The 115,343-nt window shown below is 59.6% G+C and carries 104 protein-coding genes and 2 pseudogenes (2 of these 106 cut by a window edge); 50 read left to right on the forward strand and 56 right to left on the reverse strand.

Going from position 1 to position 115,343, the window contains the following annotated elements; genetic code table 11:
- Nucleotides 1-110 carry the 3' end of a BlaI/MecI/CopY family transcriptional regulator gene (locus B5F94_RS00220; protein ID WP_087326389.1) on the forward strand. 268 nt of this gene lie to the left of the window's left edge, so 110 of the gene's 378 nt are visible here — the last part of the coding sequence; its start codon lies beyond the left edge, outside the window; its stop codon occupies nt 108-110.
- On the forward strand, nt 107-1,594 hold the full coding sequence (locus B5F94_RS00225) for a M56 family metallopeptidase (RefSeq protein ID WP_087326392.1): 1,488 nt from the start codon (nt 107-109) through the stop codon (nt 1,592-1,594). The genes B5F94_RS00220 and B5F94_RS00225 overlap by 4 nt, the downstream gene beginning before the upstream one ends.
- 56 nt (nt 1,595-1,650) lie before the next feature.
- Here B5F94_RS00225 and B5F94_RS00230 read toward each other — a convergent pair whose 3' ends face one another.
- From B5F94_RS00230 to B5F94_RS00250, 5 genes are all read right to left on the reverse strand, one after another.
- Nucleotides 1,651-2,640 (reverse strand): ABC transporter permease, encoded by a 990-nt coding sequence (locus B5F94_RS00230; protein WP_087326395.1) that lies wholly within the window; start codon nt 2,638-2,640, stop codon nt 1,651-1,653.
- Nucleotides 2,640-3,725: an ABC transporter permease gene (locus B5F94_RS00235; protein ID WP_087326398.1), complete on the reverse strand. Its 1,086-nt coding sequence runs from the start codon at nt 3,723-3,725 to the stop codon at nt 2,640-2,642. Before B5F94_RS00235 ends, B5F94_RS00230 begins: the two co-directional genes overlap by 1 nt.
- Entirely contained in the window at nt 3,718-5,298 is a 1,581-nt protein-coding gene (locus tag B5F94_RS00240; protein ID WP_087326401.1) for an ABC transporter ATP-binding protein, read from the reverse strand. The genes B5F94_RS00235 and B5F94_RS00240 overlap by 8 nt, the downstream gene beginning before the upstream one ends.
- 107 nt (nt 5,299-5,405) lie before the next feature.
- Nucleotides 5,406-6,674 (reverse strand): BMP family ABC transporter substrate-binding protein, encoded by a 1,269-nt coding sequence (locus tag B5F94_RS00245; protein ID WP_087326404.1) that lies wholly within the window; start codon nt 6,672-6,674, stop codon nt 5,406-5,408.
- Nucleotides 6,675-6,776: 102 nt separating this feature from the next.
- Entirely contained in the window at nt 6,777-7,349 is a 573-nt protein-coding gene (locus B5F94_RS00250) for a xanthine phosphoribosyltransferase (protein ID WP_087326407.1), read from the reverse strand.
- A gap of 255 nt (nt 7,350-7,604) precedes the next feature.
- Here B5F94_RS00250 and B5F94_RS00255 point away from each other — a divergent pair, with 255 nt between their 5' ends.
- From B5F94_RS00255 to B5F94_RS16360, 20 genes are all read left to right on the forward strand, one after another.
- Nucleotides 7,605-9,260, forward strand: coding sequence for an S-layer homology domain-containing protein (locus B5F94_RS00255; protein WP_087326410.1), 1,656 nt, complete (start codon nt 7,605-7,607; stop codon nt 9,258-9,260).
- Nucleotides 9,261-9,297: 37 nt separating this feature from the next.
- Complete coding sequence (locus tag B5F94_RS00260) at nt 9,298-10,155, forward strand: YitT family protein (protein ID WP_204247453.1); 858 nt, start codon at nt 9,298-9,300, stop codon at nt 10,153-10,155.
- Nucleotides 10,156-10,311: 156 nt separating this feature from the next.
- Complete coding sequence (locus tag B5F94_RS00265) at nt 10,312-11,538, forward strand: peptidylprolyl isomerase (protein WP_087326413.1); 1,227 nt, start codon at nt 10,312-10,314, stop codon at nt 11,536-11,538.
- Nucleotides 11,539-11,712: 174 nt separating this feature from the next.
- Complete coding sequence (locus tag B5F94_RS00270; protein WP_242965512.1) at nt 11,713-12,069, forward strand: helix-turn-helix domain-containing protein; 357 nt, start codon at nt 11,713-11,715, stop codon at nt 12,067-12,069.
- 3 nt (nt 12,070-12,072) lie between these two features.
- Nucleotides 12,073-12,762, forward strand: coding sequence for a response regulator (locus B5F94_RS00275; protein WP_087326416.1), 690 nt, complete (start codon nt 12,073-12,075; stop codon nt 12,760-12,762).
- A gap of 102 nt (nt 12,763-12,864) precedes the next feature.
- Nucleotides 12,865-13,671 (forward strand): ParB/RepB/Spo0J family partition protein, encoded by an 807-nt coding sequence (locus B5F94_RS00280; protein ID WP_087326419.1) that lies wholly within the window; start codon nt 12,865-12,867, stop codon nt 13,669-13,671.
- A 289-nt stretch (nt 13,672-13,960) separates the two neighbouring features.
- Nucleotides 13,961-14,746 carry a ParA family protein gene (locus B5F94_RS00285; protein WP_087326424.1) on the forward strand — a complete coding sequence of 262 codons (786 nt, stop codon included), beginning with the start codon at nt 13,961-13,963 and terminating at the stop codon, nt 14,744-14,746.
- 2 nt (nt 14,747-14,748) lie between these two features.
- Nucleotides 14,749-15,639 carry a ParB/RepB/Spo0J family partition protein gene (locus B5F94_RS00290; protein ID WP_087326428.1) on the forward strand — a complete coding sequence of 297 codons (891 nt, stop codon included), beginning with the start codon at nt 14,749-14,751 and terminating at the stop codon, nt 15,637-15,639.
- Nucleotides 15,636-16,187 carry a hypothetical protein gene (locus B5F94_RS16815; protein ID WP_242965514.1) on the forward strand — a complete coding sequence of 184 codons (552 nt, stop codon included), beginning with the start codon at nt 15,636-15,638 and terminating at the stop codon, nt 16,185-16,187. Before B5F94_RS00290 ends, B5F94_RS16815 begins: the two co-directional genes overlap by 4 nt.
- A gap of 87 nt (nt 16,188-16,274) precedes the next feature.
- Complete coding sequence (gene serS, locus B5F94_RS00300) at nt 16,275-17,576, forward strand: serine--tRNA ligase (protein WP_087326431.1); 1,302 nt, start codon at nt 16,275-16,277, stop codon at nt 17,574-17,576.
- A 52-nt stretch (nt 17,577-17,628) separates the two neighbouring features.
- Nucleotides 17,629-18,048: a large-conductance mechanosensitive channel protein MscL gene (mscL, locus tag B5F94_RS00305; RefSeq protein WP_087187285.1), complete on the forward strand. Its 420-nt coding sequence runs from the start codon at nt 17,629-17,631 to the stop codon at nt 18,046-18,048.
- A complete protein-coding gene (locus B5F94_RS00310) occupies nt 18,041-18,394 on the forward strand; it encodes a hypothetical protein (RefSeq protein WP_087326434.1) in 354 nt (117 codons plus the stop codon). Before mscL ends, B5F94_RS00310 begins: the two co-directional genes overlap by 8 nt.
- A gap of 52 nt (nt 18,395-18,446) precedes the next feature.
- A complete protein-coding gene (locus tag B5F94_RS00315) occupies nt 18,447-20,276 on the forward strand; it encodes a WG repeat-containing protein (RefSeq protein WP_087326437.1) in 1,830 nt (609 codons plus the stop codon).
- Nucleotides 20,277-20,339: 63 nt separating this feature from the next.
- Nucleotides 20,340-21,101 (forward strand): 16S rRNA (guanine(527)-N(7))-methyltransferase RsmG, encoded by a 762-nt coding sequence (gene rsmG / locus B5F94_RS00320; RefSeq protein ID WP_087326440.1) that lies wholly within the window; start codon nt 20,340-20,342, stop codon nt 21,099-21,101.
- Between the two features lie 89 nt (nt 21,102-21,190).
- Nucleotides 21,191-21,934, forward strand: coding sequence for a septum site-determining protein MinD (gene minD / locus B5F94_RS00325; protein ID WP_087187281.1), 744 nt, complete (start codon nt 21,191-21,193; stop codon nt 21,932-21,934).
- Between the two features lie 27 nt (nt 21,935-21,961).
- Entirely contained in the window at nt 21,962-22,378 is a 417-nt protein-coding gene (locus B5F94_RS00330) for a methylglyoxal synthase (RefSeq protein ID WP_087267592.1), read from the forward strand.
- A 799-nt stretch (nt 22,379-23,177) separates the two neighbouring features.
- Entirely contained in the window at nt 23,178-24,527 is a 1,350-nt protein-coding gene (hisS, locus tag B5F94_RS00335) for a histidine--tRNA ligase (RefSeq protein ID WP_087326443.1), read from the forward strand.
- Between the two features lie 71 nt (nt 24,528-24,598).
- Nucleotides 24,599-25,528 (forward strand): hypothetical protein, encoded by a 930-nt coding sequence (locus B5F94_RS00340; RefSeq protein WP_087326446.1) that lies wholly within the window; start codon nt 24,599-24,601, stop codon nt 25,526-25,528.
- A 73-nt stretch (nt 25,529-25,601) separates the two neighbouring features.
- Nucleotides 25,602-27,395, forward strand: coding sequence for an aspartate--tRNA ligase (gene aspS / locus B5F94_RS00345; RefSeq protein ID WP_087326449.1), 1,794 nt, complete (start codon nt 25,602-25,604; stop codon nt 27,393-27,395).
- A 63-nt stretch (nt 27,396-27,458) separates the two neighbouring features.
- Nucleotides 27,459-27,629: a hypothetical protein gene (locus B5F94_RS16360; protein ID WP_158098713.1), complete on the forward strand. Its 171-nt coding sequence runs from the start codon at nt 27,459-27,461 to the stop codon at nt 27,627-27,629.
- 54 nt (nt 27,630-27,683) lie between these two features.
- Here the strand turns inward: B5F94_RS16360 and B5F94_RS00350 are convergent, their stop codons facing one another.
- The 5 genes from B5F94_RS00350 to B5F94_RS00370 are packed head-to-tail and all read right to left on the reverse strand — an operon-like array spanning nt 27,684 to nt 34,096.
- Nucleotides 27,684-28,592, reverse strand: a complete 909-nt coding sequence (locus B5F94_RS00350) for an NAD(P)/FAD-dependent oxidoreductase (RefSeq protein WP_087326452.1) — start codon at nt 28,590-28,592, stop codon at nt 27,684-27,686.
- Nucleotides 28,579-30,030 carry an NAD(P)/FAD-dependent oxidoreductase gene (locus B5F94_RS00355; RefSeq protein WP_087326455.1) on the reverse strand — a complete coding sequence of 484 codons (1,452 nt, stop codon included), beginning with the start codon at nt 30,028-30,030 and terminating at the stop codon, nt 28,579-28,581. The genes B5F94_RS00350 and B5F94_RS00355 overlap by 14 nt, the downstream gene beginning before the upstream one ends.
- Before the next feature lie 29 nt (nt 30,031-30,059).
- The gene (locus B5F94_RS00360; RefSeq protein ID WP_087326458.1) at nt 30,060-31,967 is read right to left on the reverse strand and encodes a molybdopterin biosynthesis protein; all 1,908 of its coding nucleotides are present in this window, start codon (nt 31,965-31,967) and stop codon (nt 30,060-30,062) included.
- Nucleotides 31,968-31,989: 22 nt separating this feature from the next.
- Complete coding sequence (glp, locus tag B5F94_RS00365; RefSeq protein WP_087326461.1) at nt 31,990-33,207, reverse strand: molybdopterin molybdotransferase MoeA; 1,218 nt, start codon at nt 33,205-33,207, stop codon at nt 31,990-31,992.
- Complete coding sequence (locus tag B5F94_RS00370; protein ID WP_087326465.1) at nt 33,185-34,096, reverse strand: LysR family transcriptional regulator; 912 nt, start codon at nt 34,094-34,096, stop codon at nt 33,185-33,187. Before B5F94_RS00370 ends, glp begins: the two co-directional genes overlap by 23 nt.
- A 260-nt stretch (nt 34,097-34,356) precedes the next feature.
- On the opposite strand from B5F94_RS00370, the gene B5F94_RS00375 reads away from it, so the two are divergent.
- From B5F94_RS00375 to B5F94_RS00400, 6 genes are read left to right on the forward strand one after another with little or no spacing between them, the layout of a single operon-like run.
- Nucleotides 34,357-34,827, forward strand: a complete 471-nt coding sequence (locus tag B5F94_RS00375; RefSeq protein WP_087326468.1) for a 4Fe-4S dicluster domain-containing protein — start codon at nt 34,357-34,359, stop codon at nt 34,825-34,827.
- A 3-nt stretch (nt 34,828-34,830) separates the two neighbouring features.
- Nucleotides 34,831-36,633 carry an aldehyde ferredoxin oxidoreductase family protein gene (locus B5F94_RS00380; RefSeq protein WP_087326471.1) on the forward strand — a complete coding sequence of 601 codons (1,803 nt, stop codon included), beginning with the start codon at nt 34,831-34,833 and terminating at the stop codon, nt 36,631-36,633.
- A 4-nt stretch (nt 36,634-36,637) separates the two neighbouring features.
- Complete coding sequence (locus B5F94_RS00385) at nt 36,638-36,919, forward strand: MoaD/ThiS family protein (protein WP_087326474.1); 282 nt, start codon at nt 36,638-36,640, stop codon at nt 36,917-36,919.
- A gap of 44 nt (nt 36,920-36,963) precedes the next feature.
- On the forward strand, nt 36,964-37,440 hold the full coding sequence (locus B5F94_RS00390) for a complex I 24 kDa subunit family protein (protein WP_087326476.1): 477 nt from the start codon (nt 36,964-36,966) through the stop codon (nt 37,438-37,440).
- Entirely contained in the window at nt 37,433-39,226 is a 1,794-nt protein-coding gene (locus tag B5F94_RS00395; protein ID WP_087326479.1) for an NADH-quinone oxidoreductase subunit NuoF, read from the forward strand. The genes B5F94_RS00390 and B5F94_RS00395 overlap by 8 nt, the downstream gene beginning before the upstream one ends.
- The gene (locus B5F94_RS00400; RefSeq protein ID WP_087326482.1) at nt 39,223-39,966 is read left to right on the forward strand and encodes a 2Fe-2S iron-sulfur cluster-binding protein; all 744 of its coding nucleotides are present in this window, start codon (nt 39,223-39,225) and stop codon (nt 39,964-39,966) included. Before B5F94_RS00395 ends, B5F94_RS00400 begins: the two co-directional genes overlap by 4 nt.
- 344 nt (nt 39,967-40,310) lie before the next feature.
- Here the strand turns inward: B5F94_RS00400 and B5F94_RS00405 are convergent, their stop codons facing one another.
- From B5F94_RS00405 to B5F94_RS00415, 3 genes are all read right to left on the reverse strand, one after another.
- Nucleotides 40,311-41,798 carry a peptidoglycan DD-metalloendopeptidase family protein gene (locus tag B5F94_RS00405; protein ID WP_087326484.1) on the reverse strand — a complete coding sequence of 496 codons (1,488 nt, stop codon included), beginning with the start codon at nt 41,796-41,798 and terminating at the stop codon, nt 40,311-40,313.
- A gap of 353 nt (nt 41,799-42,151) precedes the next feature.
- Entirely contained in the window at nt 42,152-43,135 is a 984-nt protein-coding gene (pta, locus tag B5F94_RS00410; RefSeq protein WP_087326487.1) for a phosphate acetyltransferase, read from the reverse strand.
- 324 nt (nt 43,136-43,459) lie between these two features.
- The gene (locus B5F94_RS00415; RefSeq protein WP_087326490.1) at nt 43,460-44,683 is read right to left on the reverse strand and encodes an IS110 family transposase; all 1,224 of its coding nucleotides are present in this window, start codon (nt 44,681-44,683) and stop codon (nt 43,460-43,462) included.
- A gap of 339 nt (nt 44,684-45,022) precedes the next feature.
- Between B5F94_RS00415 and B5F94_RS00420 the strand changes: the two genes are divergently transcribed.
- The 3 genes and pseudogenes from B5F94_RS00420 to B5F94_RS00430 all read left to right on the forward strand — a co-directional run bounded on the left by B5F94_RS00420 (nt 45,023) and on the right by B5F94_RS00430 (nt 49,559).
- Nucleotides 45,023-45,199, forward strand: a complete 177-nt coding sequence (locus B5F94_RS00420; RefSeq protein ID WP_242965515.1) for a response regulator — start codon at nt 45,023-45,025, stop codon at nt 45,197-45,199.
- A pseudogene (locus B5F94_RS00425) lies at nt 45,178-46,809 on the forward strand (DUF4253 domain-containing protein); the annotation flags it as partial. The gene B5F94_RS00420 and the pseudogene B5F94_RS00425, both read left to right, overlap by 22 nt.
- A 1,826-nt stretch (nt 46,810-48,635) precedes the next feature.
- Nucleotides 48,636-49,559, forward strand: a complete 924-nt coding sequence (locus B5F94_RS00430; RefSeq protein WP_087326493.1) for a phage integrase N-terminal SAM-like domain-containing protein — start codon at nt 48,636-48,638, stop codon at nt 49,557-49,559.
- Between the two features lie 363 nt (nt 49,560-49,922).
- On the opposite strand, the gene B5F94_RS00440 is transcribed toward B5F94_RS00430, so the two are convergent.
- The 4 genes and pseudogenes from B5F94_RS00440 to B5F94_RS00455 all read right to left on the reverse strand — a co-directional run bounded on the left by B5F94_RS00440 (nt 49,923) and on the right by B5F94_RS00455 (nt 52,989).
- Nucleotides 49,923-50,456: a helix-turn-helix domain-containing protein gene (locus B5F94_RS00440; RefSeq protein WP_087326498.1), complete on the reverse strand. Its 534-nt coding sequence runs from the start codon at nt 50,454-50,456 to the stop codon at nt 49,923-49,925.
- 62 nt (nt 50,457-50,518) lie between these two features.
- Nucleotides 50,519-50,863 (reverse strand): annotated as a pseudogene (locus B5F94_RS00445) (sigma-70 family RNA polymerase sigma factor); the annotation flags it as partial.
- Nucleotides 50,864-50,934: 71 nt separating this feature from the next.
- Entirely contained in the window at nt 50,935-52,083 is a 1,149-nt protein-coding gene (locus B5F94_RS00450; RefSeq protein WP_087326501.1) for a transglutaminase domain-containing protein, read from the reverse strand.
- 99 nt (nt 52,084-52,182) lie between these two features.
- Nucleotides 52,183-52,989: a MerR family transcriptional regulator gene (locus tag B5F94_RS00455; protein WP_087326504.1), complete on the reverse strand. Its 807-nt coding sequence runs from the start codon at nt 52,987-52,989 to the stop codon at nt 52,183-52,185.
- A 75-nt stretch (nt 52,990-53,064) separates the two neighbouring features.
- Here B5F94_RS00455 and B5F94_RS00460 point away from each other — a divergent pair, with 75 nt between their 5' ends.
- Nucleotides 53,065-54,411, forward strand: coding sequence for an MATE family efflux transporter (locus B5F94_RS00460; protein WP_242959296.1), 1,347 nt, complete (start codon nt 53,065-53,067; stop codon nt 54,409-54,411).
- Between the two features lie 50 nt (nt 54,412-54,461).
- On the opposite strand, the gene B5F94_RS00465 is transcribed toward B5F94_RS00460, so the two are convergent.
- From B5F94_RS00465 to B5F94_RS00535, 15 genes are all read right to left on the reverse strand, one after another.
- The gene (locus B5F94_RS00465; protein ID WP_087326507.1) at nt 54,462-55,289 is read right to left on the reverse strand and encodes a Cof-type HAD-IIB family hydrolase; all 828 of its coding nucleotides are present in this window, start codon (nt 55,287-55,289) and stop codon (nt 54,462-54,464) included.
- On the reverse strand, nt 55,286-56,233 hold the full coding sequence (locus B5F94_RS00470; RefSeq protein ID WP_087326511.1) for a transketolase family protein: 948 nt from the start codon (nt 56,231-56,233) through the stop codon (nt 55,286-55,288). The genes B5F94_RS00465 and B5F94_RS00470 overlap by 4 nt, the downstream gene beginning before the upstream one ends.
- 3 nt (nt 56,234-56,236) lie before the next feature.
- Nucleotides 56,237-57,082: a transketolase gene (locus B5F94_RS00475; protein ID WP_087326514.1), complete on the reverse strand. Its 846-nt coding sequence runs from the start codon at nt 57,080-57,082 to the stop codon at nt 56,237-56,239.
- Nucleotides 57,083-57,321: 239 nt separating this feature from the next.
- Nucleotides 57,322-58,284 (reverse strand): phosphotriesterase family protein, encoded by a 963-nt coding sequence (locus tag B5F94_RS00480; protein ID WP_087326517.1) that lies wholly within the window; start codon nt 58,282-58,284, stop codon nt 57,322-57,324.
- 1 nt (nt 58,285) lies between these two features.
- Entirely contained in the window at nt 58,286-59,170 is an 885-nt protein-coding gene (locus B5F94_RS00485) for a 3-keto-5-aminohexanoate cleavage protein (RefSeq protein ID WP_087326520.1), read from the reverse strand.
- A gap of 104 nt (nt 59,171-59,274) precedes the next feature.
- Nucleotides 59,275-60,288, reverse strand: a complete 1,014-nt coding sequence (locus tag B5F94_RS00490; protein WP_087187979.1) for an enoyl-CoA hydratase/isomerase family protein — start codon at nt 60,286-60,288, stop codon at nt 59,275-59,277.
- 40 nt (nt 60,289-60,328) lie between these two features.
- Entirely contained in the window at nt 60,329-61,345 is a 1,017-nt protein-coding gene (locus B5F94_RS00495; RefSeq protein ID WP_087266626.1) for an enoyl-CoA hydratase/isomerase family protein, read from the reverse strand.
- 47 nt (nt 61,346-61,392) lie between these two features.
- Nucleotides 61,393-62,565 (reverse strand): thiolase family protein, encoded by a 1,173-nt coding sequence (locus B5F94_RS00500; RefSeq protein ID WP_087266628.1) that lies wholly within the window; start codon nt 62,563-62,565, stop codon nt 61,393-61,395.
- Between the two features lies 1 nt (nt 62,566).
- Complete coding sequence (locus B5F94_RS00505; protein WP_087326523.1) at nt 62,567-63,217, reverse strand: CoA-transferase; 651 nt, start codon at nt 63,215-63,217, stop codon at nt 62,567-62,569.
- A gap of 13 nt (nt 63,218-63,230) precedes the next feature.
- A complete protein-coding gene (locus B5F94_RS00510; RefSeq protein ID WP_087326525.1) occupies nt 63,231-63,884 on the reverse strand; it encodes a CoA transferase subunit A in 654 nt (217 codons plus the stop codon).
- 1 nt (nt 63,885) lies between these two features.
- Nucleotides 63,886-65,115: an L-lactate MFS transporter gene (locus B5F94_RS00515; protein WP_087326528.1), complete on the reverse strand. Its 1,230-nt coding sequence runs from the start codon at nt 65,113-65,115 to the stop codon at nt 63,886-63,888.
- Nucleotides 65,116-65,126: 11 nt separating this feature from the next.
- Nucleotides 65,127-66,089, reverse strand: a complete 963-nt coding sequence (locus B5F94_RS00520; protein WP_087187973.1) for a 3-hydroxyacyl-CoA dehydrogenase family protein — start codon at nt 66,087-66,089, stop codon at nt 65,127-65,129.
- Nucleotides 66,090-66,306: 217 nt separating this feature from the next.
- Nucleotides 66,307-66,642 (reverse strand): hypothetical protein, encoded by a 336-nt coding sequence (locus B5F94_RS00525; RefSeq protein WP_242965518.1) that lies wholly within the window; start codon nt 66,640-66,642, stop codon nt 66,307-66,309.
- A complete protein-coding gene (locus B5F94_RS00530) occupies nt 66,626-67,903 on the reverse strand; it encodes a DUF362 domain-containing protein (protein WP_087326531.1) in 1,278 nt (425 codons plus the stop codon). The genes B5F94_RS00525 and B5F94_RS00530 overlap by 17 nt, the downstream gene beginning before the upstream one ends.
- Before the next feature lie 29 nt (nt 67,904-67,932).
- A complete protein-coding gene (locus tag B5F94_RS00535) occupies nt 67,933-69,204 on the reverse strand; it encodes an MFS transporter (protein WP_087326534.1) in 1,272 nt (423 codons plus the stop codon).
- 198 nt (nt 69,205-69,402) lie between these two features.
- Here B5F94_RS00535 and B5F94_RS00540 point away from each other — a divergent pair, with 198 nt between their 5' ends.
- Complete coding sequence (locus B5F94_RS00540) at nt 69,403-70,356, forward strand: LysR family transcriptional regulator (protein ID WP_087326537.1); 954 nt, start codon at nt 69,403-69,405, stop codon at nt 70,354-70,356.
- Between the two features lie 68 nt (nt 70,357-70,424).
- Here B5F94_RS00540 and B5F94_RS00545 read toward each other — a convergent pair whose 3' ends face one another.
- From B5F94_RS00545 to udp, 16 genes are all read right to left on the reverse strand, one after another.
- Nucleotides 70,425-71,762 (reverse strand): MATE family efflux transporter, encoded by a 1,338-nt coding sequence (locus B5F94_RS00545; protein ID WP_087326540.1) that lies wholly within the window; start codon nt 71,760-71,762, stop codon nt 70,425-70,427.
- Nucleotides 71,763-71,914: 152 nt separating this feature from the next.
- On the reverse strand, nt 71,915-73,312 hold the full coding sequence (gene gltA, locus B5F94_RS00550) for an NADPH-dependent glutamate synthase (protein ID WP_087326543.1): 1,398 nt from the start codon (nt 73,310-73,312) through the stop codon (nt 71,915-71,917).
- A gap of 15 nt (nt 73,313-73,327) precedes the next feature.
- Nucleotides 73,328-74,185: a sulfide/dihydroorotate dehydrogenase-like FAD/NAD-binding protein gene (locus B5F94_RS00555; protein WP_087266644.1), complete on the reverse strand. Its 858-nt coding sequence runs from the start codon at nt 74,183-74,185 to the stop codon at nt 73,328-73,330.
- 189 nt (nt 74,186-74,374) lie between these two features.
- Nucleotides 74,375-75,295, reverse strand: coding sequence for a sensor histidine kinase (locus B5F94_RS00560; RefSeq protein ID WP_087326545.1), 921 nt, complete (start codon nt 75,293-75,295; stop codon nt 74,375-74,377).
- A gap of 69 nt (nt 75,296-75,364) precedes the next feature.
- Nucleotides 75,365-76,102: a hypothetical protein gene (locus B5F94_RS00565; protein WP_087326547.1), complete on the reverse strand. Its 738-nt coding sequence runs from the start codon at nt 76,100-76,102 to the stop codon at nt 75,365-75,367.
- Nucleotides 76,103-76,126: 24 nt separating this feature from the next.
- Nucleotides 76,127-76,882 (reverse strand): ABC transporter permease, encoded by a 756-nt coding sequence (locus B5F94_RS00570; RefSeq protein ID WP_087326550.1) that lies wholly within the window; start codon nt 76,880-76,882, stop codon nt 76,127-76,129.
- Nucleotides 76,875-77,795, reverse strand: coding sequence for an ABC transporter ATP-binding protein (locus B5F94_RS00575; RefSeq protein ID WP_087326555.1), 921 nt, complete (start codon nt 77,793-77,795; stop codon nt 76,875-76,877). The genes B5F94_RS00570 and B5F94_RS00575 overlap by 8 nt, the downstream gene beginning before the upstream one ends.
- Before the next feature lie 100 nt (nt 77,796-77,895).
- Nucleotides 77,896-78,585: a response regulator transcription factor gene (locus B5F94_RS00580; protein WP_087326558.1), complete on the reverse strand. Its 690-nt coding sequence runs from the start codon at nt 78,583-78,585 to the stop codon at nt 77,896-77,898.
- A 24-nt stretch (nt 78,586-78,609) separates the two neighbouring features.
- On the reverse strand, nt 78,610-80,334 hold the full coding sequence (locus B5F94_RS00585) for an Rqc2 family fibronectin-binding protein (RefSeq protein ID WP_087326561.1): 1,725 nt from the start codon (nt 80,332-80,334) through the stop codon (nt 78,610-78,612).
- A complete protein-coding gene (locus B5F94_RS00590) occupies nt 80,325-80,738 on the reverse strand; it encodes a Mini-ribonuclease 3 (RefSeq protein ID WP_087326564.1) in 414 nt (137 codons plus the stop codon). Before B5F94_RS00590 ends, B5F94_RS00585 begins: the two co-directional genes overlap by 10 nt.
- A 61-nt stretch (nt 80,739-80,799) precedes the next feature.
- Nucleotides 80,800-81,342 carry a hypothetical protein gene (locus tag B5F94_RS00595; RefSeq protein WP_087326567.1) on the reverse strand — a complete coding sequence of 181 codons (543 nt, stop codon included), beginning with the start codon at nt 81,340-81,342 and terminating at the stop codon, nt 80,800-80,802.
- A gap of 105 nt (nt 81,343-81,447) precedes the next feature.
- The gene (locus B5F94_RS16365) at nt 81,448-81,594 is read right to left on the reverse strand and encodes a hypothetical protein (RefSeq protein ID WP_158094694.1); all 147 of its coding nucleotides are present in this window, start codon (nt 81,592-81,594) and stop codon (nt 81,448-81,450) included.
- Between the two features lie 176 nt (nt 81,595-81,770).
- The gene (locus tag B5F94_RS00600) at nt 81,771-83,660 is read right to left on the reverse strand and encodes an ABC transporter ATP-binding protein (RefSeq protein WP_242965520.1); all 1,890 of its coding nucleotides are present in this window, start codon (nt 83,658-83,660) and stop codon (nt 81,771-81,773) included.
- Nucleotides 83,650-85,392 carry an ABC transporter ATP-binding protein gene (locus B5F94_RS00605; protein WP_087326571.1) on the reverse strand — a complete coding sequence of 581 codons (1,743 nt, stop codon included), beginning with the start codon at nt 85,390-85,392 and terminating at the stop codon, nt 83,650-83,652. The genes B5F94_RS00600 and B5F94_RS00605 overlap by 11 nt, the downstream gene beginning before the upstream one ends.
- A 78-nt stretch (nt 85,393-85,470) precedes the next feature.
- On the reverse strand, nt 85,471-85,905 hold the full coding sequence (locus B5F94_RS00610; RefSeq protein WP_242955454.1) for a MarR family winged helix-turn-helix transcriptional regulator: 435 nt from the start codon (nt 85,903-85,905) through the stop codon (nt 85,471-85,473).
- Between the two features lie 224 nt (nt 85,906-86,129).
- Nucleotides 86,130-86,900, reverse strand: a complete 771-nt coding sequence (gene udp, locus B5F94_RS00615) for a uridine phosphorylase (protein ID WP_087266660.1) — start codon at nt 86,898-86,900, stop codon at nt 86,130-86,132.
- Nucleotides 86,901-87,148: 248 nt separating this feature from the next.
- On the opposite strand from udp, the gene B5F94_RS00620 reads away from it, so the two are divergent.
- From B5F94_RS00620 to B5F94_RS00635, 4 genes are all read left to right on the forward strand, one after another.
- Nucleotides 87,149-87,838, forward strand: a complete 690-nt coding sequence (locus B5F94_RS00620; protein WP_087326574.1) for a hypothetical protein — start codon at nt 87,149-87,151, stop codon at nt 87,836-87,838.
- A 229-nt stretch (nt 87,839-88,067) separates the two neighbouring features.
- The gene (gene trkA, locus B5F94_RS00625) at nt 88,068-89,459 is read left to right on the forward strand and encodes a Trk system potassium transporter TrkA (RefSeq protein ID WP_087326577.1); all 1,392 of its coding nucleotides are present in this window, start codon (nt 88,068-88,070) and stop codon (nt 89,457-89,459) included.
- Nucleotides 89,456-90,892, forward strand: a complete 1,437-nt coding sequence (locus B5F94_RS00630; RefSeq protein ID WP_087188965.1) for a TrkH family potassium uptake protein — start codon at nt 89,456-89,458, stop codon at nt 90,890-90,892. The genes trkA and B5F94_RS00630 overlap by 4 nt, the downstream gene beginning before the upstream one ends.
- A gap of 132 nt (nt 90,893-91,024) precedes the next feature.
- The gene (locus B5F94_RS00635; protein WP_343212778.1) at nt 91,025-93,166 is read left to right on the forward strand and encodes a sodium-translocating pyrophosphatase; all 2,142 of its coding nucleotides are present in this window, start codon (nt 91,025-91,027) and stop codon (nt 93,164-93,166) included.
- Nucleotides 93,167-93,211: 45 nt separating this feature from the next.
- On the opposite strand, the gene B5F94_RS00640 is transcribed toward B5F94_RS00635, so the two are convergent.
- The 3 genes from B5F94_RS00640 to B5F94_RS00650 are packed head-to-tail and all read right to left on the reverse strand — an operon-like array spanning nt 93,212 to nt 97,174.
- Complete coding sequence (locus tag B5F94_RS00640) at nt 93,212-95,014, reverse strand: ABC transporter ATP-binding protein (RefSeq protein ID WP_087326583.1); 1,803 nt, start codon at nt 95,012-95,014, stop codon at nt 93,212-93,214.
- Nucleotides 95,007-96,743 (reverse strand): ABC transporter ATP-binding protein, encoded by a 1,737-nt coding sequence (locus tag B5F94_RS00645; protein WP_087326587.1) that lies wholly within the window; start codon nt 96,741-96,743, stop codon nt 95,007-95,009. The genes B5F94_RS00640 and B5F94_RS00645 overlap by 8 nt, the downstream gene beginning before the upstream one ends.
- Complete coding sequence (locus B5F94_RS00650) at nt 96,740-97,174, reverse strand: MarR family winged helix-turn-helix transcriptional regulator (RefSeq protein WP_087326590.1); 435 nt, start codon at nt 97,172-97,174, stop codon at nt 96,740-96,742. Before B5F94_RS00650 ends, B5F94_RS00645 begins: the two co-directional genes overlap by 4 nt.
- 154 nt (nt 97,175-97,328) lie before the next feature.
- Here B5F94_RS00650 and B5F94_RS00655 point away from each other — a divergent pair, with 154 nt between their 5' ends.
- Both B5F94_RS00655 and B5F94_RS00660 read left to right on the forward strand, forming a co-directional pair.
- On the forward strand, nt 97,329-99,320 hold the full coding sequence (locus tag B5F94_RS00655) for a fructose-1,6-bisphosphatase (protein WP_087326595.1): 1,992 nt from the start codon (nt 97,329-97,331) through the stop codon (nt 99,318-99,320).
- Nucleotides 99,321-99,470: 150 nt separating this feature from the next.
- Nucleotides 99,471-99,959 (forward strand): DUF6530 family protein, encoded by a 489-nt coding sequence (locus B5F94_RS00660; protein WP_087326598.1) that lies wholly within the window; start codon nt 99,471-99,473, stop codon nt 99,957-99,959.
- Nucleotides 99,960-100,022: 63 nt separating this feature from the next.
- On the opposite strand, the gene B5F94_RS00665 is transcribed toward B5F94_RS00660, so the two are convergent.
- From B5F94_RS00665 to B5F94_RS00675, 3 genes are all read right to left on the reverse strand, one after another.
- On the reverse strand, nt 100,023-101,456 hold the full coding sequence (locus B5F94_RS00665; protein WP_087326601.1) for a sodium-dependent transporter: 1,434 nt from the start codon (nt 101,454-101,456) through the stop codon (nt 100,023-100,025).
- Nucleotides 101,457-101,626: 170 nt separating this feature from the next.
- Nucleotides 101,627-103,288: a tryptophanase gene (locus B5F94_RS00670; protein WP_158099516.1), complete on the reverse strand. Its 1,662-nt coding sequence runs from the start codon at nt 103,286-103,288 to the stop codon at nt 101,627-101,629.
- 139 nt (nt 103,289-103,427) lie between these two features.
- Complete coding sequence (locus B5F94_RS00675; protein ID WP_087326604.1) at nt 103,428-103,805, reverse strand: RidA family protein; 378 nt, start codon at nt 103,803-103,805, stop codon at nt 103,428-103,430.
- Nucleotides 103,806-104,088: 283 nt separating this feature from the next.
- On the opposite strand from B5F94_RS00675, the gene B5F94_RS00680 reads away from it, so the two are divergent.
- Both B5F94_RS00680 and B5F94_RS00685 read left to right on the forward strand, forming a co-directional pair.
- Entirely contained in the window at nt 104,089-104,769 is a 681-nt protein-coding gene (locus B5F94_RS00680; RefSeq protein WP_087326607.1) for a helix-turn-helix transcriptional regulator, read from the forward strand.
- 43 nt (nt 104,770-104,812) lie between these two features.
- Nucleotides 104,813-105,481, forward strand: coding sequence for a YczE/YyaS/YitT family protein (locus B5F94_RS00685; protein WP_143383147.1), 669 nt, complete (start codon nt 104,813-104,815; stop codon nt 105,479-105,481).
- 42 nt (nt 105,482-105,523) lie between these two features.
- Here the strand turns inward: B5F94_RS00685 and B5F94_RS00690 are convergent, their stop codons facing one another.
- Together B5F94_RS00690 and dinB are read right to left on the reverse strand one after the other, a co-directional pair.
- Nucleotides 105,524-106,897 carry a radical SAM protein gene (locus B5F94_RS00690; RefSeq protein WP_087188976.1) on the reverse strand — a complete coding sequence of 458 codons (1,374 nt, stop codon included), beginning with the start codon at nt 106,895-106,897 and terminating at the stop codon, nt 105,524-105,526.
- A gap of 200 nt (nt 106,898-107,097) precedes the next feature.
- Nucleotides 107,098-108,336 carry a DNA polymerase IV gene (gene dinB / locus B5F94_RS00695; protein ID WP_087188977.1) on the reverse strand — a complete coding sequence of 413 codons (1,239 nt, stop codon included), beginning with the start codon at nt 108,334-108,336 and terminating at the stop codon, nt 107,098-107,100.
- A 160-nt stretch (nt 108,337-108,496) separates the two neighbouring features.
- Here dinB and B5F94_RS00700 point away from each other — a divergent pair, with 160 nt between their 5' ends.
- The 9 genes from B5F94_RS00700 to B5F94_RS00740 form a co-directional block, all read left to right on the forward strand.
- Complete coding sequence (locus tag B5F94_RS00700) at nt 108,497-108,874, forward strand: DUF5655 domain-containing protein (RefSeq protein WP_087326613.1); 378 nt, start codon at nt 108,497-108,499, stop codon at nt 108,872-108,874.
- Between the two features lie 79 nt (nt 108,875-108,953).
- The gene (locus B5F94_RS00705; protein WP_087326618.1) at nt 108,954-109,325 is read left to right on the forward strand and encodes a hypothetical protein; all 372 of its coding nucleotides are present in this window, start codon (nt 108,954-108,956) and stop codon (nt 109,323-109,325) included.
- Between the two features lie 503 nt (nt 109,326-109,828).
- Complete coding sequence (locus B5F94_RS00710; RefSeq protein WP_087326621.1) at nt 109,829-110,419, forward strand: helix-turn-helix domain-containing protein; 591 nt, start codon at nt 109,829-109,831, stop codon at nt 110,417-110,419.
- Nucleotides 110,416-110,691 carry a DUF6809 family protein gene (locus B5F94_RS00715; protein ID WP_140397255.1) on the forward strand — a complete coding sequence of 92 codons (276 nt, stop codon included), beginning with the start codon at nt 110,416-110,418 and terminating at the stop codon, nt 110,689-110,691. Before B5F94_RS00710 ends, B5F94_RS00715 begins: the two co-directional genes overlap by 4 nt.
- A 4-nt stretch (nt 110,692-110,695) precedes the next feature.
- Nucleotides 110,696-111,058, forward strand: a complete 363-nt coding sequence (locus B5F94_RS00720; RefSeq protein WP_087326628.1) for a TnpV protein — start codon at nt 110,696-110,698, stop codon at nt 111,056-111,058.
- A gap of 86 nt (nt 111,059-111,144) precedes the next feature.
- Nucleotides 111,145-112,374 carry an ATP-binding protein gene (locus tag B5F94_RS00725; protein ID WP_242957042.1) on the forward strand — a complete coding sequence of 410 codons (1,230 nt, stop codon included), beginning with the start codon at nt 111,145-111,147 and terminating at the stop codon, nt 112,372-112,374.
- A 227-nt stretch (nt 112,375-112,601) separates the two neighbouring features.
- Nucleotides 112,602-113,660, forward strand: coding sequence for a Fic family protein (locus B5F94_RS00730; RefSeq protein ID WP_087326633.1), 1,059 nt, complete (start codon nt 112,602-112,604; stop codon nt 113,658-113,660).
- 6 nt (nt 113,661-113,666) lie between these two features.
- On the forward strand, nt 113,667-115,163 hold the full coding sequence (locus tag B5F94_RS00735; protein ID WP_087326637.1) for an HsdM family class I SAM-dependent methyltransferase: 1,497 nt from the start codon (nt 113,667-113,669) through the stop codon (nt 115,161-115,163).
- Nucleotides 115,163-115,343, forward strand: the beginning of a protein-coding gene (locus B5F94_RS00740; protein WP_087326640.1) for a restriction endonuclease subunit S. It continues 1,061 nt past the right edge of the window; the window shows 181 of its 1,242 coding nt (coding positions 1-181); its start codon is at nt 115,163-115,165; its stop codon lies beyond the right edge, outside the window. The genes B5F94_RS00735 and B5F94_RS00740 overlap by 1 nt, the downstream gene beginning before the upstream one ends.

The raw sequence follows: 115,343 nt of genomic DNA on the forward strand, positions 1-115,343 counted from the left end.
AGCTCTTCGGCGGCTCGGTGGCCGCCCTGGCCACCTCCCTGGTGGACGCCGGGGTGAGCCGTGAGGATTTAGAGGAACTGCGTAAGATGCTGGAGGAGGGACGGCTGTGAACCTTGTGCTCATCTGGGGCTACCGTCTGTTTGTGGCCGTCCTGCTGGGCGGCGGCATCGCCTATGCCTTCCATCGGGAGTGGAGCTACGAGCAGCAGGTGGCCCTCACCGGCTGCACCAGCCGGGACAGCAGCGCACGCAGCACGGTGGTCTGGCTCACCCCCTGGTCCCTCCCTATTGTGGTAGCCGTGCTGTGGCTGATCACCCTCATCTATGCCGGTCCGGCGGTGGGGGCCGCCGTACTGACGGAGTTCTCCCTCCAGCTGATGGTACTGCTCACCTTCTATTTCGGCGCGCTGATGCTCCTGCTTCCCCTGCTGCGGCGGAAGATCTCCGCCCGGGCCTGCGCCACCCTGTGGCTGCTGCCCGTCTTTCTCTATTACAACCTGACGGTCTGGCGGATGAGCTACCTGCCGCCCCTGGTGGTCCTGCGTGTGCCGTCCGGTGTGGTCCCCATGCTGCTGGGGCTGTGGGCGGCGGGCTTTGTGGCGGTGGTGCTGTGGCATATGTTCTCCCACTTCCGGTTCCGCCGGGCCCTTCTGAGGGACGCCAGGCCGGTGGAGGAGCCGGACGTGGTCAATCTGTGGTGGGAGGAGCAGCGCCAGGTCTTGCTGAAGCGGCATATTCCCCTGCTCACCAGTCCCGCCGCCACCTCCCCCCTGACCATCGGGTTGTTTCACTCCACCATGTGCCTGGTGCTGCCGGAGCGGGCCTATACCCTGGACCAGTACCGGCTCATCTTTCGCCACGAGCTGCGCCACGTCCAGCGCCGGGACGTGGACACCAAATGTTTTTACATCCTGTGTAAGGCCCTGTGCTGGTTCAATCCCCTGATGTGGCTGGCCGCCCGGAGGGCCTCCGCCGATCTGGAGCTGTCCTGCGACGAGATGGTGGTATACGGCGCGGATGACCAGACCCGCCGGGAATATGCCTCCCTCCTGCTGGAATCCGCCGGGGACGACCGGGGACTGTCCACCTGCCTGTCCGCCTCCGCCTCCAGCCTGCTTCACCGGCTGCGGGGGGTGGTGAGCCCCGGGGAACACACCTCGGGAACCAAGCTGCTGGCCCTTATGATGGCGATCCTGGTGCTGTGCTCCGGTCTGGTGGGGGTGAGCGGCAGTTACGGCACCCTGGGAGAGGTGGCTTTGGCCTCCTACGGGCCGGACTACAGGGTATCCTCGGTATCCATCGATGGGAGAACCCGCTACCATTCTCAGCGGGATATGGACCCCCAGATCAGTGGGACCCTGCTGGACTACCTGTCCGCTCTGCCGGTGACCAAGCTGGCCACCGGTCAGACGATCAGTGACAGCGAGGGCAGCCACCTGAGCGCCTTTGTGTCCGCAGGGGACGCATATCTCTTCCTGAACCTCACCGACCAGCTGTGCTCCGTCCAGGACGTGAACAGCGACCAGATCTCTGCGGTGCTCTGCCGGGTGGATGGCCCGGTAGACTGGGACTATCTTGAGTCCCTGCTGGAATAATCCAAACAAAAAGAGCGGCCCCGGCGCAAATGCGCCGGGGCCGCTTACTGGTTTTATTACCGCTCCTCCCGGAAGTAGGGCAAACCGAGGGAGTTCGGGGGCTGCTTGTCTTTGCTGTTGCGCAGGGAGGTAAAGATCAGCACGATGACGGTGACCACATAGGGCAGGATCTTGTACAGTTCGTCGGGGATAAAGCCCAGGTGGAGCCGCTGGTACAGGATCATCAGCGCGCCGAAGAGGATGGAGCCCCAGATGGCGTTGAGGGGCCGCCACAGGCAGAAGATGACCAGGGCAACCGCCAGCCAGCCCTCGCCGGACAGGGCCTCGTGGTTCCACACGCAGCTGGCGATGGTCATGATATACACCATGCCGCCGATGGCCGAAATGCCGCCGCCGATGACGGTGGCCAGATATTTGTACCGGGTGACGTTGACGCCGGCGGCGTCGGCGGTGGCGGGGGACTCGCCCACCGCCCGCAGGGACAGGCCCGCCCGGCTCTTGTTGAGGAACAGGTGCATCCCCACCGTCAGCACGATGCCCAGGTAGAGGAAGATGCTGTGACCGAAGAGCAGGGGTCCCACCACCGGCAGCTCCTGCAGGGCCGCCGGGAAGGGGGAATTGAGGAAAACCGCCTTCAGGTCGTTGCTCACCGCCACATAGCCGCCGGAGGTCACCCGCATATACTCGCCGATGAACTGGCCCGCGCCGGTACCGAAGATGGCCAGGGCCAGACCGGTGACGTTCTGGTTGGCCCGGAGGGTGATGGTGAGGAAGGAGTAGATGAGGGCTCCGATGGCGCCGCCCAGGAAGGCGAAGAACAGGGCCAGGATGACGGCCAGCACGCCGCTGGTGCCGCCGGCCCCCTCGAAGTAGAAGGCAGCGCCCAGGCCCATGGCTCCGCCCATGAACATCATGCCCTCCACGCCCAGGTTCAGGTTGCCCGCCTTTTCCGACAGGATCTCACCCAGGGTGCCGTAGAGCAGGGGCACGCCGTTGAGAACGGCGGCCATGATCAGGAGCAGGACCGCGTTGCTGTTGATATCCATTACTTGGCCACCTCCTTATGGCTGCCCCGGAAGATGAGGCGGTAGTTGATGAAGAACTCACAGCCCAGCATACAGAACAGGAAGATGCCGGTGATGATGTCCGAGATGGAGGCGGGCACGGACAGCTGGGTCTGAAGGGTGTCGGCGCCCTTGTCCAGCACCGCCAGCAGCACCGAGATGCCCACCATGGCGAAGGGATTGAGCTGGGCCAGCCAGGCCACGGTGATGGCGGTAAAGCCCACACCGGCGGCCACGCCGGAGTACAGGGTGTTGTCGGCGCCGGAACAGACGATGAAGCCCACCAGACCGGCGATGGCGCCGGAGAGGAACATGGTCCGCATGATGATCTTGCCCACGTTCATACCGGCGTACCGGGCGGTGTTCTCGCTCTCGCCGATGACGGCGATCTCATAGCCCTGCTTGGTGTACTTCATGTAGAAGAACATGGCCACCGTCAGGACCAGGACGATGATCCAGCCGCAGTGGACCCCCAGCACCTTGGGCAGCACGGCGGCAGAGTCGAACTGGGGAATGATCTGGGAGCCGGGACGGCCCTCCCAGGGGCCGCCCTGGAGCCACTTCACCACGCCGATCATGATATAGTTCATCATCAGGGTGAACAGGGTCTCGTTGGTGCCCCACTTGGCCTTGAAGAAGGCGGGCACCAGGGCCCACAGGCCGCCGCAGATAGCGCCGGCCACCGCCATGACCACCAGCAGGGCGGGACCGGGCAGCTTATCCGCCCAGAACAGGGCGAAGTAGGAGGCGCCCACGGCGCCGGCGGTGATCTGGCCCTCGGCGCCGATGTTCCAGAAGCGCATTTTGAAGCAGGGGGCGATGGCCAGGGCGGTGCCCAGCAGGGGCACGGCGATCTTTACGGTCTGGCGGATGGCGGTGGGCTTGCCCAGGGAGCCGCCCACCATGGTGCCGAAGGCCCCAAAGGGGTTGTGGCCCATGAGCAGGAAGATAAGGGCGCTGATGAGGATGGCCACCAGGAAGGAGGCGCCCCGAATGGCCCACACCTGGCCCTTGGGCATTCCATCCCGCTTGGCCAGACGGATCAGGGGTGTATTGGATTCATGCACGGCTCTCTCCCTCCTTTCCGCCGCCCACATGGGTCATGAGCAGGCCTACCTGCTCCTTGGTGGCGGTGGGTCCGTCCACAATGCCGGACACCTGGCCGCCGCACAGCACCAGAATCCGGTCGCACAGCTCCAGCAGCACGTCCAGATCCTCGCCCACCAGCAGCACCGCCACTTCCTTCATCTTCTGCTCGTTGAGCAGCCGGTAAATGGTGTAGGAGGAGTTGATGTCCAGGCCCCGGACGGGATAGGCGGTCATGAGCACGGTGGGGGTGGAGGCGATCTCACGGCCCACCAGAACCTTCTGCACGTTGCCGCCGGACAGACGGCGCACCGGGGTGGCCACCCCGGGGGTGACGATCTCCAGCTCGTCGATGAGTTTCTCCGCCAGGGCCTTGGGGGCCTTCCGGTCCACCAGGGGGCCGGGGGTGTCCTTGTAGGTCTTGAGCATCATATTGTCCACCATGCCCATGCCGCCCACCAGGCCCATGCCCAGCCGGTCCTCGGGCACGAAGGCCAGGGAGACGCCCACCTTGCGGATCTGGCCGGGGGTCTTGCCCACCAGCTCCTCCCCCGCCTTGTCCACCGGCACATGGCGGCCGGCGATGTCGCTTTCAGGGTGGGGCGGATAGTAGAAGATGTGGCCGGAGTCCGCCTTTTGCAGGCCGGCAATGGCCTCCAGCAGCTCCTTCTGGCCGGAACCGGCGATGCCGGCGATGCCCAGGATCTCACCGCCGAAAGCCTGGAAGGAGATGTCCTTCAGCACCGGCAGGCCCTCGCCGCTCAGGCAGTTGAGGCCCTTTACCTCCAGCCGCAGGTCCTTGTACTTGGCCTGGGGCCGGTCGATGTTCAGGGTGACGGCGTGGCCCACCATCATCTCGGTGAGCTTCTGGGGGTTGGTGTCGCAGGTGTTGACGGTGCCGATGTACTTGCCCTTGCGGAGGACCGCCACCTTGTCGGACAGGGCCATCACCTCGTGGAGCTTATGGGTGATGATAACGATGGCCTTGCCGTCAGCCTTCATGGCCCGGAGGATGTTGAAGAGCCGGTCGGTCTCCTGGGGGGTAAGGACGGCGGTAGGCTCGTCCAGGATGAGGATCTCGGCCCCCCGGTAGAGCACCTTGACAATCTCCACCGTCTGCTTCTCCGACACCGACATATCGTATACCTTCTTGTTGGGGTCGATGCCGAAGCCGTACTTGTCGCTGATGGCCTGGACCTGGGCGGCCACCGCCTTGCGGTCGTGCTCCTTCCCCTTCAGGCCCAGGGCGATGTTCTCGGCGGCGGTGAACACCTCCACCAGCTTGTAGTGCTGGTGGATCATGCCGATGCCGTGGGCAAAGGCGTCCTTGGGAGAGCGGATGGTCACCGGCTTGCCGTCGGCCAGAATCTCTCCCTCATCGGGGAGGTAGATGCCGGAGAGCATATTCATCAGCGTGGTCTTGCCGCTGCCGTTCTCTCCCAGCAGGGAGAGGATCTCCCCCCGGTTGATGGTCAGGTCAATACTGTCGTTGGCCACCACCTTGCCGAAGCGTTTGGTGATGTGCCTGAGTTCAATTGCATGGACAGGTTCCAAGGCTGTCATCCTTCCTGTGATGAGACGTGGGTGGGTGCTTTACGGGATTTCCCGGGAAAGGACAGAAAAGAGGGCTGCGTGTGCAGCCCTCTTTTGGGTTAAGGTCATCAATAGGCGGAGTTGAGCCACTCGATGCCGTCGATCTGCACGGTGAAGTAAGGCGCAGACTGGAAGTAGGACTCATGGAAAGCGCCGTCAAACACGGCCTCCTGGTCATCGGCCACGAAGTCGCCGTCGGTATCCAGGGCCATGCAGGTGGTGAGGGGCTGGCCCTCCACAGTGAAGGTGGAGGTGTCAAACACCTGCAGCTCGCCGGAGCGGATCTGCTCCTCCACCTCGGCCAGCTTCTCAGCGGTGCCCTCGGCGGCGATGTCGGTGTTCAGCTCGGTCATAACCACAGCGCCCTCGTCCATACCGTGGCACCAATCCTGGTCAAAGGGCTGGCCGTTGGCCACAGCCTCGATGGCGTACTCAAAGTACACGGACCAGTCGATGCGGGTGCCGATGAGGGAGGAATCGGGAGCCACGGAGATCATGTCGTTGTTGTAGCCGGTGTGGAAAGCGCCGTTGTTCTGGGCGGCGGTGGCGGGGGTGGTGTTGTCGGAGTGCTGGGAGATCATGACGCAGCCGGCGTCGCACAGAGCCTGGGCGGCGTTGCCCTCCTCAGAGGCGTCGGACCAGGAACCCACGAACTGGACCTTCATGGTCACGCTGGGGCACACGCTCTTGGCGCCCAGGTAGTAGGCGGTAAAGCCGGAGATCACTTCGGCGAAGGAGTAGGCGCCCACATAGCCGATGACGGCCTGGTCGGCGGTGATCTCGCCGTTGTCGATCATCTCCTGGAGCTTCATGCCGGCCACCACGCCGGCCAGGTAGCGGCCCTCATAGATGTTGGCGAAGGCGTTGTGGGTGTTGTCCAGGCCGTCGTTCCAGGAAGCCTGGTTGGTGCAGGCGATGAACTCGATCTCGGGGTAGTCGGGAGCCACCTTCAGCATGAAGGGCTCAAAGCCGTAGGAGTTGTTGATGATCAGGTCGCAGCCGGCCTCGGCCAGCTCAATGTTGGCGTCCTCACAGGAGGAGTCCTCGCCGATGTTCCACTTGATCTGCCAGTCCACGGTGATGCCCTTGGCGGCCAGCTTCTCGGTGACAGCCTCCTTGCCGCGGATGAAGTTGTAGGTGTAGCCCTGGTCGTTCTCGTCGCCGATGCAGATCAGGCCCACCTTGACGGTCTTGCCCTCACCAGAGGGGGTCTCGGTGCTGCCGGAAGTGGTCTCGCCGCCAGCGGGGGTCTCGCTGTCCCCACCGCCGCCGCAGGCAGCCAGGCCCACCATCATGGCGCCGGCCAGGAGCAGTGCAAGCAGTTTTCTCTTCTTCATGTCCAAGTTTCCTCCTTTGATCCACAAAATCTTCCATTCTTTCCTTCAAAACAGCCTGCTTCCCCACAGGCTGGTCTGAACACACTCATGACGGCAGGCCGCTCAGCAGAACTCCACGCCGTCCTCTACACTCATACTCTTAATTCTCGCAAGAGATTCCACCCGCACGCCCATGCCGCGGATCAGGTCGCCGCCGGGCTGGAAGGCCTTCTCCACGGCGATACCGGCGCCCACCAGGGTAGCCCCGGCGTCCCGCACCAGCTTGATGAGGCCCTGGAGGGCAGAGCCGTTGGCCAGGAAATCGTCAATGATGAGCACCCGATCCTCGGGCAGCAGGAACTGCTTGGCCACAATGATATCGTACACCTTGCCGTGGGTGAAGGACTCTACCTTGGAGGTGTACACGTCGCCGGCGATGTTCTTGGTCTTGTTCTTCTTGGCAAAGATCACCGGGCAATCAAAAAACTGCGCGGCCACACACGCGATCCCGATCCCCGATGCCTCGATGGTCAAAATCTTGGTAACCCCGCAGTCCTTGTACAAACGCAAAAATTCCTTACCCATTTCCTGAAACAGCTTGACATCCATCTGATGATTGAGGAAGCTGTCCACCTTCAGCACGCCGCCTTCCCGAATGATGCCGTCGGTGCGGATGCGATCTTCCAGCAATTTCATACCGCCGTCTCCTTAACAAAAAATTCATTTTTATTGTATCGAATTCTGCATCCCTCTGCAACCGACCATATTCTATCAAAAAACAGCGTTCTCGTCACCCCTTTTTATTCATTTTGTCTGATTTATACAGGTTTTTTCTGCCTCCCGCCCGGGAGGCCCTCCGTTTTTCGTTGTACTTTGCCTGCTCCTTTGTTAAAATAATAGATGTCAGACCCAATTCCCTGTTTTACCCATGATAAAGGAGGTCTTTTTTTCATGAAGCGCCGGATCTGTGCGGCGGCTCTCACCGCCGTTTTACTGCTTTGCGCCGCACCCCTCTCCCCCGCCGCCCGGGCTTTTTCCGATACCAGCGGCCACTGGGCCCAGGCCGACATTGACAAGGCCCGGGATTACGGCCTGATGGAGGGCTACCCCGACGGCCGGTTCGGCATCGGCGACGACATCACCCGGGCGGAATTTGTCACCGTCCTGTGCCGTATGTTTGACTGGGACATGATCTCCCCGTCCTCCCCCTCCTACATAGACTGCGGCACCAGGGAGTGGTATTACTCCGCCGTGGAAACTGCCCGGGCCCACGACGTGATGGACCCCAACGGCGCCTTCCGGCCCCTGGACCTCATCAGCCGGGAGGAAATGGCGGTGATGCTGGTCCGGGCCCTGGGGTACGACACCCTGGCCCAGGACCTGTCCTCCCTGTCCCTCCCCTTTGACGATGTGAAGAATAACGCGGGCTACATCGCCATTGCCTACGATATCGGCATGATCAAGGGCGTCACCGGCCCCAACGGACAGCTCAAGTTCCTGCCCTCCCACTCGGCCACCCGGGAGGAGGCCGCCGCCATGCTGGTGCGGGTATATGAGCGGTATATCTCCAAGGTGGACTGGCTCCACGGCTTCTACGCCTTCTCCTCCTACTCACAGATCAACCTGACCGCCGATATGGACGCCGTCAGCGTGGGCTGGGCCCGGCTGGAGTACGGCGAAAATGGCCCCACCCTCAACTCCACCAGCACAAACGGCAACGACTGGGTGAAACCCTCCGATCCCACCCCCGCCACCGACTACTTTACCAGCCACGGGGTAGACTACAACCTGTGTGTCTTTGGCTCGGCCACCGACTCCGTGACCCTGGCCGACGGCTCCACCACCTCCACCGTGGCCGCTGTGGTCAACAACTCCAACGCCCGGGCCCAGGCCATTGACGCCCTGGTGGCCGCCGCCGGAGACTACGCCGGCCTGACCATCGACTTCGAGGGGCTGAAGGGGGATACCATAAAGAAGAATTATGTCACTTTCATGCAGGAGCTGCGGGCCGCTCTGCCCGACAGCAAGACCCTGTATGTGTGCGTCCAGCCCGACACCTGGTACACCGGCTTTGACTACCGTGGCCTGGGTGAGGTGTGCGAAAAAGTGATCCTTATGGCCCACGACTACCAGTGGACCTCCATCCCGGAGTCCTATGTGGGCACCGGCAACACCAACTCCCCCGTCACCCCCATTGCCAGCGTGTACGAGGCCCTGCGGGACATCACCGATCCAAACACCGGCGTCCGGGATGCGAGCAAGATCGCTCTGGCCATCTCCTTCGGCACCGCTGGGTTCCACATCGATGAGGAAGGAAAACTCCTTGACACCACTATCTACCACCCCGGCGCCTCCACCCTGGCCGCCCGGCTGGCCCAGCCGGACACGGTGGTGACCTACAGCGACAAGTACCGCAATCCCTGCGCCATCTACACCAATGAGGAGGGCGAGAGATACAAAGTGTGGTATGAGGACGCCCGCAGCGTGGCGGACAAGCTCCAGCTGGCCAGGATGTTCGGCATTTCCGGGGTATCCCTGTGGCGGGTGGGCACCATCCCTGCCAGCAGCGGATACGATGTGTGGAGCGCCGTCCAGGCCGCCCGATGACCTGCTCCGCACCCCTTGAAGAAAAGGAGAGATGGACATGATATCGGACAAAAAGCGATTCTGGAAGGAATTTTTCTGGATGAACCTTGCCACGGTCATGATCTCCGTGGGCGTCTACTGCTTCAAATTTCCCAACAACTTCTCCATGGGCGGTGTGTCCGGCCTGTCCATCCTGCTGGGCAAGGTGCTTCCCGTGCTGTCGGCCTCCTCCTACAACACCATTATCAACGTGCTTTTCCTCATCCTGGGCTTTCTCATGCTGGACAAGAGCTTTGGGTTCCGGACAGTATACTGCTCCCTGCTGTCGGCGGGCCTGATCCAGGTGTTCTCCTGGGTGTGGCCCCTCACCGCTCCCCTCACCGACCAGCTGATGCTGGAGCTCTTCTTCGCGGTCATCCTGCCCGCCCTGGGGGCCGCCATTCTGTTCAACATTGACGCCTCCTCCGGCGGCACCGACATCGCCGCCATGATTTTGAAGAAGTACAGTGGCCTGGACGTGGGCACCGCCCTGCTCATCTCGGACGTGGCCATTGCGGCCGCCGCCCTCTTCGTCTTTGACGCCACGGCCGGCCTGTGCTCCCTTCTGGGCCTGGCCCTCAAGTCGGTGCTGGTGGACTCGGCCATCGAGTCCCTCAACCGCCGGAAGGCCTTCTTTGTCATCACCTCCGACCCGGAGCACGTCTGCGACTATGTGACCCACACCCTGGTGCGGGGCGCCACCGTCTGGACCGCTCAGGGCGCCTACACCCACGACGTCCACCATGTGGTGCTCACTGTCCTCTCCCGGGGCCAGGCGGTGGCCCTGCGCCGCCACCTGAAGCAGGTGGACCCCCACGCCTTTATGATCGTGGCCAACTCCAGCGAGATTTTCGGCAAGGGCTTCCTGCGGGCGTAGGGGCAGAACACCTATAGATCCATATACCCTGTACCGGGGCGGCGTTTGTGAATTTTCGATGAACGCCGCCCCGGTTTTCTTGCCTGTAGAGAAAAAAAGGTGTACACTAATGCTGTTTCGCCGGAACAGTCCGGCCACAACAAGGAGGAACGAGATATGAACTGGAAGAAACTCTTGTGCGCCGGACTGAGCGGCGCGCTTCTGGCCGGGGCCATGGCCGGTTGCAGCACGGCGGAGCCTCAGCCCACCCCCGCTGCCGACGACATCGCCTACCAGGCCACCGGCCTGAGCCGGGACACCGTGCTCTTCACCGTGGACGGCCGGGAGGTCACCGCCGACCAGTACCTGTACTGGCTGCTGACCAGCATCTCCACCGCTAAGAGCGCCGGCTATCTGGCCGACGACGAGGCCTGGGAGGAGGAGATCGAGGGCCAGCCCACCGCCGACTATCTGAAGGAGCAGGCCCTGGAGATCAGCAAGCTGTACGCCTCCGTGGCTAACCACGCCGATGAGGCGGGCATCGTGGTCACCGAGGATCAGCGGGCCGAGGCTGAGGAGCAGCTGGACCAGATGGGCGCCATGTATGAGGCCTACTACGGCCTGACCACCCAGGAGTGGCTGGACCAGCAGTGCATCAGCCGGGAGGGCTACCTGGGCCTGAACGACGCCTACTACCTGGTGTCCGGCCTGGAGGAGTCCCTGAAGGAGTCCGGCGAGCTGGACCCCACCGATGATGACATCCGGAACATGATCGATTCCGAGGGCATTTACAGCTGCAAGCACATCCTGCTGGCCTTCCCCCAGCACGACGACGGCTCCGATCCCACCGATGAGGAGAAGGCGGCCACCAAGGCGGAGGCCGACGCTCTGTACGCTGAGATCACTGGCGCCGCCGATCCCGCCGCCGCCTTTGACGCCGCCATGAATGAGAAGAGCGACGACGGCCGGGACGAGACCACCGGCGAACTGTATAAGCCTGAGGGTTACACCTTCCTGTCCACCGGCGCTATGGTGGACGGCAGCGGCTCCCTGGTCACCGAGTTCGTCACCGCCGGCACCGAGCTGGAGGTGGGCCAGATCAGCCAGCCCGTGGAGACCGACTACGGCTACCACATCCTGCTGCGGCAGGACGCCGACAACGAGGAGACCCGCACCGCCTACACCGACTACGCCATGAACCAGCTGCTGGACCAGTGGACGGCGGACGCCAAGGTAGAGACCACCGAGGCCTACGACAACCTGGACCCCAAGGCCTTCTACGACTTTATGATAAACATGGTCCTGGAGTGGCAGGAGGAGCAGCAGGCTGAGGCCGCCTCCCAGACTCCCGCCCCTGAGACCGAATCCCCCGCGGCGGAGCCTTCCGCCTCCCCCGCAGCCTGAGGCCCTTTTTCGCATCCCCACGCAGCAGCCCGGCTTTGTCCCGGCTGCTGCGTTTTTTATTCATTCTTTCAACTATAATTATTTAATTTAAAACAATAGTTTCTTGTAAAAATACTGAGTTGTGACACCCTATATCTATAGTTGGGATATCCTCAGATATGCGGGGTGGCTGCTGTGGAAAAACAAAAGAAAAAGCGGTGGCTGGGTGAAGTGGGCACACGGGTGTGGAACTCCCGCGCCCAGCTGAATATGAGCCGGGAACAGCTGGCCGAGCAGCTTGGCATTACAGCTCAGTACGTCAGCGACATTGAGCAGGGTAAAAAGTGTATGTCTATGTCTATTTTTGTCGAAATGAGCCAGGTGCTGGGGGTAGGCCTGGACTATCTGGCCCATGGCACCCTGCCGGAGGACCCGGCGGTGGACCGGCTGGAACGCCATCTGCGCCAGACCTCTCCCCTGGACCGGGAACTGGCTGCCCATATGCTTCTGCTGGCCCTGGAGGCGGCAGAGGCCATGGGCCCGGAGGAATAGGGCATGGCTGCCCACATTCGGGTGCTGGTGGCGGAGGACGACCCCGCCGCCCGGCGGCTGCTGAGCGAAGCCCTGCCCCGGCTGCCCGGGCTCTCCCTGTGCGGTGTGGCCGCCGACGGGCTGGAGTGCCTGGCCCTCATAGACCTGCTGCAGCCCGACGCGGTGCTGCTGGACCTGGTGATGCCCAACCTGGACGGGCTTGGGGTGCTGCGGGCCATGGGCCGGCGGCGGGATGGCCCTGTGGTGGTGGTCACCTCCCAGATCTCCCACCAGGGAGTGGTGGGGTGCGCCCTCTCCCTGGGCGCCAGCTACTATCTGGTCAAGCCGGTCAACGTCCAGGCCCTGCCGGAACTGCTCCAGTTCCTCTGCGGCGCGCCTCTGGAGCGTCAGGCTCTGGAACTGTTGTCCTCCATGGGAGCCTCCGGCCTGGGCATGAAGGCGGCCGCACGGGCCGCTGTGGTCCTCCATCAGCATCCCAACGCCCTGCTGAAGGAGGCCTACGCCCCTACCATTGCCGGTCAGCGCACCTGTTACGGCAGCGTGGAAAAGAACATCCGCTCCATGGTGGACAAGCTCCACGCCGCCGCCCGCCCGGCTTACATCGACCTGATGGGCGGCCTGCCGCCCCAGCGGCCCAGCAATCTGATCTTTCTTCGATGTCTGGCCCAGGCCCTGAACCAGGAGGGTGTGTAAATGGAAAATATTTCCCGTTCGACACCCTTAGGCCTCTTTTGCGGAAAAATATGGTAATCTATAGTCAGACCAACTACTTACCACCGCGAAGGAGGCGCTTTTATGCCGCTGCTACGTCGAAAGGGCCTGTTTGAAAGCAACCGGGTCCAGTTTATGCCCATCTCCGCCATCTCCCCCAATCCGGCCCAGCCCAGAAAGGTCTTTGCCCAGGACGGGCTGGAGGAATTGGCTGCCAGCATTAAGGAGCACGGGGTGCTTCAGCCCCTGTCGGTACGCCGGACAAGCACCGGGCTGGAACTGGTGTCGGGAGAACGCCGTCTGCGGGCCTCCAAGCTGGCGGGGCTCACCGAAGTGCCCTGTATTATTGTCAGTGTAGACGGGCAGGAGTCCTCCCTGCTGGCCCTGGTGGAAAATTTGCAGCGCCGGGACCTGGATTTTGTGGAGGAGGCCGCCGCCCTGTCCTCTCTCATTCAGACCTACCGGCTCTCCCAGGAGGAGGCCGCCAAACGGGTGGGCAAGTCCCAGTCCGCCGTGGCCAATAAGCTGCGGCTGCTGCGGCTCCCCCCTGCCGCCCTGTCGGTCCTCCGGGAGCACGGCTGCACCGAGCGCCACGCCCGGGCCCTTCTGAAATTGGACGACCCCGCCGCCCAGGAGGCGGCTGCCCGCTATGTGGCGGAGGAGGGCCTGACGGTGGCCAAGACCGAGCAATATGTGGAGGAGCTGCTCCACCCCGCCCCGGACAAGCCTGCCCGGAAAAAGCCCGCCTTTATTATTAAGGATGTGCGGCTCTTCCTCAACACCATCACCCGGGGGCTGTCTATTATGAAGAGCGCCGGGGTGAACGCCAACTGCAAGCGCCAGGAGACGGCGGACTCCATCCAGCTGACCATTACCATTCCCAAATCGTAGCTTTCCCTCTCTTTTGGAGTGTTTCACTGTTTCACGTGAAACACTCCCTCTTTTTTTATAGTGCCCTCGCGCCAGCACAGCTGCCGCGACCTACGCTAAAAATGTGCCACCGGCACATTTTCTTTACGCTGCGGCGTGAAACATCCGGTCTTTTTCTGTTTGACAATTTTAGCTTGTTTCACGTGAAACAACTTAAGGAACAACCATTCTTTTTCTTTTGCTGTTGAATTGCGTCAGGCAAGGGGATATAATAGAGCCTGAACCTTTACAAGAAAAAGGCAGGTGCGCTATGGCAAAAACCATCGCTATTGTAAATCAGAAGGGCGGGGTGGGCAAAACCACCACCTGCGTCAACCTGGCCGCCGCCCTGAAAAAGCTGGACCAGCGGGTGCTGGTCTGCGACTTTGATCCCCAGGCAAACACCACCTCCGGCTTTGGTGTGGACAAGACCATCTCCCCCAATATCTACGACGTACTCCTCAACGGCGCCGACGTACACAAGGCCGTGGTGTCCACCCCCTACGTGGATGTGATCCCCGCCAACAAGTCTCTGGCAGGCGCCACGGTGGAGATGATCACCGCCGACCACCGGGAGTATCTGCTGAAAAACGCCCTGGATACCCTGGAGACAGACTATGACTATATCTTCATTGACTGTCCCCCCTCTCTGGAGCTGCTCACCCTCAACGCCCTGTGCGCCGCCGATTCCGTGCTGGTACCGGTGCAGTGCGAATATTACGCACTGGAAGGACTGAGCGACCTGCTCTCCACCATCCGCATCGTCAAGCGGTCCCTCAACCCCAGAATCGGACTGGAGGGGGTCATCCTCACCATGTACGACGGGCGGACTAATCTGTCCATGCAGGTGGCGGAGGAGGTCAAGCGCCACTTCCCCGGTCAGGTGTACGCCACGGTAATCCCCCGCAACGTCCGTCTGTCCGAGGCCCCCAGCTTTGGCAAGCCCGTGCAGGCCTATGACCCCTATTCCCGGGGGGCCGAGGCCTATGGAGCCCTGGCGGCCGAGCTGCTGGAACACAACCAATTTTCCATCACCCGGGAAGAAAGGAGCGAATGACTATGGCATTGGAACGCGGCCTGGGCAGAGGCTTGGGCGCGCTGCTGGGTGACGCCGCCCTCCAGTCCCAGGAGGGTGGTTCCCTCTCCCTCCCCATCTCCCAAGTGGAACCCGGCCTGAAGCAGCCCCGGAAGCGGTTTGACGAGGAATCCCTCCAGGATCTGGCCGACTCCATCCGCACCCACGGGGTCATTCAGCCCCTCACCGTGCGGCGGCTGGCCTCGGGCTACTATCAAATTATCGCGGGCGAACGCCGGTGGCGGGCCGCTAAGCTGGCGGGCCTCACCGAAATTCCCGCCGTTATTATTGAGGCCGACGACCGGAAGGTCATGGAGCTGGGCCTCATTGAAAACCTCCAGCGGGAGGACCTGAACCCGGTGGAAGAGGCCAACGGCTACAAAGTCCTGATGGACGAGTACGGCCTCACCCAGGAGGAGGTGGCCCAGCGGGTAGGCAAATCCCGCCCGGCGGTAGCCAACGCCCTGCGTCTGCTGGCCCTCCCCGACCCCGTCCACCAGCTGCTGGAGGAGGGCAAGCTGTCCGCCGGACACGCCCGGGCCATTCTGGCCGCCCCCACCGGCGAGCTGCAAAAGAAGCTGGCCCAGAAGGTCATTGCCGAGGATCTCAGCGTCCGGCAGACCGAGGCCCTGGCCAAGCGGCTGGCAGCCGGCGAAAAAGAGCCCCCCTCTCCCCCGCCCGGCCCCGACCTGACCATCTACCTGCGGGCGGCGGAAAAATCCCTGGCCGCCCGGTTTGGCCGCAAAGTCAGCATTATCAGCGGTAAGAAAAAGGGTAAAATAGAACTGGAATACTATAATCCGGAGGATCTGAATACGCTGCTGGACCTGCTGGAACAGCTGCCTTCCTCCAATCAGGGAGGTGCCGACCTTTGAGCAAACCCGATCCCGAAAAGCAGGAGCGCAGCCGCCTCCAGCACGAGGCCGAGCATGAAAAGCCAACCAAGCGCAACCCGGTGCTCTTCTATCTGATGATCCTGTTTGCAGCGGCCTTTTTGCTGCTGCTCATGTCCTTCCTCATGCAGCGTCGGGCCAATCAGGAGGCCATCGATAACCTGCAGGAGACCTCCAACTCCGCCACCCAGTCCCTGCAAAATACCATTGCCCAGAATGAGACCCTGACCAAGCAGGTGGAAGATCTGCAATCCGCTGTCTCCGGCAACCAGCAGACCATCCGGGATCAGGAGGACCGTCTGGAGGAGCTGGAGCAGGAGAACGAGGAGCTGACCAAGAGCACCCAGGCCATGGACTGGTTCTGGCAGATCAACGAAGCCTATGTGCGGGGCCGCTACACCCAGGCCCGCACCCTCATTGAGGATATGGGCGAAGAGCTGCCGGAGTACCTGCCCAAGGAGAGCATCACCGACAACGACCGCTTCTCCCCCTACGACCGCTATCAGGAGATCTACGAAGCCCTTTATTAAGGGGTATTGTTTCACGTGAAACAGCAGGCGGCAGAAAGCCCCCTGCCCCCTCTTCCCCATCAATTATCAGAAAGGTTGTATCACACCATGCTGGATATCAAGTTTGTTCGTGAGAACCCCGAGATCGTCAAGGAAAACATCAAGAAGAAGTTCCAGGACGAGAAGCTGCCCCTGGTGGACCAGGTCATCGCTCTGGACGCTGAGAACCGCAAGACCATCCAGGAGGCCCAGGACCTGCGTACCGCCCGCAACGCCAAGAGCAAGCAGGTGGGCGTGCTGATGGGCCAGTCCAAGAAGGACCCCTCCAAGCTGGCCGAGGCCGAGTCGCTGAAGGCCGAGGTCAAGGCGGACGCCGACCGTCTGGCCTTCCTGGAGAACCGGGAGACCGAGCTGGCCGGGGAGATCCGTAAGATCATGCTGGTCATCCCCAACATCATCGACCCCTCCGTGCCCATCGGCCCCGACGACTCCTGCAATGTGGAGGTCCAGCGCTTTGGCGAGCCCGTCACCCCCGACTATGAGATCCCCTACCACACTCAGATTATGGAGTCCTTCGACGGCATCGACATGGACGCCGCCGGCCGGGTGTCCGGCAACGGCTTCTACTATCTGATGGGCGACATTGCCCGCCTCCACGAGGCTGTGCTGGCCTACGCCCGTGACTTTATGATGGACAAGGGCTTCACCTTCTGCGTGCCCCCCTTCATGATCCACGGCAACGTGGTGGAGGGCGTTATGTCCCAGACCGAGATGGACGCCATGATGTACAAGATCGAGGGCGAGGACCTGTATCTGATCGGTACCTCCGAGCACTCCATGATCGGCAAGTTCATCGACCAGATCATTCCCGAGGAGAAGCTGCCCCAGACCCTCACCTCCTACTCCCCCTGCTTCCGCAAGGAGAAGGGCGCTCACGGCATTGAGGAGCGGGGCGTGTACCGCATCCATCAGTTCGAGAAGCAGGAGATGGTGGTTGTCTGTAAGCCCGAGGACTCCATGAAGTGGTACGAGCAGATGTGGCGCTACTCCGTGGAGCTCTTCCGCTCCCTGGACATCCCCGTCCGTCAGCTGGAGTGCTGCTCCGGCGACCTGGCCGACCTGAAGGTCAAGTCCTGCGATATCGAGGCCTGGTCTCCCCGTCAGCAGAAGTACTTCGAGGTTTGCTCCTGCTCCAACCTGGGCGACGCCCAGGCCCGTCGCCTGAAGATGCGCGTCAAGGGCGAGAAGGGCACCTACCTGCCCCACACCCTGAACAACACCGTGGTGGCTCCTCCCCGTATGCTCATCGCCTTCCTGGAGAACAACCTCCAGGCCGACGGCAGCGTGAAGATTCCCGAGGTCCTGCGCCCCTACATGGGCGGCAAGGAAGTGCTGGTGCCCAAGCACTAATGAACGCAGGGTCGGCCCTTGTGGCCGCCCGCACAGAATAAAGGAGTACCAAATGTCCGCAAAAGAGAAAACCAAAGGCTTTATGGCCGAGTTCCGCAAGTTTATTGCCCGGGGCAACGTGATGGATCTGGCTGTCGGCGTCATCATCGGCGGCGCCTTCAAGACCATCGTGGATTCCCTGACCAACGACATCCTCATGCCCTTCGTGGGCCTGTTCATCGGCGAGTCCACCTTCGCCGCCCTCACCTTCCAGCTGGGAGGCGCCACCATCGCCTTCGGCAGCTTTATCCAGGCGGTGGTCAACTTCCTCATCATGGCCTTTGTCATCTTCTGTCTGGTGAAGGGCATCAACCGCTTCCACCGCAAAAAGGAGGAGGCCGCCGAGACCGCTCCGGCAGAGCCCGTGCTCACCACCCAGGAGCAGCTGCTCACCGAGATCCGTGACCTGCTGAAGGAGCAGAACCATGACTGACCGGCCCGACAACAACACCAACCGGGAGGAGCGGGAACCCTACGTTCCCGCCTCCCCGGTCAAGCGCATTATGGCCTGGGTGGGCATTGTCTATATGGTGGGTTTTGTGATCCTCAACGTGTACCCCTTCTTCAACCAGGGGAACTACCTCACCGGCATCGCCCCCCTCTTCGCCTGCCCCGGCATTGCCGGCATCTTCGCCATTTCCCTCTATCTGGCCCGCCACCCGGACAGCACCTATTCCCGGAAAGTGTCCATGGCCATTCTGGCGGTAATTTGCGCCGTGGGCTTCGTGGTAAGCCTGGTGCTGGGTGTGCCTCCCCTGCTGGCCAACTTCGGTATCTGAATGGAACAAGCCCCGGGACGTTGCGTCCCACCGTGAAACGGAGGTAAGCGCTATGAAACGACTGCTCTCCCTGCTCGTGACCGGTTCTCTGCTTGTAACGCCTGCCCTGGCCGCCCAGACCGGCGTGAAGGACTCCTTCCCCGCTGTGCGGGAGCCCGCCTCCTTCGCAGACGTGGCCAGCGGCAGCTGGTATACCGACGCCGCCGGGCTGTGCTATGCCACCGGCCTGCTCAACGGCACCGGCAGCGGAAACTTCTCCCCCAGCCGCTCCGTCACCATCGGCGAGGCAGCCACCCTGGCCGCCCGCATCCACCATATCCTGAACGGCGGGGACGGCACTCTGCCCGAAGCCCCCGAAACCTGGGGGCAGCTCGTCCTCACCCGGGCCGATGGCACCTCCGTCGGCCTCCACGAAAACAGTGACACCGGCTTCTGGCTGGATGAAAAGAGTCTCCAGCTCTGTTTCAATCTGGATGAGAGCTGGAAAGCCGCCCACGGCCAGGCCGTCACCCTCACCCTCAACGGTACCAGCTACACCGGCACCCTCAATCGGCAGACCCAGAGCTGGAAGCCGCCGTTTTACTTCCAGCCTGACTTCCACAGTCAGAACTACCAGCAGTATTACGATGATCTGTGGGACGCCCTGTGGCGGCCCGCTCCCGGCAACTGGAGCCGAAACACCGCCTACTATCTGGAGATGGTGCTCCATACCGGTCCCAACCAGGTCAACGATCTGGGCACAACCGCCACCCGGCTGGACTTTGTAAAGCTGCTCTCTCTGGTGTCCGGCGATCTGCTGGAGCCCATCAACGACATCACCGACTTCCCCGACGCCACCGAGGAGACCAAAGATGTGGTCCTCCCCTTCTATCAGGCGGGCATTCTCACCGGTACCGACGACTACGGCACCTTCCGGGCCAACGGTACCCTGAGCCGGGCGGAGATGGCCACCATGGCGGCCCGGCTCATCCGGCCGGAGCTGCGCCAGGAATTCACCCTCAAGACGGTGGACGACAGCCGCTATACCCTTACTGCCCTGGATCTGAAGGGCGGTCAGGCCGAGGGCAGCTGGTCCACCTCCTCCCTGCTCCCTGTGACCTACGAGGACCACTGGGCCCTGTACCGTGCCGACGGCAGCTGGTACACCCCGGAGGAGGGCATGGTGTTCCTGGACGCCAACGAGGACGGCCTGGTGATGATGCAGGCCGCTGACGATAGCTACGCCGTGGCGGACAGCACCAAGGACTGGGCCGCCGTTCCCTTTATCCCCAACTGGTCCTGCAAGCTGCTGGGAGACGGTTTGTTTATCAGCCAGGCGTCCTACGGGGCCGATCCCATCCTCCACGACCGGACCGGCGCCTCCATTGCCACCCTCACCGGCGGCGGCCACTGGGACGTGCTCAGCGACGGACTGGCCCCCTGCCTGGATGAGAGCGCCCGGCTGTACGGCTTTGTGAACACCAAGGGCCAGTGGGTCATCCCGGCCCAGTACAACAGCGTGGAGCACTTTGCCGACGGCTATGCCATGGTCCGGAAGGACAGCGGCTGGGGCGTCATCGACACCACCGGCAAACTGGTGATCCCCTGCTCCTATCCCCAGCTCCGCCACCGGGGCGGCCCCTACTTCTACAGTTCCGCCGTGGGGGCGTCCGACGGCATCTGGCTCACCGCCGACGGCTCCGCCGTACCTGCCGCCGCCTCCTCCTACAACGGCCAGAACATCACCCTCACCGGAAACTACTTCCCCTGCGGCACCTACTACCTGGACCGGAACTTCCAGCCCGTCACCCCCCAGATCTTCGACTGGACCGGGCCGGTGGATGAAAACGGGCAGGCCTTCGTGGGTATGAACGGCGCCACCTACCGGATCACTCTGAAGTAAGGGCCGGTTTTCCACATTCTCTCCCCTCTTGGGGGAAAAGTATCTGAAAAAGGAGTCACATCCATGGCCGACGAGAAAAACACCACCCAGACTTCCACCTCCTTCTGTCTGGACGCCCAGCTGCCCCGCATTCAGCAGGGGCTGGATACCCAGGGCATCCATACGCCGGGGGGCGCGGAAGCCCTGGCCCAATACGGCGCCATGCTGCTGGAGCAGAATCAGGTCATGAATCTGACCGCCATCACCGATCCCGACCAGGTGGTGGACCTCCACTTCCTGGACTGCGCCGCCCTGCTCACCATTGGCGAGGATTTTAAAAACAAGACCCTCATCGACGTGGGCACCGGCGCCGGGTTCCCCGGTATGCCCCTGAAAATCCTGGAGCCCACTTTGAAGGTCACTCTGCTGGACAGTCTGGGCAAACGGGTCAACTGGTTGGAAACTGTGTGTAAAGCACTTTCCCTTGACGAAATTGCCTGTCTCCACGCCCGAGGCGAGGAGCAGGCCCATCAGGAGGGCTTCCGGGACAGCTTTGACTTCGCCGTGTCCCGGGCGGTGGCCTCTCTGGAGCTGCTCAGCGAACTGTGCCTGCCCTATGTGAAGGTGGGCGGCAAGTTCCTGGCCATGAAGAGCGTGGACAGCGGCGACGAGGTGGACAAGGCCTCCCGGGCCATCGCCAAGCTGGGAGGCCGCCTGCTGCCCCGGGTGGATTACGAGATCCCGGGTACCGGCGTCACCCACCGGGTGGTGGTGGTGGAGAAGGTCTCCCCCACCCCCAAGGGCTATCCCCGCCGGTGGGCCAGAATGCAGAAAACCCCGCTTTAACCCGAGATTTTGTGCATATATGACTAAGTTAAGCATTGCGTCTGACGAAATAATGTGTTATTCTAATCTTGTATGTCGGGAGTGAACCTATGTCCACAGCAATCGTTATCACTTCAGGGAAAGGCGGCACAGGAAAGACCTCCCTCACCGGCGGCGTAGGCTCCTGCCTGGCCGCTCTGGGACATCAGGTCCTGTGCATCGATATGGATATCGGCCTGAGGAACCTGGACCTGAATCTGGGCCTCAGCGACCGGGCCCTGATGGACTTTACCGACGTGCTCTGCGGACGCTGTCCGCTGGAGCGGGCGGCAGTCCCCCACCCGGTGATCCAGGGTCTGAACCTGATCACCGCACCGGTGAACCTGCCCGACGAACCCCTCAGCGAGTACGCCATGCGGGATCTGGTCCGCCAGGCCAAGCAGAAGTACGACTATATTTTGATGGACTCCCCCGCCGGACTGGGCGAGGGCTTCCGGCTGGCCTGCTGTGCCGCGGACCGGGCCATCGTGGTCTCCACCACCGATTCCTCCGCCCTGCGGGACGCACAGCGCACCGTGTCGGTGCTGCGCAAGCAGCTGCCCCAGCTCCACCTGGTGGTCAACCGGGTGCAGCCCAAGATCCTGCGGCGGCTCCACACCACCATTGACGACGCCATGGATACCGCCGGTCTGCCCCTGCTGGGCATCGTGCCGGAGGACCCCCAGGTCATCCTCAGCGCCAACCGGGGAGAACCCCTCATCCTGTGCGCCAGCCGAGGGGCTGCCATCGCCTACTTAAACATTGCCAAGCGGCTGACGGGACAAAAAGTCCCCCTGATGAAGCTTCGAGCCTGATATCTCGAAAGGAAGAGAAGGTGTAGTATGAATATCGCGTTGATGAGCCACGATCGAAAAAAAGAGCTGATGGTGCAATTCTGTATTGCGTACTGCGGCATCCTGTCCAAGCACACGATCTGCGCCACCAACACAACAGGCCGTCTGGTGGCGGAGGCTACCGGTCTGCCCGTCCAGCTCTTCCTGTCCCACGAGCACGGCGGCAGCCAGCAGATCGGCGCCCGCATCGCCTACAATGAGATCGATATGGTGCTCTTCTTCTCCGATCCTCAGTCCAACGATCTGGACGCGGACCTGAAGTATATCACCCGCCTGTGCGACCAGTACAACATCCCGGTTGCCACCAACGTGGCCACCGCTGAGATGTTGATTCATGGTCTGGAGCGGGGCGATCTGGATTGGAGAGACATCATCAATCCCAAGACCAAACCTTTTACCGCCTAAACAGCAAACCATCGCCCCGCTCCAGCACGCCGCCCCGGCGGCGCGGCGGCTCATGCCGCCGAAGGCCGGCGGAATTCACTTCCGGCCGCCGCATCTGAAATCACTGGGGTCCCCGCACGATGGATACCATCGGGTGGGGCGCGGGGCGACCTTGATTGGAGAGACATCATCAATCCCAAGACCAAGCCTTTTACCGCGTGATTTGAAACGGGCGGTCCCTGCGGGCCGCCCGTTTTATTGCCGCAAAGCGTGGAAAAGGATTGACTTTTCCCCCTTTTCGGGATAATATCGTAAGAGCTGAAACCGCAATGACGGAGCAAGTACCGCTCACACCGCCGCACCAGAGAAGGGTCCCCTGGCTGGAAGGACCTGCGGCAGGCGGCCGGGAGACGGCTCCACCAGCGGGCCCGGAGACGGGCGCGGTCCCCTTCCCGCAACAGAAGGCCAGAGGGCGCTTTTTAAGCGCCGAACATGGGTGGCACCACGAAAGCAGGCGCTTTCGTCCCGTGACAAGGGACGAGAGCGCCTTTTTGCGGATATCCGCCCTCACCGAGCCAAAATCCCAAATGTTACGATACAAAGGAGCATCACTATGGCCCAGATCAAACCCCGTACCCTGTCCGGCTTTATGGAGCTGCTGACCCCAGCGGGTCGGTGACCCGCCGGGGGCCCCGGATTTGATTCAAATAGGCCGAACTGAATTCGGCCTATTTCAAGGTTTTGCTGCGCAAAACGCTTGACGCCGCACCTGCGGCGTTGGCAGGCAGCAGCCTCTATTACTCTACAAAGGAGCATCACTATGGCCCAGATCAAACCCCGTACCCTGTCCGGCTTTATGGAGCTGCTGCCTGCCCGCCAGGTGCAGTTCGACCGGATGGTGGACATCCTCCGCAAGAGCTACTCCCTCTACGGCTTCACCCCCCTGGATACCCCGGCCATCGAGGCCAGCGAGGTGCTGCTGGCCAAGGGCGGCGGCGAGACCGAGAAGCAGATCTACCGCTTCACCAAGGGCGACAGCGACCTGTCCCTCCGCTTTGACCTGACCGTGCCTCTGGCCAAGTACGTGGCCCTCCACCAGAACGAGCTCACCTTCCCCTTCCGCCGGTTCCAGATCGGCAAGGTGTACCGGGGTGAGCGGGCTCAGAAGGGCCGCTACCGGGAGTTCTATCAGGCCGATATCGACGTCATCGGCGACGGCGCCCTGGACATCACCAACGAGGCCGAGATCCCCTCCATCATCTACAAGACCTTCACCGCTCTGGGTCTGAAACGCTTCAAGATCCGGGTGAACAACCGGAAGGTGCTCAACGGCCTCTTTGCCCTGCTGGGCCTGGAGGAGCAGGCCGGCGACGTGATGCGCACCATCGACAAGCTGGAGAAGATCGGCCCCGAGAAGGTGAAGGCCATCCTGGTGGACGACTTTGCCGTGGCCGCCGACACCGCCGACACCCTGCTGGGCCTGCTGGCGGCTGAGGACCCCATGGCCGCTCTGGAGCCCTTCAAGGGCAAGAACGAGCTCTTCGACCTGGGCGTGTCCGAGCTGGAGACCGTGGTCAAGTATATGTCCGCCTACGGCGTGCCGGAGGACCACTTTATGGTGGATCTCACCATCGCCCGCGGCCTGGACTACTACACCGGCACCGTGTATGAGACCGTCATGCTGGACCACCCCGAGGTGGGCTCCATCTGCTCCGGCGGCCGGTACGACAACCTGGCCGAGTACTACACCGACAAGCAGCTGCCCGGCGTGGGCATCTCCATCGGCCTGACCCGGCTGTTCTCCGTGCTGGAGGCCCAGGGCTACCTGAACGAGGAGCTGCTCACCGCCCCCGCCGACGTGCTCATCCTGCCCATGACCGAGGACCTGTCCGCCGCCATCTCCTTCGCCACCACCCTGCGGGACGCCGGCATCCGGGCCCAGCTCCACTGCGAGAAGAAGAAATTCAAGCAGAAGCTGTCCTACGCCGACAAGCTGTCCATCCCCTACGCCGCCTTCCTGGGTGAGGACGAGATTGCTCAGGGTAAGGTGACCGTGAAGGACCTGACCACAGGCGAGCAGCAGACCGTGACTCCCGCTGAGGCGGTGGCTCTGGTCCAGGCCGGTCTCACCGCCCGGTCCGCCGGCGCTCCCATCCGGGACAAGGACTGAATGGAACTTTCCCCCTTTCAAGCCGTCTATAAAAGACGAACCTTTGAGATTTGACAAGGAGGAATTTTTCCATGAAAAAGCTTGCCGCTCTGATTCTGTCCGCCGCCCTGCTGGTGGGCTCCGCCGCCGCCATCTCCCCCGAGGAGGCCTTCCCCAAGGTCAACGAGTACCCCGGCTTCATTGATGTGGAGGCCGGTTCCTGGTACGAAGATCCCGCCCGCATCTGCGCCGAGGTGGGACTGATGCAGGGCACGGGCCACGCCTTTGCCCCCTTCCAGATCCTCACCGTGGGCGAGGTGGCCACCATCGCCGCCCGCATGAACGAGGCCATCACCGGAGACCCTATCCCCATGGCCACCCCCAAGCCCGGCGAGACCCTGCCCTGGTATTTCTCCTATGTGAAGTACCTGGAGGATCTGGGCATTGACGTGCCCGACCCCACCAAGCAGGCCACCCGTCAGGAGTTTGTGTCCATCCTGGCCGCTGTGGTGCCCGAGGAGATGCTCTCCCCCATCAACACCATCACCACCCTGCCCGACACCAAGGACGAGGCGGTGCTGCGCTTCTACAACGCGGGCATCCTCACCGGCGTGGACGACTGGGGCACCTTCGCTGCCAATAACAGCCTGACCCGTGCGGAGACCGCCGCCATGGTGGCCCGTGTGGCCCGCACCGACCTGCGCCAGACCTTCACCCCCGCCGACTACACCCCCTTCACCGCCGCCGGTTTCAAGCCCTCTGACGTGCTGTTCACCAACGGCACCACCGCCGGGGCCTATCTGCCCTATGTGCAGGAGCTGATCGACGGCCTGGAGGCCGACTGCGCCGCCGCCGGCATGGAGTTCAACTGGTTCAACACCGTGGACGGCGTCACCTTCCTGGACTACGTGAAGAACACCGCCCTCACTCACTTCGGTGTCACCGCCAAGCAGGGCACCGAAGCGTACAAGAACTTCGACGTGCAGGTGTACTACAGCAAGGTCATCGACCTGCGGGGTTAATTGCAAACAAGGGCAAAAACCCAGCTATTTTGTAATATAGAAAAGAAATAATACAATCTGGAGTTGATTTCACATGGCTAATGTCAAAACCGCCTACCGCACCCACACCTGTGGGGAGCTCCGCATGGAGCAGGTAGGCCAGACCGTCACTCTGGCGGGCTTCCTGGAGAACTTCCGTGAGGTGGGCGCCAGCCTGGGCTTCGCCGTCCTGCGGGACTTCTACGGCACCACCCAGGTGGTGGCCGAGACCGAGGAGATGGTCAAGACCATCAAGGCTCTGAACAAGGAGTCCACCATTGCCGTCACCGGCGTGGTGCGGGAGCGTGACTCCAAGAACCCCAAGCTGCCCACCGGCGACATCGAGGTGGTACCCGAGAAGATCGAGGTGCTGGGCCGCTGCCGCCACAACGAGCTGCCCTTCCAGATCAACCGCAGCCGCGAGGCCGACGAGACCCAGCGTCTGAAGTACCGCTACCTGGATCTCCGCAACCCCGCCGTCAAAAACAACATCATCCTCCGCTCCCAGGTGGTGGCCGCCCTGCGGCAGGCCATGACCGCCCAGGGCTTTATGGAGATCACCACCCCCATTCTGACCGCTTCTTCTCCGGAAGGCGCCAGAGATTATCTGGTACCCAGTAGAAAACACCCCGGCAAGTTCTACGCCCTGCCCCAGGCCCCCCAGCAGTTCAAGCAGCTGCTGATGGCCTCCGGCTTCGACAAGTACTTCCAGATCGCCCCCTGCTTCCGGGACGAGGACGCCCGGGGCGACCGCTCCCCCGGCGAGTTCTACCAGCTGGATATGGAGATGGCCTTTGCCGGTCAGGAGGACGTGTTCGCCGTTCTGGAGCAGGTGCTCCCCCCCATCTTCGCCCAGTACGGCACCTACAACGTGGCCTCTGAGGCCCCCTTCAAGCGGATCTCCTATCTGGAGGCCATGGACAAGTACGGCTCCGATAAGCCCGACCTGCGCATCGACCTGACCGTCACCGACGCCACCGAGGTGCTGGCAAACTGCGGCTTTGGTCCCTTCGAGGGCAACACCGTCAAGGCCATTGTGGTGTCCGGCTTTGAGGGCACCCGCAAGCAGATCGACGGCATCTGCAACGAGGTGGAGGTCCAGTCCGGCAATAAGGCCTACTGGTTCCGCCTGGATGAGAAGGGCGAGATCGTGGGCGGCATCGCCAAGTTCGTCCAGCCCATCAAGGACGCCGTGGTGTCCGCTCTGGGCCTGGAGCCCGGCTGCTTCGTGGGCCTCACCGCCGGCAAGCTGCTCACCGCTCAGAAGACCGCCGGCGTGCTCCGCTCTAAGCTGGGCAACTTCTGCCCCAACCACATGGACAAGGAGCGCTATGAGTTCTGCTGGATCGTGGACTTCCCCATGTACGAGATCGGCGAGGAGTCCGGCGAGCTGGAGTTCTGTCACAACCCCTTCTCCATGCCCAACGGCGGCCTGGAGATCCTGAAGAAGGCCGCTGCCGGCGAGGTGGACCCCCTGTCCATCACCGCCTTCCAGTACGACCTGGTGTGCAACGGCGTGGAGCTGTCCTCCGGCGCCGTCCGGAACCACGACCCCGAGATCATGATTGAGGCCTTCCAGCTGGTGCGGCTGGGCGAGGAGGACGTGAAGGCCAAGTTCCCCGCCATGTACAACGCCTTTACCTACGGCGCTCCCCCCCACGCGGGCATCGCCCCCGGCGTGGACCGTATGGTCATGCTGCTGGCCGGCGAGGACTCCATCCGTGAGATCATCCCCTTCCCCATGAACAAGAACGCCCAGGACCTGATGATGGGCGCTCCCTCTTTCGTCACCGACGCCCAGCTCAACGAGCTGAACATCGTGTGCACCAAAAAGGAAGAGGTCGAGTAAAGCGCCCATCATCAGGGGCCCCGCACAGCGGGGCGCGCTTTGCGCGTACAAGCGTTTTCGCCTGTGGCGAAAACCTTGGCGCAGGCGGAATTCACTTCCGCCGAGCAAGTAAAATCATCCCTGGGTCCCCGGACAGCCCAGGCTGTCCGGGATCTGGGCGCTCCCTCCTTTGTGACCGACGCCCAGCTCAACGAGCTGAACATCGTGTGCACCAAGAAAGAGGACGAGGAATAAAACCAAACAGAACGGCCCCCACCGGATATGCTCCGATGGGGGCCGTTTTTCATTTTATTTCTTGCCCAACAGCTCCATGCCCACCTGGCGGCCCAGCTCCTCGGCCTGGGCGGTGACGGTGTCCACGATCTCATGGACGTAGTCGCAGTTGCCGCACAGGGAGGCCCAGCCCGGCAGCTTACCCCCCAGCCCCGCCAGCAGCTCCCGCTCGGGGATAAGGCCCAGGGCGGTAATGAGGGTGTCGCAGGCCACCTGCTCCTCCTTGCCGCTGTCCAGATGGCGGAGGGTGACGCCGGTAAGCCGCCCCTCCCCGTGGAGGCGGGTAACGGTGGTCCGGGTCATCAGGGGGATGCGGTGCTCCAGCAGACAGGAGCGGTAGTTGCGTACCATGCCGCCGCAGCTCCCCTTCTGCTCCACCACCCCCAGCACCTGGCAGCCCTCCAGCACGAACCGGCGGGCCATGATAAGGCCCAAATCCCCGCTCCCCAGCACCAGCACCTTTCTCCCCGGCCGCCAGTGGCGCAGGTTGATCATCCGCTGGGCCTCACCGGCGGTAAACACCCCGGCGGGCCGGGTGCCGGTGACGGGGAGAGAACCGATGGTCTTTTCCCGGCAGCCGGTGGCCAGAATGAGCCGCCGGAAGGCCACCGGCTCATACCCGCCGGGGCCGGACAGCTCCGCCGTCCGCCGCTGGGACAGGGAGAGCACGGTGGTGTTGAGGCGCACGCTCACCGCCGCCCCCTCCATCTGGGCCACAATGCGCCCGGCGTACTCCGGCCCGGTGAGGTCCCGGTGGAAGTAGCCCAGGCCGAAGCCCTGGTGGATGCACTGGGGCAAAATGCCCCCCAGCCGCTCCTCCCGGTCCACCAGCAGCACCGAAACCGGTCCCGCGCCCGCGGCGGCCAGTGCGGCGGACATCCCCGCCGCGCCGCCGCCCACCACCAACAGATCAACCTTCTCCATGCCGTCCTCCTGTCAGCAGCCGGGAACCCGGCCCGTCCTTTTGCAGATCCTCCGGGGGCACCCCCAGCATCCGGGCCATAAGAGCCATGATCCGGTCCCCGCAGAAGGCCCCCTGGCACCGGCCCAGGCCGGCGCCTGTCCGCCGCTTCACCCCGTCCAGGGTGACCGCTCCCCGGCGGATGGCGTCCCGCACCTCCCCCTCGGTGATGCCGCCGCACCGGCACAGAATGCGGCCATAGGCCGGGTCCCGGGCCACCAGCGCCGCCCGGGCCTCCCGGGTCAGCTCGCGGGGCCGTACCGGCGCTTTTCGCTCTGGCCGGAAGGTGGAGTCCAGTTCCCCCTTCCCCAGCTGGTCCGCCACCTGGGGGGCCAGCCAGGCCCCCAGGGCCTGGGCGCAGGTGAGGCCGGGGGTCTTGATGCCGATAAGGCTCCACAGCCCTCTGGCGGGATTGGTGACGGTGAAATCGTGGATGCTCTGGGCCCGCACCACATTGTAGGGCTTGGGCCGCACCCCGGCAAAGGAGCGGATGGTAAGCTCCAGATCCAGCTCGGGGGCCACCTGGGCCGCCAGCTGGCGCAGCTTGGCCAGGCCCGCCTCAGTGGTGGCGGACAGAGACCCCACCCCCGGCTGCTCCGAGGGACCCAGCAGCAGCTTGCCGTCCAGGGTGGGCACCATGGTCAGGCCCTTGCCCTTCTCCTCCGGCTCATGGAAGATGACATGATTGACATAGTGGCCCGCCCCCTGGTCCAGGATCAGGTAGTCCGCCTTCTCGGGGGTAATGCGTACCGTGGGCGGAGCGGCCAGCTCCTGGACCTGGTCGGCGTGGAGGCCGCAGCAGTTGACCACCGCTGCCGCCCACAGCTCCCCCCGGAGGGTGACCACCCGCCAGCCCCCGTGTTCCGGCAGCAGGTCGGTGACCGGGGCGTTGAACCAGGGGGTGACGCCGTTGGCCAGGGCGTTCTCCCAGGCGGCATAGCACAGCTCCCAGGGGTCGGTCACCCCGGTGTCGGGGGCGTAGAGGGCGGAGGACACGCCGGGGGCCAGCCCCGGCTCCCACTCCAGGGCCGCCCGGCCCGACATAAGTTTGAGGCCCTCCACCCCGTTCTCCATGCCCTGGATCATCTTCCGCTGTAATGTCTGGTCGGCGTTGGGCCCGTAACTTACCATTAAGGAGCCCCGCCGGGCGAAGGGCACCCCCAGCTCCCGGCACAGGTCCCCGAAGCCCTTACAGGCCGCCACGCACAGCCGGGTCTTGAGGGTGCCCGGCTTGGTGTCGCAGCCGGTATATACAATGGCGGTGTTTGCCCGGGAAATGCCGGTACACACGTCCTCCCTGGCCTCCACCAGAGCCACCTTCAGGGGGTGGCGGCGCAGCTCCCGGGCCATAAAGCAGCCCAGCAGCCCGCCGCCCAGTACCGCCACGTCGTAGCGCTCCATGGTCCATCCTCCTCTCTTAATGTGCCCCTTTAAAAATGCCGCCGCACCCGGCCGGGCTGGTCAATGGTGTAGCCCCCCAGCTGTTCCAGCCGTTCCCGGAAAGCCGGGCTTTGCAGCACCTCCAGCAGGGCCTCCACCGCCGGGGTGCCCCAGGCGTAATCGGGGATGAGCAGGTCGTACTGCTCCACGCACACCGGCAGAAAATCCAGGTCATACAGCCGGGCGGCGGACAGGATGCCCATGCCCGCGTCGGCGGTGCCGGCGGCGATCTGGGCGGCCACCGAGGTGTGGGTCAGCTCCTCCCGGTCGTAGCCGTACACGGCGGCGGGGTCGATGCCCTCCTTCCGGCACAGGTAGTCGGCCAGAATACGGGTGCCCGACCCCTTCTGCCGGTTGACATACCGCAGGCCGGGCTTGGTGATGTCCCCAAAGCCCTTGATACCCAGAGGATTGCCCTTGGCCACCATCAGGCCCTGGGTGCGGCCCACACACTCCACCTGATATACCCCTCCGTGGGGGAAATACTTCTCCAGATAGGAGGTGTTGTAGCTGCCGTCGGCCTCGTCCAGCAGGTGGCACCCCGCCCCGTGGGCCTCCCCCCGGCGGAGGGCCATAATGCCCCCCATGGAGCCCACATGGGTGGAGCTCATGTACAGGTGGGGGTAAGTCTGGTGGAGCAGGTCGGCCACCTCGTCCAGCAGGGGGTCGTGGCTGCCCATCATTACCAGAGTGCGCTCCAGCTCCTCCCGGGGCCGCAGGAGAGAGACGGTGACCCTCTCCCCCGCCTCCAGGCCCTCCTTGCCCTGGGGGATGTCCAGGATGCCGTCGGCCTTCAGGAAGGAGGACACCACCCCGGTCCCACGGGCCAGCGGGGAGGCCACCAGCTGATCCCCCACCTGGCCCAGACGCACCCGAACAAACTCCCGGTATTTCAGCCCCGACACCACCCGCCGGGCCAGCACCGCCTCCGCCTGCTCCCGGGCGGGGGCTTTCTTGCCGGTCCAGCTTTCAATCAGGGGGCGGAGCAGGTGCTCCAGCACCAGAATGCCGCTGACCGGGTAGCCGGGCACCCCCAGCACGGGCACCGGGCCTCTCCGGCCCAGAATGGCGGGCTTGCCGGGGCGGATGGCCAGCCCGTGGCACAGCACCTCCCCCACCGTGCCAATGACGGCGGCGGAATAGTCCTCCCGGCCCGCCGACGACCCGGCGTTGAGCACCACCAGGTCGCACTCCTCTGCGGCCCTGGTGAGGGCGTCAGTGAGGTCAGCCTTGTTGTCCTTCACGATGGGGTAGGTCCTGGCTGTACCGCCCCACTCCACGATCATGGCGGAGAAGATGGAGGAGTTGAACTCCAGCACGTCCCCCGGCTGGGGGTGGTCGGTGGGGGGCACCACCTCGTCCCCGGTGGGGATGATCCCCACCACCGGGCGGGTGAACACCTCCACCGCCAGCACGCCACCGGCGATCATGGCCCCGATGGCGGCCGGGGTAATGGAGGTATGGGTGGGGAGGAGCATCTCCCCGGCGCACACGTCCTCCCCAATCTGCCGGATGTGCTGCCAGGGGGCGGCGGCCTCATGGAGGACGGCCTTCTCCCCCTCCCACAGCACGTCCTCAATCATCACCACCGCGTCCTCCCCCTCGGGCAGGGGGTCACCGGTGTCCACCACCGTGAACTGATGGGGTTCCAGGGTCACCGGCGTGGTCTCGGTGGCTCCGAAGGTGTCCGCCGCCGCCACGGCGATGCCATCCATGGCGCAGGCGGGATAGTGGGGGGCGCACAGGGTGGCGTAGACCGCCCGGGCAGTCACCCGGCCTGCCGATTGCGCCACCGGCACCGTCTCGGTTTTGGGTTGAAATCCCCCCTCCGCCAGCCAGGCGGGGTAGCGCTCCTCCGCCTGCTCCAGGGGGAGGTTGGTCAGATAAGTAAAGGGCATAAAAACGCCTCCTGATATAAAACTACCCGAAGAGGGACACCTCTACAGATTCCCCGGCCTGGATGCCCTCCCGGTCCCGGGGGACGCAGAAGAAGCCGTCCGCCCCGGCCAGGGTGGTAATGAGCCCCGACTTGCCCCAGATGGGCACGGCCCACAGCCCGTCGGGCTTCTCCTCCAGAGTGACGCCGGTGTACTGGGCTCTGCCGTGGTTGGCGGGGACGGTCTGGGCCAGACGTGCCGACACCGTCCGCTCCGCCCAGGTCCGTCCCTCCAGCCGGGCCAGCAGGGGGATGAGAAAAAGCTTTGCGGTGAACAGGGCGGCCACCGGGTGGCCGGGCAGGCCCAGGATGGGCTTGCCCCCCGCCTTTCCCAGCAGGGTGGGCTTGCCCGGTTTCATGGCTACCCCGTGGCACAGCACCTCTCCCAGAGAGGCCATCACCCGACAGGCGGCGTCCTTCTCCCCCACCGAGCTGCCTCCCGACAGCACCACGCAGTGGCAGCGCTCCAGAGCCTTCTCCACCGCCTCTCTCAGCAGTTCCTCCCGGTCGGGGACAATGCCCAGGGGCACCGGCTCCGCCCCCACCTGGGCCAGCAGAGCGGCCACCAGAGGGCCGTTTACGTCCCGCACCTGTCCGGGGCCGGGGTCCTGCTCCGGGGGCACCAGCTCGTCCCCGGTGGAGATCAGGCCCACCCGCAGTCTGGGGACCACCGGCACCTGAGTCACCCCCAGGGCCGCCAAAGCCCCTACGTCCTGTGGCTCCAGCCTGCGGCCCTTGGGCAGCACCAGGTCCCCCGGCTTCACGTCGTCCCCTTTAAAAATCAGGTTGGCCCCCGGGGGAACGCTCTTTACAATGCCGATCTCCCCGCCGCCGTAGTCCTCGGTGTGCTCCACCATCTGGACGGCGTCGGCGCCTTCCGGCAGGGCCCCGCCGGTGGGGATGGCGGCGCATTGATAGGGGCCCACGGCAAAGGCGGGCTCCTTCCCCATCTCCACCGCCCCCTCACAGGTGAGCAGGGCGGGGATGGACTCGCTGCACCCGAAGGTGTCCGCCCCCCGCAGGGCGTAGCCGTCCACGGTGGAGCGGTCAAACCCGGGCACATATTCTTCAGCCAGAATCTCCCGGGCCAGCACCCGGCCCAGAGCACGGTCCAGCCCCACGGTTTCCGGGGACCGGTCCAGGGGGGCAAAGGTATTTGCAATCAGGGTCAAAAGTTCCTCAGGGGTCATGACGGTGAGCATGGTCCCCCTCCTTTCCCACCCCGAAAAAGTCCAGGGCGAAGGCCTGAAATTCCAGCCCCACAGGGCTGAGGTGTTTTTCCCGCTTGAAGCACAGCATGAGGGGCCGGGCAAACCGGCCGCTGGCCAGCCGGGCCAGGGCAATGCGGGAGTCGGCCCGGTAGGGGGCGGCGGCTCCCTCGGGCACAAAGCCCAGGGCCAGCCCGGCGGCCACCACCTGCCGGTGGCCCTCCCGGTCGTTGACCAGACAGCGGGTGGCCGGATGGAGGTTGAGCCCGGCGCACAGGTAGTAGGGCTCCTCCAGCCAGTGGCCGGGGCTGCTGAGAAAGACCATGGGCTGGCCCTCCAGGGCCTTCAAATCCACCGGCTCCCGGCGGGCCAGGGGGTGATGGGCAGGCAGGGCCAACAGGTAGCGCTCGCTGCCCAGGGGGTAGCCCCGGAACTTCTCATACCGGCTGTCGTCGGGACAGAGCAGCATATCGTATTTATTGATGTCGGGGACCTCCAGCTCCTCAATGCGGCAATCCAGCTGGAACTCCACCCCCGGCCGGGTATCGGCAAAGGCGGCCAGACAGGCGGCCACCCGCTCTTCCCCGCCGCAGCACCCCACCGACAGCCGCTTCACCGGCCCGGCGGACAGCTCCCCCAGCTCCAGCAGGGTGTCGTCCAGGTCCCGGAGCATGGCCCGGGCGCTCTCCAGAAACCGGCGGCCCGGCTCATTGAGCAGGATACGCTTGCCGGAGCGGGTAAACAGCGGGGTGCCCAGCTCCTCCTCCAGCCGGGCGATGCTGCGGGACAGGGAGGGCTGGCTGAGGTGGAGGGCCTCCGCCGCCTTGGACAGGTTTTGCAGCTGGGCGGCGGTGACGAAATATCGGATCTGGGCGATCTGCAAGCTGCTCCCTCCTTATAGCCAAAAGGTATATGCCCTCAGGCCGGGAATCTCCGGCGTTCCCCGGTTTTCGCCCCGGTTTCTGTGGCAGAACGTACAGTTTGGCTGCCCTTATTATACGGCCCTTTATGCACAAAAGCAATATGAATTCCCAGTCCTTCCCTTTACTTCCCGCCCCCGTGCTCCTACACTAAAATCAGGAGTTCAAATTCTGTTTCAAAAGGAGGTGTGCCTCCGTTCCCGCCGGGAATGGGAGGAAAGGGATGAAACAACTCGTTGTCAAGCCGGAGAAATGCATCGGCTGCCGCACCTGCGAGCTGGTGTGCTCCTTCGGCCACTACCAGCAGTTCAACCCCCGCCTGACCAACATCACCGTGCTGGAGTATGAGGCCGCCACCCTGGCGGTGCCGGTGGTGTGCCAGCAGTGCGAGGACGCCAGCTGCATGAAGGTGTGCCCGGTGAAGGCCATCCGCCGGGACGAAAACGGGGCCTGCGTCATCAACTACGACAAGTGCATCGGCTGCAAGATGTGCCGCAGCGCCTGCCCTCTGGGCAATATGTCCTATTCCACCATCGTGAAGAAGGTATTCAAGTGCGACCTGTGCGGCGGGGACCCCAAGTGCGTCAAGTACTGCCCCGGCGGGGCCCTGAGTTTTGAGGACCCGGACGCGCGGGACGTACGAAAAAAATTGACGGCGGACAAGATTGTAGCCGCCATGGGAACGGAGGGGTGAGCCATGGGAAACGGATATACCGGCACGATTTTACGCATTGATCTGGCGGCGGGGTCCATCCGCAGGGAGCCCCTGAACCAGAAGAACGCCCAGGAGTATGTGGGGGCCCGTGGTCTGGGCACCAAGTATTACTGCGACGAGTGCGACCCCAACTGCGACCCTCTGGGGCCGGACAACAAGCTGATCTTCATGACCGGCCCTCTGACGGGCACCTGCGCCACCTCCTCCGGCCGGTACAACGCGGTGGCCAAGTCCCCCCTGACGGGCACCATCGGGGCGGCCAACTCCGGCGGCCACTTCGGCCCCGAGCTGAAATACGCCGGGTACGACGGCATCATTTTTGAGAACATCTCGGAGAAGCCGGTGTACCTCTACATCAACGACGGCACGGTGGAACTGCGGGACGCCTCCCACCTGTGGGGCAAGGACGTGTTCGAGACCACCGACCTGCTGCGGGAGGAGCTGGGGGACGAGTTCCGCATCGCCTGCATCGCCCCCGCCGGGGAGACCGGCTGTCTCTTCTCCGCCATCATGAACGACAAGCACCGGGCGGCGGGCCGGGGCGGCATGGGCACGGTGATGGGCTCCAAGAAGCTGAAGGCCATCGCCGTCCGGGGCACCGGCTCGGTGACGGTGGCCCGGCCCGAGGCCTTCTTTGAGGCCTGCGTGGACGCCCGGGCCAAGCTGAAGGCCCACCCGGTCACTGGAGCCGGCCTGTCGGCCTACGGCACTCAAATTCTGGTGAACATCGTCAACGCCACCGGCGGTCTGCCCCTGCGCAACGGCCGGGACGGCTCGGTGTACGATCTGGCCGACGACATCTCCGGCGAGACCCTGGCCGCCAAGTATCTGCTGCGCAACAAGGGCTGCTTCGGCTGCTCCATCGGCTGCGGCCGGGCGGTGGAGATCAAGGAGGGCCCCTTCGCCTCCAAGGGCGAGGGTCCCGAGTACGAGGCGGGCTGGTCCTTCGGCGCCGACTGCGGCGTCAATGACCTGGCGGCGGTGTGCGACGCCAACTTCCTGTGCAATCAGTACGGCATCGACCCCATCACCATGGGAGCCACCGTGGCCTGCGCCATGGAGCTCTTTGAGATGGGAGCCATCCCCGAGTCCGACATCGGCTTCCCCCTCCGCTTCGGCGACGCGGCGGCCATGGTGAAGGCGGTGGAGATGACCTGCAAGGGGGAGGGCTTCGGCAAAATCATGGGCCTGGGCTCCTACCGCATGGCGGAACAATACGGCCACCCGGAGCTGTCCATGTCGGTGAAGAAGCAGGAGATGCCCGCCTACGACGGCCGGGCCATCCAGGGCATCGGCCTGGAGTACGCCACCTCCAACCGGGGCGGCTGCCACGTCCGGGGCTACATGATCTCCCCCGAGGTGCTGGGCATCCCCATGAAGATGGACCCCTTGGTCACCGAGGGCAAGGCGGGTCTGCTGAAAACCTTCCAGGACCTCACCGCCCTGGTGGACGCCACCGGCATCTGCCTGTTCACCACCTTCGGCATCGGCCTGCCCGAGGTGGCGGCCCAGTACCGGGAGGCGGTGGGCAGCGACGAGAGCGACGAGGAGATCCTGCTGAAAGGTGAGCGGATCTGGAACCTGGAGAAGCAGTTCAACATTGCCGCCGGTGTGGAGAAGGACACCCTGCCTCCCCGGCTGCTGCGGGAGAAGCTGCCCGAGGGCCCGGCGGCGGGCAAGGTCAACGACCTGTACACCATGCTGGCGGAGTATTACGCCGCCCGTGGCTGGACGGCGGAGGGCATCCCCACCCTGGAGAAGCTGGCCTCCCTCAACCTGAAATAAGCCCATGACGGTGAAATTCTTTGCCTATCTGCGGGAAAAGGAGTTTGCCGGGACCAAGGAACTGGTCCTCTCCCCGCCCCCCACCGTGGGGGCGCTGGGGGAGGACCTGTCCCGGCGTTTTGGCCCCCGGTTCCGGGGGGAGTTCTTCTCCCCCGCCGGGGACGCACTGGGGGAGAAAATCATCGTGCTGGTCAACGGCCGCCGGGTGGAGTTCCTCTCCGGCCTGGACACTCTGCTGAAAGACAGCGACACGGTGCAGATCTTCCCGGTGGTGGCCGGGGGCTGAGCCCCCGCTCCCCCGCCAAACCCAAAAAAGGCGGTGAAACCCATATGGATATCCCCATGGAGGACATTCAGGCCATCTTACAGGCCTATCCCCCGGAGCAGCGGTTCAGCCTGGCCATGCTCCAGGATATGCAGCATAAATTCAACTACATCCCCCGGGAGGGCATGGAGGCCCTGGCGGCCTACCTGGGCTGTCCCCTGTCCTCCCTGTACGCCATGGCCACCTTCTACAAGGCCCTGAGCCTCAAGCCCAAGGGCAGGCACATCATCAAGCTGTGCGACGGCACTGCCTGCCACATCCGGGGCTCCACCACCCTGCTGGACGGGGTGCGGCGGCTGCTGGGCATCGATGCCGGGGAGACCTCGGAGGACGGGCTGTTCTCCCTGGAGCTGGTGAACTGCCTGGGCTCCTGCGCCCTGGCCCCGGTGATGGTGGTGGACGGCACCTACTACGGGCGGGTGACCCTGGAGAAGCTGCCCAAAATTCTGGACCAGTACCGGGAGGTGGAAGGCCATGAATAAAACGGTATTGGTGTGCTGCGGCACCGGCTGCCTGGCCAACGGCAGCGCCAAGGTGGCCGCCGAATTCCACCGCCTGCTGGAGGGCTCAGACCACGCCGTGGCGTGGCTGGTAAAGGAGACCGGCTGCAACGGCTTTTGTGAGAACGGACCTCTGGTCAAAATCGACCCGGATGATATCACCTACTACAAAGTCCAGGTAAAGGACGTCCCCGAGATCGTGGAAAAGACCGTCCTGGGCGGTGAGACGGTGGACCGCCTCCTCTACAAAAACGACCAGGGCCAGCGGGTGCGCAGCCAGCGGGAAAACCCCTTCTACGCCCCCCAGCACAAAATCGCCCTGCGCAACATTGGCGCCATCTCCCCCACCAGTGTGGAGGACTATGTGGCCCACGGTGGCTATCAGGCGCTGCGCAAGGCTCTCACCATGACCCCGGAAGAGATTCTGGACCAGATGGACCGCTCCGGCCTGCGGGGTCGGGGGGGCGCGGGCTTCCCCACCGGCCGGAAGTGGCGCACTGCCGCCGGATACCACAAATTCCCCAAATATGTAGCCTGCAACGGCGACGAGGGCGACCCCGGCGCTTTTATGGACCGCTCCATTCTGGAGGGGGACCCCCACAGCGTGCTGGAGGGTATGGCCATCTGTGCCCTGGCCATCGGCGCGGAGGAGGGCTTCCTCTATATCCGGGACGAGTACGCTCTGGCGGTGAAAAATGTGCGGGAGGCCATCGCCCAGGCCCAGGCCTACGGCGCACTGGGTGATCACATTCTGGGATCTGACAAGAAATTAGAACTCTCCGTTGTCAGAGGCGGCGGCGCTTTCGTGTGCGGCGAGTCCACGGCGCTGATGGCCTCGGTGGAGGGCCGGGTGGGCGAACCCCGGGCCAAATATATTCGCTCAGTGCAGCGGGGCCTGTGGAACCAGCCCACCGTCCTCAACAACGTGGAGACTCTGGCCAATGTTCCGGTGATCCTCTCCGGCGGCGGCGACGCCTTCGCCCAAATGGGTACCGAGGACTCCAAGGGCACCAAGGTATTCGCCCTGGTGGGCAAGGTGAAGCGCACCGGCCTGGTGGAGGTACCCATGGGGGTCACCCTGCGGCACCTGATCTACGATATTGGCGGCGGCATCCAGGGAGACCGGCCCTTCAAGGCGGTGCAGACCGGCGGCCCCTCCGGCGGATGTATCCCGGCAGAGCTGCTGGACCTGCCGGTGGACTTCGACACCCTGAAAAGCCGCGGAGCCATGATGGGCTCCGGCGGCATGATCGTCATGGATGACCGCAGCTGCATGGTGGAAGTGGCCCGGTATTATATCAAGTTCCTCTCGGAGGAGTCCTGCGGCAAGTGTACCCCCTGCCGGGAGGGATTGCGGCATATGCTCCGGCTCCTTACCGATATCTGTGAGGGCCGGGGACAGCTCAGCGACCTGGATCTGCTGGAGCAGCTATGCGAGACCCTGGAGGGCAGCGCCCTGTGCGCCCTGGGCAAATCGGCCCCCAACCCGGTGCTCACCACCCTGAAGTATTTCCGGCAGGAGTACGAGGCCCACATCCTGGAGCACCGCTGTCCCGCCGGCGTGTGCCCCGCCCTCACCTCCTTCGCCATTCAGCCGGACAAGTGCGTGGGCTGCGGAGCGTGTAAGCGGGCCTGCCCCGCCGGGGCCATCTCCGGCGGCGTGAAGGAGCCCCATGTCATTGACCCCGCCCGGTGCATCGCCTGCGGCTCCTGCCGGGAGGCCTGCAAGTTCGGCGCGGTGGAGACGAAAGGCAAGGTGGCGGGATGATCATTACCATAGACGGAAAGCAGTGCAGCTGTGAGAAGGGGGAATTTCTCCTCCAGGTGGCCCGGCGCAACGGCATCTACATCCCCACCCTGTGCCACCACGAAGCCCTGCCCGGGCAGGGCTGCTGCCGGGTGTGCATTGTGGAGGTAGACGAGGGCAAGGGCCCCAAAATCGTGGTGTCCTGCGTCTACCCGGTGGAGCGGGAGTGTACCGTGTCCACCGACAGCGACAAGGTCCGCCGTCAGCGGGGGATGATTTTGTCCCTCCTCCGCAAGCGGGCCCCCGACAGCGAACTCATCGCCCAGATGTGTACCCACTACGGCGCGCCCCCTCTGGAGCGCCTCAAGCCGGTGGACAGCGGCAAGTGCATCCTGTGCGGGCTGTGCGCCCGGGCCTGCGCCGAGCTGAGCGTGGGGGCCATCTCTACGGTCAACCGTGGAGTCACCAAGGAGGTAGCCACCCCCTACCACGACCCCAGCCCGGTGTGCGTGGGCTGCGGCTCCTGCGCCAGCGTGTGCCCCACCGACGCCATCCCCCTCACCGAGACGGCGGACACCCGCACCATCTGGGGCAAGACCTTTACCCTGGTGCGGTGCGCCCGGTGCGGCGCGGTGATCGGCACGGAGGAGGAGCTGGCCCTGGCTGCCCAAAAGGCGGGCGAGGAGCCGGAAACGCTGTGTGAGCGCTGCCGGAAGGCCGCCCTGGCTCAGGTGCTGGCCCACACCTACGGAGACCAATAACAGCACAAAAAAGCCCGGCGCGTCGTATGACGCGCCGGGCTCAGCGTGTCGAGAAACCTCGACACGCTTCTCAAAAATGCAAGCATTTTTTCGAGGGGATGCAGCCCGCTGCGTCGCACGCGCAAAGCGCGCACCCTTGCGGGCTGAGCAGTGTTTTTTCCAAGGCTCATGTCCTTGGAAAAAACAGATTTTGATTCAATTTTGCCGCCTGCGGGCGGCAAAACTCTGCCGAGGGCTTTTCCTCCGTGCAAGAACTCCGTTCTCTCTTGCATCATGTTTGCCTTTTTCGACAAGCTGAGCCCGGCGCGTCGTATGACGCGCCGGGCTTTTTATGTTTGATGATCTTACCCCAGGTAGGCCAGGGGGTTGACGGCGGTGCCGTTGATCTGTATCTCAAAGTGGCAGTGGTTGCCGGTGGACCGGCCGGTGGAACCCACACGGGCGATGGGCTGGCCCTGGTAGACCTTTTCGCCGGTGGAAACCAGCAGGCTGGAGCAGTGGGCGTACAGGGTGCGCTTGCCGTTGCCGTGGTCGATGACCACATAGTTGCCGTAGCTCCAGTAGCTGCCGGTACCGGTGCCGGACCACACCACGGTGCCGCCGTCGGCGGCCTTGATGGTGGTGCCGTAGGAGGTGGCGATGTCCAGACCGCTGTGGTAGCTGTAGGAGCCGAAGATGGAGCGGTAACCAAAGCTGGAGGTGATGTTGCCGTACACCGGCCAGATGTAAGTGCCGGTAGGCAGCCAGGAGGGCCGCACCTTGGTGCCCACCGCGATGACCTTGTTGGTGGCCTCACGGGTGACCTGGGTCTCCAGCACCGTGCGCTCCTGCTCCACGCCGTTGAGGTAGGACACATCGGCGGTGACCACCTGCTCGCCGGGGGTACCGGCGTCCAGCACCTTGGACTCACCCTGGTACATGGAGTCATCCTCCACTTCCACCACAGGGCAGGCAATCTCCTCGGTGTAGGTCACGTGATCCACCGTCTTAACGGACAGGAAGGGGATCTCTTCCTTCACGTTGACGATCTGACCGATGTAAATGCGGCTGCTGTCCACACCGGGGTTGAGGGCCTCCAGCTCGGACAGGGTCATGCCGTTGGCCACGGCGATGTCCACAAAGGTATCGCCCTGCTGCACCTCATAGGTGGTCTGGCCGTTCTGATTGGCGGTGAGGGCGGCCACCATGGCGTCGGCATCCTGGTTGACGTCGGAGGCGGTGTACTCGTGGGTGATGTACACGCCGGAGGTAAACTCGGCGGAGATGGTGTTCTCATTGATATAGGGGGCCTTCACCTGGTCCAGAACGATATCCAGAGTCTCACGGTCCTGGGCGGCGCCGATAAACTGGCCGTTGACGGTGAGCACATAGTTCTTCATCACGTCGCCGATCTGATCGAAGAGATAGGTCTCAAACTCAGCGGCGGGGGTAATGTTCTCCTGCTCAACCAGGGCGAAGGAGTAGGCAATATCACCGTCCAGAGTGTAGTCATATCCCAGGATCTGCGTGGCCCGGGCCTCTACCCGATCCACCGCATCCTCAAAGACCTGAGGAGAGGTGACGGTGCCCAGAGCCACGCCGTTCATCTCCACCACATAGGCAGGGGTGTAAACGGAGGTGACCACCGCGGCCACGCCCACAACGGCGGCCACAGCCAGGAAGTGGAACGGGCTGACAATGCGGCGGCCGCCGGCAGTGGCGGCGTCGGCCCAATGCTGGAACCGCCCGGCGCCGGCGCGGATCGCGCCGCCGGCGGTCTGGGCCTTGGCCCGCAGCCGGGCGGTCAGACTCTCAGTCTCCCGTTCCTGTGGAATATGAAGGATCTCGTCCATGGGGGGATTCCCCTCCTATATCGTGGAATATCAATGAGTCTGTATCCGGTCTGTATCCGATCGGTAACAGCCGGAAACGAAAAGGTTACAAATGGTTACAGTCGTAATGATACACGCATCTGATCCAAAAGTCAAGGCTTTCCGGGAAAAGCGAACAGTTTCTCTCCCTGTGGAGAAAGGAATTTTCACACCACGACATCTGGTGGACAGAATAAAAAAGGGACCGCCCTACCCCCAAGACCGGCGGTTTTCCGCCCCTGTCCGCCAAACTTTTTTGTCAATTTGCCGGAAGCCTTCCATATATAAAAAACCGGAGCACCCTGACGAGTGCTCCGGTTTCCGTAAGTAACTGATTAAGCCAGCGCAGCAGTGATAATAGCCATAGAATAGACTTCCTGGGCGTTGCAGCCGCGGGACAGGTCGTTGATGGGGGCGTTCAGGCCCAGCAGCACGGGGCCGTAGGCGTCAAAGCCGCCCAGACGCTGGGCAATCTTGTAGCCGATGTTGCCGGCGTTGATGTTGGGGAAGATAAAGGTGTTGGCCTGACCGGCGACCTTGGAGTCCTTGCACTTGGTCTCAGCCACCTTGGGAGACACGGCGGCGTCAAACTGCAGCTCGCCGTCCACGGCGAAGTCGGGATTGGTGGCCATCACCTTCTCATAGGCGTGACGCATCTTGTCCACGGTCTCGCCCTTGCCGGAACCCTTGGTGGAGTAGCTCAGCATAGCCACCTTGGGGTCGATGCCGAAGATGCGGGCACAGTGAGCCACCTCGGTGGTGATCTCCACCAGCTCGTCCTCAGTGGGATCGATGTTGATGGCGCAGTCGCCCATGGCCAGCACGGTGTTGCTGCCCACGCCCTCACGGACCAGGATGAAGCAGGAGGACACGATCTTGTTGCCGGGCTTGGTCTTGATCAGCTGCAGGGCGGGACGGACGGTGTCGGCGGTGGAGTAGGTGGCGCCGCCCAGCAGGCAGTCGGCCACGCCCATCTTCACCAGCATAGTGCCGAAGTAGTTGCCCTTCTTCAGAGCGGCGCGGCACTCGTCGGCGGTCATCTTGCCCTTACGCAGCTCCACCATGGCGTCCACCAGCTTATCCATCTCGGGATAGGTGGCGGGGTCAATGATCTCGGCGCCCCGGATGTTGTAGCCGGTCTCCTCAGCAGCGGCCTTGACCTCCTCCTCGTTGCCGATGAGCACAGGAGTCAGGAAGGTACCGGCCAGCAGACGGGCGCTGGCTTCCAGGATACGGGGGTCGGTGCCCTCGGTGAACACGATGCGCTTGGGGCTCTTCTTCAGAGTGTCAATCAGGGTCTGAAACATATGAATAGCCATGGGAATCTCCTCCAATTCAAAGTTCCGTACTTTTGCCAAATACTTGGCGGTATAGCTATTATACACCTGCTCTCAGGACAATCACAAGGACCAGTGCGAAAAAATATTGTGGAAAAATCCGCTTTACTTTTGGTATTTTTGCAATTATACTATACACACTGTTTTTTAGTCCAATGGTATGAAGTCAAGTAGGTGATGCAAGAAAATTTCAAATGGGAATGAGTAAAAAGGACCATGTAGGCAGGAAAAAGACAACGCCAATCCAAGCCCTGTCCCTGAGTTTTTTGAAACAGGGCCTATGCGCCAGAGCGGCAAGCGGTACGCTCAGCCCTCCGGCAGGATATACAGGCGGTTGTCCTTCAGCAGCCGAAAGATCAACCGAACCAGTTTTCTGGCAGTGAGAGCGAGTGCGCGTTTATGCTGATACTTGTTGACCTCTTGATACTTGAGGTCATAGTAGCGCCGGAACTCGGAATCGCATCTTCTCACAGAGTTGGCGGCTTCCAGCAGGTAGTAGCGGAGATAGCGGTTGCCGGACTTGATCATCCGGGAGTGTTCAGCCTCAAATTCACCGGACTGGTGCTGTGTCCAGACAAGGCCGGCGAACTTGGCAACCGAGGCTTGAGAGCTGAAACGGTGAATGTCGCCGATCTCGGCGATGATCCCGGCGGAGTAGACCTTGCCAATCCCGGGGATAGAGGTCAGGGTGTTGGGAATGATTTCAAACTGCTGTTCAACGGCCTTGTCCAACACCTTGACCTGCTTTTCCAGAGCCCGCATGGAGGCAATAGAGACTGCCATCGCCTGATTTACAGAATTGTTCACAGTAACAGGCAGGCGGTAAGAGTCTCTGGCGGCAGTTCGAATAACCTTGGCTTTGGCAGCCGGGTCAGCGAAGTTTCTGCCCTTCTCATCCAGAAAGGCAGTCAGTTCGTCCAGGTCGGCGTTTGCCAGGTCATCCACAGTTTCAAACCGCTCCATGAGCGCGATAGTGGTGGCGCTGGTGTTCTGGATGTCCTTGTCCTGGGCTATGCCGGAGCATTTGAGGAATAAGTAGTTAGCGAATCTCTGTTTCTCCCGGGTCAGGTTTTGGATCACGTCAAACCTGGCCCTGGTAAGGGTCCTGAGCGCCTGGTAGCGGTAGTCGTCCATATAGACCTCCTTGGCGATCCTGCCGAAACGGAGATGGTCGGCAATCACAAAGGCGTCCACAAAGTCATTCTTGGGCAGGTCGGGATAGGCTTCCTTGAACTTTTTGACCTGCTTTGGATTCAGGACATGGATCTTCCGCTGGAACCGGCCCAGGCTGCCATCCTCCCGGAGAGCGTAAACCAAGCTGTCTCCGTAGATGGAGGTGGCCTCCAGGCCGATCACCACATCGCTGAGCTGCATGGAACGCAGTGCCGACACGATCTTCTCTGATAACAGTTTAGCACCACCCAGGTTGTTCTGTATGGAAAAGCTGGAGTGCTTGCTGCCGTCGGGTTTCATCAGGTAGGCCACATTGTTTCTGCTGCTCACATCAATGCCAACGAATAGTGGGTTCACAATTTTCACCTCCCCACATGGAGATTTCAGGCCAGCAGGCTTTGAGATACCCATGATAACCGAAGCATCCGCAACCTCGCGTATCAGAATCATTCCGGGGCAGACCAATGCGAAAGCCCTCACTGCTGAAAGGGCGGCCTTGCCTCCGGCAAACAGCCAATGAGTTTGCAGCTGACTTCCGGCTCAGGGGAACAGACTAAAAATGAAGTAGCCTTGTGGCTCAACAAGGAGGTGGAGAGCTTGACCCTGCTGTCCTACAGCTATTGTATCACGGGCATCTCAATGCCTGCTGATGCCTGAAATTATTAACTTTGAATCTTATTATACGAGGAGGTACCTATGGCCCAGCTTTTGTTGGTAGAAGATGATGTTCTGTTGGGGGAGGCCGTAAAGTCCACCCTGGAGCAGGACGGCCATGCTGTGGCGTTGGCCCACAACGCCGCCCAGGCCCAGAAGCTTTGGCAGGCCGTCCGCTTTGACCTGTGCCTGCTGGATACTGGCCTATTGGCCTCTTGAAGGTGTTGGCCCGACTGCCGATTTCCGGCGATACCTGGCTGGGTTTTGGCCACACCATGGACAAGCAATCGCCGTTTGCGGAGAACACGACGCTCTGCGGCGCACTTCTGGTGGGCCCGCAGGATGTTGTCTGGAACGGAGGCGAGGTCTGCACTTTGCCCAGCGGCGAGGAGGTCAACTTCTATCAGGTAATTCCTCTCTATCGGAACGAATTAAAGTATAAGCTGGAGCATGATGCGGACGCTCTGCTGGAAAAAATGGCAGGCATCAGTTTTGTGGTCAATCCCACCCGCCAGAATGCCATTGCCAGAGGCACCCTGGCAGATGCGAACTTCACCGGAAATATGGACGACGCCGCCTGGCACCTGGAATCCATTCGGGAAAAGGGCCTGCCGGTGGATGAAATCAATGCCTACAACCACATGGCCATTTATCTGCGCTGGTGCATGGAACATGATCTGATGAGCGTGGAATTTATGGAGCGGTACTGGGAGCAGGTGCAGCCGTTTCTGGCAGATCTGAGCCGCGCCGATCTGCGTGGCTTTATCCGGGACCAGCTGAACGGGCAGCTTTTTGGGGCGCTGTTCAACGAGGAAGGCGCAGCCTTTGCCGGATACTACTATGGGGAGGCGGACAGCCCTTACTTCCCCAGCGACATTGACAACTATGCCTTGGAATATTTCGGCGCAGAGCAATATGATTCCGATAAGTTCCAGGAGGAAGCCTATCTGTTTATTCCCTTTGATGAGAACTATTATCAGGCCATTGCAAAAGTTATGGAAAAGCGATTCGTCAACTGGCAGGGACAGGATTTCGATGAGGACACTCTGGAACCTTCGGAACTTGCAGAAGCCATGATGGAATATCTGGACTGTGAATGTACCTATTTCCCCTCGATGACGGACGATGATCCCATCATGTCGGCATACAGCTATGCCAAACGGGAAAGTGTCAAAGAGGGATTTGTGCCGGTTCTGATCAAAGCGGATGATGAAACCCTGTGGGAATGCCTGATTATGAATTCTGACCCGGAAAGTGATGGCGAGGACGGCTATGCCTTCGACCCGGACAAAGTTGCCGAATACCGGAAGAAGATGCTCTCCGCCCCCATCAAGAACGGTAAGGCAGTTCTGGAGGAAATGATCCGGCAGCGCAAGGAAGAAGCCGAGGATGACGATATGGACTGGGATGAGGAAATCCTGGGCGAAATGGAGGGCGGGTATGAGAACCGTCGTTTTTCAAGCTACTGGAATTCCGATAGCAAAATGACCTATCCTCTCATTCTGGCTAAAATCCCAGTGAAGAATCCTTGGGAGATTTTTGCCTATCTGCCTTTTGGCGGCTGGAATGAATGTCCTGACACGCAGTCGCTGATGGCAGTGGCGAAATACTGGTTTGAGCAATATGGCACGGTGCCCGCAGTTATGACCCACGATGAACTGGAGTTCCTGCTCCCGACTCCTGTTTCCCAGGAGAAGGCCATGGATGCAGCAGTGGAGCAGTACGGCTTCTGCCCCGATGTGATCGACCAGGGTCCGGAGGAAGCCACCGTAGGAGCTATGGCCGATGTGCTGCGGCAGTCCACGGTCTGGTATTTCTGGTGGGATTGATGGGAGCCTGTGTGTGCCTTCTCTGCCTTTGTCCAGCCTCTGGAGAAAGGCGATAAGGCGGAAAGAACATGCCGACTGCAAAAACCAAGACAAAATTGAATTACCAGAACCTCTAATGGAGCGTCTGCGACAGAGCAGGCGCTCCGTTTTTCTGTCCAGAGCATGTCGAATTGCACCTTCTTTTATTTGATCCCTGGTTCTAACTCATCAAATTCAGGGGTTGAGGAAAATTCGCTCAATATGATCTCCAGTCCATCGCACAACTATAACTCAGTGCGACAAGGTAACACTGCTTCAGACACGCTATACCCCAGACTTCTTTGACAGAAGCAATCGCTATATGGTTGACCACAGCGATCTTATCATTGCGGTTTGGAATGGTTCTCCCAGCGGGACAGGGAATACAATTTCCTATGCAAGGTCGCGGGAGACACGAATCTACATGATTCCTGTACACACCTGCGGGTGACGATTGTACCGATAGCGGAACAATTATTCGCGTATTTTGCCGCGTTTTTCTGCTAGAACCTAAAATAATTAAACTTTTTATTGAAAATCAATTGACACAGCACAGGGGATGTGATATAGTTTGTCTCGTAAAAGTCTCTCATCGTTGTGCCGGGTCATCCAGCACATCTCGTCTCTCTTGTCCCGCCTGTCAGGACTCGTCCCTCTCACAAAAACACCTCAGGGATGCTATGCTTGCGATCTGAGGCTTTATATATCAGAAGTCTTATTATCGATTGATCCAAGAGTATTTACCGTGAGGTGAATACTCTTTTTTTTGTATAAAGAAAACCACTCGCTAGGCGAGTGGTTCAAAAAAGCCTATGGCGATGAAAAAGCTAAAGAAACTCCCTTTGCTATAATTTGAAGTGCGGTCTGCCAACTGCACTAGAAATAGCAAAGGGAGGACATTCAAAGATGAATGACAAGTGATAGTTTAGTATGAAAATTATAAAATGACAAGCAACAAAAAGAAGAAAATAAGAAAAAGGGTAGATAGAAGTACGATTAGGAGATAAATTTAGTTGAGATAGAACGATTTTTGCGCAACTGACAGAATCGTATTACGCGTTGCACGCGTCCGCGAGGAGCAAAGGGCTATGCCCGCATAGTGACAACCACCAGCTTCGCTGGTGGATGTGTTCATTCTTGTCTATCTAAAATCCAGGACACCAGTGTATTTGATCTATACACCGGTGTCCTTTTTCATATATATGTGTCCTTTTTATCCCAGCATGTTGACGTCAACAAAAGCAATTGCCAAGGCCCCATGGCACTGAGGGGCAGAAATCCGTGCCGAACCCCTGCAACTAGCCGCTTAACGCGACCCGCTTGGAGCCCCCGGAGACTGGCTCCCATCCCTGATACGGCGACCAGGGATGTCCACTGCAAATGCCGTACCCGCCCCTGGATCTGGGGGCATCTCCTGCGTGGAGAGCTGCTCTGTGAGCCAGCTTTTGCACACGCAAACCCGCCCGTTACGCGGGGGGTGAACTGGTTATTTTTCATCTCGATGGAAAATAACCAGTGAGGGGGGCGATACCGTGGCAGGTATCGACTCTGATAGGGGTCACCATATTCCTCTGTAACAAAGATATGTGCCACTTTTAACTGCCTTACCAGGCTGGGGTGCCTGCCGTCACCCAATACGGCTATGTTTATGTTACAGAGACTTGCTGGCAGAAAGGAAAGGCTTATATGATAGACAACGCTAAAATTATGCCTCGACACAATGTGTGGAAAAATCCACAGCCGCTTACAGATGAACCTAATCAGGTATTGAGTCTTGCAGTGGGTGTCTGCGAGAAAGTGGTTTAACCATGGCAAGTATTGTGTATGAGGCCAAGCAACTGGCTGATCGTCTCCGCAAAGAGATGGCAGACCGCAAGATATCAAATCAGACATATCGTCAGTATAAAGATCGGGTAGTCAAGTTTGCCATTTGGTGCCGCAAACGGTATGGCTGTCGGCACATTGAGGAGTGTCCCGCCCACCTGCAGGACTACTCAGACTGGCTGGTAGCCCAGGGCTATAGCCCCAACACGGTACACAAGTACCTGGCCGGGGCAAGCAGAGTATTTGGGGTGCCTCTGGATTCGATCAGTAAGCCTAGGCGGGTGGTGGCCGACAACACCCGCAGCCGGGGTGTTAAGGCTGTGGATAGCCGCAGTGATGCCCAGCGAGAGGCATCTCCTCGGTTGTACGACTTTGCGTTGGCGGTGGGGATCCGTCGGGCTGAGTACAAGCATCTCCGTGGCGATGACCTGGTAGTAGACGAGTCCGGCTATCCCTGTGTCCGGGTCAGGCGGGGCAAGGGGGGCAAATATCAGGAGCAGCGTATCGCAGTTGAAGATGTGGGCTTTGTCCGCAGCTACTTTGATGCTTCTGAAGACAAGGTGTTCTCCGACGAAGAGTTGAGGAACAAGATCGACCTGCACCACCTCCGCGCCCTTAGGGCTCAGCGGGCCTATCACGACTACCTGGCCCGTTTGGATACCGATCCCGATTACCGAGCGCAGCTCACTGAGGAGGTGCGCCGCCGCTGGGTACGCCTGTGCAGCAAGAGGTGGGATCCCAATTGTGTAGAGGGCAATTACTGTATCCGTGGCAACAGCCGCCGGCTGGCCCTCGCCCACGGGTTGCCTGTCAAGTATGACCGGCTGGCGGTGATGGCGGTGAGCATCTTCCACCTCTCCCATTGGCGCTGTGATGTTACTGTGGCCAACTATCTGTTGGCGGTCTGACCGCTTCAATCAGCTTCATCAGCATTCCAATGCAAATATCTCTGCAAAACAAAAATCACCAATAAACTTGCAATGGTCCGAGCAGCCTTTCCCGGTGATACAGAGCAAACGCCCCGGCATAGACTAAAGCAAAGGAGGGATGGCCCATCGAACTCATCGTACACTATCCCAAAACGCCAGAAAAGCAAGCGGAGCTTGACCATCTGGTCGCAAAGGTCCACGCACAATATGTGCTTGGCTACATAGAAAAACTGGACTGTCCCACCGAGCAGAAATTAAAACTGGTCGATGCCATCGTTAAGACTATTTCCGATAGTTGTAAGCATAAGGCGGGGGACTGATTGTCCCCCGCCTCGCATTTGCCTATTTGAAATATTTCTCCCATGAGCTTTTCATCATCCGAACCGAATTTTGTTCCCAGTTTTCCAACGTCCCGATCGGAACGCCCAGATGCTCTGCATACTGTACTCGCGTCATACAGAGGCTTTTTCGCTTTTCCTTCACTTGTCGGCCCTGATCGTGGTACAGGAAGAGGTGGTACTCATCCAGCAATTCTGTGACCGGCACCCCAAGGATCAGAGCAATCCTCTCCATGACATCCAGAGCATAGTTCTCCCGGGCTGGATCCTCGTAGTGCAGGTACGTGCTCCTTTCAATGCCGGCCAATGCAGCTACCTCCCGCTGTAAGAGCGCTTTTTTGTAGCGGTACCACCGCAGCTTGTCTGCCATGCAGGTGATCTGGGCAGGGTCGGTGTAGCGGATATTGAATTTTTCAGCCTCCAGCAGATGGTGTGGCGCAAGCAGGGGGATGCTGTAACAGAACATCGGGGCAATCGCAATATCTCCCGATAGATTTCGTATCAATACATACATATTCTCCGTGACATGACAGAGCATACGCCATGTTCCGTCAGACGGTACTTGCTCTGCTACTTCAGTGGAGAAAAAGTCCGTTGTGTTAGGATAGCATTTTCAATGCAGCGGGACGCATAGGTGGCCAGCCGTACCTTTTTATCCGGTTTAAAGGTACCAATTCCTTTGATCAGTCCGATGGTACCAATAGAAATCAAGTCGTCCTGATCCCCATTGGGGGTATAGTACTTCTTAACAATGTGGGCCACCAAGCGCAGATTGTGCTCGATCAATTTGTTGCGGGCTTCCAGATCACCCTGAGCAGCCTGTTCCAGATACCGGCGTTCCTCTTCAGCTTTCAGTGGTCGGGGAAAGGAGCCGTTTCCCCCGCCGGACAGGCGAAGGGTAAAGAAAACCTGATTGAGTAGCAGCAGGATCCATGCAGGAATCATTTGTCACACCTCCATGGTCCCACTGTATTCCGACAATGTTTGTCCCTATACAGCAAAGCCTTGTCCCAATCTTATGATTGGGTCAGCCCCTGTATCAACTCCTTCTGGCCGATTCCCCAGAAATGATCCTGGGAGATTTCCTCTTCCGTTCGTCCAAAATACCTCCACTGGCTCTCATCCGGGCGTCCCGCGTCCCAGGTCGTATCAAAGTAGCGGTATTCACCATCCAGCAGAGCGCAATTCCACATATGCTCCTCCCCTGCTCCGGTACCGGTGACGTTCCAGCAGGGGATGCCGGCCTCTTCACAAAGCACACGAAATGCCCAGGAAAACCCGCCGCAGATGGCCGTTCCGTTCTGCAATGGTCCAAAAGCTGTCCTGGATTCATAGGGCAGCGTGTCCGGGCTCTGATAATATCGGTAGTCATACGTGGTATTTTCCACAATAAAGCGATAAATAGCCTTAAGCTTTTCCTCATCATCCATGGTATCGGTCAGGATTGTCGCCGCAGTCTCTTTTGCGATGCTCTGGATCTCCTGTATCTTCTCAACACTCTGCTCAATCGTTTCAGAATCGCTTGGAAAAGCTTGGATTGCCGTGGCGTCGCTGTTGAGCGTATACAATATATAGCCATACCCCGCCAACTGCAGAGCCCGCTGCATATCATCTACCAGCAGTTCCGGGTTCCGGATCACAATAGGAATCTCTTCCCCACTAAGAGCGGCGTCCGCCGCCTTCACCAATTCCACAAGGGTATTGGTTTCCACGGCTCCCTCCGGTTCGCCGTCCGGATACCCCAGCTTATACGGCATATACGAAATCTTACAGACCGTCCCCTCCACTCCTTCCGTACATTCCAGGGCGTAGGCATATTTCAGCTCCGGCCGGGCGCTCAACACCTCATTGGACGCGTTCTGGAGCAGAATGGAACGCTCCTGAAAGGGCAGGTCTTCCTGCGTAAAGCGGAAGGTCACTTCCTGCACAAATCCTTCATATGCCCGCTCCAGGATCTGAGTTGCCTTCTCCTGGGTACTCACGGGATAGATCTCATCCATTGGCTCCGGCGAGGCTGGCGCTTCACTTTGCAACGGAGTGGGGGATGGTGTCTCAATGCTGGGACTGTTGGTATCCATGGCATTGGACTGAGCCTGTGAACAGCCGCTCAGGCACATTGCAGATAAAAGCGTCAGAACAACAGCAGTCGTACCAATTCTTTTCATGTGTATCTCCTCCTGCCAATCTCTTCCTTGGACGGAAACCCCGTCATATCACAGACGCACCGCTGCTGTAAAAAGTTTCTTATCCCGCCTGGAAGCAGATCACGGGGCACAGACCCGCACCTGAAGTTCAGTAACATACTCCTCCGGACGGTTGGTATCATGGGCATCGATGCGGTAGAGCTCCAGCGGCGCACCTTCCGGTGTCCGCCCGGCCGCCCGGACCCCCGTCAGCAGCGTCCTCAAATGTTCCTCCATCCGGTCATATTCGCCCCGGTAGTACAGCCGGGCATATTCACCCCCGGGCAGCAAGTCATCATAGGGCAAGCCTGGGCTGGTGAGGAAAAAGACCCGGGAGAAGTGGTTAAATACTCCCTTTTTCAGACTTTCCTCGTCCACCTGGGCCCCCATGCACTGGCTTCCAATGACCTGGATGTAATCCTGGTGCCGCTGTTCCAGCCGCTTGAGCTGGAAATCCACTTCCTTCTCCAGAATAAAATCCTTTTCCAGAAATACATAGGGCCGCTCCGGCTCCCGGACAAGCTCTACATATCCGGCCTCCACCATGCGGTAGCGCTCCAGCCGCGCCCGACGTTCTGCCGCTTCCTTCCGGGCGGCCTCCAATTCCTCCATCCGGCGCTTGAGCAGCGCCTCCTCCCGGTCCAGCAGTTCCAGGGTCTCCCCCACACTCCGCCGCTCCAGATAGGCGCCGATCTCCCGGGTGGGCAGATCCAGCTCCCGCAGTGAGCGAATGATATTCAGAGTACACACATCTTGAATGCCGTACATCCGGTAGCGGTTCTCTCCCCGCACCGGGTGAAGCAGTCCCTTCTCCTCATAATAGCGCAGAGTATCGGGACACAGGTCGAACAATTTGGCCAACTCATGGATCTGATAAAATTCTTTCAACTTTTTTGCCTCCCGCTCTTGACTTTCGGATGGTACGAGGGTTTATGATATCCCCAGTAAGAGGAGGTTTTACCCGTGAATCTGGTTGCTAAGTTTTTCAAGTTTACCGTTCCATCCATCGTCTCCATGTGGATCTTCTCCCTGTACACCATGGTGGACGGCATTTTCGTTGCTCACGGCGTGGGCAGCCACGCTCTGGGGGCAGTGAATCTGTCCATGCCATTCGTGTCGCTCATCTTCACCATCGGCATCCTGCTGGCCACCGGCACCTCCACCGTCCTGTCCCTGTCTCTGGGCCAAGGGGACGAGGAGAAAGCCCGCAACTACTTTAATCAGAACCTGGCAGTGGTCATTGTTCTGTCTCTGGTCCTGACGGCAGTCGTGCTGCTGAACCTGGAGCGCGTGGCCCTGTTCCTGGGCGCCACCGGGGATTTGCTGCCGCTGGTAAAGGAATATGTAGGTATTATCGCCTGCTTCTCCGTCTTTTTTACCGTGTCTTACAACCTTGAGGTTCAGGTGAAGGCAGACGGCGCCCCTCACGTCAGCACCATCGGCGTACTGTCCTGTGCCATTATGAATGTGGTGCTGGACTATGTGTTTGTGATGCACTTCCACTGGGGCGTGTGGGGTGCGGCTCTGGCCACCGGCTTGTCTCAGGTCACCTCCACTGTGATCTTTGTCATCTACTTCGTGCGCCACCCCAACCCTCTGCGCTTTGGCCGTTTCAAGCCCGACTTTGGAGCTTACCGCCGGATCATCCCCTTGGGTACCTCCGACGGACTCAGCGAGTTCTCCAACGGCCTGGTCATTTTTCTGTTCAATCAGACTATCCTGCAGGTGTCCGGCGAGGCCGCCCTCACCTCGTACACCATCATCAGCTATGTCAACACTCTGGTGCTCATGACCATGATCGGCACTGCCCACGGGGTCCAGCCTCTGTCCAGCTTCTATCTTGGCGCGGGACAGCGGCCCCTGTGCCACAAATTCCTGTCTTACGGCATCAAGCTGGTGGCAGTGGCAGGAGTAGGCTTCTTCATCATCTGCCAGCTGCTGGCCGGTCCCATTGTAGGCCTCTTTCTGGAGCCGGCCGATCCGCTCTTCGGATACACCGTCAATGCGCTCCGGCTCTATGCTCCCGCCTTCCTGCTTATGGGCTTTAACGTCTTGATCTCCGGCTTCTTTACCGCCATAGAGCACCCCTTCCCTGCTCTCACTATTTCCTTTGGCCGAGGCCTGGTGCTCATCTCCGGCTGCCTGGTGGTCCTGTCCAAAGTGCTGGGCGATACGGGCATCTGGCTCTCTCCCCTGTTCTCCGAGGGAATCTGCCTGGTTATCACCCTGTTCTTCCTGCTGCGATACCTTCATAAAATCCGTCAGACCGAACCGGAACAGCAGCCCGACTTCTCTTCCGTCGCCCGCTAAAATCAACTATGAGGAAAAACGGCGCATGACAATGGTCATGCGCCGTTTGATTATGTATTCAGCAGATACTGTTCCACAGCCATACCGACACCGCCCTCCCGGTTGGTGCCGGTGATATAGCGCGCGGCGGCCTTGGCCTCATCGCTGGCATTGGCCATGGCAAAGGACCAGCTTGCCCAGCTCAGCAGCTCCAGGTCGTTGCCTGCATCACCGAAGGCCATGACCTGATCCGGCCCCAGCCCCAGCCGGGCACACAGGGCCTGAACCGCCGAGCCTTTATTGACGCCTGGGGCGGTGAGTTCCATGTTCTCCCCAAAGGAGGTGGTCACCGCCAGAGGGCCGCAGGCCTCCACCGCGTCCAGCAGCTCCTGCCGGCGCTCCGGAGGCACATGGAAGATGTGGATCTTCTCCACCGCCTTGCCCTCCAGGGCGGCGTTCAGGTCCTCCGGAAAGTGGGAGCAGGTCCGCAGCACTTGGGCAAACTCCGGAGACAAGGCGCTGCCCACCACCTGCTCGGTGCGGTCGGCCTGGATATAGTTCTCCCCCTCGCAGTAGACCTCAAAGGGCAGGCCCCAGTCCAACAGCAGGGTGAGAATGGTACGGCGGGCGTTTGGCTCCATGGGCCGGCGGTAAATCCATTCCCCCGTGGCCACATCCAGCACCGCCGCGCCGTTGGACAGCACGGCGTACCGGGTAACACCGATCTGAGCGTCCACCGCCCGCAGCAGGGACCAGGCCCGGCCGCTGGCGATGGTCACCGCCGCCCCCCGCTCCGCCGCCGCCCGGAGAGCGGCCACATTTCTGGGGGGCACAGTAGCGTGATCGTCGTCCAGCAGGGTACCGTCCATGTCCAGGCAGATCAGTCGGATGTCGCTCATTTCTTCAGTTTCAGGGCCTGCCGTACCTTCTCGATGATACCCTCGGTGGTAAGGCCGTAGGCCTCCAGCACCGCCTTGGCCGCGCCGGAGCGGCCAAACTCATCGTTGACGCCGTGGCGCACCACAGGCACCGGGCAGTGCTCGGCCAGGAATTCCGCCACTGCGGAGCCCAGGCCGTTGAGGACGGTGTGCTCCTCAGAGGTGACGATGCAGCGGGTCTCCAGAGCAGCCTTCAGCACGATCTCGCCGTCCAGAGGCTTGATGGTGTGCATATCGATGACCCGGACGGAGATGCCCTCCTCTGCCAGCTTTTCAGCGGCAGCATAGGCCATCTGGACCATCATGCCGGTAGCGATAACGGTAACGTCGGCGCCGTCCCGCAGCATGGAGCCCTTGCCCAGCTGGAAGGAGTAACCGGGGACCTCATCAGTAATGCTGTCCACCGCCAGACGGCCAAGCCGCAGATAGGCCGGTCCGTCATAGTCCAACAGAGCTTTGACTGCCAGACGCATCTCGGGGCCATCGCAGGGAGAGACCACCATCATGTTAGGAATGGTACGCATGAGGGCATAGTCCTCGATGCACTGATGGGTGGCGCCGTCCTCACCCACGGACAGGCCGCCGTGGGAACCCACGATCTTCACGTTGAGACGGGGATAGGCCACGGAGTTACGGACCTGCTCATAGGCTCGACCGGTGGCAAACATGGCAAAAGTATGGGTATAGGGCATTTTGCCGCAGGTAGCCAAACCGGCGGCCACGCCGGTCATGTTGGCCTCAGCAATACCCATGTTGTAAAAACGCTCAGGGTGGGCCTTGGCAAAAAAGGCGCTCTGGGTGGAGCCGGACAGGTCGGCGTCCAGCACTACCAGATTAGGATACTGGTCGGCCAGCTCGGCCAGGGCCTTACCATATGCCACGCGGGTGGCGATCTTCTCACTCATGGCTTATTTTCCCTCCAGTTCCGCCAGCGTCGCAGCCAGCTCCGCATGGGCCTTTTCATACTGCTCATCATTGGGCGCCTTGCCATGCCAGCCGTAGTCCCCCTCCATGAAGGAAACGCCCTTGCCCTTGATGGTCTTGGCCAGCAGCACGGTGGGCCTGCCCTTGCAGGCAGCGGCGGCGTTAAACGCCTCTTCCAGGGCGTTGAAGTCGTGGCCGTCCACATGGATCACATTCCAGTTGAAGGCCTCAAACTTCTTGTCCAGGGGCTCGGAGGGCATGACCTCAGCCGTGGGTCCGTCGATCTGCAGGCCGTTGACGTCCACAATGGCGCACAGGTTGTCCAGGCGGTACTTGGCCGCGGACATGGCAGCCTCCCACACCTGACCCTCCTCGATCTCGCCGTCGCCCAGCAGAGCATACACACGATAGTTCTTCTGATCGGCCTTACCCGCCAGAGCCATCCCCACAGCGGCGGAGATGCCCTGACCCAGAGAGCCGGTGGACATATCCACGCCCTTAATGTGATGCATTTCGGCATGACCGGACATCTCGCCCTTGATGGAGCGGAAAAGTTTCAGATCTTCCACGGGGAAAAAGCCCTTCAGAGCCAGATTGGGATAGAGTGCGGGGGTACAGTGTCCCTTGGACAGCACGAAACGGTCCCGGTCAGGGTCCCGGGGATTGGCGGGATCTACCCGCATCACATGACCGTACAGGGTGGTAATGATGTCCATGGAGGACAGGGAGCCGCCGATGTGGCCGGAGGCCGCGTCATGCACCATGTCCATCGCCAGCAGGCGGGCACGGGCGGCTGTGACAGCCAGTGCGTGGACCTTTGACTGTTCCATTTGATTCACCTTTCCATTCTGTGGGCCCGAAGGGCCATATTCTCTGACGTTTAGTATACATTAGAAAACCGTACGTTTCAACCATCGGTTCACACAAAAAGACAGATTGGACCCCTCCCGTCCTTGAGCGTTTGGTACTTTTATCCGCAAAAAAGCGGCAGGCACGGGACCGTGGCTCCGGTCCCGTGCCTGCCTGATGAGGGAAAGGATTTAGTAAGGGGGAAAATAAGGAACACTCATTAGTGACTGGAAGTTCCTTCAAAGAAGATTCTGGGATTGGCCGTCAGCAGGCCGTCCACCACGGCGGGCTCCAGGCCCCGCTCCCGCAGAGCGGGCAGTACCCGACGGTGGATGAAGGTGAAGTCCTCCTCCAGATGGAGGTAATCGCTGTTTTTGGTGGTCTCCCAGCTGTCCCAGAAGGCCAGATAGGCGGCCAGATCGTGGCTGAGGAGCAGCTTGTTCCCCCAGCCCAGTTCGCACAGCCGGGCAATGGTGTCCACCCGGGGCTCCAGCCCCAGGTCCCGGTCGCAGAATCCGAAGCGGTCCATGCCCAGCCAGCAGCCCCGCTCCAGCATGGCGGTGAGGTATTCCAGCTCGGTGGTGTCGCCGCTGTGACCCAGGATCACCCGGTTTGCGGGCACGCCGCAGCTCTCGAACAGGTCCAGAATCTCCCCGCCGCTGCGGACGGCGGGATCATGGTGGCAGAAGATGGGCAGTCCGGTCTCGGCGGCCACACGGCCGGTGGCGTGGAGTACCTTGCGGAGCAGAGGCGTCACCCCGGCCCGGGCTACACCCGCCTTCAGGATGCCCGGCTTGCTGTCGGTACCCTGAATACCATCGGTGCAGTCGCCCATCAGCAGGTCGTAGATCTGCTCCTCGTCCCGGAAGCCCAGCCAGGGCTCCTCCTGATAGTAGAAGCCGGTGGAGGCGATGATGTTCAGTCCCGTGCGGCGGGCCACATCCCGCATCAAGTGAATGTCACGGCCCAGGTTTACAGGCGTGCCGTCCACCACGGTGGCCACACCCTGCTGTGCTGCCTTGCCCAGCATCCCGCAGGACATCTCGGTCACCTTGTCCGCTTCATAGAAGCGGGAACCGAAGTTCATCCGCATGGACCAGTCGGCGCAGGTCAGATGCTCGTGCATCAGCACCTGGCCCAGTTCCGACGTGTCCACCGGGCCCAGTACGCTCTGGATTTTCATATCAGTCGATCCCCAGAGCGGCGCGGACCTTCTCGCCGTCAAAGGCGGGAATGCCCAGGATCTGGCGGGCCTCGGCGGGGGTAGCGGGGGTATTGCCGAAGGCCTTGACAGCGGCCACGGCACGCTCCACCAGCATATGGTTGGTGGCCATGATCTTCTTGCCGTTCTCGTCCACGCCAAAGACCACATTGTCCTCCATGCCCACACGGATGTGGCCGCCCAGGGCCAGGGCCGCGAACATGATGGGCAAATGACCCTTGCCCACACCGAAGGCGGACCAGGTGGAACCGGCGGGGATGTGATTTACCAGATAGAGCAGGTTCTCCACGGTGGCAGGCATACCGCCCAGCACGCCCAGGCAGAACTGGTAGTGGCAGGGAGTGGGCAGGTGGCCCTTCTTCACAAAGTAGTCGGTAACACCCAGCATACCGGCGTCAAAGATCTCGATCTCCGGCTTGGTGCCCTTCTCCATGTACAGGTCGCCCAGCTGCTGGAGGAACTGGGGAGAGTTGATGAATACGCCGCCGGGCATCCAGTTGAAGGAACCGGCATCGTAGGAGCCCATCTCAATGCCGGGCAGCTCCTTGTGGTGCGCCATACGCTCCTCATCGGTGGCGGGATGCTGAGGAGAAGCACCGGAAGAGGTGCAGTTGATGATGACGTCACAGTCCTTGTGGCTGCGGATCAGGCGGATGGTCTCACGGAACTTCTCCTTGTCCATAGCGCCCAGGCCGTCGTCGGCACGCATATGCAGGTGGACCACAGCGGCGCCCAGCTTCCAGGCGTCATAGGCCTCGTCGGCAATCTGCTGGGGGGTTTCGGGGATCTTGTAACCCGCGGGGGTGACCGCGCCGGTCAGCGCGGCGGTAATGATGGTCTTTGCCATTTCAGTTCCACTCCTTTTTCATGGTTCCGCGCCGGCATCCGGCACGGTTTAGGAAACAGGTATGGGAAAAAGAGGCCGGATACGGCCCCTTCTTCCCTGTTGGATTAAAACTCGTAGCCTTCCGGCTCGTTGCTGTGCTCAAAGACGAAGGGATTCTCGATCTCTCCAGCCTTGACCTTCTGCCACCACTGGTTGGCCTTCTGGGGCATGGTGCGCCAGCTCTCGGCGGTCTGGGGCTGCTCCATGTCGTGGGTGGCGTAACGCCAGTCGTTCACGCGGCTGATGTACTTCTCATCCTGCTGGGCGGAATTCTCGTCGCCCAGCTCCCCGGCGGCCACCCGCAGCAGAGAACCATACTGCTCAGACACGGTGTGCAGCTTCAGGTCCTCCACCAGCAGCTTCTTCAGAGGACGCTTGGCCAGGTTGGACATGATGGTGCGGTTTTCGTAGGGCATGGTCTTCCACATCCGGGCGATCTCCCAGGCCCGCTCCAGCACCTTACCCTTGGGCAGCACCTCGTTGACCATGCCCCAGTCCAGCATCTGCTGGGCAGTGAACTGGCGGGAGGTCATCATATAGTAGTTGCCACGCTTGGTCCCGAAAAAGTGCTGGCACATCAGGCCCATGCCGTCGCCGGGTACCAGGCCGCCCTGAGCGTGGGGCACCTCCATCTTGGTGTCCTCGGAGCACAGGGTGATGTCGCACAGCATGGCGGAATCCCAGTGGAAGCCGGGGCCGGGGATGGCGCCGATGGTGGGCACGTCCAGATCAAAGATCATGTTCTTGATCAGGTTGGTATCGTCAAAATACTGGTGCTGGAACCGCTCGGTGGGCAGCTTGGAGTAAGTCTCCCAGCCGTTGGCGTCCGACTCGATCATCCAGTTGTCGCCGATGTGGGTATAGATGATGATCTCGTTCTTATAGTCCAGGCTCAGCCAGCGGGTCAGCTGGCTCATGGCCCGGTGGGACATACCGCTGTGGTGCATGGGGCCATCGTTGGTCTTCCAGGTGACCTGGACGATGCCGTCCTCACGCTTCAGATCGGCGAAGTCCTTAAACCACTCTTTATACTCGTCAAACTCGGGCAGCTTGACGTAATCAGCCATAGGCTTTCCCATTACAGTAACCTCCAATATGTAAATTGTTCCGGTCTTTGGCTTACTTCTCGTCGGGGCGATAGGGCTTCACCGGACGGCTGGGATCGAAGGGGTTGACCTCCCGACCGGCCTCCACTTCCTTGAACCACTCGATGGGCTTGGTACGGAAGCCGGCCCAGCTCTCCCGTGTGGGGGGCTGCTGCATCCAGTCGTGGCAGTAACGCCAGTCGTTGGTCTGGCTGATGTACTTCTCGTCCTGCTGGGCGGCGTTGCGGTCGCCCATGTCGCCGGCAGCGATGCGCAGCAGAGAGCCGTACTGCTCGGACACAGTGTGCAGCTTCAGATCCTCCACCAGCAGCTTCTTCAGAGGACGCTTGGCCAGGTTGGACATGATGGTGCGGTTCTCGTAAGGCATGGTCTTGAGCATCCGGGCGATCTCCCAGGCGCGGGCCATAACCTGATCCTTGGGCACCACTTCGCTGACCATGCCCCAGTCCAGCATCTGCTGGGCAGTCCACTGACGGGCGGTCATCATGTAGTAGTTGCCCCGCTTGGTGCCGAAGTAGTGCTGAGCCATCAGGCCCATGCCGTCGCCGGGCACCAGGCCGCCGTGGGCGTGGGGCACCTCGATCCAGGTATCATCGGAGCAGATGGTGATGTCGCTGAGCATGGCGGAGTCCCAGTGGAAGCCGGGGCCGGGCAGCACACCGATGGTGGGCACATCCAGATCGAAGATCATGTTCTTGATCAGGTTGGTGTCGTCAAAATACTGGTGCTGGAACCGCTCGGTGGGCAGCTTGGAATAGGTCTCCCAGCCGTTGGGATCGGACTCGGTCATCCAGCTGTCGCCGATGTGGGTGAAGATGATGATCTCATTCTGGTTGTCCAGGGACAGGATGCGCACCAGCTGGCTGATGGCCCGGTGGGACATACCGCTGTGGTGCATGGGGCCGTCGTTGGTCTTCCAGGTCACCTGCAGGATGCCGTCCTCACGGTACAGGTCCGCGAAATCCTTGAACCACTCCTTGTACTCGTCCAGCTGGGGGAGCTTCACATAATCGGCCAAAGGCTTACCCATAATCAATACCTCCATAAAATGGTCAATATAATAATTGTTGTGTCAATTTATTCCGCTTTGAAGATACCGGCCGCGCCCATGCCGCCGGCAATGCACATGGTCACCAGGGCGTACTTGCCGCCGGTGCGGTGCAGCTCAGAGATGGCCTTGCAGGACAGTACCGCGCCGGTAGCGCCCAGAGGATGACCCAGAGCCATGGCGCCGCCGTTGGGGTTGACCTTGGCAGGATCCATGCCCAGTTCCTTGATGCAGGGGCTGACCTGAGCGGCAAAGGCCTCGTTGAGCTCGATCACGTCCATATCGTTCACGGTGAGGCCAGTATACTCCATCACCTTGGGCACGGCGTAGATGGGACCCAGACCCATATAGGCGGGGTCCAGACCGCCCACGCAGAAGCCCAGGAAGGAGGCCAGAGGCTTGATGCCCAGCTCAGCGGCCTTGTCCCGGCTCATGAGCACCAGGAAGGCAGCGCCGTCGCTGGTCTGGGAAGAGGTGGCGGCGGTGACCCGGCCATTCTCCCGGAAGCAGGGCTTCATGGAAGCCATCTTCTCCATGCTGGTGTCACGGCGGATGCCCTGGTCCTTGTCAAAGACGATGGGATTGCCCTCGGCATCCACGCCGGGCAGAGGGATGATCTGATCGTCAAAGTAACCGGCGTCCTGGGCATGAGCAGCCTTCTGATGGCTGGCCAGGGCCAGAGCGTCCATCTCCTCCCGGGTGACGTTGTACTTCTCAGCCACATTCTCAGCGGTCTCGCCGTTGGAGATATACTGATTGGGGTCGTGCTCCAGCAGCCAGGGGTTCATGTCGCCGCTGCGGTCCAGAGTCATGGGCAGAGCGGTCATGGACTCAATGCCGCCGGCCACGATGCAGTCGGCCTGTCCGGCCTCAATCTGCCAGGCAGCCAGGGCCACAGCCTGGAGAGAGGAGGAGCAGAAGCGGTCCACGGTGAGGCCGCAGGCGGTGTAGGGCAGTCCGGCACGGGCGGCCACCAGGCGGGCGGGGTTCAGGCCCTGCTTGGCCTCGGGGATGGCGCAGCCCAGGATCACATCCTCCACCAGAGCGGGGTCCAGCTGGGGGATCTTCTCCATAACACCCTTCAGCACCAGGCCGCCCATGTCGATGGGATGAAGCTGACGCAGAGCGCCCTTCTTACCGGATTTAGCTACAGCAGAGCGGCCGTAGGCCACGACCACTGTTTTGCTCAGCGGTTTTGCCATATCAATCTTCCTCCATTACAATCAGATCAGGGGCCACCAGAAGCTTAGGCTCCACAGCGGCCTGAATTTCTTCCACGGTATGGCCCTTGCGGATCTCGGCCAGCACCAGACCCTCCGGGGTCACGTTGATGACACAGCGGTCGGTAACGATGTGGTCCACGCAGTGGATGGCAGTGAGGGGCATGGTGCACTGGTTCACCACCTTGGGCGCACCGTTTTTAGCCACCAGATCCATGGCCACAATCACCTTCCGGGCGCCGTTGCACAGGTCCATGGCGCCTCCCATGCCAAAGGCACGACCGGGAGAAGCCCAGTTGGCCAGATCACCGTTGGCGGATACCTGAAGGCCGCCCAGCACGGTGGCAGCCAGCCGACCGGACCGGATGACACCGAAGGACATGGCCACATCGAAGGCGCTGGCGCCAGGGACAGGGATAAAGTTTACGCCGCCGGCATTGACGAACCGCTCGTTCATCATCAGGCCCTCATTCACTGTGGCGCCGATGCCGATAAAGCCATTCTCGCTCTGGAAGAGCACCCCTTCGGCGGCATAGCTGCCGCAGAGGCTGGGGATACCGATGCCCAGGTTGACCACGTCGCCGGGTTTGAAGTAGGCAGCAGCCCGCTTGGCGATAAAGTTTCTGTTGTCCATCTGCTCCCCCTCCTTACACCAGAATCATGTCCACGAACATACCAGGCACCTTTACTTCATCCGGGCCGATCTCACCCAGATCGCAGAAGTGATCGCACTCCACGATGGACAGGTCGGCGCAGGTGGCGATGACCGGGTGGGAGGCGTGGCCGCTGCTGCCCCGATAGGCCAGGTTGCCAAGAGGATCGGCCTTCCGGCAGCGAGTCAGGGCCACGTCAGCGTGGAGCGCGGTCTCCAGCAGGTACTTCTGGCCATTGACCTCAATAACCTGCTTGCCCTCCTCCACCACGGTACCCAGGCCGGTCTTGGTGAGCACGCCTCCCAGGCCCATGCCGCCGCAGCGGATGCGCTCGATGAAGGTACCCATGGGGATAAGCTCGGCCTTCAGGGAGCCGTCCTGAATACGGGCGTTGGTACGGGGATTGGTCCCCACATGGGTGGTGATCATTTTGTCCACCCGCCCGGCCTCAATGATGCGGCTGATGCCCATGCCGGGGTCGCTGGAATCGATGGAGTACACCGTCAGATGCTTGGCCCCGCTCTCCAGCACACAATCAATCAGCCGTTCCGGCATATAGTGATTGGTCTGGCCGCCGATGGCGATGGTCTGGCCGTCCTTGAAGCTGGCGATGATCTGCTCCATGGTACGTACTTTACTTAGTTCCATATCATTCTCCTTTGCGGGACACAGGTTTCAGGAATCGGGAGAGGACCAGGCCAACTGCCGCCAGCACCGCGGCAGTGACATAGGCTCCGGTATAGCTTCCTCCTCCCATAGTTTTAAAGGTAGTAGCCAGGCTGGGCCCGATGAGACTGGCCAGGCCGAACACCACATACATGACGCCGTAGTTTTCCGTGATGTACCGGGGGCCGAACATCCGGGCGGTGAGGGGTGTGAGGATGGAGGCCAGGCCGCCATAGCAGGAAGCCGCCACGCCCATCAGCACCAGCACCAACACCTCCTGCCCCACCACGGCCAGCAGGCCCATGGACAGGATGCACAGCACAAAGACCGCACCAGCGGTATTGACCAGTCCCAGCTTGTCCGACAGGCTGCCCCACAGAAAGCGTCCGGCCATGTTGCAGGCGGCAAACACGCTGACGAAAAGGGCCGCTCTGGAGGAGGAATAGCCCAGGGACTGCTGGAGGATGGGAGATGCCTGGCTGATGACGATGACGCCGGCCACCAGGCCGCAGGTGAACACCACAACCATCTTCCAGAAGGTTCCGGTACGCACCATCTGGCCCCGTCTCAGGTCGGCGGCCCCTCCCTGCTCCCCCCTGCTCTTGGGCGCCATAGCGGCCTGAAAACCCTCGGGCGGATCAATCAGAAGCAGGGAGCCGACCAAAATAATTACGGCAAAGAGGATGCCCAGCACCTGAAAGGCCCGGTCCATGCCCACACCCTCCATCAGCGCCGCGGCGGTAGGGGCCCACAAAATGGCGCCTGAGCCGTAGGCGGCGGTGCCCAGTCCGGAGGCCAGTCCGGACCGGTCTGGGAAGAGGCGCACCACATAGGCCATCATGCTGGGGTAGATGAAACCTACGCCCAGTCCGGAGATCACACCGTAAAACAGATAGAGCTGCCAAATCTGGTTCATCCATCCCGTCAGCAGCAGTCCGCCGCCGAAGAGAATCGCACCTACGATCACACCGGCCCGGGTGGACATACGGCGGATCAGTCCGCCGAAGATCAGAGGCGCCATGGTGGAACACAGTACCGTAATGGTATAGGCCAGGGCCACGCCGGAGTCAGCCCAGCCGAAACGAGTCACAATGGGGTTTTGCAGCACGCTCCAGGCGTAGCCGAAGCCGGCGCAGACACAGATCACCATGGCGGAAATGAGACAGACCCAGCGCCGCCGGGTAAACGCGGTAAAATCCTTCGGGAAAGCCATGAAACCTCCTCTTACAGCTTGCGGTGGAGTTTCAGCAGCTCAATGAGCATCTGATCCCGATACTTGGCGCAGTCCTCATTGGTGTGGCCGATGTGATCGGGGAAATTGGCCATCTCCTTGTCCACACCGGGCTGAGCCACCTCGGCCCAGTTGTCGGGCTGATGGGTCCAGGAAGCCATGTCAGCCAGCCAGCGGTCGCCGGAGTTGCCCAGCATCTGCACCATACCGGTGAGACCGCCGGGGTTGCCCAGCTGCATGATCATGTTGTGGCCGAAGATGGCCCAGCGCAGGCCGGGGCCGTATACCAGGGCCTTGTCCGCGTCCTCCACGGAGCACACGCCCCGCATGACCAGATCCTGCACCTCACGGTAAAGGGCCAGCTGGAGCCGGTTGGCAATAAAGCCGGGGCACTCCTTGCGCAGCAGCACCGCCTCCTTGCCGATGGACTGATAGAAGTCGTAGGCCAGCTGGAGCAGCTCCGGATCGGTCTTGTCGCCGGAGGTCAGCTCCACCAGGGGAATCAGATGAGGGGGATTGTAGGGGTGGGCACCCACGCAACGCTCCGGGTGAGCCGCCTGGGCTGCGATATCACTGACCAACAGGCCGGAGGTGGAGCTGGCATAGATGGCGTCGGCGGAAGCATACTCCTCCACCTGGGCCAGGATAGACCGCTTGATCTCCAGCCGCTCAGGGCCGCTCTCCTGGATGAACTGGGCGTTCTTCACCGCCTCTTCCATGGAGGTGGTCAGCTTCACACGATCGGCGATCTCCTGCCGCCGCTGGGGTGTCACTGCCTTGAACTGCTCCAGGGCATCCAGGCTCTTGTGCATCTGAGCCTGACTCTTGGCCAGCTGCTCGTCATTGATATCGTACAGAACCACATCCAGGCCCTTCATGGCAAACTGAATTGCCCAGCTGGAACCGATCACACCGCCGCCCACACAGGCCACTCGCTTGATCTCTTCCGGTTTCATATGTAAATCCAGCTCCTTTCACTGTGTAACCCGGCGGCGTGCTGGCGCCGGCGGTCCGTTGGGATCCAGGTTCGAGAATAGAGTCAGAGCCCTGGAAAGACACTCTTTCAGGGCAAGCTGACTCTGTTCCCGCGCAGGGCGTCCCGTTCTTGGACTTCAAAGCCCTGCGCCCTGCCGGGGCGTGATCCCATCCCGCCCCGGCAGAACATCTGTGGAATTATAGCGGAGGCCTGTATCCGAACGGGTTCAGGCCTCCCCTTCCCCGCTCTAAGCTGCAGTGATAGCGCAGGCTGGTGGCGGCGCGCACCATCTCGTCCCAGTTGGAAAACTGGGTGCTCTCCTTGACAAAGCTGTCCAGCAGAAGGGGCGCATAGACGATGGTATCCGCCTTCCAGTTGACCATCACCGCACTGGAGAATTTGAACCCGTCAAAGTTCTCAAAGCGGGTGTTCTGCTGCATGAATTCGTCGGTAAAGATATCCTCCAGCAGCTTCATCAGTTCAGGGGCGTTGGTCAGGGACACATAGCCCTGATTATTATTTGTTGCTTCCATAGAACTTCTCGGCCTCTTTCTCAACGTAGCCGCGCCAGGCGGGAGCATCGTCCTCCATCCGCTGACGAATCCAGGGCATCAGTTCAGGCTGGCCGGTGACAGGCTCCTTGCGGACGACGGTCATGTACAGGGAGCCCTCTCCGGGGGGACAGCCGGGCAGGAAGTAGGCATCGGGATGCTCCTTCAGGTGCCGGCGGGTGCAGTTGCCGTGGAGGATGATCTGCTTGTCGGGGGTGTTGGGATCCAGCTTGTTGTCGCAGCCGGCCACAACGGTCATGCCCTTGTTCTCATCGTAGATGCCGATGGCCTTCAGGGTCTCCATGTTCAGGGTGAGCAGAGCCTGGCAGCTGGAGCAGGCGCCCTCGCAGTGGACGTCATACTCAGGCCAACGGTTGCGGATGTCCTCCAGATAGGGGACCCACATCTTCTTGTAGCAGTCGGCCAGCTTGTCACCCACCACCTCGATGTGATCCGGGTTGGTGGTACCCAGGCCCACCTCATCGGCCACCTTGAAGTAACTCACGCCGTCGGGATCGATGCCCACCAGCTCGCAGGCCATGCGGTCCAGAGCCACGGGGTCCTTGGAACCCATGACGCAGTCCAGCTCAATGGGGGTGGGAGTGTGGGGGGAGTAGCCGCTGGCGGCGCTCATCACGTCCATGATGTTCAGGTCGGGCCGGCAGACGCTCCACACATCCATCATGGCCATGGTCAGGTTCTGGCGGTGCATGGTGGTGTGGACCTGGTCCTGCACCACGCCCTTGATGTTCTTCAGCGCACCGGAGAACACCATGCTGGCGTGGGCCTTCAGGATGGGCAGGTTGATGATGTGCTCGGCCTCCAGCAGCAGGCGGGGCAGCTTCACATGGCTGATGTTGGAGCGGTAGCCGCGGACAGCCACATTGATGAGGTCCTTGTCCCGCTTGATGTCGACCAGCTCCACGCCCTCTTCCTCGGCCACCTTGGCAATGCCGCAGGCCTCGTAGCACTCGATGGTGTCGCAGCCAACGGCGGCGGCCTCAGCGATGACGATGCGCTTGGGATTGGCCTTCTTGACCTCGCGGATCACGGCGCGGACGGTCTCGGGGTGGGTACACACGGCAAACTCCGGGGGAGCCGCATGACCGGCGTTGGGCTTGAGTACTACAGTGGAGTTGGGCTCGATCATCTTGGTCACGCCGCCCATCATGTCAAAGACGCGGGTAACGTTTTCCTGTACGTCCTTGCCATGGGCAAGCGCCACAGTAGAGTTCTTGCTCATAGGGTTACCTCCTTTTGTATTTGGACCGCTCACTTTTTATGGGCGGCCATGTAGTCCTGGTCATACTTGTGATCCTGCAGAGCCAGAATCAGCAGGATGGAAATAAAGGCCAGTACCGCGAAAACGATGTAAGCCACGCTCAGGCTGTTGAACAACTGCTTGATCAGGCCGTTGACAGCAAAGTTGAGCATGAAGATGATGCTGGTCAGGGGGAACACCACGCTGTTGACCTTGGCGTAGCCCACCCGGCCGAACACGGAGCCGGGAACGGAGTTCATCAGGTTGGGAGCGGCAGCACCCAGGAAGCCGATGATCACCAGGGACACCCACACCAGAGGCATGATGCCGCTGACGTTACACAGCATGGCGATGATGTACAGAACGCCGGTGAGCACGCCCGCCTTCTTGATGCCAAGTTTAAACACGATGCGGCCGAAGATCACCGAGCCGATGATGCCGATCACAGCGATGGCGCTCATAACGCCGGTGGCCATACCCAGATCCATGCCCACCTCCATGTTGCGGGCAACCAGCTGGGTCATAATACCCATCTGGACCAGCATCAGCAGGCCGGTGGCAAACACACACAGCCACACTTCCTTGGTCCGCAGCAGCTTGCCGGTGGTCCAGCCCGCATCGGAAACCTCGGGGGGCTTGGTGGAATAGTTAGCCTTGAACTCGGCCTCAGTGACGTTATCGGGATACAGGCCTCGCTCAGTGGGGGTATTGCGCAGCAGGATGGCGCCGATCACGCCCACCACCACAGCCACAATGCCGCAGATCATGGAGCTGGTGCCGATGCCCATCGAACCCACCAGCACGGTAAGCAGGGGGACGAAGAGCATGGTGCCCAGATTGGAACCCATGGCCACAACGCTCATGGCCTGGCCCTGCTTCTTGGGGAACCACATGGCCACCAGGGTACCGATGCCCACAAAGGAGCCGGCGCTCAGGCCGCCGCCCACGCAGCACATGGCGATGAGATACATGGGCACGTTCACGGCGTTACCGGCAGCGATGTGACCCAGGCCCGCCAGGATCAGGCAGCCGGCAGCCACCTTGCTGGGGCCGATGCGCTGATTGACCTGGCCGGCCACAATGGCCACCAGAACACCAATCACACCGGCAATGGAGTTCATGGTAAGGATCAAACTTTGATCCACGTTCAACTTTTCCGCTACCGCGGGAGAGATCACGTTGGTGCCGTCAGCAAAAAAGCCGCCGTTGCTGAAGAAGATCAGCAATCCGAAGATCAGCAGAAACCAACCCCAGGCACCAAAGCCTCGCTTCGTTTGTTCCATACTTTCACATTCCTTTTTACACATTCCATCTGGGCAAACCGGACAGCGCCGTCTGCCCTTCCCTCTTGCGTAGCATTGCCTGACGTTCCGGATCGTCTTGGAGCGATTATCAGTATAAGCTTTACAAGCATTTTTGAAAAATATATAATGTTTACAACAGTATAAACAATTCATATACTTACCAGGAGGAAACTTGGCATGGAACTTTCACAGCTTCGGTACTTTTCTGCCGTAGCCCAGTTGGGTAATATGTCCAAAGCGGCTGAGACCATGTTTGTGTCACAGCCCAATCTGAGCACTTCCCTGTCCCGGCTGGAGGAAGAGGTAGGAGTCCCGTTGTTTGAACGCAGGCGGGGCAAGATCACCCTGAATCAGAGCGGCGAGTGTTTCCTGCGCTATGTGGATCAGGCTTTGTCCGCCCTGGAAAAAGGCGTGCAGGAGGTACGCAACCTTAACGCCGACCGCCCAGAACCCCTGTCTATTGCCTGTATGGTGGACGATACGATCATGCTTCAGCAGTTTCTGCTGAAAAATCCGGATATCAGTTTGAATCATCAGCGCGCCGATCTGCCCTCCGTCACCGCAATGCTGGAGCGCCAGGAGGTAGACCTGGCGCTCACGGTACTGGAGCCCCCGGGAGACGATCTGGCCTTTGAACGGCTGTATGAGTGTGACTTTGTGCTGCTGCTTAACCGCGCCCATCCCCTGGCCAGCTGCCAGAGTATCAGCCGTCAGCAGCTGGCGGGCGAGCACCTGGCCATTGACGGTTCCCGGGTCAACCGGACCACCTTCTGCGCCGCCGAAGGAAAAATGGGAAGCACCCCCATCATCGACTACGACGTGCGGCACCTGGAGCTGCTGCTCTCCCTGGTGGAGGCCAACCGCTGTATCTCCATTGTGCCATCGGTAAAATATCGGGAGCTGCGGCTGCTGGGCAAGCACAGCGACGTGGTCTGCCGGCCCTACTCCGACGGCGCACCGGTGGCCTATTTCGGCGTCGCCTACCACAAGCGCCGTCCGCTGAACGCTCAGGGCAAGCGCTTTCGGGACTTTGTGCGCGACTATATGCAGGGGATCGACCGGGCCTATGAGGCATTGATGGAGCAGGTCCGCTCCGAGATTGCAGACGATGCATCGCAGAGCGCCACCTGACCTGAGCGCATATAAAAAGCCCCCGCTGGGGACCATTTGAGGTCCTCAGCGGGGGCTTTTTCATTCTGTTATGCTACGTTCTTTGCAATTTTCCAGCGGTTGGAGCGGTAGAACCACCAGCCCACCGGCACCGAGCTGGACACCGCGATACCACAGGCCAGATAGACGCCGTAGATGCCCATAAAGTGCTCCAGCACCACAGCCAGCACCAGACGCACTACAATGCAGTTGAGGAAGGAGTTCCACATAATAAATACCGTGTGACCCGAACCGGTGGCCAGGGTATTGTAGGTAAACATTCCCGCATAGAACAGCTGACACACAATCTCGATCCGCAGGTTGATGACCGCCCAGGCCTGCACATCGGGGTCGGGGGTAAAGATCATCACCAGCCAGGGGGCCAGCACCTCAGCCAGGACGATGATAATCGCCGCCATACCCAGTGACAGCTTCATACAGGTCTTCATCACCTGCTCCGCCCGGTCATACAGCTTGGCGCCCAGGCACTGGGCACACATGGTGCCCGCGCCGGTGGTAAGGGCGGACAGGAAGAGCTGACAGAAATCCCGGATCTTGTTGGATACGCCGTTGGCAGCGGACACATCCACGTCGTACTTGTTGATGAGGGTAAGCACCACCAGCCAGGACACACTGGCGATGGTCCACTGGAGAGCCACCGGCAGACCCAGCTTCAGGGTGCGGCTCACCACCTGCTTCTCCGGAGCCAGGTATCGGGGCAGCAGGCCCAAACTCTCCCGGTGGATCAGGCAGAAGATCAGGGCGGTCACAAAGGACACTCCCTGCCCGATCACGGTAGCCAGGGCAGCGCCCATCACTCCCATCTCACACACGGCAACAAAATAAATGTCCAGCACCACATTGAGGCTCACCGACAGGATGATGCAGTACAGCGGGATGCGGGAGTTGCCCACGCCACGCAGGATGGCCGACAGGGCGTTATAGCCGAAGATGAAAAGCAGGCCCACGCCGCAGATTCCCAGATAGGCCACTGAATCCTCCATAGCAGGAGCACGCAGCAGGATCAAAATAGGCCGGCACAGCAGCACCACCAGAGCGGTAAAGAGGATACCAGCAATGATGCCGATAGTCAGGGTATTGCCCGCTGCTTTCCGGCGGTCCTCCTCGGCGCCGCTGCCGAAGTAGCGGCTTACCAGGATGTTGCCGCCTACCGTAACACCAATCGCCAGTTGGGTGAGCATATTCATGATCACGCTGGAGGTGTTGATGGCGGAGATTCCGTTGTCTCCAATAAAATGGCCGGCAATGATGATATCTGTGATGGAATAGATGGCCTGCAGCAGGCTGGAGGTCACCAGGGGCATGGCGTACCGAATAAGCTTCCGGCTGACGCTACCCTGGGTCAGGTCATTTTGAAGGGCGGGCATTCCCATTCTCTCCTTTTCTCTGTCTCATACAGAATATAGTGTACCTCTCCCCCGCCCCGGCCGCAATACCCACCTTTTGCACAGTCACTTCCCTTTTAGTAATCAAAAAAGCAGAAAAGGGCCCTGCCGCTGTGCAGCAGGGCCCTCATAGATTACTTGCTGTGCTTTTTGGTCAGATACTCGTGCATGGAAGCGGCAGCCTTCTTGCCGGCGCCCATGGCCAGGATCACGGTAGCCGCGCCGGTGACCGCGTCGCCGCCGGCGTACACGCCCTCCCGGCTGGTCTCCATGGTCTCCTCGTTGACCTGGAGGCAGCCCTTCTTGTTGGTCTCCAGGCCGGGAGTGGTGGACCGGATCAGGGGGTTGGGGCTGGTGCCCAGGCTCATGACCACAGTGTCCACGTCCATCACGAAGTTGGAGCCCTCCACCACCTTGGGGGCACGGCGGCCGCTCTCGTCGGGAGCAGTGAGGCGCATCTTGACGCACTCCAGGCCGCCCACCTTGCCGGTGCCGTCGTCCAGTACCCGCACAGGATTGGTGAGCAGCATGAACTCGATGCCCTCCTCCTTGGCGTGGTGGACCTCCTCCTTACGGGCGGGCATCTCCTCCTCGTCCCGGCGGTAGAGCACATAGACGTGCTTGGCGCCCATGCGCTTGGCGCAGCGGGCGGCGTCCATGGCCACGTTGCCGCCGCCGATGATAGCAGCGGAGCCGGAGATCTTCAGGGGGGTGTCGTATCCCTCCCGGTAGGCCTTCATCAGGTTGATACGGGTCAGGTACTCGTTGGCGGAGTACACGCCCGCCAGGGTCTCGCCCTCGATGCCCATGAACATGGGCAGGCCGGCGCCGGAGCCAATGAACACGGCCTCGTAGCCCTCCTCAAACATCTCGTCGATGTCGAAGGTCTTGCCGATGACCATGTCGGTCTCCAGATCCACGCCCAGGGCGGACAGCTTGTCCACCTCATTCTGCACGATGGCCTTAGGCAGACGGAACTCGGGGATGCCGTACACCAGCACGCCGCCGGCGGTATGGAAGGCCTCGAACATGGTGACCTGATAGCCCAGCTTGGCCAGGTCGCTGGCGCAGGTCAGGCTGGCGGGGCCGGAACCCACCACCGCCACCTTGATGCCGTTGCTCTGGGGCTTCTCAGGCATGGCGTTGATGTTCTCCCGGTACCAGTCGGCCACAAAGCGCTCCAGGCGGCCAATGGCCACAGGCTCACCCTTGATGGCACGGACGCAGCGGGCCTCACACTGGCTCTCCTGGGGACACACACGGCCGCTGACGCTGGGCAGGGCGTTGGTGTCGGAGATGATCTCATAGGCGGCCTTGAAGTCGCCCTCGGCCACCTTGGCGATGAACTCAGGGATGCGAATATTCACCGGGCAGCCGCCCACGCAGGGCTTGTGCTTGCAGTTGAGGCAGCGGCCGGCCTCCTCCATGGCCATCTCGGCAGTGTAGCCCAGAGAGACCTCCTGGAAGTTATGGTTGCGTACATTGGGGTCCTGCTCCGGCATGGGGACCTTCTTCAAACTCATATTAGGCATTGTATCAGTCTCTCCTTACTGGATCATTTCCTTGGCAAGCTGGTCCATGCGGCAGGCGTGGCGCTCCTTCTCCTCCGCCTCCTGAGCACGGTAAACCGCATTGCGGTTCATCAGCTCGTCAAAATCCACCTCGTGGCCGTCAAAGTCGGGGCCGTCCACACAGGCAAACTTCATCTTGCCGCCCACGGTGACACGGCAGCCGCCGCACATACCGGTGCCGTCGATCATGATGGGGTTCAGGGAGACGATGGTCTTGATACCGTAGGGTTCGGTGGTCTTGGACACAAACTTCATCATGGGGATGGGACCGATGGCGATGACAGCATCATAGTGGATGCCGGAGTCAATGAGCTCCTTCAGCTTGACGGTAACGAAGCCCTGCTCGCCATAGGAGCCGTCGTCGGTCATAATGTAGCAGTGGTCGCTGACGGACTTGAACTCGTCCTCCAGAATGACAATATCCTTGGAGCGGAAGCCGGCGATCACGTCCACCTCCAGGCCCTCGGCATGGCAGGTCTTGGCCTGGGGATAGGCAATGGCGCAGCCCACGCCGCCGCCCACCACGCAGACGCGCTTGGCGCCCTCAGGCAGCTCGGTGGGCAGGCCCAGAGGACCCACAAAGTCCTGGATGTGGTCGCCCTCATTCAGGTCGGCCAGCAGCTCGGTGGTCAGGCCCACCTTCTGGAAGATGATGGTGATGGTGCCCTTCTCACGGTCATAGTCGGCGATGGTCAGGGGGATGCGCTCACCCTGCTCATCCAGCCGCAGAATGATAAACTGTCCCGCCCGCGCCTTCTTGGCGATCAGGGGGGCTTCAACCTCCAGCAAGGTAACGCTGGGGTTCAGCACCTTCTTGCGTACGATCTTTACCATAGTATTCAACCTCTTCTTCTCAATAACAATCTGCGGCACGGTTTCCCGTCACGGCCGCTTCCGCCATTTTTATGACTGCCCAGTTTAGAAAACCTTACAGCCCCAATGGTTTGCGGCCTTCCAGTCATACGGATAAACGATATCAGTTTTCCCTTACTTTGTCAAGCGGCAATCACCGCCTTTGGCACATCATCCAAAGCTTCGCCCCTGCCAAAGGGGCCACTGTACCCGAATGGCAAACATACCGTTTTCCAGTTCAGCGGTCAGTTGGCAGCCCATCTGCTCCGCCAGAGTTTTGACAATGGCCAGGCCCAGACCGGTGTTGCGGCCGGTGCGCATTTTATCGGAAGTAAAGAAGCGATCGAAGATATGGGGCAGGTCCTCCGCCGTCAGCTCATCGGTCTCGTTGGCAAAGAGGCTCACCACCTTGTCCCCCTCCTGCCAGAGCCGGACGGTCATCTTCCCCCGTCCGTGGTCCAGGGCGTTGCGGATCAGATTGGTAAATACCCGCAGTACGCCGCCGTTGTCTGCCTGCACCGGCGGCAGATGCTCAGACAACTCCACCGTCATATCAAAGTGCCGGTCGGTAAAGTCGTTGTAGAAGGCGGCCAGCAAACCTGACAGGCTGGTATAGAGATTCACCGGTTCCTGCTCCAGAGGAAACTCTCCCCCTTCCAGCCGGGACAGGTCATAAAAGCCGGTGATGAGACTCTGCAATGCCTTGGCCCGGCTCTCCACCACCGCAAGGTACTCCCTCCGCTCTCCCTCCGGCAGCGAAGGGTCCTCCAGCAGCTGAAGATAACCCAGGATGGAGGTCAGAGGGGTACGCAGGTCATGGGACACGTTGGCAATCTGCTGGCGAAGGGAGCGCTCCCGCTCCAGCCAGCGGGACTGGTCCTCCCGCCGCAGCTCCAGCAGGTGGTTGACCCCCTCCAACAGTTCCTCCGCCGCCCGGTTGGGTATCGCCATCCGCAGCCGCGCGGTGCTGTCTCCCTGGGTGAGCTCCCGTAGCTGCTCCGCCGCCCCTTTCAGCGCCCGGTGCTGGGTCCAAACCCACAGACCCAGTCCGGCGCATACCGCCGCCAGCACAACGCAAAGGATGATCGCCATGGTCCCATCTCCTCTCCAGCCCAAGCGGGCGTGCCGCAGGAAGCGGCACGCCCGTGGAAAAGTTTCTTTTTACTTGATCTCCCGCCGCCGGAACCAGAGCAGGCCCAGCGCTGTGGTAAATACCAGCCAGCCTATCCCTACAGCCCAGCACCAGAACTGGTACTCCCAGGTAAGCCAGCCGGACAGAAAATCAGGCATCAGCAGGGATGCTGGCATTAAAATCGCCTGAATCAGACTGCCGACCCGGCCCTCGGTACCCATGGCCGCCAGCACAGGCTGGCCAAAGAAGCTGAGGATATAATAGAACGCCATCCATGCCGCCGTGCTGGGGATGAGCAGGGCCATCATGTGGCACAAGCTATATATCCCGCACCAGACGGGAAGGGCCCCCAGCAAAGAGAAGCCTACCACCGCCAAAGCAACCAAATCGGCCTCCCGGGAGTAGTGAGGCAGGGCCAGCCAACCCACCAGCAGGTAGCTTCCCAACAGCAGCAGGCACAGCACCAGCCCCAGCATCAATCCGGCCAACAGCTTGCCCCAGTAGATCCGTCCCCGGCTCAGCCCGAAGGACACCTCATTTTTTAAGCTCCCCAGGGCCTTGCCGTCCACGATCTGGGTAAGCAGCGGGGCAACCAGCATCCCCAGCAGCATGGTAGTGGAGGCAGCGGAGGCCATTTGGGAAAAGTCGTCAGCCTCCAGCATCATAAAGGTGAACAGAGCGGTACACAGTCCCAGGAAAAGGGCCAGACCGTAAATTCCCTTGTGCCGGAAGGCCTTCCACAGCTCCGCCTTAATGTAGTTGAGCATATGTCTCCCTCCCGGCTCTGTCTGTCAGCGGATCTCTTTTTTCCGGAATGCCAGCAGGCCTACCAAAATGGACCCCGCCAGCACCACCAGGCCTACCACCCAGCACCGGCCCACATAGTCCCACTGGAAGGCATAGAGATGCAGCTGCTCCAGCATAACGGCGGGCATAAATTGCCGGATCATCTCAAAGGTCGGATGGATGAGCAGACCGCACAGTTGGAGGATGGAGGGCACCACACCCAGCAGGGCCACCGCCACAAAGGCGGCCAAGGTGGTGTTGCGCACCAGGAAATAACAGGCCAGTACCACGCCCTGGGCTCCCAGCCACAGGGGGAGCGCACCGGCGAGGGTGTAGCCCACCAGTGCCAGACCGGTCTGGTCCAGTTCATTGTGAGGCAGCAGCACCCAGCAGCCTGCCATATAGAGGGCCACCATCACCACCGCCGCCAGCAGTGCCACCAGGGTAGCCACCACCAGCTTGCCCAGGTAGATCCGCACCCGGGACACGCCGTAGGACACCTCATTTTTCAGAGTGTTGTGCTTATACTGCTCAGAAAAGACCATATCGCCGGTGAGGATGGTGGCGTACAGTCCGACGCTCAGCATCATGGGGATCATGATGACGGCGGAGTAAAAGTCCATTTGCGTGTTGCCGTTGGACCAAGTGAACCAGAACCCCCACAGCATCAGCCCCTCCAGGGCCAGCACCACCAGCAGGGTCAGGTAGAGATACTTTCTCCGGAATACTTTATAGCATTCAGCGGCCAGATAGTTACGCATGGCGGACACCTCCGATCATGGACAGGAAGTAGTCCTCCAGGTTGGCCCCCCGGCTCTCCAGGGAGCGCAGGGCCACGCCGCCCTCCACCAGCACCTTTGCCACTGTCTGGGGCTGGTCCAGGAAGCTGTACAGCCGCAGGATACCGCCGGAGAGCACCTCGTAGTCCCGGGTACCCAGCTTCTGCTCCAGCACCAGGGAGGCGGCGGAGGGGTCCTCCACCCCCACCTCGATGCAGGCCCGGCACTTCTCCTCCAGATCCCGGGCAGTGATCTGCTCCAGCATGACCCCGTTGTCGATGAAGCCGTAGCAGGTGGCCAGGTTGGCCAGCTCCGGCAGGATGTGGCTGGAGATGAGGATGGTGGTCTGCCGCTCCCGATTGAGCTTGAGCAGCAGGTTGCGGAACTCCACAATGCCCTCCGGGTCCAGACCATTGATGGGCTCGTCCAGCAGCAGGAAGTCGGGCCGGTTCATCAGCGCCAGAGCCAGGCCCAGCCGCTGCTTCATGCCCAGGGAAAAGTTCTTAAAGATCTTTTTTCCGGTGTTGGCCAGGTCAGTCTCCTCCAGCACCTGGTCCACCGTTCCTTTGCCGGGGATACCCCGCTGGATGCGATAGTATTCCAGGTTCTGCCGGGCGGTGAGGTAGGGATAGAAGCTGGGGGTCTCTACCATGACCCCGGTACGGGCACGCACCTTCATCAGGTCCTTACCCGTGGCCCCGAAGAGGGAGATCTCCCCCGCCGTAGGCACGGTCTGACCGGTCACCATGCGGATGATGGTGGTCTTTCCGGCGCCGTTGCGGCCTACCAGGCCATAGATCTGGCCCTTCTCCACCGTCAGCTCCGCCCGGTCCACCGCAGTGTGGGCCCCGTACCGCTTGGTCAGGCCCTTTGTGTGTAATACGGTATCTGTCATAGGGCATCAGCCTTTCTCTTGGTTTGTGATGCCAGTATACAGGCAAGTCAATAACCGGGCTTTAAGCAAAGGTGAAGAATGTTTAAAGTTGGGTGTGATCTTATAAATCGTTCAGTTTGAAGCCGATACCCCACACCGTCTTGATGTACTCCTTGGGGCTGGCTTTTGCCAGCTTGGACCGCAGATTGGAGATGTGGACGTTTACCGTATTGTCGTCCCCCATATACTCCCCGCCCCACACCTGCTGGTAGAGCTCCTCCCGGGTAAAAACCTTCTTGGGATGCTCCATCAACAGGGCCAAAATGCGGAATTCCCGGGCGGTGATGGTCACCGGCTTGCCGCCGGCAGTGACGGTGACACCCTCCTTGTCCAGCACCAGGTCCCCGTGGGTAAGCACAGCCCCGCCGCTCCCCCGGTCAAACTGTTTGTACCGGCGCAGCTGGGCCTCCACCCGGGCCAGCACCTCGGCGTTGTCGAAGGGCTTGGGGATGAAGTCATCCGCCCCCAGCCGCAGCACGTTCACCCGGTCCTCCAGCCCCGCCTTGGCAGAGAGGACGATGATGGGCATGGTTTTACGCCGGCGGAGCTGGGCAATAAACTCCTCCCCGGTCATGCCGGGGAGCATCAGGTCCAGCAGCACCAGATCATAGTCATACTGCTCCGCCCACAGGGCGGCTTCACTGCCCGAGTAAGCGGGCCGGCAGTCATAGCCCGCCCCGGTCAGGATCTTGCACAGCAGGTTATTGATGTCCTGGTCGTCTTCCACCACCAGGATGTGGCAGGTCTCCATATATGATCTCCTCCTGGTCCCCGGTTATTTCACCCGCAGCCGCTTAGCCAGCTCGTGGTCCGGGTCCACCACGGCGGTCTGATAGGTGGTATACACCACCATACCCGGCCGGGCCCCGGCGGGCTTTTTCACATACTTCACCGGCGTATAGTCTACCGGCACCCGGGTGCTGTCCCCCGCCTGAGAGAAGGTAGCCGCCAGAATGGCCGCCTCAGTGAGGCTCTGGGCGTCGGCCTCCCCTCCTTCCAGCCACAGGATCACGTGGGAGCCGTGGATCTTCTGGGTGTGGAGCCAGATGTCGCTCTTATAAGCCATCTTGGTGGTAAGCTGGTCGTTCTGGCTGTTGTTCTTGCCCACAGTGATGCGTAGGCCGGTGGTGGAGCGGAACTCCATGGGCTTGCCCGCCACCCGCTTCTCCCGCTTGGCGGCAGTCTTGGCCCGGCGGAGATAGCCGGTGTCAGTGAGCTCCTGGCGGATCTCCCCCAGGTCCCGCTCCCCCTCCGCCAGGCGGATGTTCTCCAGCACGCTGTTGAGATACTCCAGCTCGCGCTCGCCCTTCTCAATCTGGATGGTGAGCATCTCCTCCGCCTTCTTGGCCTTGTTGTAGTCCTTATAATATTTGGCGGCGTTCTGCTGAGGGGTGAGCAGTGGGTCCAGTTTGATGTCGATCTCACCATAGTCCGGGTCGTAGAAGTTCTGGGCATGGAGCACCGCCATCCCCTTCTCCATCCGGTGGAGATTGGAGGTGATGATGTCCCCCTGCTCCCGCAGCTTTTCCCGGTCAAAGGTGGCAGTCAGCTCCTTCTCCTGATTGGCCAGCTTGCGGGCAGTGCGGTCCCGGGCGTTGGTCACCGCTTTCACCAGATCCTGGCCCCGCTGCTTGACCCGCTCCGCCGCCTCCCGGCGCTCATAGAAGCCGTCCAGCAGGGCGGAAAAGCTGTCCTGCCGGATGCTCTCGGTCTCCGGCCCGTATTGCAGGATAGGCAGGAAGGAGAAATCCACCGGTTTGCCTTCCCGCACCAGCAAATATGCTGTAAAGTTATTCTGCTGTACAGCATTTTGCAGCTTGAGCAACTCCCGGACCAGGCACTCCTCTCCCCCAGCCCGGAACACGATTTCCCGGGCAATCAGGGGTGAAAAGCCGGTAAAGGTGTCCATCAGCAGCTTTTCCGGCTCCTTTCCCATGGGATTATCCAGCGCGGCCCTCAGCTCGTCCTCATCAAGTGTAAAGGGATTTAACTTTTCAGGTGCCGCAGGGGGGCGATAGAATAAACCGGGCAGCACCTGGCGCTGTCCCCTGGACAGATCGCCGTCGACGCGGCGGATACAGTCGATGATGCGCCCTTCCCCATCCAGCAGGATCAGGTTGGCGGAACGGCCCATGGCCTCCAGCACCAGACGGCGCTCCACCCGGTCCCCCAGCTCGTCTATGGTCTCCAACTTAAAGTCCAGGATACGCTCCAGGGGAGGCTGGTTCAGCTCCAGAATACGCCCGCCCAGCAGGTGTTTCCGCAGCAGCATACAGAACATGGGAGGCTTGTCCGGATTCTCCCGGTTCAGGGTGGTGAGGTGGGCCCTGGGGTGGCCGGGATTGGCGGAGAGCAGCAGCTTCAGATTCTCGCCCTGCCCCCGGAGGAAGAGCACGATCTCATCCCTGGTAGGCTGATAAATCTTGTCGATCTTCCCCCCCACCACGGCCCGGCGAAGTTCCTCCGCCACGGCGGTCAGGCACAGTGCGTCTAACGGCATTCCTCTTCCTCCATCATTACGGCAAACAGTTCATTGAGCCGGTCGGTGCGACCCTGAAGCCACAACCATCCGAACAGAGCCTCCAGGCCGGTAGCAGCCTGGTAGTCCGCCCGACTGGCATTCTGGGGCACACTGTGGGGGCTGGTGTTGCGGCCCCGGCGGAACACGTCCTGCTCCGCTTCCTCCAGCAGGGGGAGAATCTTCTCCACCGCTCTGGCCTGGGCGGGAGCCGCCACATAGCGGACCGTGGCCCGATGGAGGCCCTTGGAGGTGGCCTTGCCGTGGAGACACAGCCAGGAGCGCACCATCAGCTCAAACACACCATCCCCCAGATGGGCCAGCCCCAAGCTGCTGATCCCCTGGATCAGTTCCGGCCCGGCATTGAGATGAAAATAATCGATCATAGTTCATTCCTCATTTGTAAATAGGATCTCATTCTGTCAGTATAGCGCAAACACAGTGAAATTACAACAGATCGTCCAGCCGGGGGCAGCCGCCGGGCCGGAAGGGAAAACAGAGATAGTCCCGCCCCTCCAGCGTTTCCAGCCGTGCAAAGCAAAACAGCGGCGTCAACGGAAAAGGCCGGTCTTTCCGATACAGATAGGCCAGAAGAAAGCCACGCTCGTCCCGACAGATCAGAGCCGGACCTTTGGCGGCAGCGGCCAGCAGCGGCTCCCCCATCAGCCGGCCGGGATTGTCTTCCCGCTGCCACCCTGCCGGAAGCTTCTCTGCTCCATCAAAAGAGAATGCCAATACTGCCTGACAGCCCTCCGGCGGCCAGGCACCCTGCCGCTCCAGCTCGCTGATCGTCAAGGTACGTTCCAGCCGCAGAACACCCCCCTGCGGCACAAAGGTGCCTAACAGGGCTTTTCCTCCGGCTCCCGTGAGCCAGCACTTGTACAGCCCACAGCCATCGTTGGGCAGCTGAGCGGCACATACCGCCCGGCTCCGTTCCTCCCGCACCGTGAGCCAGCCCCGGCCCTCCCACAGTGAAAACCGCCGCTCCATACCCCGTCCCCCCTTTCTGCCATTCTATGCGCTCCGGGGACCAGACAGACGAACCGGGGGGATGCCAGACAAGGCATCCCCCCGGTTTTTTCTATGGGTATGGACTCAGCAGCAGCTGTTTCCGCAGCCGCAGTTGTTGCCGCAGCTATTACCGCCACCGCAGCAGCAGCACAGCAGGATGATGATCAGAATGATCCACAGGCAGCTACCGCCGCCAAAGCCACAGCCACAACCATTGTTGCACCCCATCATAGAAGTACCTCCCGGTTTAAATGTTAGAAACCTGGAGCTGGCGGCGGAGCTTCCCGCTGTCCGGCCCGGTCTCATTCCATACTATGCCGCGCTCCGGAGGTGGTGCGTACTGAACGAAAAAATAGCGGGCCGCCCCGGTCATACCGGGGCGGCCCGCCGCAAAGCGAAGGTTTTACTTACTCCAGCTCAAAAGCGCCGGTGTATAGCTGATAGTAGAGGCCATGCTGCGCGATCAGGTCCTCGTGATCGCCCCGCTCCACAATACGGCCGTGGTCCAGCACCATAATGGCGTCGGAGTTGCGTACGGTAGACAGGCGGTGGGCAATGACAAAGACGGTTCGCCCGCACATCAGGGAGTCCATGCCCTGCTGGACGATAGCCTCGGTACGGGTATCGATGGAAGAGGTGGCCTCATCCAAAATCATCACCGGGGGATCGGCCACAGCGGCCCGGGCAATGGCAATGAGCTGCCGCTGGCCCTGGGACAGGTTGGCGCCGTTGCCGGTAAGCATAGTGTCGTACCCCTGAGGCAGCCGCCGGATGAAGTCGTCAGCATTGGCTAACACAGCGGCGGCCTCCACCTCTTCATCGGTGGCGTTCAGGTTGCCGTAGCGGATGTTCTCCCGGACGGTACCGGTAAACAGGTTGGTATCCTGAAGCACGATGCCCAGAGAACGGCGCAGATCCGGCTTCTTGATGTCGTTGATGGAGATGCCATCGTAGTGGATCTTGCCGTCGGCAATGTCATAGAAGCGGTTGATCAGGTTGGTAATGGTGGTCTTGCCTGCGCCGGTGGCGCCAACAAAGGCCAGCTTCTGGCCAGGCTTGGCAAAGAGGCTGATGTCGTGGAGGATGGTCTTGCCCTCCTCGTAGGCAAAGTCCACATGATCAAAGCGCACATCGCCGGCCAGCTTGACATACTGGAAGGAGCCGTCCTCCTGAGGTACCTTCCAGGCCCACAAGTTGGTGTGCTCGTCGGTCTCATGAAGGCTGCCCTCCTGATTAAAGGCCACATTCACCAGAGTCACGGTGCCGTGGTCCTCCTCGGCAGGTTCATCCATCAGATCAAAGATACGCTGGGCGCCGGCCAGAGCCATGACCACCGAGTTGAGCTGCTGGGAGATCTGGCTGATGGGGTTGGACAAGCTCTTGGACAGCTGGAGGAAGGTAGCGATGACGCCCAGGGTGATGCCGGGGCCAATGCCGCTGAGGGCCAGAGCACCGCCGGCCATGGCGATGATGACATACTGGGCATTGCCGATATTAATCAGGATGGGCATGAGGATGTTGGCGTACTTATTGGCCTTGTCGGCGCTCTCAAAGAGGGCGTCGTTTACCTTATCAAAGCCCTCCTGGGCCTCCTCCTCATGGCAGAAGACCTTGACTACCTTCTGGCCGTTGATCATCTCTTCAATATAGCCGTTCAGATCGCCCAGCTTCACCTGCTGGCGAATGAAGTAGCGGCCGCTGCGGCCGGCCAGGAACCGGGTCACCAGCAGCATACCGATGATGCAAAGAATTACCACGCCGGTAAGCAGCAAATTGGTGAAGATCATGCCCACAAAGGCCACCACAATCATCATCAGAGAGTTGATGACCTGGGGGATGCTCTGGGAAAACATCTGACGGAGGGTATCCACGTCGTTGGTGTATACACTCATCACGTCGCCGTGAGCGTGGGTATCAAAATACTTGATGGGCAGGGACTGCATATGGCTGAACAGATCATCCCGGATCTTTTTCTGTACGCCCTGAGAGATGGTAACCATCAGACGGTTGTAGGCAAGGGCACACAGGGCACCGGCAAGATAGAGGCAGCCCATGAGAATAAGGGCATGGAGCAGGCCGTCAAACACCGGGTTATCCATGGCCAGCAGATCGGTGATATACACGTCGATGAGGGAGCCCAAAAATAGCGAGCCGGACACCGAGGCGATGGCGCTGATCAGGATGCATACCAACACCAGCAGGAACCGGAACCCGTATCCCCGCTTGACGTACTGCATCAGGCGGCGTATCGTGCGGGAGCGGTTCACAGGAGGCTTCTGTCTCATATCAGGTTTCATCTTCGCCGCCTCCTTTGGTCTGGGATTCATAAATCTCGCGGTAAATTTCGCAGGTCTTGAGCAGTTCCTCATGGGTACCCATGGCGGAAATCTTGCCGCCGTCCATCACCAGGATTTTGTCGGCGTCCTCAATGGAGGAGATACGCTGGGCAATGATGAACTTGGTGGTGTCGGGGATCTCCTCCCGGAACGCCTTGCGGATCAGGGCGTCGGTCTTGGTGTCCACTGCAGAGGTGGAGTCATCCAGAATGAGGATCTTGGGCTTCTTCAGCAGAGCCCGGGCAATACACAGGCGCTGCTTCTGGCCGCCGGACACGTTGGAACCGCCCTGCTCGATGTGAGTATCGTACTTGTCGGGAAACTCCTGGATGAAGGGATCAGCCTGGGCCAGCTTACACACCCGGACCATCTCTTCGTCGGTGGCCTCCTTGTTGCCCCAGCGCAGATTCTCCTTAATGGTACCGGAGAAAAGCACGTTCTTCTGGAGCACCATGGCCACCTGCTCACGCAGAGCCTCCATATCGTAGTCCCGCACATCCACGCCGCCTACCAGCACGCGGCCCTCAGTGGCATCGTACAGACGGGGGATCAGCTGGACCAGGGTGGTCTTGGAGGTACCGGTACCACCCAGAATGCCCACGGTCTCGCCGGACTTGATGGTGAGATTCACGTCCTTCAGACACTCCTTGGTGGGGTCCTTGGCGTAGCTGAAGCTGACGTTCTCAAAGACCACGGAACCGTCCTTCACCTCATGGATGGGATCGGGGCCGTTCTTCAGGTCGCTCTCCTCGTTGAGCAGTTCCACGATTCGCTCGGCAGAAGCCCGGGCCAGAATGATCATCATCAGCACCATGGACAGCATCATCAGACTCATGAGGATCATCATGATGTAGCTGAACATACTGGTCAGCTGTCCGGTGGTCAGCTCGCCGCCCACCACCAGGTTGGCGCCAATCCAGGACACAGTGAGCATACAGGCGTAGACACAGATCTGCATCAGCGGCATATTGAATGCCACGATCTTTTCCGCCTTGGAGAAGTCCATATAGATCTCATTGGACACCTTGCCGAACTTCTCCTTCTCATGATCCTCCCGCACAAAGGACTTCACAACACGGATGCCCAGCAGGTTCTCCTCCACCACGTTGTTCAGCCAGTCATACTTCTTGAACACACGCTCGAAGACAGGGTGGGCCGATTTCATAATGAGCAGAACACCCGCTGCCAGAATAGGAATGACCACCAGGAAGATCAGCGCCAGCTTGGGATTGAGGGTAAAGGTAAGGAACCAGGCGCAGATCAGCATGATGGGGCAGCGCACCGCAATACGGATAATCATCATAAAGGCCATCTGCACGTTGGTCACATCAGTGGTCAGACGGGTAATGATACCGCCGGTGGAGAATTTATCGATGTTGGAAAAGGAAAACTTCTGTACGTTCTGGTACATCTCACGGCGCAGATTGCGGGAGAAGCCGGTGGAGGCCCGGGCCGCGAACCGGCCGGACAGGCCGCCCAGCAGCAGTGCCATCAATGCCATGGCCACAACCAGCAGGCCGTACTGAATGATCCGGCTCATATTGCCCGCTTTGACGCCCTCGTCCAGCAGCTTGCCGGTCATCATGGGAATCAGTACATCGAAGGCCACCTCTCCGATCACGAAGATGGGTGTAAGGATGGTAGCCGTCTTGAATTCCCCAATGCAGCTGATTAAGCCGCGTTTCTTCTTCATAGGGTTCCCTCCTTAGGATTTGCGCGTAAACCACAGTCTACGCAGGAATGACGCACTGTAAGCCGCCACACGGACGGCTTACATCAGATTCTGCTTCAGTTTTTCCACCGTGCTGAGGAATTGCTCCACCTCCGCCTGACTCAGCCCCTGGGTCAACAGGTCTTCCACACTGTTGATCCGATCGATGATCTCCTGATGGAGCGCATCCGCCTTGGCAGTGGTGGTCACCCGCTTGAGCCGGGCGTCCCGTTCCACTGACTGCCGCACGATAAAGCCTTGAGCCTCCAGCCGCTTGAGCAGCCGGGATGCCGTAGACCGCCGGATATAGAAGGCTTCCTCAATATCCTTTTGGCAGATCTCCTGGTCCCGATTATGACACAAAAAACCCAGCAGCTTCACCTGCATCTCGGTAAAATCGTCTCCTTCCGGTGTGCAGGTCATCTCCAAAACCTTTCGCCGCAGCAGATTGGACAGGGCTTTGATCTCATAGCCCACATGGCGCTCCTGCCGCATCACGTCATCTCCTTTTTCTGTACTATGTTTAGTTTAGTTTGTCTGCTAACAGTTGTCAATGCACAACATTAACAAAACACATAAGTTGATCTCCCTGTAATTCTGTTACCGAATTTGCTACGATATCCGGTATATTGTCAGACAAACATACCCGTTTGGGGAGCGCTGTACAGCAGCAAAAAAGGGCCCGCCGCATATTGCGGCAGGCCCTGATGCAGGCATTTTCAGTTTTTCTCCCTGTCGGCCTCGATCAACAGCTTGACCGCCTCGATACCAACCTCCAGAGCGGCGGACAGGTCGTGGCTCTCGGTCTGATCCAGGCCGGCGGCCTCCCGCTCCTGATTCCAGATTACATGGAAGCAGGAGCCGCACCGCACGCCCAGTGCGGCGGCGCAGCAGAACAAAGCCGCCGACTCCATCTCAGAGGCCAGCACGCCAAGGCGCTTCCAGGCCTCCCACTTATAAAGCAGTTCCTGAGCCACCGGCATCCGGGCCGGACTGTGCTGCCCATAGAAAGAGTCCTTGCACTGGACCACGCCAGCGTGCCACGGCTTCCCCAGGTTCTTGGCCGCCTGGACCAGAGCGGTCTGGACTTCATAATCGGACACAGCGGGGAATTCAATGGGCGCGTACTCCCGGCTGGTACCCTCGTGGCGCACCGCGCCGGTAGCAATCACCACATCGTCGCTTTTGACAGGCAGAGCAATACCGCCGCAGGTACCCACACGAATAAAGGTATCCGCCCCGATGTTATGTAGCTCCTCCATGGCAATCACAGCGGAGGGACCCCCGATGCCGGTGGAGCATACGCTCACCTTTTCGCCCAACAGCGTGCCGGTATAAATGGTATATTCCCGATTACTGCCGATCTTCACCGGATTATCAAAATAAGCGGCTATCTTCTCGCAGCGGCCCGGATCACCAGGCAGAAAGCAATAGCGGCCCACGTCGCCCTGCTTACATTTTATATGGAACTGCAATTCATGTTCATGCATCTCGGATACCTCCTCGGTGTCGCATACATCCCTTTCATCCCCGGATCAGACCGGGTATGGTCCACGGACGAGCGTACTGTATTATATCAGTTTCTGCTCCCCTTTGCAAGGTGCACAAATATCTCTCCTTTTTGTAACGTTTTGTTGTTGTATTTTTGTTTCATCCGTTTTAGAATAGTTCTGCTGAAGGACAGGCTGCATTTTTACCTGGTCCGGCAGACATCACGATTTAAAAGGAGGCGGCGAATGTGAAGCGGGCAGCCCTAATGACCGTACTGGCTCTGCTGTGCGGACTGGTTCTGGGTTCTATGGTGGGACTGTCTCTCTCTTCCTCTAATAACTCCGCTGCTGTCTCTTCCTCCATTCCTACTGTCGCCTATAATCAGCATACCTACGCCTCCGCTGTTCCTACGGAGCCACCCCTGGATGTCAACGACAATACGCTGCTCCTGGAGCGTGCCAGTCAGGTATTGGAGGCACTCAAGCAGGAAGATTATTCCGCGCTCTCCCAGCTGGTCCATCCCAGGCGGGGGGTCACCCTGACGCCTTACTCCACCGTGGACCATTCCTGCGACAATGTACTCTCGCAAGATCAGGTGGCCGGTTTAGCGGAAGATAAACAGCTCTACACCTGGGGTCTGGCTGTGGGCTCCGGCTCCCCCATCCGCTGCACCTCCAAGGACTATTTTGCCCGCTATGTTTTTAACGCCGACTATACTGAAGCTCCCCAGATGGGGATTGATACCGTGCTAATCAGTGGAAACGCCCTGGAAAACGTGGCTGATGCCTATCCCAACGGTCGTTTTGTGGAATACCACTTCCCTGGTATCGATCCCGCGCTGGAGGGCTTTGACTGGTGCTCTCTCAAGCTGGTTTTTGAGATCTGGAACAACGACTGGTACCTGGTGGGCATCATCCACGGCGAATGGACCAGTTAATCATCCTGCCGCCGCCCAATCTGCCGGTCACAGACCGGCAGATTTTTTGTCCGGGAAATCTTTCTTTTGCTTTCCCGAAGTTTGTCGGAATGATGAAAGAATACTTGCATCTACTGACAGATTGCGTTAAGATGGAGGCTACAATCATACATCATGAATGGACCGCTCTCGCCTGATTTATATAGAGCGTCTACAAAGGGACCCTGATCCCTGAAAGGATGGATATTACTTGAAGATCATCATTGTGGGGGATGGAAAGGTTGGTTTTACACTGGCGGAACATCTGTCTCAGGAGGAGCACAACGTCACGGTAATCGACACCAATGACGACGCCCTGCGCCACGCCTCGGAATCTCTGGATGTTATGTGTGTCAAGGGCAACGGCGCCTCCATCTCCGCTCTGAAGGAATCGGGTGTTGAGTCGGCAGACGTGCTCATTGCCGCCACCAGTCTGGACGAGATCAACATGGTCTGCTGCCTCACCGCAAAACAGCTGGGCGCCAAATTTACCATCGCTCGGGTACGCAATGTGGAGTATGCCATGGAGCTGTCCCACATGAAGCGGGAACTGGGCATTGATCTGGCTATTAACCCGGAGAATGCCACTGCCGTGGAGATCTCCCGCCTGCTTCGTTTCCCCAGCGCGGCCAACATCGAAACCTTCTGCCGGGGGCGGGTGGAGTTAATCGGCTTCCGAGTACGGGAGGGCGACTTTCTGGCCGACCAGCCTCTGTCCGCCCAGACCAGCAAGATCCGGGAGCTGCCCATGCTCCTGTGCGCGGCGGAGCGGGAAGACGGCGAGGTCATCATTCCTGACGGCACCTTTATTCCCCGGGTAGGCGACCGGCTCTATCTGGTGGGTCAGCCCGCCGGCCTGACCGCCTTCTTCCGCCTGCTGGGACGGCACATTCCCAAGCTGCATTCCGCCTTTATCATCGGCGGCGGACGCATCGCCCATTATCTGACCAGCATTCTGCTCAAGATGGGAATGCAGGTCAAGATCGTGGAGCGTAACCCGGAGCACTGCCGTCACCTCAGCGATGTGCTTCCCCAGGCCCTTATTATTCAGGGCGACGGCACCGACCAGGAGCTGCTGGAGGAGGAAAACGCCAGCGCTTCCGATGCCTTTATTGCCCTCACCGACCGGGACGAGGACAATATCATCATCTCCCTCTACGCCATGCAGCAGGGCGTGAAAAAGGTAGTGGCCAAGTCCAACCGGCAGAACTATACCAGCATCGCCCACGCCGCCGGTCTGGACAGTGTGATCTCCCCCAAGCTCATCACCGCCAGCCACATTCTTCAGGTGGTCCGCGGAATGCAGAATTCCAAAGGCAGCGTGATGAACGCCCTGTACAAGATCTGCGACGGACACGCGGAAGCTCTGGAGTTCATCGCCAATGAGACCACTCACAATCAGGGTGTGCCGCTGAAGGATCTGCGGCTGAAAAAGGGCATCCTTATCGCCGTGCTGGTCCACCAGGGTAAGATCATCATTCCTGACGGCTCCAGTTCCATTTCCGCGGGCGATACGGTGATTCTGATCTCCCGCAACCACGGCATTCTGGACCTCAATGATATTTACGAGGACTCTCTGCTGGATCTGGGGGCGGCGCAATGAACTTCAGACTGGTATTTAAAGTAGCCGGAAAGACCCTGATGGTGGAGGCTATCACCATGCTGCTGCCGCTGCTGGTGTGTCTGATCTATCAGGAGGACCCCACCCCCTTTCTCTTCACCATACCGCTGGTCATGGTAATCGGCTTCGCACTTTCCCTTCTGCCCAGCGACGACCACTTCTTTACCCGGGAAGGCTTTTTCGCGGTGGCACTGATCTGGCTGCTGGTAGGCGCCTTCGGCGCGCTTCCCTTCTATTTCAGCGGCTATTTCTCCTCTTACATAGATTGCTTTTTTGAAGCTGTCTCCGGCTTTACCACCACCGGCGCATCCATTCTGACCGCGGTGGAGCCGCTGCCTCGCGGCATTCTGTTCTGGCGCTCCTTCATCCACTGGCTGGGCGGTATGGGCGTGCTTATTCTTACCATCGCACTGCTGCCCAGTCTGGGGTCCCGCACTCTCCACCTGATGAGGGCCGAAAGTCCCGGTCCTGTAGTCAGCAAGCTGGTCCCCAAGAGTAGCCAGTCCTCCAAGATCCTGTACGGGATCTACTGCGGTCTGACCGCCATTGAGATCATCATTCTGAAGATCGCCGGGATGCCCTGGTATGACAGCATCGTTCACTCCTTCGCCACAGCAGGCACCGGCGGCTTTTCCACCAGAAACATCTCCATTGCCGCCTACGGCAGTCCCGCCATTGAGATCATCATTACGATCTTTATGCTGCTGTTCTCCGTGAACTTCTCCCTCTACTTCTTGCTGCTCTGCGGAAAGGTGAAGCAGGTACTGAAAAGTGACGAGTTGCGCTTCTTCCTGATCGTAGTCTTTGCCAGTATCACGCTGATCTCCATCAATATCTGGAATCTTTACCCCACCGGCGGAGAATCCATCCGCCATGCCGCCTTCCAGGTCGGTTCCATCATCTCCACCACTGGCTTCGCCAGCACGGATTTCAACCTATGGCCGGAGTTCTCCAGAACCCTGCTGGTGCTGCTCATGTTTATCGGCGCCTGCGCCGGCTCCACCGGCGGCGCTATCAAGTGTTCCCGTGTCCTGCTGCTGGGCCGTTGCATCAAGCGGGAGATCCGCCAGGTTATCCATCCCCGGGCCGTCAACGTGGTCAAACTGGACGGTCGTGTAGTGGATGAGACCGCCCTTCGTTCCGTCCAGATCTTCTTTGCTGCCTATATCTTTATCACCCTGGGCGCCACACTCTTGGTCTCTGTGGACAACAACTCCTTCGGTACCACCTTTACTGCGGTGGTCTCCTGCATCGGCAACATCGGTCCCGGTCTGGAATTGGTAGGCCCCATGGGCAACTACGCTTTCTTCTCCGGCTTCTCCAAACTGGTGCTTTCCCTGTGCATGATTGTGGGCCGCCTTGAGGTTTTGCCCATTCTGGTGCTCTTTAGCGGAAATGCATGGAAACGGTCTTAAACTGTCCATTCGTTTTTGTCCAAAGCGTCAAATCCTCGGATTTGACGCTTTCTTTTTTGAATACTCTTGCCAAACGGATGTATTTTGAGGTATTATAATGTTGTCTGTAAAACCGGAAACCCTTGCGCTACAATGGTTTCCGAATTAAAGGAGTTGGGTAAGATGATCGAAAACCTCTTTTGGCTCGGTCTAGTAGGCGCTTTTATCGCGCTAATCTTCGCCGTAGCCCAAGCAAGGAAGGTGCTAAAGTTTTCCGAAGGCACTGAACTAATGCAAAAGCTCGCCGCCTCTATCCGCAAAGGCGCTAACGCTTACCTTAAGCGCCAGTATACCACTGTCGCAAAGATCTTTATTGTAGTCTTCGTGATTTTACTTATTCTGGCAGGAGTGGGTATGCTGGATAACTGGTTTATCCCCTTCGCCTTCCTCACCGGCGGTATCTATTCCGGCCTGGCTGGTTTTGTTGGCATGAAGATCGCCACCTCCGCCAACGCCCGTACCGCCAACGCCGCTCATGAAAGCCTGAACCGGGGCCTCAACGTGGCTTTCTCCTCCGGCGCCGTCATGGGCTTCACCGTGGTGGGTCTTGGCCTGCTGGACGTGTCCATCTGGTTCCACATCCTGAAGTACATTGCTCACTTTGAAGCCGCCAAGATCGCCCAGACCATGGTTATGTTCGGCATGGGCGCCTCCTTTATGGCTCTGTTCGGCCGCGTGGGCGGCGGTATCTTCACCAAGGCCGCCGACGTGGGCGCCGACCTGGTGGGTAAGGTTGAGGCCGGTATCCCCGAGGATGACCCCCGTAACCCCGCTACCATCGCCGACAACGTGGGCGACAACGTGGGCGACGTGGCCGGCATGGGTGCCGACCTGTACGAGTCCTACGTGGGTTCCATTCTGGCTACCTTCGCTCTGGGTGCTGCCGCTTATGCCAGCGACAACATGACCTGGAACGCCATACTGCTGCCCTTGGTTATCGCCGTGGTGGGCGTGATCTGCTCCGTGCTGGGCAGCTTCCTGATCCGCACCAAGGAGAACGCCACCCAGAAGTCCCTGCTGGCCACCCTGCGTAAGGGCACCTACACCGCTGCTGTTCTGGCCGCAATCGCCGCCGCCCCCATCACCTACTTCATCATGGGTTCCTGGGGCCCCTACATCTCCATCCTGGCCGGTCTGGTGGCTGGCTGCGCCATTGGTTACTTCACCGAGTACTACACCTCCGACACCTACAAGCCCACCCAGGGCCTGGCCGACTCCACTGAGACCGGCGCCGCTACCACCATCATCGGCGGTATTTCCCTGGGTATGCTCTCCACCGCCGCTCCCATTATCATCATCGGCATCGCTATCATCGTCTCCTTCCTGGCCTCCGGCGGCTCTCTGACCACCGGCGGCGCCGACTATGAGCTGCTCTTCTCCAAGGGCCTGTACGGCATTGGTATCGCCGCCGTGGGTATGCTGTCCACCCTGGGCATCACCCTGGCCACCGACGCCTACGGCCCCGTGGCCGACAACGCCGGCGGCATCGCCGAGATGAGCGGCCTGGGCGAGGAGGTCCGCAACCGTACCGACGCTCTGGACTCCCTGGGCAACACCACCGCCGCCACCGGTAAGGGCTTCGCCATCGGCTCTGCCGCCCTCACCGCTCTGGCTCTGCTGGTCTCCTATGTAGACGTGGTCAAGGGCAAGCTGGACCACGCCATGGACCTGTCCCTCACCAACCCCGCCGTGCTGGTGGGTCTGTTCGTGGGCGCCATGCTTACCTTCATCTTCGCCGCCCTCACCATGAGCGGCGTGCAGCGTGCCGCCCAGTCCATCGTGGTGGAGGTTCGCCGTCAGTTCCGTGAGATCTCCGGCATCATGGAAGGCAAGGCTGATCCCGACTACGCGTCCTGCGTGGACCTGTGCACCAAGGGCGCTCTGCATGAGATGGTTATCCCCTCCCTGCTGGCCATTATCGTCCCCGTCATCGTGGGCCTGATCCTGGGCGCTGAGGCCGTTGTGGGCCTGCTGGGCGGCGTTACCGTCACCGGCTTCGTGGTTGCCGTGTTCATGTCCAACGCCGGCGGCGCTTGGGATAACGCCAAGAAGTACATTGAGGCCGGCCACCACGGCGGCAAGGGTTCCGATTGCCACAAGGCCGCCGTGATCGGCGACACCGTGGGCGACCCCTTCAAGGACACCTCCGGCCCCTCTCTGAACATCCTGATCAAGCTGTGCTCCACCGTTTCCATCGTGTTCTCCGGCCTGATCACCACCATTCACCTGTTCTAATCCAGCATAAAAAAAGGACGCCTGACGGCGTCCTTTTTTATGGTTTTAGCTTAGTTCAAACATACCGTTGTACAGCTGATAATATTCTCCCTGCTGAGCCAACAGGTCCTCGTGGCTGCCCCGCTCCACAATCTGCCCCTGTTCCAGCACCATAATAGCGTCAGCATTACGGACCGTGGACAGCCGGTGAGCAATCACAAACACCGTCCGCCCCTCCATCAGCTGGTCCATTCCCTTTTCGATGAGGGCCTCGGTGCGGGTATCGATGCTGCTGGTTGCCTCGTCCAGGATGAGTACCGGCGGGTCAGCCACTGCCGCCCGGGCAATGGCAAGCAGCTGCCGCTGGCCCTGAGACAGATTGGCTCCGTCTGCCGTCACCATAGTGTCGTAGCCCTGGGGCAAGCGGCGGATGAAGGAATCGGCGTTGGCGATTTTGGCCGCCTTCTCCACCTCCTCCATGGTGGCATCCAGCTTGCCAAAGCGAATGTTATCCGCAATGGTTCCGGTAAAGAGGTGGGTATCCTGAAGCACCATGCCCAGGGATCGCCGCAGATCATCTTTCCGGATGTCCTTCACGTCAATGCCGTCATAGGTCACCCGCCCCTTTTGTACATCGTAGAAGCGGTTGATCAGATTGGTGATCGTGGTCTTGCCCGCGCCTGTAGAGCCCACAAAGGCGATCTTCTGGCCTGGCTTGGCAAAGAGGCTGATGTCTTTCAGAATGGGGTGACCGGCATCATAACCAAAGGTGACACCTTCAAAGCGGACATCCCCCCGCAAGGGCACCTCAGAGCCGTCAGACTTGCGCCAAACCCAGCCCCCGTCGCGCTTTTCCAACCTCACCTGACCGTCGTCCACCTCCGGGGTCTGGTCCATAGCCTCAAAAACCCGCTCGGCGCCAGCCAGGGCAGCCAGCAGGAAGTTGGTCTGCTGGGTAAATTGGTTGATGGGCATGGCGGCCTGACGCACAAAGACCAGATAGCTGGCCAAGCTTCCCACGTCGGTCATGCCTGCCATGGCCATATAGCCTCCCAGGGCAGCCACAATGGCATAGTTAATATAGGAGATGCTCACTACCGCAGGGATCATGGTGGCTGCGTAGCTCTGAGCACCGGTACCCGCCTTGCGAAGCGCTTCGTTTTTCTCTCGAAACGTCCGCAGGTTGGCTTTTTCATGGTTGAAGACCTTGACCACCTTCTGGCCCGCCACCATCTCTTCAATATAGCCGTCCAGATCACCCAACGCCCGCTGCTGCTTGTTGTAGTAGGCCTTGCTTCGCTTTCCGCTGTAGCGGATATAGAGAAACATGACCACATAGCATACCGCTACCACCAGGGTGAGCCGCCAGTTGAGGATGAAGAGCATGGTCAGGGTACCTGCTACCTGAATGAAACTCTGGATCACCATAGCGAAGCTGTTGTTCAGGGCATCCGAAATGGTGTCCACGTCGTTGGTGAAGTAGCTCATCACGTCGCCGTGGCGGCGGGTATCGAAGAAGCGGAGGGGCAGCTTCTGGAGATGGGCGAACAAGTCCCGGCGGATATCGTAAAGTACCTTCTGTGCCGCCTTCACCATGGTCTGGGTATAGCCCCAGGCCGCCAGGGCTCCCGTCAGATAGATGAGGGCAGTGATGGCCACCCCTCTCAGCAGGGCTTCCATCCCCCCTGTAGCCAGGTTATTGACCACCGGTCGGATCATATAGGTGCCCAGCAGGTTGGCCAGAGCACTGACAGTAACCAACACCGCTACCGCCAGCAGCAGGAACTTGTGTCTTCCCAGATAGGACAGAAGGGTGCGAATGGTGTAACCCAGGTGCTTGGGCTTTTTTGCGCTGAGCTGTCTAGCCATTCTCCTCCCCTCCTTTCATCTGGGATGCGTAAATCTCCTGGTAGATGGGGTCATGCTCCAACAGTTCCCTATGAGTGCCGGCGGCATGAATTCTGCCGTCCTCCAGGATGACAATAAGATCAGTGTGCATCACCGAGGTGACTCGCTGGGCAATAATAATCTTGGTCACGCCGGTAAGCTTGCTCAAAGCTCCACGGATCTTGCCCTCTGTTGCAGTATCTACCGCACTGGTGGAGTCATCAAAAATCAGGATCTTGGGGTTTTTCAACAGGGCTCGGGCAATACATAACCGCTGCTTCTGGCCGCCGGAGACGTTAACGCCCCCCTGCCCCAGATCGGTATCCAGGCCGTCCGGCATTCGCTCCAGAAATTCATCGGCGCAGGCCGCCCGGCAAGCCGCCCACAGAGCCTCATCGTCGGCATCCGGGTCGCCCCACTTCAGGTTCTCCCGGACAGTACCGGAGAAGAGCACATTTTTCTGGAGCACGATGCCCACCGCGTCCCGCAGAACGGTCAGATCGTAATCCTTTACATCGTGCCCACCAACCCGGACAGTACCTTCCGTGGCATCGTACAGCCGGGGAATGAGCTGTACCAGGGTAGTCTTGGCAGAGCCTGTGCCGCCCAGGATACCCACAGTCTGGCCTGCCCTGATATGCAGGTTCACCCCAGACAGAGCATACTCCCTGGCGTCGGTATGGTACTTGAAGGAAACACGCTCAAAGTCCACGCTGCCGTCGGGCACTTCCTCCACCGGCTGAGCGGGGGAAACAAGGGCCGGTTTCTCCTCCAATACCTCCGCAATGCGGTGGGCACTGGCCAGAGACCGAGTGAGCAGCAGGAACACATTGGAAATCATCATGAATGAGTTCATCACCTGGAGCACATAGCTGAGAAAGCCGGTCAGTTCCCCCACCTGGAGACTGCCCCCCAGGATCATGCCGCCGCCGAACCACAGAATGAGCACGATGGCAGTATACATCGTGAACTGGAAGGCTGGCAGATTAAGCACCGCAAAGTGGAAAGTCCGCTGACTTGTAGCCATCAACTCCTCATTGACCGACTGGAACTTCTCCTCCTCATACTCGCCCCGCACAAAAGCTTTTACCGCCCGGATGGCGGTAAGTCCCTCCTGAACCACATTGTTCAGCTTATCCATGGCCTTCTGGAGTCTGCCATACATGGGCGCTACTTTACGCACCACAAAGAAGAGGATGAGTGCCAGAATGGGGGCAGTCACCACAAAAATCAAGGCCAGCCGGGCATTCATCCAGAAGGACAATCCTAATCCCATCACCAGCATCACCGGACTTCTCACCAGAGGCCGCAGTCCGCCGTTGATGGCATTTTGCAGCACCGTAACATCGGTGGTCATACGAGTCACCAGAGAGGAACTTTCAAATCGGTCCAGGTTGGAAAAGGCATAGTCCTGGATCCGCTCATACTGGGCCTCCCGGATACGGGCGCCCCAGCCGTAGGCCGCCCGGGCGGCAAACCGTGCATACAGCAGGCCGGTAATCAAAGCCAGCAGGGCGCACGCGCCCATCTGTACACCCTTGACCACAATATAATTCAGATCCCGGTTCTCTACTCCCACGTCAATGAGGTCAGCCATCAGCACCGGGATCACCAGCTCAAAGGCGGTCTCCACCAGCACCAATAATCCGCCCAGAAACAGGTCCCGGCGGTAGGGGCCCAAATAGGACAGCAGGCGTTTCAGTTCTTTCATGACCGTCCCTCCCCTGCTGTCTTCAGATTGCGGTACGCCCGGCTCAGGTAGCCGGCGAACCGCTCCCGCTCCTCCGGCGTAAACCCCTCCAGCATCCGTTCCTCTATGGTCCGGCAGCAGTTCCGCCAGGCGTCATAAGCATTCCGGCCCGCGGGAGTGATCTCTATCCGCTCCCGGCGCTTGTCCCGTCCATCCCCGCATCGGGTCACGAAGCCGCCCTTTTCCAGGCTGTCCAGCATCCGGCATACCGCCGCCGGATCGATCTCAAAGTAGTCGGCCAGCTGACGCTGGCGGCTGGGACCATGCTGGCTGAGATAGCCCAGCAGTTTGGGCTGACCGGTTCCCAGTCCTACCTCCGCCAGGCAGGGACGCAGCGCCCCCCGCTGGGCATGAAAAGCCCGGTAGAGCAGCATATGGAATGTCTTTTCCATCCACTCACCTTCCTAATTGACATATCAACGATTGACATATCAATTATATCCCGAGATTTTACACTGTCAAGTCCAACAACGGTTGGATTCTACTTGCAACCAGCCACATAAAGTGGGATAATATTGGCAACGACATCCAAAAGGAGGCCCTCCCATGGAAGGTAAGAAAGCATACCGTCCGGAAAACCTGCACTATCTGAAAATGCTGGCCCGGCAATACCCAAATGTCCAGGCTGCCAGCACCGAGATCATCAACCTCCACGCCATTCAGAACCTGCCCAAAGGCACTGAGCACTTTATCTCCGACGTACACGGCGAGTATGAGGCCTTCCTTCACATCCTGAACTCGGCTTCCGGCGTGGTACGCGAGAAGCTGGACAGCCTGTTTGCCACCACCGTATCCAAGGCCGATCTGGACCAGCTGGCCACCCTTATCTACTATCCCCAGGAAAAACTGGAGGAGATCGAGCGGGAGACCACTGATATGCGGGAGTGGTATCGCATCACCTTCCACCGCCTGATCGAGATGTGCCGTCTGGTCAGCTCCAAATACACCCGTTCCAAGGTCCGTAAGGCTATGCCTCCTGAGTACGCCTACATCATCGACGAAATGATCCATACCCACTACGAGGACATGGACAAGCGGGACTATTACGAGAATATCATTTCCACCATCATCGACATCGACCGGGCCTCCAACTTCCTGGTGCAGCTGTGCGAGCTCATCAAGCGACTGGCGGTGGACCATCTTCATCTGGTGGGCGATATCTTTGACCGGGGTCCCCGGGCGGATATCATTCTGGACTCTCTGATGGACTACCACAGTGTAGACATCCAGTGGGGCAACCACGACGTGCTGTGGATGGGGGCCGCCTCCGGCTCCCGCACCTTGGTGGCTACCGTACTGGCCAACTCTCTGCGCTACAACAATCTGGAAGTCATCGAGACGGGCTACGGCATCTCTCTGCGGCCTCTGTCGGTCTTTGCCAACGAGGTATACAAGGACTGCGACATCCACTGTTTTGAGGTGAAGCTGACCAACGAAGACGCCGCCCACTACACGGAAAAGGATAAGCTGCTGGCCGCCCGAATGCACAAGGCCATTACCATCATTCTCTTCAAGCTGGAGGGGCAGAAGCTGCTGCGCAACCCCTGCTTTGGTATGGCGGACCGGCTGCTGCTGGACAAAATCGACTATGAGAATAAGTGCATCACTATCAATGGCACCACTTATCCCTTGGAGGATACCGACTTCCCCACTGTAGACCCCAACGATCCCTATACCCTTACCGAGGAAGAGAGTACCCTCATCAATCAGCTGACCAGCTCCTTCCTCCACAGCGAGAAGCTCCAGCGGCACATCCGCTTTCTCTATTCTAAGGGTTCCCTGTACAAAATTTATAACGGCAACCTGCTTTTCCATGGCTGCATCCCCATGATGGAAGACGGCCAGCTCCAGTCCTTTACCATCGGCGGCGTCACACTGTCGGGCAAAGCCTTCTTGGACTATGCCGATCAGAACGCCCGCCAGGCCTACTATAGCAAGCCCGGTTCCCCTGAGCGGCAGTTTGGTATGGACTTTCTGTGGTTTCTGTGGGCGGGCCGCAACAGCCCCATCTTTGGCCGTGACCGTATGACTACCTTTGAGCGCCGGTTCATTCTGGATGAGTCCACCTGGACCGAGCCCAAAAACGCCTACTATCAGCTGTACAACGACCCCGCTGTGTGTGAGTTCCTGCTGAAGCAGTTTGGTCTGGAGGGACCTCACTGCCACATCATCAACGGACACATCCCGGTAAAGTCCAAAAAGGGCGAGAGCCCCATGAAGGCAGGCGGCAAGCTGCTGGTTATCGACGGCGGCTTCTGCAAAGCCTATCAGAAAACCACCGGTATCGCAGGCTACACGCTGATTTACAACTCCGCCTGCTTCCGTCTGGTCTCCCACGAGCCCTTTGTTGGGCGGGCCAACGCCATCCGGGAAAACCAGGACATCGCCTCTACTTCGGTGGTATTTGAGCGGTTGGAATCCCGGCTGAAAATCGCCGGGACTGACGTGGGCCGCCAGCTCCAGGAGCAGATCGACGATCTGATGGCTTTGGTACAGGCCTTCCGCAATGGTGAGATCGTAGAAGACCACAAGGACTGACTTATTAAAAAATGCCGGCCGCAAATGCGGCCGGCATTTTTTGCTCACCCAACTGGTATATCTTCTTGACTGCGCTCCCCTTCTTGTGTTAAACTCCATTTACTAATTTAGTAATTTAGTAAATAACTAATTTGTCATCAGGAGGTTACCATGCAAATCCCCACGAATTTGAAACACAAACCTGTCTTTGTGGCAGAGGACTACGGCAATATCGACGGCCGCAGCGCTTATCAAACCGACGCCCAGGGTCTGAGCCTTGGCCTGGCCCAATGGAATGACCGGGGCCGGGTGGATATCTCCGCCAAAGTCTGGCGGCACACTGGTGAAAAGTGGTCCCGCCAGTCGGAGGAGCTCCCCCTCCACCGGGTGCTGGACCTGGCTATCCTCACCTGCCGGGCAGTCCACTACATTCGGGAGGAGAGCTACCGCTTCCCTGCTCTGTATGATCCGGACACCCCTCAGATCGACCGGGTGGATCTCCAGGGAGACGCTATGACGGTAGAGGTATGTACCGGCAACGACCATATCTGCGAGGATATTGCACTCTTTCGGGATGCGTTGGCTCGGGATGGTGATCTGCTGGGAGAACGAATGCAGGTTTTGGCCCGCCTGCTGGCTGACCTGGGCTATCATGGATAATAAAAAATGGTCCGCTGCAAATGCAGCGGACCATTTTTACCCATATTACGATGCAATGTACGATTAGCCAAGGGTCTGACCAAGCACGATAAAGACAATCGCTCCACCGATCAGTGCCACAGCGCACAGAGGCACATAGACATATTTTCCGAAGGAATGGAACCAGCCGCCGATAGGCTTCTTGGCGCCCTGGTTCACGGCGTCCAGAGCGGTCTTCTTCTTCATGACCCAGAAGAACATAATGCCAGCCAGCATTGCGCCCAGAGGGCAGATATAAACAGAAACCAAATCCATCCACTGGGAGGTCCAGGGCTGGATGAGCAGAGCCACAACCAGACCGATGACGTGGATCACGATGGTGGACACCACGCGGTTGAGTTTCAGCTTCTCCTGCAGGAAGGCCACGGGGGTCTCGTACAGGTTGATGATGGAGGTGGTGCCGGCGAAGAGCACGGCGATGAAGAAGAAGGCGCCGATGACCCAGCCGATGCCGCCCATGCCGTTGAACACACCGGGCAGAGCGATAAACATGAGGCCAGGGCCGCCGCTGGACACGTCGCTGCCGGTGGTGGCCATAGCGGGGATGATGACGAACATGGCCACCAGAGCAGCCAGGGTATCAAACACGGCCACGTTGCGGGCGGAGGAGCCGATGGCCACATCCTTGCCCAGGTAGGAGCCGTAGATGACCGAGCCGTTGCCGGCCACCGACAACGAGAAGAACGCCTGGCCGAAGGCGAAGAGCCAAATCTCCCAGTTCTGCAGACCCTTGGGATCCAGGGAGAAGATGAACTTGTAGCCGTCGCCGGCGCCGGGCAGGGTGGCGATGTACACCGCCATAACCAGGAACAGGCCGAACAGCAGGGGGATCATGATCTTACAGGCCTTCTCAATGCCGCCGGACACGCCCAGCGCCATGATGATGACGGAGACCACGATGGCCACGATGATCCAAACGCCGTTGCCGATGCCGAAGATGCCGTTCTGGAGCATCATGCCGACGCCCTCACCCAGAGTAGCGGACTCGGGAGCGGCCTGACCGAAGGCGCCGCCGATGGCGGCGGCATCCTGGCCCAGGGCGAACAGGTCGCCGCAGATGGCCATTTTGGTGTACTTGAAGATCCAGCCCATGACCACGGTGTAGCCGATGGCCAGACCCATGGAGCCGATGACGGGGATGGCGCCGATGACTTCGCCGATGCGGCGCTTGCCGCCCCGGTCCTCAACGGCCTTGCCGAAGGAGCCCACGGGGCCCGCACCGCCCCAGCGGCCCAGGGCGAACTCCTCCATCACGCCGGACATACCGATGACAATAACGAACAGGAAGTACGGAAGCAGGAATGCCATGCCACCATATTGCTTATATTTGGCGACCATGTAGGGGAAGCGCCAGATGTTGGCCATGCCTACGGCAGAGCCGATACAGGCGAGGATAAATCCCCATTTGCTTTTGAAACCATCCCGGTTTTCCACATTGTTAGGAGCGGAGCCTGACATAATAGACCCTCCTTATTCCCTCTAAAATTGTCTGACAAACCTTTGCTGTATACGGGCAGCGGCGCCCGACGAACGAAGTATTGAGTTCGCGGGCGCCGCCGTTCATTGTGTCTGCATACTTCCGCGTGATGCAGTTACGTCACATTGTGTTTTAGCTGCAGCGCCGCCTCTTACTTCTCCTCGTTGGGATAGGGCTCCAGGAAGGCGTGGAAGTGACGCATGGGCAGCTTGTGACCCCAGAGGATACGCATGTTGGGGATGGACTCACGGTCCTTGTACAGCTGAGCCACAGCGGCGATGACGTAGTCCAGGTGCTCCTTGGTCAGGCGGCTGCGGTCGATCGCGAAGCGGACCACGTTGGCCAGCTCAGCCTGCTGCTCGGGAGTCTTCAGGTCGTACTCCATGGAGAAGTCGCCCAGCTCGGACACACGGATACCATAGCGGCGGATCAGCTCCAGAGAGAAGCCGGTGCCGGCGAAGGTGGTGTGATCGCGCTTGCCGTCGAAGAACTCGTCCATGTTGATGTACACAGCGTGGCCGCCGGCGGGCAGAACAACGCCCTTAACGCCGTTCTTGTAGAAGCCCTGAGCCAGGTACTCACACTGCATGGCACGGTCATGCTGATAGTTGAAATCGCAGGACTCATAGAGGCCGGCAGCCAGAGCCATGATGTCACGGCCGGACATACCGCCGTAGGAGTCGTTGCCGTAGCAGGAGATCTGCTTAACCTTGATCAGCACGCCCACGTCGGTCTTGACGGTGCCGTCCTCGTTGAAGTCGGAGAACTTCTTCCAGAACAGGCCCTTGTCGCGGAAGGCCAGCATACCGCCCATGTTGGCATGGCCGTCCTTCTTGGCGGACATGGTGAAGGCGTCGCAGTAGGAGAACATCTCGGTGGCGATCTCAGCGATGGACTTGTCGGCGTAGCCTTCCTCGTTCATCTTGATGTAGTAAGCATTCTCAGCCCAGCGGGCCACGTCGAAGACCAGAGGAATGTCATACTTGTGAGCCACGCGGTTGATCTCACGGATGTTAGCCATGGAGACAGGCTGGCCGCAGATGGGGTTGTTGGTGATGCAGGTGAAGATCAGGGGCACGTTGTCCACGCCCACGGCATTGATCAGCTGCTCCAGCTTCTCGATGTCCATGTTGCCCTTGAAGGGGTTCTTCTCGTACTTGCCGCCTTCGGGAACTTCGTACAGCAGCTCCTTGTTGTACAGGTTACGAGGAATGGAACCCATCTGCTTGATGTTGCCCTCGGTGGTGTCGAAGTGACCGTTGGAGGGGATGGTGAAGACCTTGCCGGGATGACGGGCAGTGAGGATCTTCTTCACGATCTCCATCAGCACGGACTCAGCGGCACGGCCCTGCTGGATAATGAAGGCGTTGGGGCGCTCCATCTGCTTGGCGCCGCCGTTGAACAGGCCGCCCTCGTACTCGCAGAGGAACAGCTCGTCCATCAGCTTCTCCAGGTCGCGGCAGTCGGTGCGGACCAGGTCGATGCTCTTCTTCCAGTTCTTCTCGCCGCCGCGCTCGAAGATATCGCGGAAAGTGTCAAGAAGCACATAGTAGCCGGTGTTGCGGCCATAGGCCTCGTCGCCCAGGAACAGGGTGGCCCACTGCTGGTTGGTCATGGCGGTGGTGCCGGAGTCGGACAGCATATCAACGGTCAGCAGTCCGGAGGGGAAGGAAAACTCGTTCCAGTGGGTGGCGTTCAGAGCACGCTCACGCTGCTCAACAGTGGCCTGGGGCAGATCGCGCACCGCAAAGGCGCAGTGCTGGGGCATCTCAACATTCTGAGCCAGAGGATAGTGCTTCACATTCTTGTCCATTTTGTTTACCTCCATTTAATTTGGCGCTTTGCGCCATCATTTTACTAGAGGATACCCCGGTCGTCGGAAGCCGGCGATTCCGGCTCCTGCAACTGGCGGACAGTAACCTTTCCGAATGTGGTTATAGGTACTTGGAACTTTACTTAACTGCGATAACCTCGATCTCCACAAGGGCGTCCTTGGGCAGCCGGGCAACTTCCACAGCAGAGCGGGCAGGATAGCCGCCCTCACCGAAGAAGGTGGCATACACCTCGTTCATAGCACCGAAGTTGTTCATGTCGCTGAGGAACACGGTGGTCTTGACGACCTTATCCATGCCCAGGCCAGCCTCGGCCAGGATGGACTTCACGTTGGTCAGGGACTGACGGGTCTGCTCCGCGATGCCCTCGGGGAACGCACCGGTAGCGGGATCGATGGGCAGCTGGCCGGAAGTGATGACCAGGCCGTCGATCTCAACCGCCTGAGCGTAAGGGCCGATGGCCGCAGGCGCCTTGTCGGTATTGACGATTTTCTTCATGTTTGTTTTCCGCCTCCTTTTCACTTGGCAACAATAATTTATCACGCAGATAATTTTTTGTCAACACGTTTTTGTTCATTTCGTATGATTTTACAATTCAGCTCTCAGATTTTGTAGGAATTATCAATATAATTTTTTGCCGCGGCACAAAAAATTTTTTCTCTTGAGAAAATTGCTCTAATCTTGTTTTGACAATATTCTTATTATCAGCTATACTAAGTATAGATGCGTCTTTGGGACAAGCAGGTAATTTGAGCCAAAATCAAGGATAGAGGTGAGCCGATTGGCCAGTCCATTGTTGCAGCACTATATCAAGTTGACTGAATTTTTGGGCTATGCCCTGGGGCCCGATTATGAGGTAGCTCTTCATGATCTGACCGACAAAGATCGCTCCATTGTGGCCATTGCCAACAACCACGTCAGTGGTCGCGAGGTGGGCGCCCCTCTGACTAATGTTGCCCTGCGCATTCTGCGGGACAAAAGTTATGAGAATCAGGACTATATCCTTCACTATTTAGGAGTATCCAGCACCGGCAAGACCCTGCGCTCTTCCACCATGTTCATCAAACACGACGGCAAGCTGATCGGAATGCTGTGCATCAATTTTGATGACAGCCGATTCCAGGCAGTGAGCGATGCCTTACTGCGGCTCTGCCACCCCGATCATTTTGTTGATACCAATTTTCAGGTGGATGAGACTGTGGCAGACCGTTTTGCTCCGGCAGAGCGCTTCCACAACTCCATCCACGGTGTGGCTACCGAGGCGGTACTTCGGGAACTGGACCGCAGAAACATCACGGCGGACCGTCTCAATTCCGAAGAACGCATTCAGATCATCGGCGCACTGGACAGCGAGGGCGTTTTCCTGCTCAAGGGCGCTGTAAAAGATGTGGCCGACGCTCTGGAATGTTCCCAGGCCAGCGTATATCGTTACCTGAGTGCGATCCGCAAGGAAGAGACCTGAGGTCTCTCCCCTTTTCCTCAGTTCTATGGGAGGTAAGATCAAGATGGGTTATCACTATCCCCGCCGGCTGCTCTGGGTAGTTCTGGGCATGGTGATCAGCGCGGTGGGTATCGTTATGATGTTGCAGGCCAACATTGGCCTGGAGCCATGGAGCGTCCTGCAGCAGGGTATGGCCCAAACCTTCGGCATCACTTACGGCACCGCCTCCATCATCGTGGGCGCAGCCGCCATCGGTGTTGCCATTCTATTTGGCGAGGGTTTCGGCCTGGGTACAATTTTAAATATCACCCTATGTGCCATTTTTATCGATTATATGTTGGCCCAGGGATGGATTCCTCTGATGGAAAACCTGTTCTCCGGTATTCTGATGCTGTTAGGCGGCCTGGAACTGCTGGCCATTGGGACCTGGCTGTACATGAAAGCGGCTCTGGGCGCCGGTCCCCGGGATTCCCTGATGGTGGCTCTGGCCCGCAAGACCAAACGGTCTGTCGGCCTATGCCGGGCAGTGGTGGAGATTGGCGTTATTATTCTCGGCTGGCTGCTGGGCGGCCAGGTGGGAATCGGCACAGTTATCTCCGCTATCGTGTTGGGTACCCTGTTCAATCTGAATTTTGCCCTCTTCCGCTTCCGCGCGGCAGAGGTTCATCAGGAAAATCTGATGGAAAGCTTCCGCAATCTGGCCAGCAGAATGCACAGCCCTTCCCACGGATAAAAAAATTCCTCCGTCCTGAGACGGAGGAATTTTTTTATGTAATTACTTGTTGCCGCTGCAGGCAGTGCAGCCGCCGCACTGGGGGTGGGACTGGGCCCACAGCTTGTCGGCGGTGGGCTTCCAGTTGTCGGCGTAGGGGTGGGTCTTGGAGGTCAGGTGCTCCACGGTCTCGGGAGACTGAGGATCGGTGGAGTGAGCGCCGGTCTTGTTGACGATCTCCTCGATGCGCTCGGGGTTCTCCAGCATGGGGCAGGGACGGAGCATATTGTCATTGAAGGGCTGGTTGTCATGGTAGGCCATGAACAGCGGGGACTGCAGGCACTCCAGCAGGGTCTTTTCGTGGATGTTGGAGTCGGAGTAGTGGATAAACACGCAGGGATCCACGTCGCCGTTGGCATTGATGTGCAGGTAACGGCGGCCGCCGGCAATACAACCGCCCACATACTCACCGTCATTCTGGAAGTCCATGGCGAAGATGCCCTTGGTCTGACGCATGGCGCGGATGCGGTGATAGATCTCCTCACGCTGCTCGGGGGTGGGCATCAGCTCAGGAGCGGCATCGTTGCCAACAGGCATATAGTGGAAGAACCACACAAAGTAGGCGCCTAGGTCGATGATCTTGTCGTAGAACTCCTCGCTGGTGATGTCCTTGTAGTTCACGCTGGTGTAGCAGGTGGAGATACCGAAGGGCAGGTGATGGCTCTTCAGCAGGGCCATGGCGTTGGTGACCTTCTCGTATACACCCTGGCCGCGGCGGCTGTCGTTGGCCTCCTCAAAGCCCTCCAGGCTGATGGCGGGAATGAAGTTCTTCACCCGCAGCAGATCCTGGCAGAACTCCTCGTCAATGAGGGTGGCGTTGGTGAAGGACAGGAAAGCCACGTCGTTGTGCTTCTCACACAGGGCAATGATGTCTTTCTTGCGCACCAGGGGCTCGCCGCCGGTGTAGATGTACATATAGATGCCCAGTTCCTTGCCCTGGGTGATGATGGAGTCGATATCGTCAAAGGACAGATTCAGCTTATTGCCGTACTCCGCCGCCCAGCAGCCGGTGCAGTGCAGGTTGCAGGCAGAGGTGGGGTCCAGCAGAATGGCCCAGGGAATATTGCAGCCGTACTTCTCACGCATCTTCTCCTGCTTGGGCCAGCCCACCAGGTTGGCGTTGACGAAGAAGTTGTTGAACACGGTCTTGAGCACATCGGGGTCGGTCTGGGTCCAGACCTTCTCGATCAGCTGGTGCCAGCAGGAATCCTTGTCGTTGATGGCCTTGTCGAACGCCTCACGCTGAGTGGACAGGGTGTCCCCGGAGAACTTATTGACCAGGTCCATAACCTTGCTCATATTGTTCATAGGGTCTTTATCCAGATAATCAAACACCTTGGCCAGGCCATAGCGCTTCAGACTGTCAGGAATTTTCATCTTTATTTTCCCCTTTCACGGCATAACAATACCTATCATTGTGTGTCATGATACCTTTTCTGACGAAAATTGAAAATAGACAAAACCCGTTTCATGTCCAAACTCTATACAAAAACAGCAGTTTGCTTAAAAGCGTTTCAGATTTTCGCCTTAGTTTTATATAATTTTATCCATCCTATAATATAGTTTGTAAGACTATATCAGTCCCCCGGCGGCAACCGCTGGTCCTCCCTGTCCGGCTCTCCCGCTGGATGGACGGCAGAAGCAATGGAGATGGCTCCCCTCCCATATTTGTCCCGGATGGAATCCATGGCCTTCTCCAGCTTCTCCAGCTTATCGCGGCAGGGTATGGCGTCGGCGGCAAACAGATCCACCTGCTCCCCTGCGTCCCGCTCCTCCACCAGGTTCTGGGCCGTAATGGTAAGGGCCCGGACTGGCTGCCGCTCACTCCAACAGCTGTGCAGCAGCTCCATCCCGCACTGCGCCAGGTCCCGGGAGATATAAGTGGGGGCACTAAGCCGCTTCTGGCGGCAGATATCCTTAAAGGACGGATCACGCACGGTGATCTGTACGGTGGTACATTTGAGTCCGTGCTTGCGCAGCCGGACCGCAACCTCGTCCGCCAACTCAGACAGCGCCGTACGCAGCTGCTCCCAGCCCACCAGATTTTTAGGGAAGGTCAGTCCGTTTCCCACCGACTTGGGCCCTGGCATATCCCGGGCAGGTACCACCGGGGCGTGTTCCCTGCCCGTGGCATAGTCGTGGAGGGTATATCCTCCCTTGCCCAGAATCTGCCCCAGGCTCTCCCGGTCAAACCGGGCCAGATCACCAATGGTGCGTATCCCGTAGCCATTGAGCACCCTGGCCGCCGCACGGCCCACAAAGAGCAGATCGGTCACCGGCAATGGCCAGAGCAGCTGTTGAAAGTTTTCCCGGGTGATCACCGTTGTGGCGTCCGGTTTTCGGTAGTCGCTGCCCATTTTCGCAAATACCTTATTAAAGGAAACGCCCACCGATACCGTCAGCCCCAATTCCTGCCGCACTGTTTGGCGAATCTGGTCGGCCAAAGCCTTTCCATCCCCTCCAAAGAGATGAAGGGTCCCGGTCACATCCAACCAGCTCTCGTCAATGGAGAAGGGCTCCACCAGATCGGTATACCGTTCATAGATGGCATTCACCTTTTTGGAATACTCCCGATACTTCCAGTGGTGGGCCGGCAGCAATACCAGGTCCGGACACTTCCGTCTGGCCTGCCAGATGGTCTCTGCCGTCTGTACTTTATACTTTTTGGCCAGCTCATTTTTGGCCAGAATGATTCCATGGCGACTCTCCGGGTCACCACATACCGCCGCCGGCCTGTCCTTTAACTCCGGATGATCCAGCAGCTCCACCGATGCGTAAAAGCTATTCAAATCACAGTGAAAAATGACCCGGTCCAAGCACTTCCCTCCCCTCTCCCAAAAAGATACGGCTGATTTTTTTATTATATGCTTTTTTTGCCGCAAAGTCAAACATTCGTTCTATTCGCTGTATTCCAGGGGAACACCGCTGTTCATGGCTGCATGGATATGATACACTGATAGCAAAGGAGCGGTTTTCATGGACGAAAACGCTCTGCTGTTTTTTCAGCAGGATATAGAGGTGCTGCCGCTGTATGAGCGGTTGGAAGGCCTGATCTTGGACCGGATTGCCGATGTACAAATCAAGGTACAGAAAAGCCAGATTTCCTTTTATAACCGGCATATGTTTGCCTGCGTCTCCTTTAGCAAAGTCCGCAAGGCCAAGGATCGCCCCGCCCACTACATTGTGGTCACCTTTGGCCTGGATCACCGTCTGGAATCCCCCAGAATCGATGTGGCTACCGAGCCTTATCCTAACCGCTGGACCCATCATGTACTGATTGCAAGCCCAGACGAAATCGATGATGAACTGATGGGATGGATCTACGAGGCCAGCGTCTTTTCCGCGCTCAAATAGTCCTTTAATTGCTTTTCTCCCGTATTGACACCCTCATCAAGTCGTGTTGGAATTCTATCAGAATACAGAGGTAGTTTGTATGAATTATGACACCATTATTTTAGAACTTTTTTCAAGGATTCAAAAGCTCGAGGAGGAGGTAAAATCTTTGCAGGAAGTCATTGGCTGCGCCTCCACCGAGAATACGGCAGGAGATAATCCCAAAACCACCACAGGAGATATCCGGACTTATATTGAAAGCCAAAAATTGCAGGCATACAGCAGCGGGCAAACCGAGCTTACACTAAAGGCAAATGATATTCATAAGAATCTGCAATTAAAAAACAGGATGCCAATGGTATGTAATGCCATGAGACAATGTATGGCCGACCATGATGTCGTGCTGCATGACACCGCCAGCGGACACTCATCTACCCTGGAAATCAAGTACCATCTTTCAGGCAAAAGCTGATCCAGTACAGAACGTCCGGTAATGTCAATGTATAATGCAGAAAGATACAGATGGTATCTTTGCGGATCTTGGTATGTGAGGTAACGACCAAGGACAATGATACGGACTGTTCTACTTTGCATCCTCCGTCGAGATAGAAAAAGGCTCCAGAAGCAGATTGCTTCTGGAGCCTTTGGCGCAGCGGGAGGGATTCGAACCCTCGTGCGGTTGCCCGCAAACTGATTTCGAGTCGGTTGTCCAATTATGCACTTCTTGAAATTTCCAGGCGTTTTGAGGCGGTTTTATCCGCTTCCAATCTCTTGTGCCACAGCGGTTTGCGCCGATTGATCCAGCCCCATGTCCTCAAACCCCTGAAATTCGAATAAAAGCCCGTTTTGGCCGTTTTTGGAGAGAACTCAAGCATTTTGGAGAGAACTGCGGAGAGAACTGGGGGAGAAAGTGCCCACCTGGCAACACACAGGAAATGGCTTTTTTGATGCGACATTTCTGACGAGGTGATTGCCATGAATTACGAGCCAATTAACTGGGATACCGTCCCCGACGTGATGAGCAAAGACCAGTTCTATAAGCTGTGCCACATCAGCAAATCCACCGCCAGGTACCTGCTCCAAACCGGCAAGGTGCCCTGCCGGTATACCGGCAAAAAGACCCGCTGCTATCAGATCCGCAAAGAGGATGTGCAGACTTATCTCCGGAGAAAGGGAATCTGCCCGGAGTTATATCTGCCCCAAAACACAAAGCGCAAGACGAAATTTCCGGCTCTGACGTCGAAGGAGCTGCCGGAGAAAACCAAAAAGGCATTGAAAGGATACCTCCTCCGGCTGATGAAGGACTGCCCCGACGTGATGTCAGGCAGACAGGTGGCCAAGTTGATCGGTTACGGTCCCACCACTGTCCATCAGTGGTGTCGCAAGGGTGAGCTGTACTACATCCAGTCCGGCGGCAGCTACTATATCCCCAAGGCAGTCCTGATTGACTTTATTTGTTCCATGCGGTTCCGTACGATCCACCGCAAATCCCAATGGCATATCGTCACCATGATGTCCTTCCATAAGGAGATGGATGCCCATGCCAAGCAGAAGGAGGGCAAATGATGCGCTATCTGGAGCAATTCTTCTATGGCAATATGGACCCACAGGCCCGGGAAAGCATCCATCCCGAAGCAATGAGGAAGGTGCAACGTACACTTTCTGACCTGGAGAAATGGTTGCTGGAGCAGCTTGAGGAACCTCAGAGGGATCGTTTCTTGGCGTATACCGACGCCTGGAGCGAGCTGAATGCCCGCTGTGACCTGGACAGCTTTGTCTGCGGCTTTCGCATGGGTGCCAGGTTGACCCTGGATACTTTTATGACGGAGGAGGAATAGACCTATGAGTCAATCTTTGACCTATACCCAGGTGGAGGACTATTACTACCCTGATCTCTGCTTGCCGGAGACAGATGACCGACCGCTTGGCAAGTACGGTATGCTTCGCAAAACCTATCTGAAGCAGCACAGGCCCATACTGTACGACCGTTTGCTGCTGGTTGGGCAACTGGACAGCCATCTGGCAGAGATCGACCTGCGGGCCGAAGAAATGGTGATTGATATGGTGGAAAAGATGGCAGCTACCAGTGGAGTAGACGAGCGCCTGAAGGAGTCAGACCAGATGGCATGGGTAGGAGCCATGAACAATTTCAGGGCTGCTGCCGAAGAGGTTGTCCTGCGGGAACTGATATACATGATACCATAATAAATTGGATTATAGACTTGTCACACCTATATTTTTCGGGTAAAATAGGATTATAATCTGATATTATCCGAAATGAGGTGAAGGATATGTACGTTACCCGCCACATGGAGCCGGTGGTTCTGGAGGTCTCCTCCCAGTATCCCGCATTGCTGATCGTAGGTCCCCGGCAGGTGGGCAAGACCACCATGTTGGAGCATCTGATCGAGATAGAGGGACGGGGACGAACGGTTGTCACACTGGACGACCTCACAGAGCGTGAGCTTGCAAAGACCGACCCCAAGATGTTCTTCCAGCTTCATAAGCCGCCCCTCCTGATCGACGAGGTGCAGTATGCCCCGGAGCTGTTCCCTTACATCAAGATGATGGTGGATCAGCGCCACCAGCCGGGTGACTTCTGGATGACCGGCTCTCAGCTGTTCAAAATGATGGAGGGTGTGCAAGAATCTCTGGCAGGGAGAGTGGCTTTGCTCCATTTGTCCCCTATGTCTCAGAGTGAGATTCTCCATTATCCTGCCACGGGCCCCTTCCGAGTAGATCTGAATGCGCTGCAAGAGCGGCAGCAACACTGCCAGATATGCGATACTCCGACCATGTATCAGCGGATTTTCCGAGGTGGTATGCCTGCACTGGTCACTGGCCAGTATACCAACGCCAATCTGTTCTATTCCAGCTATATTGATACCTACATGGAGCGTGATGTGCGGCGACTGTCCTCTGGGATCGACAGCTTGAAATTCCTGCGGTTTCTGCGGGCCACCGCCGCCCGTGCCGGTCAGCAGGTGAACTACAAGGGCATTGCCGATGATGCAGAGATCGACCAGGCCACGGCCAAGAGTTGGCTGCATATTCTGGAGGCGCTGGGTATTATATTTCTGCTGCACCCCTATTCCAATAATCTGCTGAAACGGACGGTCTCCACGCCCAAGCTGTATTTTTACGACACCGGCCTGGTGTGCTATCTGACCCGGTGGACCAGCCCAGAGACGGCTATGGCTGGGGCCATGAACGGGGCGCTTCTGGAGAATTTCACAGTGTCCGAGGTCATGAAATCCTACCAGAATGCTGGACAGGAGCCGTTTCTCTATTACTATCGGGACAGCGACGCCAAGGAGATCGACCTACTGCTGGAGCAGGATGGAAAGCTCTACCCCTTGGAAATCAAGAAGATGGCTACCCCACCGAAAAAGCTCACAAAGGTCTTTGAACTGATCGACAAATCTCCGCTCCAGCGTGGTACCGGCGCGGTACTGTGCATGGCGGAAACCCTGGGGGCCTTTGATGAGAACAATTTGATTGTACCCATTGGGTTAATATAATGCCCTACTTGCCTCTGCCGGTCTATCGGCAGAGGCTTTTTTGCCATTGTTTGAGTGGATTGCACCTCGAACGCCGCTGGCAAGACATAGATGAGTTCCCAAGATTCATTTATATCATTTCGTTAAAAATGATATAAATGAATCTTGACGAAAACAATTTTACTTGATATAGTTTAATTGTATCATTGCAAGCAAAATGATGAAATTGACGCAGAGCGAGGTATAGAATGCGCACCTACGATTTTACCAAAAACTACGCGGAGCTGCTCACGCCGGACATTGTGGCCCTGCTGACTCAGATCCATGAATATAAGGGTGAACAGGCTCTGTTTATTGAAGCCAAGGCCGATGCCCTGACCAAGCTGGTGGAGATTGCCAAGATCCAGAGTACCGAGGCCTCCAACAAAATCGAGGGCATTTATACCTCGAACGAGCGCCTGAAAAAGCTGGTGCAGGACAAGACCACCCCACGCACCCGGAACGAACAGGAGATTGCCGGTTACAGGGATGTGCTGGCCACCATCCATGAGAACTTTGACTATATCCCGCCCAAATCCTCCCTGATCCTCCAACTCCACCGGGATCTTTATAAATTCAGCGGCGCATCCTACGGCGGCAACTACAAAACAGCGGACAATGTAATCGCCGAAACGGATACCCAGGGGAACAAAACCGTTCGTTTCCAGCCACTCCCCGCCTGGGAGACACCGGAGGCGGTGGACAACCTCTGCCGGGCCTACGAGGAGGCTGTGGGTGCCGGTGAGATGAACCCTCTGCTGCTGATCCCCATGTTCATTCTGGACTTCCTCTGTATTCATCCCTTTAACGACGGCAACGGCCGTATGAGCCGCCTGCTGACCCTGCTGCTGCTCTACCGGGCAGGCTATATCGTGGGCAAATATATCAGTATTGAAAAACTCATTGAGGAGAGCAAGGAGACCTACTATGAGGCCCTCCAGCAAAGCTCTCAGGGGTGGCACGAGGGAGCCAATGACTACGCCCCTTTTGTGCGCTATACCCTGGGCGTAGTGGCGGCAGCCTACCGGGACTTTTCCACCCGTGTGCAGGTCCTGGCCGTCAGTGGCATGAGTAAGCCGGACCGCATCCGGGAGATCATTAAGGGTACCCTTGGAAAGATCACCAAGGCAGAGATCATTGAACAGTGCCCCGATATTAGTAAAATCACGATACAGCGCACTTTGGCCGACCTGCAGAAGAGCGGGGAAATTCTGAAACTCAGCGGCGGGCGCTATACCGCCTATATCTGGAACCGGGAAAAGGAGTAAGAGAACATGATCACTGGCGAACTGAAAAACAAAATCGACCGCCTCTGGGAGACCTTCTGGACCGGCGGCATTACCAACCCTCTGGACGTGGTGGAGCAGATGACCTATCTCATGTTCATCCACGACCTGGACGCCGCCGACAACCAGCGGGCCAAGGAGAGCGCCATGCTGGGCCTGCCCCACAAGAGCATCTTTTCCGGCGAGGTACAGGTGGGCGAGCGGACCATTCCGGGCAATCAGCTCAAATGGTCAGTGTTCCACGACTTCCCCGCCGGGCAGATGTATTCCGTCATGCAGGAGTGGGTGTTCCCCTTTATCAAGAACCTCCACGCCGACAAGGACAGCGCCTACGCCAAGTACATGGGAGACGCCATTTTCAAGATTCCAACGCCCCTGATCCTGGATAAGATCGTTACAGCCATGGACGAGATCTATGACCAGGCGGACAAGCTCCACGATGCCGATGTCCGGGGCGACATCTACGAATACCTCCTGTCCAAAATCGCCACCGCCGGGGTCAACGGCCAGTTCCGTACCCCCCGGCACATCATCCGCATGATGGTGGATATGATGGCCCCCCGGGCGGATGATGTAATCTGCGACCCGGCCTGCGGCACCTCCGGCTTCCTGGTGGCGGCGGGGGAATACCTCAAAGAGAACCGCAAAGAGGAAATCTTTTTTGACCGCCAGAAAAAAGACCACTACATGAACCATATGTTCCACGGCTACGATATGGACCGCACCATGCTGCGCATCGGAGCCATGAACATGATGACCCACGGCATCGACAACCCCTATATCGAGTACCGGGACAGCCTCAGCGACCAGAACACCGACCGGGAGAAGTATTCTCTCATCCTGGCAAATCCTCCCTTCAAAGGGAGCCTGGACGCGGACATCGTGTCTGCTGACCTGCTGAAGGTGTGTAAGACCAAGAAAACCGAGCTGCTGTTCCTGGCTCTTTTCCTGCGGATGCTCAAAGTGGGCGGGCGGTGCGCTGTTATCGTACCCGACGGGGTGCTGTTCGGCTCCTCCAAGGCCCACAAGGATATCCGCAAGGAGATCGTGGAGGGCAACCGGCTGGAGGCGGTGATCTCTATGCCCAGCGGGGTGTTCAAGCCCTACGCCGGGGTGTCCACGGCGGTGCTGGTGTTCACCAAAACGGGCTACGGCGGCACAGATGATGTGTGGTTTTACGATATGAAGGCCGACGGTTTCTCCCTGGACGATAAGCGCACTGAGGTGAAGGAGAACGACGTCCCCGACATCGTCAAGCGGTTCCATAACCGGGAGGGGGAGAAGGACCGGGAGCGCACCGAGCAGTCCTTCCTGGTGCCCAAGGAGGAGATCGCCGAGAATGGTTATGATCTCTCCATCAACAAGTACAAGAAGGTGGAGTATGTTCCCGTGGAGTACCCTTCTACCCAGGAGATTCTGGCCGACCTCAATGAGCTGGAGAGGGAGATCACCAAGGGCCTGGCGGAACTGGAGGAGATGGTGTGATGGCTACATGGGGAGAACTTAAAAAAGCTGGGATAACATGGAGCGAGTCTAGTAAAATGACTTGGGGGAAGTTGAAAGAATTTTGCACAATTAATCCCAAAGCTAAGCAAATTCCAGATGATATGGAAGTCTCTTTCGTGCCCATGCAGCGAGTTAGTGATACCGGAGATGTGCAGACGG

It is taken from the genome of Flavonifractor sp. An4, from assembly GCF_002161755.1.
Lineage (GTDB): Bacteria > Bacillota > Clostridia > Oscillospirales > Oscillospiraceae > Flavonifractor > Flavonifractor avicola.

Bases quoted from the DNA above. Each gene is read 5' to 3' on its own strand.
- B5F94_RS00230 (WP_087326395.1), bottom strand. From the start codon at position 2,640: ATGGATATCAACAGCAACGCGGTCCTGCTCCTGATCATGGCCGCCGTT.
- B5F94_RS00245 (WP_087326404.1), bottom strand. From the start codon at position 6,674: ATGAAGAAGAGAAAACTGCTTGCACTGCTCCTGGCCGGCGCCATGATG.
- B5F94_RS00250 (WP_087326407.1), bottom strand. From the start codon at position 7,349: ATGAAATTGCTGGAAGATCGCATCCGCACCGACGGCATCATTCGGGAA.
- B5F94_RS00255 (WP_087326410.1), top strand. From the start codon at position 7,605: ATGAAGCGCCGGATCTGTGCGGCGGCTCTCACCGCCGTTTTACTGCTT.
- B5F94_RS00260 (WP_204247453.1), top strand. From the start codon at position 9,298: ATGATATCGGACAAAAAGCGATTCTGGAAGGAATTTTTCTGGATGAAC.
- B5F94_RS00265 (WP_087326413.1), top strand. From the start codon at position 10,312: ATGAACTGGAAGAAACTCTTGTGCGCCGGACTGAGCGGCGCGCTTCTG.
- B5F94_RS00275 (WP_087326416.1), top strand. From the start codon at position 12,073: ATGGCTGCCCACATTCGGGTGCTGGTGGCGGAGGACGACCCCGCCGCC.
- B5F94_RS00280 (WP_087326419.1), top strand. From the start codon at position 12,865: ATGCCGCTGCTACGTCGAAAGGGCCTGTTTGAAAGCAACCGGGTCCAG.
- B5F94_RS00285 (WP_087326424.1), top strand. From the start codon at position 13,961: ATGGCAAAAACCATCGCTATTGTAAATCAGAAGGGCGGGGTGGGCAAA.
- B5F94_RS00290 (WP_087326428.1), top strand. From the start codon at position 14,749: ATGGCATTGGAACGCGGCCTGGGCAGAGGCTTGGGCGCGCTGCTGGGT.
- serS (WP_087326431.1), top strand. From the start codon at position 16,275: ATGCTGGATATCAAGTTTGTTCGTGAGAACCCCGAGATCGTCAAGGAA.
- mscL (WP_087187285.1), top strand. From the start codon at position 17,629: ATGTCCGCAAAAGAGAAAACCAAAGGCTTTATGGCCGAGTTCCGCAAG.
- B5F94_RS00310 (WP_087326434.1), top strand. From the start codon at position 18,041: ATGACTGACCGGCCCGACAACAACACCAACCGGGAGGAGCGGGAACCC.
- B5F94_RS00315 (WP_087326437.1), top strand. From the start codon at position 18,447: ATGAAACGACTGCTCTCCCTGCTCGTGACCGGTTCTCTGCTTGTAACG.
- rsmG (WP_087326440.1), top strand. From the start codon at position 20,340: ATGGCCGACGAGAAAAACACCACCCAGACTTCCACCTCCTTCTGTCTG.
- minD (WP_087187281.1), top strand. From the start codon at position 21,191: ATGTCCACAGCAATCGTTATCACTTCAGGGAAAGGCGGCACAGGAAAG.
- B5F94_RS00330 (WP_087267592.1), top strand. From the start codon at position 21,962: ATGAATATCGCGTTGATGAGCCACGATCGAAAAAAAGAGCTGATGGTG.
- hisS (WP_087326443.1), top strand. From the start codon at position 23,178: ATGGCCCAGATCAAACCCCGTACCCTGTCCGGCTTTATGGAGCTGCTG.
- B5F94_RS00340 (WP_087326446.1), top strand. From the start codon at position 24,599: ATGAAAAAGCTTGCCGCTCTGATTCTGTCCGCCGCCCTGCTGGTGGGC.
- aspS (WP_087326449.1), top strand. From the start codon at position 25,602: ATGGCTAATGTCAAAACCGCCTACCGCACCCACACCTGTGGGGAGCTC.
- B5F94_RS00350 (WP_087326452.1), bottom strand. From the start codon at position 28,592: ATGGAGAAGGTTGATCTGTTGGTGGTGGGCGGCGGCGCGGCGGGGATG.
- B5F94_RS00355 (WP_087326455.1), bottom strand. From the start codon at position 30,030: ATGGAGCGCTACGACGTGGCGGTACTGGGCGGCGGGCTGCTGGGCTGC.
- B5F94_RS00360 (WP_087326458.1), bottom strand. From the start codon at position 31,967: ATGCCCTTTACTTATCTGACCAACCTCCCCCTGGAGCAGGCGGAGGAG.
- glp (WP_087326461.1), bottom strand. From the start codon at position 33,207: ATGCTCACCGTCATGACCCCTGAGGAACTTTTGACCCTGATTGCAAAT.
- B5F94_RS00375 (WP_087326468.1), top strand. From the start codon at position 34,357: ATGAAACAACTCGTTGTCAAGCCGGAGAAATGCATCGGCTGCCGCACC.
- B5F94_RS00380 (WP_087326471.1), top strand. From the start codon at position 34,831: ATGGGAAACGGATATACCGGCACGATTTTACGCATTGATCTGGCGGCG.
- B5F94_RS00385 (WP_087326474.1), top strand. From the start codon at position 36,638: ATGACGGTGAAATTCTTTGCCTATCTGCGGGAAAAGGAGTTTGCCGGG.
- B5F94_RS00390 (WP_087326476.1), top strand. From the start codon at position 36,964: ATGGATATCCCCATGGAGGACATTCAGGCCATCTTACAGGCCTATCCC.
- B5F94_RS00395 (WP_087326479.1), top strand. From the start codon at position 37,433: ATGAATAAAACGGTATTGGTGTGCTGCGGCACCGGCTGCCTGGCCAAC.
- B5F94_RS00400 (WP_087326482.1), top strand. From the start codon at position 39,223: ATGATCATTACCATAGACGGAAAGCAGTGCAGCTGTGAGAAGGGGGAA.
- B5F94_RS00405 (WP_087326484.1), bottom strand. From the start codon at position 41,798: ATGGACGAGATCCTTCATATTCCACAGGAACGGGAGACTGAGAGTCTG.
- pta (WP_087326487.1), bottom strand. From the start codon at position 43,135: ATGGCTATTCATATGTTTCAGACCCTGATTGACACTCTGAAGAAGAGC.
- B5F94_RS00420 (WP_242965515.1), top strand. From the start codon at position 45,023: ATGGCCCAGCTTTTGTTGGTAGAAGATGATGTTCTGTTGGGGGAGGCC.
- B5F94_RS00430 (WP_087326493.1), top strand. From the start codon at position 48,636: ATGGCAAGTATTGTGTATGAGGCCAAGCAACTGGCTGATCGTCTCCGC.
- B5F94_RS00440 (WP_087326498.1), bottom strand. From the start codon at position 50,456: ATGCTCTGTCATGTCACGGAGAATATGTATGTATTGATACGAAATCTA.
- B5F94_RS00450 (WP_087326501.1), bottom strand. From the start codon at position 52,083: ATGAAAAGAATTGGTACGACTGCTGTTGTTCTGACGCTTTTATCTGCA.
- B5F94_RS00465 (WP_087326507.1), bottom strand. From the start codon at position 55,289: ATGAGCGACATCCGACTGATCTGCCTGGACATGGACGGTACCCTGCTG.
- B5F94_RS00470 (WP_087326511.1), bottom strand. From the start codon at position 56,233: ATGAGTGAGAAGATCGCCACCCGCGTGGCATATGGTAAGGCCCTGGCC.
- B5F94_RS00475 (WP_087326514.1), bottom strand. From the start codon at position 57,082: ATGGAACAGTCAAAGGTCCACGCACTGGCTGTCACAGCCGCCCGTGCC.
- B5F94_RS00480 (WP_087326517.1), bottom strand. From the start codon at position 58,284: ATGAAAATCCAGAGCGTACTGGGCCCGGTGGACACGTCGGAACTGGGC.
- B5F94_RS00485 (WP_087326520.1), bottom strand. From the start codon at position 59,170: ATGGCAAAGACCATCATTACCGCCGCGCTGACCGGCGCGGTCACCCCC.
- B5F94_RS00490 (WP_087187979.1), bottom strand. From the start codon at position 60,288: ATGGGAAAGCCTATGGCTGATTACGTCAAGCTGCCCGAGTTTGACGAG.
- B5F94_RS00495 (WP_087266626.1), bottom strand. From the start codon at position 61,345: ATGGGTAAGCCTTTGGCCGATTATGTGAAGCTCCCCCAGCTGGACGAG.
- B5F94_RS00500 (WP_087266628.1), bottom strand. From the start codon at position 62,565: ATGGCAAAACCGCTGAGCAAAACAGTGGTCGTGGCCTACGGCCGCTCT.
- B5F94_RS00505 (WP_087326523.1), bottom strand. From the start codon at position 63,217: ATGGACAACAGAAACTTTATCGCCAAGCGGGCTGCTGCCTACTTCAAA.
- B5F94_RS00510 (WP_087326525.1), bottom strand. From the start codon at position 63,884: ATGGAACTAAGTAAAGTACGTACCATGGAGCAGATCATCGCCAGCTTC.
- B5F94_RS00515 (WP_087326528.1), bottom strand. From the start codon at position 65,115: ATGGCTTTCCCGAAGGATTTTACCGCGTTTACCCGGCGGCGCTGGGTC.
- B5F94_RS00520 (WP_087187973.1), bottom strand. From the start codon at position 66,089: ATGAAACCGGAAGAGATCAAGCGAGTGGCCTGTGTGGGCGGCGGTGTG.
- B5F94_RS00525 (WP_242965518.1), bottom strand. From the start codon at position 66,642: ATGGAAGCAACAAATAATAATCAGGGCTATGTGTCCCTGACCAACGCC.
- B5F94_RS00530 (WP_087326531.1), bottom strand. From the start codon at position 67,903: ATGAGCAAGAACTCTACTGTGGCGCTTGCCCATGGCAAGGACGTACAG.
- B5F94_RS00535 (WP_087326534.1), bottom strand. From the start codon at position 69,204: ATGGAACAAACGAAGCGAGGCTTTGGTGCCTGGGGTTGGTTTCTGCTG.
- B5F94_RS00540 (WP_087326537.1), top strand. From the start codon at position 69,403: ATGGAACTTTCACAGCTTCGGTACTTTTCTGCCGTAGCCCAGTTGGGT.
- B5F94_RS00545 (WP_087326540.1), bottom strand. From the start codon at position 71,762: ATGCCCGCCCTTCAAAATGACCTGACCCAGGGTAGCGTCAGCCGGAAG.
- gltA (WP_087326543.1), bottom strand. From the start codon at position 73,312: ATGCCTAATATGAGTTTGAAGAAGGTCCCCATGCCGGAGCAGGACCCC.
- B5F94_RS00555 (WP_087266644.1), bottom strand. From the start codon at position 74,185: ATGGTAAAGATCGTACGCAAGAAGGTGCTGAACCCCAGCGTTACCTTG.
- B5F94_RS00560 (WP_087326545.1), bottom strand. From the start codon at position 75,295: ATGGCGATCATCCTTTGCGTTGTGCTGGCGGCGGTATGCGCCGGACTG.
- B5F94_RS00565 (WP_087326547.1), bottom strand. From the start codon at position 76,102: ATGCTCAACTACATTAAGGCGGAGCTGTGGAAGGCCTTCCGGCACAAG.
- B5F94_RS00570 (WP_087326550.1), bottom strand. From the start codon at position 76,882: ATGCGTAACTATCTGGCCGCTGAATGCTATAAAGTATTCCGGAGAAAG.
- B5F94_RS00575 (WP_087326555.1), bottom strand. From the start codon at position 77,795: ATGACAGATACCGTATTACACACAAAGGGCCTGACCAAGCGGTACGGG.
- B5F94_RS00580 (WP_087326558.1), bottom strand. From the start codon at position 78,585: ATGGAGACCTGCCACATCCTGGTGGTGGAAGACGACCAGGACATCAAT.
- B5F94_RS00585 (WP_087326561.1), bottom strand. From the start codon at position 80,334: ATGCCGTTAGACGCACTGTGCCTGACCGCCGTGGCGGAGGAACTTCGC.
- B5F94_RS00590 (WP_087326564.1), bottom strand. From the start codon at position 80,738: ATGATCGATTATTTTCATCTCAATGCCGGGCCGGAACTGATCCAGGGG.
- B5F94_RS00595 (WP_087326567.1), bottom strand. From the start codon at position 81,342: ATGGAGCGGCGGTTTTCACTGTGGGAGGGCCGGGGCTGGCTCACGGTG.
- B5F94_RS16365 (WP_158094694.1), bottom strand. From the start codon at position 81,594: ATGATGGGGTGCAACAATGGTTGTGGCTGTGGCTTTGGCGGCGGTAGC.
- B5F94_RS00600 (WP_242965520.1), bottom strand. From the start codon at position 83,660: ATGAAACCTGATATGAGACAGAAGCCTCCTGTGAACCGCTCCCGCACG.
- B5F94_RS00605 (WP_087326571.1), bottom strand. From the start codon at position 85,392: ATGAAGAAGAAACGCGGCTTAATCAGCTGCATTGGGGAATTCAAGACG.
- B5F94_RS00610 (WP_242955454.1), bottom strand. From the start codon at position 85,905: ATGCGGCAGGAGCGCCATGTGGGCTATGAGATCAAAGCCCTGTCCAAT.
- udp (WP_087266660.1), bottom strand. From the start codon at position 86,900: ATGCATGAACATGAATTGCAGTTCCATATAAAATGTAAGCAGGGCGAC.
- B5F94_RS00630 (WP_087188965.1), top strand. From the start codon at position 89,456: ATGAACTTCAGACTGGTATTTAAAGTAGCCGGAAAGACCCTGATGGTG.
- B5F94_RS00635 (WP_343212778.1), top strand. From the start codon at position 91,025: ATGGTTTCCGAATTAAAGGAGTTGGGTAAGATGATCGAAAACCTCTTT.
- B5F94_RS00640 (WP_087326583.1), bottom strand. From the start codon at position 95,014: ATGGCTAGACAGCTCAGCGCAAAAAAGCCCAAGCACCTGGGTTACACC.
- B5F94_RS00645 (WP_087326587.1), bottom strand. From the start codon at position 96,743: ATGAAAGAACTGAAACGCCTGCTGTCCTATTTGGGCCCCTACCGCCGG.
- B5F94_RS00650 (WP_087326590.1), bottom strand. From the start codon at position 97,174: ATGGAAAAGACATTCCATATGCTGCTCTACCGGGCTTTTCATGCCCAG.
- B5F94_RS00655 (WP_087326595.1), top strand. From the start codon at position 97,329: ATGGAAGGTAAGAAAGCATACCGTCCGGAAAACCTGCACTATCTGAAA.
- B5F94_RS00660 (WP_087326598.1), top strand. From the start codon at position 99,471: ATGCAAATCCCCACGAATTTGAAACACAAACCTGTCTTTGTGGCAGAG.
- B5F94_RS00665 (WP_087326601.1), bottom strand. From the start codon at position 101,456: ATGTCAGGCTCCGCTCCTAACAATGTGGAAAACCGGGATGGTTTCAAA.
- B5F94_RS00670 (WP_158099516.1), bottom strand. From the start codon at position 103,288: ATGGACAAGAATGTGAAGCACTATCCTCTGGCTCAGAATGTTGAGATG.
- B5F94_RS00675 (WP_087326604.1), bottom strand. From the start codon at position 103,805: ATGAAGAAAATCGTCAATACCGACAAGGCGCCTGCGGCCATCGGCCCT.
- B5F94_RS00685 (WP_143383147.1), top strand. From the start codon at position 104,813: ATGGGTTATCACTATCCCCGCCGGCTGCTCTGGGTAGTTCTGGGCATG.
- B5F94_RS00690 (WP_087188976.1), bottom strand. From the start codon at position 106,897: ATGAAAATTCCTGACAGTCTGAAGCGCTATGGCCTGGCCAAGGTGTTT.
- B5F94_RS00700 (WP_087326613.1), top strand. From the start codon at position 108,497: ATGGACGAAAACGCTCTGCTGTTTTTTCAGCAGGATATAGAGGTGCTG.
- B5F94_RS00705 (WP_087326618.1), top strand. From the start codon at position 108,954: ATGAATTATGACACCATTATTTTAGAACTTTTTTCAAGGATTCAAAAG.
- B5F94_RS00710 (WP_087326621.1), top strand. From the start codon at position 109,829: ATGAATTACGAGCCAATTAACTGGGATACCGTCCCCGACGTGATGAGC.
- B5F94_RS00715 (WP_140397255.1), top strand. From the start codon at position 110,416: ATGATGCGCTATCTGGAGCAATTCTTCTATGGCAATATGGACCCACAG.
- B5F94_RS00720 (WP_087326628.1), top strand. From the start codon at position 110,696: ATGAGTCAATCTTTGACCTATACCCAGGTGGAGGACTATTACTACCCT.
- B5F94_RS00725 (WP_242957042.1), top strand. From the start codon at position 111,145: ATGTACGTTACCCGCCACATGGAGCCGGTGGTTCTGGAGGTCTCCTCC.
- B5F94_RS00730 (WP_087326633.1), top strand. From the start codon at position 112,602: ATGCGCACCTACGATTTTACCAAAAACTACGCGGAGCTGCTCACGCCG.
- B5F94_RS00735 (WP_087326637.1), top strand. From the start codon at position 113,667: ATGATCACTGGCGAACTGAAAAACAAAATCGACCGCCTCTGGGAGACC.